Below are 113,634 nucleotides of genomic sequence, written 5' to 3'. Positions count from 1 at the left end.
AGCGCCGGCGGCACGGCTCGTCCACCGGTTGTCGACAGGTTATCCACAGCTTTGGGCACAGGCGCGTCGTTCCAGCCGATCTCCTCGACGTCGACCCAGCCGCGCGCCGCCCAGTCGTCGAGCGTCGCGGCCGCCTTCGGATGCAGCACGCGCGCGTCGGGCAGCCCCAGCGAGCCGGTGTCGACGAGCGCCTGCGCGAGCCGTCGCAGCGCGGCCCCGCGTGCGGGCAACGCATCGGGCAGTGCCGCACGACCGGCTTCCGTCGGCCGGTAGCGCACCTCGGGCGCCAGCAGCCGCCCCCAGCGTCCGGCGTCGCGCAGCGCCTGCGGCAGCGCCGGCAGCGCGACCTCGCCGCGCCCGCGCTGATAGTAGTCGGCCGCGAACGACACGAGCGCGAGCCAGTCCGCCGACAGCGGCGGCAAGTCGGTGCAGATCGCATCGATCGCGCGCAGCCGGGACGGCGGCACGTCGGTGTGAGTCGTCACTTCGCAGACGAGCCCGACGGCCTGCCGCTTGCCGAACGGCACCTGCACGAGCGTGCCGGGCACGGGTGCCGGTTGCGCATCGCAGCGGTAGTCGAACAGGGTCGCGAGCGGATGGTCGAGCGCGACGCGCAGGTAGGTGCCGTTCATCACGGCGCCCCGGCGGCGGTACGTGCCGCATGGACGGCTTGCACTCGCACCCGCATCGCGGCAGCGAACTTAAAGTAAAACTTCAGATTCGGCGCTAAGTTTTGGATTCGCATTAGGAATCGCCGTATACCCTGCCCAGCCTGTGGATAACTTTGTTGAGAACTCGCCGCTCAATGGCCGCAACGCGCGCCGGGCCGTGTTTTCCGCGGTTTTCCGCCGTTTGCGGCGGTGCCCCGCGGAGCCTTATTCCATAAGGCTGCTATTCAAATTACCAAACCATAGCGAGACAATTTGACCGACACAGGGCTCTACCGCGCTGCAACGTGGAAAATGTGTATAAGTCAAGTCTTGACAAGCAACGAATCGGCAACCGGTACGGGGTTGCGCCCTGTTTAGCGCCGGCAGCGAAACGCTGTCACCCCGCAGTGCAGCATGACAGCGCTTGCGTTCAGCCGGCGGCTCCGCTACGGATCGCGCGGCTGTGGTTATGTACCTCGTCGACGAGTTCGGCGACGTGATCGGGCGACGTGAATTGCGAGATGCCGTGCCCGAGGTTGAATACGTGGCCCGGGTGGTTGCCGTAGCTGTCGAGCACCGCGCGCGCCTGTTCGCGCACCGCGGCCGGCGGCGCAAACAGGATCGTCGGGTCGAGGTTGCCCTGCAGCGCGACGCGCCCCGCGACGCGCTCGCGCGCGGCACCGAGGTTGACCGTCCAGTCGAGCCCGACCGCGTCGACACCGGTCGACGCGATTTCCTCCAGCCACAGCCCGCCGCCCTTCGTGAACGTGATCACCGGCACGCGCTCGCCGTCATGCTCGCGCTTGAGCTGCGAGACCACGCGACGGATGTAGTCGAGCGAAAAGCGCTGGTATGCGCCGTCCGCCAGTGCGCCGCCCCACGTGTCGAAAATCATCACGGCCTGCGCGCCCGCTTCGATCTGCGCGTTCAGGTACGCGGCCACCGCCTGCGCGTTCACGTCGAGGATCCGGTGCATCAGGTCGGGGCGCGAATACGCCATCGACTTCACCGTGCGGAAATCGTCCGAGCCGCCGCCTTCGACCATGTAGCACGCGAGCGTCCAGGGGCTGCCCGAGAAGCCGATCAGCGGCACGCGCTGGCGACCCTGGCCGTCGGTCAGCGCGCGGCGGATCTCGCGCACGGCGCCGGTCACGTAGCCGAGCGTGGCTTCGATGTCCGGCACCGCGAGCTTCGCGACGTCGGCCTCGGTGCGCACCGGATGCGCAAACTTCGGCCCTTCGCCGACCTGGAAGTCGAGGCCGAGCCCCATTGCGTCCGGAATCGTCAGGATGTCCGAGAACAGGATCGCGGCGTCGAGCGGGAAACGCTCGAGCGGCTGCAGCGTCACCTCGGTCGCGTAGTCGGGATTCTTCGCGAGGCCGAGGAAGCTGCCGGCGCGCGCGCGCGTCGCGTTGTATTCGGGCAGGTAGCGGCCGGCCTGGCGCATCAGCCAGATCGGCGTGTAGTCGGTCGGCTCGCGCAGAAGCGCACGCAGGAAGGTGTCGTTGAGCAGGTTATGGGCCACGGTAGGAGCGACGATGCGAAGGCAAAGCGGCATTTTACCGGACAGCCGGCGTCAGGCTGCGCATGCCGATGCGATGGCGGCCATATGACGCGCGCGATGGCTCCGTTATGATCGGACGCTCATATCGAACCGAACGAAGGAGGAGACCGATGAAGACATTCGCCACGCTCGCCGCGGCCGCATTGCTTTGCTGCGCCGCCGCGCACGCGCAGACCGGCGCGGGCAGCGCCCCTGCCGCACCGGGCGCCGGCTCGCGGCTCGACGACGTGCTCGCGCGCGGCGCGCTGCGCGTCTGCACGACGGGCGACTACAAGCCGTATTCGTACTACCGCGCGGACGGCCGCTTCGAGGGCATCGACATCGACATGGCCGAATCGCTCGCGAAGTCGCTCGGCGTGAAGGCCGACTACGTGAAGACGAGCTGGTCGAACCTGACCGGCGATTTCGTCGCGAAATGCGACGTCGCGGTGGGCGGCATATCGACGACGCTCGAGCGCCAGAAGCGCGTGTTCTTCACGCAGCCGTACGTCGTCGACGGCAAGACGCCGATCGTGCGCTGCGCGGACGCCGACAAATACCAGACCGTCGCGCAGATCGACCGGCCCGAAACACGCGTGATCGTGAACCCGGGCGGCACCAACGAACGTTTCGCGAAGCAGTACTTCACGCACGCGAACCTGACCGTCTATCCGGACAACGTGACGATCTTCAAGCAGATCCTCGCGGGCAAGGCGGACGTGATGGTGACGGATGCGTCCGAGACGCAGCTGCAGCAAAAACTGAATCCGGGGCTGTGCTCGGTTCATCCGGACAAGCCGTTCCAGTTCGGCGAGAAGGCGTACATGGTGCCGCGCGGCGATGTCGCGTTCCAGCAGTACGTCGACCAGTGGTTGCATCTCGCACTGTCGACCGGCGAATACCAGGCGATTTCGGACAAGTGGCTGAAGTAAGCGCGCATGTTTTGCGGCGGCCGATGACGGGCACCGACCCCGTGGCCGCTGCCCGCTGAAATCGCTGCGCGGCGGCGGCCGGCCTGCCGCGGTTACACATCGCCACCTTGCCCCGGCGCTCCGCGGCCGCGCGAAATCACCCGAATCGGCCAAACGGCCGACTTCCACACATCCCGATCACGTTTCAAAATCTTTCTGACGAATGAATCGTCATGCGCGGTATCTGCCGCGCGGTGCGTTTTCTCACGTGTAAATCGGCAATTCATCGCGCCCGATACGCGTGAAAAACGCGCCGTATGCATATGATGAAAACGCTGCGGAAAATATGGGTAAAAATGACCTTTTTCAGGACCCCGAAAACAGCAAAAAATCCCGGAAAGCCTTATCTGGCGGGCGTTACAACCTGAAACACTTTGTTACCGCGATGGGTCGGTAATTCGCCCACAATGGCCTCAACGGTTTCAACACGGATGCGGTCTCGTGTGCCAAGTGTGAGCGGACGCGAAGCGCTGCGAGCCAGTCGGTCACGTACCGAAGCCCTTCCCAGGGGCATCCCTGTTGGAGTCGTTTCCGGCCCCCCGCCGGACTCGGTTTCATCTTTGGTCTCCTCGCGCTAACCCCGTAGCGTGTGGTTTTTAGCGGGCTAATAAGCCCGCTTTTTTTCGTCCATCGAAAACGCAACGGCCCGCAGGCCGCCGCGTTTTTCCGCCGCCGGGCCGCAGGCCAACTTACGCGGTCTTCTGCACGTCGAGCTTCAGTTCCTCGATCATCCGGTCGCGCATCACGAATTTCTGCACCTTGCCCGTCACTGTCATCGGCAGCTCGTCGACGAAGCGGATATAGCGCGGAATCTTGTAGTGCGCGATCTGCCCGTTGCAGAACGCGCGCACGTCGTCCTCGGTCATCTGCTCGTCCGCGCGCAGCACGATCCACGCGCACAGCTCCTCGCCGTATTTTGCATCGGGCACGCCGAACACCTGCGCGCTCTGGATCTTCGGATGCCGAAACAGGAATTCCTCGATCTCGCGCGGATAGACGTTCTCGCCGCCGCGAATCACCATGTCCTTCAGCCGGCCGACGATGTTGCAGTAGCCGTCCGCGTCGAGCGTCGCGAGATCGCCCGTATGCATCCAGCCGTCGACCAGCACCTCGCGCGTCTTCGCGTCGTCGTCCCAGTAGCCGAGCATCACCGAGTAGCCCTTCGTGCACAGCTCGCCCGTCGCGCCGACCGGCACGATGTCGCCGCTCGGATCGACGATCTTCACTTCGAGATGCGGCTGGATGCGGCCGACCGTCGTCGTGCGTTTCTCGAGCGGATCGTCGGTCGAGCTCTGGAACGACACCGGGCTCGTCTCCGTCATCCCGTATGCGATCGTGATCTCCGACAGGTGCATCTGCGATACGACGCGCTTCATCGTCTCGATCGGGCACGGCGAGCCGGCCATGATCCCCGTGCGCAGCGTCGACAGGTCGAATGTCGGGAACTCGGGATGATCGAGCTCGGCGATGAACATCGTCGGCACGCCGTGCAGCGCGGTGCAGCGTTCGTCGGCCACGGCCGCGAGCGTCGCGACCGGGTCGAATGCTTCGCCCGGGAACACCATCGCCGCGCCCGTCGATACGCACGCGAGTACCGCGAGCACCATCCCGAAGCAGTGATACAGCGGCACGGGGATGCAAAGCGAATCCTGCTCGGTGAAGCGCATTGCCATCGCGATCGAGCGCGCGTTGTTGACGACGTTGCGATGCGTGAGCGTCGCGCCCTTCGGGCTGCCCGTCGTGCCGCTCGTGAACTGGATGTTGATCGCGTCGGTGGACTCGAGCGTCGCGCCGATCGCATCGAGCAGCGCGGGGTCGACGGCCTGGCGGCCGCGTGTCATCACGTCCGCGAAACGGAACATGCCGGCCGGCGCGACGTCGCCCATCGACACGACCGTGCGCAGGCTAGGCACGCGTGCCGCCTGCAGGTCGCCCGGCATCGCGGTCGCGAGCTCCGGCGCGATGGTCTGCAGCATCTCGACATACGCCGACGACTTGAAGCGCTCGGCCGCGATCACGGCCTTGCAGCCGACCTTGTTCAGCGCGTATTCGAGTTCCGACAGCCGGTAGGCCGGGTTGATGTTGACGAGCACCGCGCCGATACGCGCGGTCGCAAACTGCGTGAGCAGCCATTCGCTGCGGTTCGGCGACCAGATGCCGACGCGGTCGCCCTTCACGATCCCGAGCGCGGCGAGGCCGGCCGCGAGCACGTCGACCTCGTCCGCGAATTCGCGCCAGGTCCAGCGCACCTGCTGCTCGCGGAACACGACCGCCGGACGGTCGGGAAAGCGGCCGGCGGTATCGCGCAGGAACCTGCCGATCGTCGCTTCGGATAGCGGCACGTCGGTCGCGCCGCGCACGTACGACAGTCCGTTTTCGGGCGCGATCAGCGCCCCCACGCCAAGGTCTGCTGCCATGAATGTCTCCGTCTTTTTTGTCTGATCGGACCGCGGGCGCTTGCTGCGCCCGCCTCCGTCGCCATACTCGCGACGGGCGGCCTGACTGCGGATGATGACGCGCTCCGCTGACGACACTCTGACATCAATTCGCGGCGGACGGATGAAATAGCACGACCGGACGAAACACCGCGGCACGCGAAGGACAGGCGAAAAAAAAGCAGCCCGAAGGCTGCTTTCCTTTCGCGGGATACGCGGCGCGGCTCAGTGCCGGCTGCGGATCTTCGCCAGACGCTGGATCGCCTCGAGCTGCGCCATCGCGGTCGCGAGCTCGGATTGCGCCTTCGCGAGGTCGAGATCCGACTTCGCGTTCTGCAGCGTTTCCTCGGCACGCTTGCGCGCTTCCTCGGCTTTCGCCGCGTCGAGGTCCTTGCCGCGGATCGCGGTATCGGCGAGCACCGTCACGGCGCCCGGCTGCACTTCGAGAATGCCGCCCGCGACGAACACGAATTCGTCGTTGCCGCCCTCGACTTCGATGCGCACCGCACCCGGACGAATCCGCGTGATCAGCGGCGTGTGGCCCGGCAGAATACCCAGCTCACCCGTTTCGCCCGGCAGCGCGACGAATTTCGCCTCGCCCGAGAAGATCTGCTCTTCCGCGCTGACGACGTCTACTTTGATGGTTGCCATATCGACTCCTGTCGACGGGAGTTAGCGCTTTAGCGCTTACTCCCGTCCCATGCCGCGGTTGGCAAGAGTTGGCGCTTCAGCGTCTACTCTTGCCCCGCGGCGGTCGACCGGAGTTAGTGCTTCAGCACTTACTCCCGCCCCATGCCGCGGTTGGCAAGAGTTAGCGCTTCAGCGCTTGCTCTTGCCCTGCGGCGGTCGACGGGAGTTAGCGCTTCAGCGCTTACTCCGATCACATGACCCTTACTGGATCTTCTTGGCCTTTTCGAAGGCTTCGTCGATCGTGCCGACCATGTAGAACGCCTGTTCCGGCAGGTGGTCGCACTCGCCGTCGACGATCATCTTGAAGCCGCGGATCGTTTCCTTCAGCGGCACGTACTTGCCCGGCGAGCCCGTGAACACTTCAGCAACGTGGAACGGCTGCGACAGGAAACGCTGGATCTTACGTGCGCGCGCGACCGACAGCTTGTCTTCCGGCGACAGTTCGTCCATGCCCAGAATCGCGATGATGTCGCGCAGTTCCTTGTAGCGCTGCAGCGTCTGCTGAACGCGACGGGTGATCGAGTAGTGCTCTTCACCGATCACGTTCGGGTCGATCTGGCGCGACGTCGAGTCGAGCGGGTCGACCGCCGGGTAGATACCCAGCGAAGCGATGTCACGCGACAGAACGACGGTTGCGTCCAAGTGGCCGAAGGTCGTAGCCGGCGACGGGTCGGTCAAGTCGTCCGCAGGGACGTACACGGCCTGGACCGACGTAATCGAGCCCTTCTTGGTCGACGTGATGCGCTCTTGCAGCTTGCCCATTTCTTCAGCCAGCGTCGGCTGATAGCCCACTGCCGACGGCATACGGCCGAGCAGTGCCGACACTTCGGTACCGGCCAGCGTGAAACGGTAGATGTTGTCGACGAAGAACAGCACGTCGAGGCCTTCGTCACGGAAGTGCTCGGCCATCGTCAGGCCGGTCAGCGCGACGCGCAGACGGTTGCCCGGCGGCTCGTTCATCTGGCCGTACACCAGCGCGACCTTGTCGAGAACGTTCGAGTCCTTCATTTCGTGGTAGAAGTCGTTCCCTTCACGGGTACGCTCGCCCACGCCCGCGAACACGGAGTAACCGCCGTGTTCCTTCGCGATGTTGTTGATGAGCTCCATCATGTTGACGGTCTTGCCCACGCCAGCACCGCCGAACAGGCCAACCTTGCCGCCCTTTGCGAACGGGCAGATCAGGTCGATGACCTTGATACCCGTTTCGAGCAGTTCGGTCGACGGCGACAGTTCGTCGAACGCCGGAGCCTTCTGGTGGATCGAGCGCGTGTGTTCGCTCACGATCGGGCCGGCTTCGTCGATCGGACGGCCGAGCACGTCCATGATCCGGCCGAGGGTCGGCTTGCCGACCGGCACCGAGATCGGATTTGCCGTGTTCTTCACGGTCAGACCGCGGCGCAGGCCGTCGGATGCACCCAGACAAATGGTGCGGACCACGCCGTCGCCCAGCTGCTGCTGGACTTCGAGCGTCAGTTCCGAGCCATCGAGAATAAGCGCGTCGTAGATCTTCGGCATGCTGTCGCGCGGGAATTCCACGTCGATAACGGCGCCGATGCACTGTACGATCTTGCCTTCTACCAAAGCAGCAGTACTCATCGCTTTTCCTTTAAATACCTGATTCTTTACTCGCGCAAAGGCGCAGTTGTCGTCCGGGCGCGCGCTTAAACAGCGGCTGCGCCGCCGACGATCTCCGACAGTTCTTTCGTAATCGCGGCCTGACGGCTCTTGTTGTACACGAGCTGCAGTTCGCTGATCACCGTCTTCGCGTTGTCGGACGCGGCCTTCATCGCGACCATCCGCGCCGATTGCTCGGACGCCATGTTCTCCGCGACGGCCTGGTACACCAGCGCCTCGACGTAACGCACGAGCAGTTCGTCGACGACTGCCTGCGCGTCCGGCTCGTAGATGTAGTCCCACGACGTGGCCGGCGTACCGTCGTCGGCCTCGAAGTGCTCCGACGACAGCGGCAGCAGCTGCTCGATCACGGCTTCCTGCTTCATCGTGTTGACGAAGCGCGTGTAAGCGATATAAACCGCCGACAGCTTGCCTTCCGAGTACAGGTCGAGCTGCGTCTTCACCGCGCCGATCAGCTTGTCCAGATGCGGGGTGTCGCCGAGGTGCACGACCTGCGACATCACCTTCGCGCCGAAGCGGTTCAGGAACCCGAGGCCCTTGCTACCGATCGCGGTGGCTTCGACCTTCTGGCCCTTCTCTTCCAGCTCCTTGAACTTCTGCACCGTCGCACGCAGCACGTTGGTGTTCAGACCACCGCACAGACCCTTGTCCGTCGTGACGAGGATGATGCCGGCCGTGTTCGTGCCGTCGTTCGCCACCATGAACGGGTGACGGTACTCCGGGTTCGCACGGCTCATGTGCGCGGCGATGGCACGGACCTTGTCCGCGTACGGACGAGCAGCGCGCATGCGTTCCTGCGCGCGGCGCATCTTCGATGCGGCCACCATCTCCATCGCCTTCGTGATCTTGCGCGTGTTCTGCACGCTCTTGATCTTGCCGCGAATTTCCTTCATTCCAGCCATAGCTTGCTCCTTGACCGAAGCGGCGCGGGCGCATCAGCACCCGCGCGGCCTCAGTGTGTCACTCGCGGATCAATAGGCACCGGACTTCTTGAAGGATTCGATCGCCGAGCGCAGTGCGCCTTCGTCGTCCTTCGAGAGATCCTTGGTGTCTTCGATGCGCTTGATGAGGTCAGCGTTGCTGGTCTTCAGGCTTTCGCGCAGGCCCTTCTCGAACGGCAGCACTTGCTTCACGTCGAGGTCGTCGAGGTAGCCGTTGTTCGCGGCGTACAGCGACACGGCCAGTTCCCACACCTGCAGCGGCTGGTACTGCGGCTGCTTCAGCAGTTCCGTCACGCGGCGGCCGCGCTCGAGCTGCTTGCGGGTCGCTTCGTCGAGGTCCGATGCGAACTGCGCGAATGCGGCCAGTTCACGGTACTGCGCGAGGTCGGTACGGATACCGCCCGACAGCTTCTTCACGACCTTCGTCTGAGCGGCGCCACCGACTCGCGACACCGACACGCCGGCGTTGATTGCCGGGCGGATGCCTGCGTTGAACAGGTCGGTTTCCAGGAAGATCTGGCCGTCGGTAATCGAGATCACGTTCGTCGGAACGAACGCGGTCACGTCGCCTGCCTGCGTTTCGATGACCGGCAGTGCCGTCAGCGAACCGCTCTTGCCCTTCACTTCGCCGTTCGTGAACTTCTCGACGTACTCTTCCGACACGCGAGCCGCACGCTCCAGCAGACGCGAGTGCAGATAGAACACGTCGCCCGGGTACGCTTCACGGCCCGGCGGGCGGCGCAGCAGCAGCGAGATCTGACGGTATGCCCAAGCCTGCTTGGTCAAGTCGTCATAAATGATCAGCGCGTCCTGGCCGCGGTCGCGGAAGTATTCGCCCATCGTGCAGCCGGCGTACGGTGCCAGATACTGCATTGCTGCGGAATCCGATGCCGTGGCGGCGACGACGATCGTGTATTCCATCGCGCCCGTTTCTTCGAGCTTGCGAACCACGTTCATGATCGACGAAGCCTTCTGGCCGATCGCGACGTAGATACAGATCAGGTCCTTGCCCTTCTGGTTGATGATCGCGTCGAGCGCCACCGCGGTCTTGCCGCACTGACGGTCGCCGATGATCAGCTCACGCTGGCCACGGCCGATCGGCACCATCGCGTCGATCGACTTGATGCCCGTCTGCACCGGCTGCGACACCGACTTGCGCCAGATCACGCCCGGGGCGATCTTTTCGATCGCGTCGGTCAGCTTCGCGTTGACCGGGCCCTTGCCGTCGATCGGGTTGCCGAGCGCATCGACCACGCGGCCGACGAGTTCCGGGCCGACCGGGACTTCCAGAATGCGACCCGTCGTCTTGACGACGTCACCTTCCGAGATGTGTTCGTATTCGCCGAGAATCACCGCGCCGACCGAGTCGCGCTCGAGGTTCAGCGCGAGGCCGAACGTGTTGCCCGGAAACTCGAGCATTTCGCCCTGCATCACGTCCGACAGGCCGTGGATACGCACGATACCGTCGGTCACGGAGATCACGGTGCCCTGGTTGCGAACGTCTGCGCTCGCTTCAAGGCCCTGGATCCGGCTCTTGATCAGCTCGCTGATCTCAGAGGGATTGAGTTGCATTATTCGCTCCTGATAGTCAATTCTGTTGCGTGCCGGCGTGGCGCTCAGGCGGTCAAGGCAGCCTGCATCGATGCGAGGCGCGCGCGAACCGAGGTGTCGAGCACTTCGTCGCCGACCGTCACGCGCACGCCGCCGATCAGCGACGAATCGACTTCGACCGTCGGTTTCAGCTTGCGCTTGAACTTGCGTTCGAGGCCCGAGACGAGACTTTCGAGATCCGCGCCGTTCAGCGGGAACGCGCTCACGATCTCGGCGTCGGCAGCACCTTCACGTTCGTTCTTGAGCGCCTCGAACTGCTCGGCAATTTCCGGCAGCAGCGCGATGCGATGATTGTCGACCAGCATCTGCACGAAGTTCTTCGCTTCGGCGCCGGCCACGAGCGGCGACTTCACCGCAGCAAGCAGCAGCTCGGCTACTTGCGTGCGCGTCACCTTCGGGCTCGACGCGACCGACAGTACTTCCGGCAGACGCGCAACCTGGGCCAGCTCTTGCACGAGCGTGGACCAGGCGGCGATGTCACCGCCCTCGGCCACGCGGAACAGCGCTTCTGCGTAAGGGCGGGCGATGGTTGCAAGTTCGGCCATGATCAGAGCTCGGCTTTCAGTTGATTCAGCAGTTGGGCGTGGGCCGTTTGATCGACTTCGCGCTTCAGGATCTGCTCGGCGCCCTTCACGGCCAGCGAGGCGACTTCGCCACGCAGCGCTTCGCGCGCCTTCACGATTTGCTGTTCTGCTTCCGCCTTCGCCTGGGCGACGATGCGGGCGGCTTCAGCCTGGGCGTTGGCCTTGATTTCCTCGGCGACCGCCTGGGCACGCTTTTCAGCGTCGGCGATGCGCTGCTGGCCGTCGTTGCGGGCCTGCGCGAGTTCCTGGTCCACGCGCTTGTGCGCTGCGTCGAGTTCCGCCTTGCCCTTCTCCGCGGCGGCGAGGCCGTCGGCGATCTTCTTCGAACGTTCGTCGAGGGCGTTGATCAACGGCGGCCACACGAACTTCATCGTGAACCACGCGAGGACCAGGAACACGACCATTTGCGCAAACAGAGTTGCGTTGAGATTCACGGTGTTTCCTTATCTGCTATTCCGGAAAAATGAAACGGTAAGGCGCTCATCGAGTTGCATTCGATCAGCGCCCCAAGTCTCCGTTCCGCCCTGCGCCGGCTCACGCCGGACGCAAATTTCCGAGGAACCTTAGCCTGCGAGCTTCGACAGGAGCGGGTTCGCGAACGCGAACAGCATTGCGACACCAACGCCGATCAGGAATGCAGCGTCGATCAGACCAGCCAGCAGGAACATCTTCGTTTGCAGCGGGTTGATGAGTTCCGGCTGACGTGCGCAGGCTTCAATGTACTTGCCACCCATCAGCGCGATACCGATACAGGCGCCGATTGCACCCAGGCCGATGATGATGCCGATACCGATGGCGGTCAGACCCTGGATGTTGGCGATGTAAGCTTGCATGATCACTCCTTTGTGAAAAGACTTGGAACTGAGATTTAAAAAACTAAAACGAAGACTCTTTCTTGCACGCCGCGCTTAGTGCGTGTCGTGCGCCTGGCCGAGATACACCAGCGTCAGCATCATGAAAATGAATGCCTGCAACAGAACAATCAGGATGTGGAAGATTGCCCAGACGCTACCCGCGATCACGTGACCAACGAAGCCGAGGAACGTTGCGTCGCCACCGAAGCTCCACATGCTGCCGAGCAGGGCGATCAACAGGAACAACAGCTCACCCGCGTACATGTTGCCGAACAGCCGCATACCGAGGGAGACGGTCTTCGCGAGATATTCGACGATGTTGAGCGCGAGGTTCGGGATCCACAGCAGCGGGTGGGCACCGAACGGGGCCGACAGCAGCTCATGCACAAAGCCGCCCGCGCCCTTGATCTTGATGCTGTAGTAGATCATCAGGACGAACACGCCGAGCGCGATGCCGAGCGTGCCGTTCAGGTCGGCCGTCGGGACGATGCGATGGTGGGAAATCACGTCCGACAGACCGAGCAGGCCGATGACGCGGCCCGGCAGGTCGACCGGGAGAAAGTCGAGGGAGTTCATCAGCGCGACCCACACGAACACCGTAAGGGCGAGCGGAGCGATGAAGGTGCGATTGCCGTGGACGATGGCCTTCGACTGGTCTTCGACCATTTCGACGAGCATCTCGATCGCGCACTGGAAACGGCCCGGCACGCCCGACGTCGCCTTGCGGGCGGCCAGACGCAGCAGGAGGATCGTCACGATGCCGCATACGATCGACCAGAACAGCGTGTCGAGATTCCAGACGTGGATGTCGAAAATCGACGTCTGATGCGAGGTGGAGAAATTCTGCAAGTGGTGCGCAATGTACTCGGACGGATCCGGACCGCGCGTGCCTTCGCTAGCTGCCATATCGTTAATGCCACCCAAATTGTCGAAAATCGTTTTGCCTGTTCCGCAACACGCTATTGCGGGAACGGGCCGGTGCGGTTCGTTGTCGAAACCGCACGCTGCTTGTTGCTTACCGCCAGGCCAGTGCGATCCAGTACGTCTTCAGCACGACGAGGTACGTGACGAGGAACGGCACCCAGTGCACGCCGGCCCAGCCGAACGCCACTGCTGCGAACATCCCGATCGTCAGGCCGAGCTTCAGGGCTTCGCCCATCACCCAGCTCATCACGGTGGCCGAACCACCTGCCTTCAGTCGTGCCACGAACAGCGCACTTGGTACCCAGCCGATCGCTCCACCCAGAAACGCGGATTGCGCAGCGGCGCCCGGCGACTTCGAAAACAGCCACCACGCCAGCGTTGCAACCAGGGACAAGACCACTTGCGCGATCACCACCTTGTATGGGGTCACGCGCGAGGGCTTGCTCACGTCCGGGCCGAACAGCCTCTCGGCTTCTGCCCGCGTGAGCGGAACGATGTTGTTATCTTGTTGCTCGGCATCCCAGTCATCGTCGGATTCGCGCCGCTCGCCGGCCGCCGAAGCGGTGCGTTGCGTGCGCTGATCATCGTGCCTGTCGTCCGGCGCCTGACCCGCCATCGCAATCTTCCGCAAAATCCTTGAACCCGGCCCCAAGCTTTCCGAAAGCTTTCAGGGGTGCCTAGCTAACAAATCCGGGCGATTGTAAGCGATAGTTGCAAGTGATTCAAGGCTTTAGACGCGACAAAAACCTGCGTAAAACGACGCCTCATCATGTGAAAAACACGCGATTCGACGACGTACGATGACAGTTGTAAGGTCGAATTTTTGCACCGGTATTTCTTGCTCGAAAAATGTCCGGTGATGGTAGATGGCGTGGAAGCGATGCCCGACGCGGGCTCGAACGAAGCGGCACGATCGCCGTCGAAAAACCGCTGTGAAGCAGCTGCCCGGAACGACTCGGCCCGACACCCGGGACAAGCAAAACACTGTGGCCGGTCAACCGTGCCCGATGCACGAAATTCGATCGGATGCCGACGCGTCGAATCATCCAATCAGTTGTCGCACCACCACAGGCGATCGACTGTGAATCGCAGCCCTTATCAACAGCCTCGCAATCATCGCGAACGTCGCGCCCCCTCCCCGCCACTCGAACGGCACGCCGGTGCCGCACGCATCCGCAACGCTCAACCGTGCACGAGCAGCCACGCGCCGAGTGCCGCGCTCACGAGCGCGAACGGAATCGAGACCAGGTGGAACGGCAGCCACATGCGCGGCTCCTTCGCGAGACGCACCGCGATCAGGTTCGCGAGCGAACCGATCGCGAAACCGAAACCGCCGACCGATACGCCGAACGCGAGCGCACGCCAGTCGTGCGTGAATTCCGATAGCAGGATCGCGGCCGGCACGTTGCTGATCCCTTGCGACAGGACGGCACCGGCCGCAAATACGCGCAGCGGCGAATCGAGACGCGCATGCGCAATCGCGTCGTGAACGACGGGCAGCGCAGCCGCGCTGCGCAGCACCACGAACATCAGTACGAAGATCAGCAGCAGCAGCCAGTCGATCTTCAGGACTGCGTCACGTTTTACGACGAACAGCACGATCGCGACCGCCACCAGACCCGGCAGCGGATGGTGCGCATCGGCGAGCAGCACGAATGCCGCGAACAGCACCGCGGCGATCAGCGCGTGCATGCGCTGCACGGGCAATGCGACGACGTCGCCGGACAGGTCGAGCGGTTTTGCGCGAAACGCGCACGCGGTCAGCGCGAGCAGCAGCGCCATCAGCGCGATCGCGAGCGGCCCGAGCGTGACCACGAATCGGCCGAACGACATGCCGCTCAATTGCCACAGGAATAGATTCTGAGGATTGCCGAGCGGCGTCGCGACGGACCCCGCGTTGACGGCCAGCGCGACGACAATCACGAGCCGCCGGAACGGCAGCGGCGTCAGCGCACGCAACGACACCATCAACGGCACGACGACGAACAGCGCGACGTCGTTGGTCAGCCACATCGACAGCACCGCCGCGAACACGACGAGCAGCATCGCGAGCCCGCGCTCGGAATGCACGTGATGCACGATGCGGTGCGCGAGCCACATCAGGCAGCCGGACAACTCGAGCGCCTTGGTCAGCATCAGCAGGCCCGCGAGCGTCGCGACCGTCTGCCAGTCGACGCGGCCGGCGAGTACGGAAAATGGTTGCGGACGCACCCATTGCAGCACGATCAGGCCAAGCACGAGCACCGATAGCACGGGCTCCTGCGCAAGCCATCCGAGCCACCGGCGCGGCGCCGGTGCGCCCGTCTCAGTCATCGCCAACTCGTTACTCTTCGGTCGCTACGTTGCCGCGCAGCCGCGCGAGAATGCCCTCGAGCGCATCGAGGTTGCCGAAGTCGATCATCACCTGCCCTCGCCCGCGGCGGCCGAGCTTGATCTTCACCGTCGACGCGAGCAGGTCAGACAACTCCTCCTCGAGACGGCGCGTGTCGCGGCCGCCGTCGTCCTTCGCGCGAGCCTTCACGGCCGGCGCTTCCTTCGTCGTATGTGCGACGAGCTTCTCGGTTTCGCGCACCGACATGCGCTTGTTGACGACCTGATGGGCGAGCGTGATCTGCGTTGCCGCATCGACCGCGAGCAGCGCGCGCGCGTGCCCCATGTCGAGATCGCCGGCCAGCAGCATCGTCTGCACCGGCGAAGCGAGGTTCAGCAGGCGCAGCAGGTTCGATACCGCGCTGCGCGAACGGCCAACCGATTCGGCCGCCTGTTCGTGCGTGAAACCGAACTCGTCGAGCAGACGCTGGATGCCGTGCGCCTCTTCGAGCGGGTTCAGATCCTCGCGCTGGATGTTCTCGATCAGCGCCATCGCCGCGGCGGCCTGATCGGACACATCCTTCACGAGCACCGGCACTTCGTCGAGGCCTGCCAGGCGCGCCGCGCGGAAACGCCGCTCGCCCGCGATGATCTCGTATTTGTCTGATGAAATAGGCCGTACCAGGATCGGCTGCATCACGCCCTGCGCGCGAATGCTTGCCGCCAGCTCCTGCAGGCTGCCTTCGTCCATCCGCGTCCGCGGCTGGTACTTGCCGGCCTGCAGCTTGCCGAGCGCGAGCGTGTTCGGTGCGCCTTCGATCTTCACCGCTTCGGTGATATCGGCGCTGCCGCCGAGCAGCGCTTCGAGGCCACGTCCCAAGCCCTTCTTCTTTGGTACCGCGTTCATGTCTTTCTTCCTCGCTTCGCTCATGTCCGGATCACGACACCTCGAACGCGCGAACGCGTTCGATCATCTCGGCACCGAACTGCAGATACGCTTGCGCACCGCGCGAGCTGCGGTCGAACACGACGCCCGGCAGCCCGTAACTCGGCGCTTCCGCCAGGCGCACGTTGCGCGGAATCACCGCGTCGAACACCTTGTCACCGAAGTGCGCTTTCAGTTGATCGGAGACTTGCTGCTGCAGCGTGATGCGCGGATCGAACATCACGCGCAGCAAGCCGATGATCTTCAGGTCGCGGTTCATGTTCGCGTGAACCTGCTTGATCGTATTGACGAGGTCCGACAACCCTTCCAGTGCGAAGTATTCGCACTGCATCGGGATCACGACGCCATGCGCCGCGCACAGCCCGTTCAGCGTCAGCAGCGACAGCGTCGGCGGGCAATCGATCAGCACGAAGTCGTAGTCGTCGGCCACGTGCTCGAGCGCCGCCTTCAGCCGGCGCTCGCGGTTGTCGATGCTGATCAGTTCGATCTCGGCACCGGACAGCTCGCGGTTCGCGGGCAGCACGTCGTAGGTGACGCCTTCCGGACGCACGCGTGCATCGGTCACGGACACGCCGTCGACCAGCACCTCGTACACGGTCGATTCGCACGCGGCCTTGTCGATCCCGCTGCCCATCGTCGCGTTGCCCTGCGGGTCGAGATCGATCAGCAGGACTCGTTGCTCCTGCGCTGCAAGGCTTGCGGCGAGATTGACCGATGTCGTCGTCTTGCCGACGCCCCCCTTCTGGTTCGCAACGCAGAAGATCTTTGCCATCGTTGGTGTGTTCCCTTTACCTTCAAACAAACGGCGCGTACCGCGCGCCTTCATTTCGCTTCGTCGACGGCCACTTCGATCAGATGCCGCTCGGCATCGAGCATCGGCACCGTCAGCCGCATCGTCTGCTTCACACGGCTGCCTTCCGGCAACCGTGCAATCTCGTCGTCCGGGTGTACGCCCTTCATTGCCCAAATCGATCCGCCCGGCGCGACCAGATGTCGAGCAAGTTTAACGAAGTCGGACAGATCAGCGAAGGCGCGGGATACGATCATGTCGAATTTTTCCGGCACTTCGACGCCCGGCTGCAGCGATTCGACCCGCCCGGTGACCACCGACAGGTTCGCGAGCTTCAGCTCCGCGCGCATCTGCGTCTGGAATGCCGACTTCTTCTGCACGATATCGTTCAGCGTGACCTGCCAGTCCGGCTCGACGATCGCCAGCACGATCCCGGGCAACCCGCCGCCCGAGCCGACGTCGAGCACGCGGGCCGACGCGCGGCCACGCAGATGCGGGACGATCGAAAGCGAATCGAGGATGTGCTGGATCAGCATCTGCTTCGGGTCGCGGATCGCGGTCAGGTTGTAGACCGCGTTCCACTTGCCGAGCAGCGCGACATAGTCGAGCAACTGGTTGCGTTGTGCATCCGTCAGGGTGAGGCCGAGCGCCGTCGTGCCGTCGACGAGCATCTGTTCCAGTACGTCCCGATTAACCGCCGGCGCGCGACGCGCCGTCATTGTTGCGTCGGGACGGCGCCGTCCCCCTGCTCCGTTGCCTCTGCGGCAGTGCCATTACGGCGGCCGAGGCCGCGGCGCTTCAGGTGCACCATCAGCAGCGAGATCGCCGCCGGCGTGACGCCCGAAATGCGCGACGCCTGCCCGATCGTTTCCGGCCGGAACTCGTTGAGCTTCTGACTCACCTCGAACGACAGGCCGCGCACTTCGCGGTAATCGATACCGTCCGGCAGACGCGTGCTCTCGTTCGCGTCGTTGCGTTCGATCTCGGATGCCTGACGCTCGATATAACCCTGATACTTGATGCCGATCTCGACCTGCTCCTTGATCTGTTCGAGCAGCACCGGATCGTCGGCGAGCGGCTCGGCCGGGCCGCATTCGCCGCCTCTCAGGCCGCACACGCCGTCGTAGCTGACGCCTGGACGGCGCAGCAGTTCGGCGAGGCTGTATTCATGATCGATCGCCTTGCCGAGCAGCGCGGTCGCCTCTTCCGGCGGCAGCGTCTTCGGCGTGACCCACGTCGATTTCAGGCGTTCGGTTTCACGTGAAACAGCGTCGCGTTTCCGGCTGAATGCGTCCCAACGCACGTCGTCGACGAGGCCCAGTTCGCGGCCGATCTCGGTCAGGCGCATGTCGGCGTTGTCTTCACGCAGGCTCAAGCGATATTCGGCGCGGCTCGTGAACATCCGGTACGGCTCGGCCACACCGCGCGTCACGAGATCGTCGACCAGCACGCCAAGGTATGCCTGGTCGCGGCGCGGGCACCATGCGTCCTTCTCCTGCACGTAGCGGCCCGCGTTGAGGCCGGCCAGCAGGCCTTGCGCGGCCGCTTCTTCATAGCCGGTCGTGCCGTTGATCTGGCCCGCAAAGAACAGCCCGTTGATCGCCTTCGTCTCGAGCGATGCCTTCAGTGCGCGCGGGTCGAAGTAGTCGTACTCGATCGCGTAGCCGGGGCGCAGGATATGCGCATTCTCGAGGCCGCGCATCGAATGCACGAGTTCGAGCTGGACGTCGAACGGCAGGCTCGTCGAGATCCCGTTCGGGTAGAACTCGTTGGTCGTCAGCCCTTCCGGCTCGAGGAAGATCTGGTGCGATTCCTTCGATGCGAACCGGTGGATCTTGTCTTCGATCGACGGGCAATAACGCGGCCCGACGCCTTCGATCACGCCTGTATACATAGGCGAACGGTCGAGGCCGCCGCGAATGATGTCGTGCGTGCGCTCGTTCGTGTGCGTGACCCAGCACGGCAACTGCTGCGGATGCTGCTCTGCACGGCCCAGGAACGAGAACACGGGGATCGGATCGAGGTCGCCCGGCTGCTCGTCCAGCTTCGAGAAGTCGATCGTGCGGCCGTCGATACGCGGCGGCGTACCGGTCTTCAGGCGGCCCTGCGGCAGCTTCAGCTCCTTCAGGCGCGACGACAGCGACACGGCCGCCGGATCGCCCGCGCGACCGCCCGTGTAGTTGTTCAGGCCGACGTGGATCTTGCCGTCGAGGAACGTACCGGCCGTCAGCACGACCGCGCGAGCGCGGAAGCGGATGCCGATCTGCGTGACGGCGCCCACCACGCGGTCGCCCTCGACCATCAGGTCGTCGACGGCCTGCTGGAACAGCCACAGATTCGGCTGGTTCTCGAGCCGGTAGCGGATCGCGGCCTTGTACAGGATGCGGTCGGCCTGTGCACGCGTCGCACGCACGGCCGGGCCCTTCGACGAATTGAGGATCCGGAACTGAATACCGCTCTCGTCCGTCGCCGCGGCCATCGCGCCGCCCAGGGCGTCGACTTCCTTGACCAGATGGCCCTTGCCAATGCCGCCGATCGACGGATTGCAGCTCATCTGCCCGAGCGTTTCGATGTTGTGGGTCAGCAGCAGCGTCTTCGCGCCCATTCGGGCGGACGCCAGCGCCGCTTCCGTGCCGGCATGACCGCCACCGACGACGATGACGTCAAATTCTGTGGGAAAAAGCATGGTGGATTCCGTACGCAGGGCTGCGCACGAACCTATCAGAGAAATGTATGGGCCGAATTATAGCGGGTTCGCTTTTCACTCGAAGACCGTCCGAATGGTAGGGTCCGTTCATTTAGTCGTTTTTTCGACTGTGGATGGATGAATTCGTGGGGTCGCGCCTTCTGCAGCAAGGCTCTCGGCCGGAATGGCGCACATCGTCGTGGCTGTGCAAAAAACAGATCAGCGTGGAAATGGCCCGCAGAGGACAGACCGACATCGATTCCTGTGGCCGGCGCGACAACCCCTTGGCGCCAGATCCTGTGCCCTCGCCTCCTCACAGACTTCCCTGTTATTGGTCCGGCACTTATCCCCCGAGATTCGACACGTCGTCAGCCTGTGCAGAGACCCATGCGCCAGGAATCTGTGGACACATTACCCACCGCCACCACACAGAACTTCCGACTATTCCCCCCGACACTTATCCCCTGGCCGCGAACCACCGGCCATCGAGACATTGCTCCAACCCCACAAACAAAAACGGCGTGTTTCACGTGAAACACGCCGTCCGTTTCCCGCCAACCGCCGCGACTATCAAGCCGTCTTCTTCGCCAACCCGAGGTACGTTTCGATCACGCGCGGATTCTGCGCAAGTTCGGCCGCCGGCCCTTCCAGCGCAAACTCGCCCGTCTCCAGCACATAACCGTAGTCGGAGATCTGCAACGCGGCCCTGGCGTTCTGCTCGATCAGCAGCGTTGCAACGCCCGTACCGCGCAACGCACTGATGATATGAAAGATCTCCTTCACGATCAGCGGCGCGAGCCCGAGGCTCGGCTCGTCGAGCATCAGCAGGTCGGGCTTGCCCATCAGTGCGCGGCCGACCGCGAGCATCTGCCGCTCGCCGCCTGACAGCGTGCCGGCCGCCTGTTTGCGCCGCTCCCTCAGCCGCGGAAACAGCGCGAACACGTGATCGAGCTGGTCGAGGAAGTTCGATTCACCAGCTTGCTTGCGCCGATACGCGCCCAGCACGAGGTTGTCCTCGACCGTCATCGTGCTGAACAGCTCGCGCTTTTCCGGTACGAGGCACATCCCGCGCGCGACCCGCTGCTCGACCGGCAATGCGCCGACGTCGTTGCCGCGATACACGACCGCGCCCGACGCATGCCCGGTCACCGGCAGCGCGCCCATGATCGCGTTCAGCAGCGTCGATTTGCCTGCGCCGTTCGGGCCGATCACGCTGACGATCTGCCCCGCACCGACCTTGATCGCCGCGCCGTGCAGCGCCTCCACTTTCCCGTACCGGACTGCCAGCCCGCGCACGTCGAGAATCGGCATCGTTGTGTCCGTCATCACTCCACCCCGCCCAGATACGCTTCGAGCACCGCCGGATCCTGCTGCACGTCCTGCGGCAGACCTTCCGCGATCCGCGTGCCGAACTCCATCACCACCAGCCGGTCGGTGAGGTTCATCACGAAGTCCATGTCATGCTCCACGAGCAACACGCTCATGCCTTCCGCCTTCAACCGTCGCAGCAGGTCGGCGAGTTGCTGCTTCTCCTGGTAGCGCAGCCCGGCGGCCGGCTCGTCGAGCAGCAGCAGTGTCGGGTCGCAGCACAGTGCCCGCGCGATTTCGAGAATCCGCTGCTGGCCGAGCGCGAGGCTGCCTGCTTCGTCGTACATGTGCTTTTCGAGCCCGACGCGACGGATCTGGCGTGCCGCTTCGGCCAGCAACTGCGCTTCCTCGTGTGCATTGAGCCGCGCGACGCTGCGCCAGACACCGGTATGGCCGCGCAAATGCGCGCCGATCGCGACGTTCTCGAGCACCGTCATCGCCGGCAGCAGCCTCACGTGCTGGAACGTGCGACCGATGCCGCGCCGGACGATCTGGCGCGACGTGAGCCCGTCGATGCGTTCGCCGCGGAACGTGATCGCGCCGCCTGTCGGTTTCAGCACGCCCGTCACGAGGTTGAACGTGGTCGACTTGCCGGCGCCGTTCGGGCCGATCAACCCGATGATCTGCCCTGCTTTCACGTCGAAGCTGACGTCGTTGACGGCCACGAGCCCGCCGAACTGCTTGCGTGCGTTGTCGACGACGAGCAGCGGCTCGCCGGCCGCGGGCTTCGCGCGCTGCGGCAACGGTTCGGCGTGCTCGGGTACATGCGCGCGCGGCCCACGCGGGAACAGCCTCGCGACGAACGGCCACACGCCCTGGCGCGCGTACTGCAGCAGCAGCACCATCAGCACGCCGAACACGATGATCTCGAAATTGCCTTCCGAGCCGAGCAGCTTCGGCAGCAGCGTCTGCAGGTAGTCCTGCAGCACGGTGAGGATCGCTGCACCGAGCACCGCGCCCCACACGTGCGACACGCCGCCGACCACGGCCATGAACAGGAATTCGATCCCGTGGTTCAGGCCGAACGGGGTCGGGTTCACCGCGCGCTGCAGGTGCGCGTACAGGAAGCCCGACACAGCTGCCAGCACGGCCGCATAGACGAAGATCACGACGCGCATCCACGCGGTGTTCACGCCCATCGCCTCGGCCATCACGCCACCGCCGCGCAGCGCGCGGATCGCACGGCCCGGCCGGCTGTTCAGCAGGTTCTGCACCGACACGATCGCGGCCAGCACGACGGCCCAGATCAGGAAATACAGGCTGCGGCCGCTTTCGAGCGTGATGCCGAACAGGTTCAGCGCCGGAATCCCGTTGATCCCGTCGTACTTGCCGAGCAGTTCGAGGTTGCCGAACAGGTAGAACAGCGCGAGGCCCCACGCGATCGTGCCGAGCGGCAGGAAGTGCCCGGACAGCCGCATCGTGACCACGCCGAGCACGAGCGCGACGAGCGCCGTCAGCACGACGCCGACGATCAGCGCGAGCCACGGCGACACACCGTAGCGCGTCGTCAGGAACGCGGTCGCATACGCGCCGATGCCGACGAACGCGGCCTGCCCGAAGCTCGTCATCCCGCCGACGCCCGTCAGCAGCACGAGCCCGATCGCGACGATCGCATAGAGGCCGATGTAGTTGAGCAGCGTGATCCAGTACTCGGGCACCTGCAGCGCGCCGGGCAGCACCGGCAGCGCGAACAGCACCACGAGAAACACCCAGAAGGTCTTGTTGCGTACCATCGTCTTCATCGCGTCACTCCTCTTCCTCTTCCGCGTGCGGCGTCACGAAGCTCCGCCACAGCAGCACCGGAATGATCAGCGTGAACACGATCACCTCCTTGTATGCGCTCGCCCAGAACGACGAATACGATTCGAGCACGCCGACGAGCAGCGAGCCGGCGGCCGCGAGCGGATAGCTGACGAGGCCGCCGATGATCGCGCCGACGAAGCCCTTCAGGCCGATCAGGAAGCCGGAGTCGTAGTAGATCGTCGTCAGCGGGCCGACGAGGATCCCGGACAGCACGCCGAGCCCCGCCGCGAACGTGAACGCGAGCCGCCCTGCTTCGGTCGTGCCGATGCCGACGAGCTGCGCGCCGAGCCGGTTCACCGACGTCGCGCGCAGCGCCTTGCCGGCGATCGTGCGGCCGAAGTACACGTAGAGCGCACCGATCAGCACGAGCGCCGTGACGACCACCAGGATGCTCTGCACCGACACCGTCATGCTGCCGATCGACAGCGACGCATCCGAGAATCCGTTGGTGCGCGAGCCTTCCGCACCGAACATCACGAGCCCGAGGCCGACCATCGCGAAATGGACGGCGACCGACACGATCAGCAGCAGCAGCGTCGTGCCCTCGGCGATCGGCTCGTACACGAGCCGGTAGACGAACGGCCCCATCGGCACGACGATCGCGAGCGTCAGCGCGATCTGCGCGAGCATCGGCATCGGCTGCACGGCAAAACTGCGCGTGATCGCGAACACCGCTAGCGGCAGCAGGATGTAGCGGCTGCCGAGCGTCGCGAGCGTGCGGCCGAGCTGATGGCGCCGTTCGCGATGCCGGATCAGGCCGCCGACTTCGAGCAGGAAGCACGCGACGCCCATCACGAACAGCAGCCAGCAGGTGGCGGGAAATTTCTGCGCCTGCAACGCCGCAAGCGTCAGCGCACCGTAGGCGACGAATTCGCCCTGTGGAATGAAGATCACCCGCGTGACGGAAAACACCAGCACGAGCGCCAGCGACAGCAATGCATAAATGGCGCCGGTCGTGATGCCGTCTTGCGCGAGGATCGCCGCAATCGAGAGATCCATACGTGTCTTGTATCGAGAATGCTGCGGAAAAACGGCGACGGGAACAACCGGCGCGCACGGACGGCAAGATCGGCGCGTCGGCGCGCCACGCGGCGAGCCCCGGTGGTTCCATGCGGCACGGGCGCGGCCCGTCAGGCCCGGCGCCCTGCCGACGGCGTGCACGGCGCCGTTCGCGCCGCGCACGCCGGTTTCACGTGATGCTTACTCGGCCTGCAGCTTCCACTTGCCGTCGACGATCTGCACCATCACGCGCGCACGCGTGTCGAAGCCGTTGTGATCGGTCGACGTCATGTTGATCACGCCGTGCGACACGGGCAGATCCTTGACGCTTTCGAGCGATGCGCGCAGCGCCTCGCGGAATGCCTCGCTGCCCGGCTGGCCCTTCTTCAGCGCTTCCGGAATCGCGCGCTGCAGCAGCAGCCCCGCATCCCACGCATGGCCGCCGAACGTCGCCAGCGAGCCCGCGCCGTAGGCCTTCTCGTATGCGGCCTTGTAGCCGAGCGCCGCCTTCTTCACCGGGTTCGAATCCGGCAGCTGGTCGGTCACGAGCACCGGACCGGCCGGCAGGATCTCGCCTTCGCAGTCCTTGCCGCACACGCGCAGGAAGTCGTTGTTCGCGACGCCGTGCGTCTGGTACACCTTGCCCTTGTAGCCGCGCTCCTTCAACGTCTTGGCCGGCAGCGCGGCCGGCGTGCCGGAGCCGGCGATCAGCATCGCATCCGGATTCGAGCCCATCAGCTTCAGCACCTGCCCCATCACCGATGCATCGGTGCGGTTGAAGCGCTCGTTCGACACGATCTTGAGGCCGTTCTTCTCGGCCGCCGCGCTGAACGTCTTGTACCAGCTGTCGCCGTACGCATCGGCGAAGCCGATGAAGCCGACCGTCTTCACGCCGTGCTTCGCCATGTAGCCGGCGATCGCGTCGGCCATCAGCTGGTCGTTCTGCGGCACCTTGAACATCCACGCGCGCTTCGCGTCCATCGGCGCGATGATCTGCGCGCTCGCCGCGAGCGAGATCGTCGGCGTCTTGCCCTGCGACACGGGGTCGAGCATCGCGAGCGAATTCGGCGTGACGGACGAACCGATGATCGCGTCGACGTGGTCTTCGTCGATCAGCTTGCGCACGTTCTGCACCGCGCGGCTCGTGTCGGACGCGTCGTCGAGCACGATGTACTGCACGCTCTTGCCCGCGATTTCCTTCGGCAGCAGCGCGATCGTGTTCTTTTCCGGAATCCCGAGCGACGCGGCCGGCCCGGTGGCCGACAGCGTCACGCCGATCTTCACCTGCGCCGACGCCGTAGCCGCCGCGCACACGAGGCCAGCGGCAAGCACGGCCTCCATCCATCGATTCATCTTCATTTACGTTGTCTCCAAACGCTGCTCGAAAAATCCGCGGGTCGCTCGGGCGGCTCCCGTTTCCCAAACAAGTTAATAATTTAACTATCTCTGATTGCCGCGCCTACGCTCGTTTTCCCGTGAAACGCCGCCACCGTGGCAGGATCCTGACGGCGCGGCGCGTGCGCGTGCGTATACATCGCGGCCGACACGTTCGTTCGACTGCCACGATGCGCAGCAGCAGTGTCGCCGGGATGAAGAAGGCAAAGAAATGCGGGATCGCGCGGGCGATCGATGCGTGCGCAACGATCGCCGGAAGGTGCGCCGGCCAGGCTCGGCCCGGCCACGCGCGCCGGCGGCGAAAGATCGGAAAAGCGGCGGTTCATGCCGAGACGGGTGCGAGCGCAACGACCGGCGAAGGCGCCATGCCGGCGAATCGCGCCGGAACGCGCGTACCGGCCGCAGGACGGCTCGGGAAGGCCGGGAAATACCGATGCGCACCCAATGACGAACGAGCGGCGCCAGCCGCCCTTCCTGCCCCGATCCATCGTCCTGCGCTGCTCATCCAACCGTACTCCCTCTTCTGCATTGTGCTTGTAGGAGAACTGCCGACCGATTTTCCCGACCGTGCGGTCGGCGAAAGCCAAGTGTAACGGACGCGTTTCGCGCACGCCAACCGGGTAAGCCCGGACAGCCTGCGCATCGCAACACGCCGTCTGCGACCGGATTGCGGGAAAGGGAAAAGCGGGGGACGCGGCGAAGCGCGGAAAAGACGCGATGCGAACGCAAGCGCGGAATACGGCAATTGCGCAGGCCGATGCACCATCGGTGGAAATCCGTGCACGCAAATGAAAAAGCGCTGTTGGATTCCGTCCAACAGCGCTTTGGGGTCCGGGCACTTTGTGCCTCGATTGTCTCCTCGTTCTCCACCTGCAAATTCGTTTCGCGGTGCATCAGAATTGAAGTGAATCTTAAAGAGGCTTAAGCACCACGGCAACTTAGCATTTACCCCTATGGTGCATCGCCGCACGAAAATGGGGCACCAGCCTGCCGCGCGGCACCGTCTCGAGCCCGCTGCAGCGCCGTTCCGGAGCGCGCCGGATGGTGCTTCGCATCAACGTGCGGCGACGCATGCGGCACACGCTCAGGACGCCCTGAGCGGCTTGATCCGCGCGACCATCTCGCCGACGATGCCGCGCCGGAACGCGAGCACGCACGCGATGAAGATCAGCCCGGTGACGATCGTCGTCGATTCGCCGAGCGAATGGAACCACGCGACGCCCGTCGTCGACGCGAGCCATTCGCCGATGTCGCCGAGCCGGTCTTCCAAAGCGACGATCAGCGCCGCGCCCAGCAATGGCCCGAACAGCGTGCCCATCCCGCCGACGAGCGTCATCAGCACGACGAGGCCCGACATCGTCCAGTGCGCATCGGAGAGCGTCTCGAAGCCGAGCACGAGCACCTTCAGCGAGCCGGCCAGCCCCGCGAGCGCGGCCGACAGGATGAACGCGAGCAGCTTGAAGCGGTCGGTGTCGTAGCCGAGCGAGATCGCGCGCGCCTCGTTCTCCTTGATCGCGACGAGCACCTGCCCGAACGGCGAATGGACGACCCGCACGATGAACGCGCACGCGGCGACGACCACCGCCAGCACGACGTAGTACAGCGTGACGTCGTTCGTCAGGTCGAGCAGCCCGAACAGGTGGCCGCGCGGCACGCCCTGCAGGCCGTCCTCGCCGCGCGTGAACGGCGCCTGCAGGTAGATGAAGTAGACCATCTGCGCGAACGCGAGCGTGATCATCGCGAAGTAGATGCCCTGCCGGCGGATCGCGAACAACCCGACGACGAGCCCGAGCAGCGTCGCGGTGACGGTGCCGACGAGCACGCCGAGCTCCGGCGTGAAACCGAGCGTCTGCATCGAATAGCCGGTCGTATAGCCGGCGGTCGCGAGGAACATCGCATGGCCGAACGACAGCAGCCCCGTATAGCCGATCAGCAGGTTGAACGCGGCCGCGAACAGCGCGAACGTGAGCACCTTCATCACGAAGACCGGATACGCGCCGATGAACGGCGCGGCGAGCAGTGCGGCGAGCAGCACGCCGTAGAGCACTTTTCTCTGCATCATTTTTCCTTGCCGAAGAGGCCCGCCGGGCGGAACAGCAGCACGATCGCCATGATCACGAACACGACGGTGGCCGACGCTTCGGGATAGAACACGCGCGTGAAACCCTCGATCACGCCGAGCATCAGGCCCGTGACGATCGAGCCGAGGATCGAGCCCATCCCGCCGATCACGACCACCGCGAACACGGTGATGATCATCGGCTGGCCCATCAGCGGCGACACCTGGATCACCGGCGCGGCCAGCACGCCCGCGAACGCAGCGAGCGCGACGCCGAAGCCGTAGGTGAGCGTGATCATCATCGGCACGTTCACGCCGAACGCCTCGACGAGCTTCGGGTTCTCGGTGCCCGCGCGCAGGTACGCGCCCAGGCGCGTCTTCTCGATCACGAACCACGTCGCGAGACACACCGCGAGCGACGCGACGACGACCCACGCGCGATAGTTCGGCAGGAACATGAAGCCGAGGTTGGTTGCGCCGGAAAGCTGCGACGGCACGTCGTACGGCTGGCCCGACGCGCCGTAGATCGAGCGGAACACGCCCTCGACGACGAGCGTCAGGCCGAACGTCAGCAGCAGCCCGTACAGGTGATCGAGCTTGTACAGCCAGCGCAGCATCGAGCGCTCGATCGCGATCCCGAACGCACCGACGACCAGCGGCGCCAGCACGAGCATCGCCCAGTACGGCAGCCCGAGATACGACAGCCCCATCCACGCGAGCATCGCGCCCAGCATGAACAGCGCGCCGTGCGCGAAGTTGATCACGTTGAGCAGCCCGAAGATCACCGCGAGCCCGAGGCTCAGGATCGCGTAGAACGAGCCGTTGACGAGCCCGAGCAGCAACTGGCTCAGCATCGCCGGCAACGGAATGCCAAAGATTTCCATCGACTTAGCCGTCAGAATGAGTTTCGTTGCGTGCGCAACCTTTCTGCATTGCACACGCGGGCGGCGCAGCGGGCACATCGCTGCAGCCGCCACCGCGCGGCGCGCCCCTGCGCGCCGCTACGTCGCACTTACTTCCACATCGCGCAGCGCGTTTCCTGCTTGGTCGTGAACGCCTGTTCGCCCGGAATCGTCGCGATCACCTTGTAGTAATCCCACGGCTCCTTCGATTCGGACGGCTTCTTCACCTCCATCAGGTACATGTCGTGGATCATGCTGCCGTCCGCGCGGATATAGCCCTTCGCGTAGAAGTCGCTGATCTTGATCTTCTTCAGCTCGGCCATCACCTTGTCGGAGTCGGTCGTGCCGGCGGCCTGCACGGCCTTCAGGTAGGTCGTCACCGACGAATAGTCGGCCGCCTGCAGGCTCGACGGCATCTTCTTCATCTTGCCGAAGTAGCGCTGCGCCCACTGGCGCGATGCCGCATCGCGGTTCCAGTACCAGCTGTCGGTCAGCACGAGGCCCTGCGTCGTCTCGAGGCCGAGGCTGTGCACGTCGTTGATGAACATCAGCAGCCCGGCGAGCTTCATCGTCTTCGTGATGCCGAATTCCTTCGCGGCCTTGATCGCGTTGATCGTGTCGCCGCCCGCGTTCGCGAGGCCGAGGATCTGCGCCTTCGACGATTGCGCCTGCAGCAGGAACGACGAGAAATCCGACGCGGACAGCGGATGCCGCACCGCACCCAGCACCTGTCCGCCGCTCGCCTTCACGACGTCCGACGTGTTCTTCTCGAGCGCCTTGCCGAACGCGTAGTCGGCGGTCAGGAAGAACCACGTCTTGCCGCCCTGCTTCACCACCGCCGAGCCGGTGCCTTTCGCGAGCGCCATCGTGTCGTACGCATAGTGCACTGTGTACGGCGTGCACTCCTCGTTCGTCAGCGTGTCCGCGCCCGCACCGATGTTGATGTAGACCTTCTTCTTCTCCGCGGCGAGCTTGGCCATCGCCAGCGCCGTCCCCGAATTCGTGCCGCCGACGAGCAGGTCGAGCCCGCCGCGGTCGATCCATTCGCGCGCCTTCGACGCGGCAATGTCCGCCTTGTTCTGGTGATCCGCGTACACGACCTCGATCGGCTTGCCGAGCACCTTGCCGCCGAAGTCGGCGACCGCCATGCGGATCGCCTCGAGGCCGCCCTGCCCGTCGATGTCCGCGTAAAGCCCCGACATGTCGGTGACGAAGCCGATCTTCACGGTATCCGCGGCATGCGCGGCGCCGGCAGTGAACGCGGCGGTCGCGAGCGCGAGACAGGCGTGTGCGAGGGTCTTCATTTTCATTGACGTCTCCTGTTGTTCTGATGCGTTGTGGTTATTCGAGGGCCGCCACGGCTAGCGGCAAGGGAAACGGGGCGGCGTCACACCCCGAGCAGGTCGTGCAGCGTCGGCATCTTGCTTTCCAGTTCGGCCGCGAGGAAATGCTCGACGATGCGGCCGTGCTCCATCACGTAGAAGCGGTCGGCAAGCGGCGCGGCGAAGCGGAAATTCTGTTCGACCATCACGATCGTGTAGCCGCGCGCCTTCAACGCGACGATCATCCGCGCGAGCGCCTGCACGATCACCGGTGCGAGGCCTTCGGAAATCTCGTCGAGCAGCAGCAGGTTCGCGCCGGTGCGCAGGATCCGCGCGACCGCGAGCATCTGCTGCTCGCCGCCGGACAGCCGCGTGCCCTGGCTCTGCCGGCGCGACGCGAGGTTCGGGAACATCGCGTAGATCTCGTCGAGCGACATCGCATGCTCGCGCGACCCGATCGGCGGCGGCAGCATCAGGTTCTCCTCGCACGACAGGCTCGAGAAGATTCCGCGCTCCTCCGGGCAGTAGCCGATACCGAAATGCGCGATGCGGTGCGTCGCGAGGCCGATCGTCTCGTTGCCCGCGACCTTGATCGACCCGCTGCGGCGCCCCGTGAGGCCCATGATCGCGCGCAGCGTCGTCGTGCGGCCCGCGCCGTTGCGGCCGAGCAGCGTGACGACCTCGCCGCGATGCACTGTCAGGTCGACACCGTGCAATATGTGGGATTCCCCGTACCAGGCCTCCAGGCCCGTGATCTCCAGCGCGGGCGTACCGCTCTCGACGCCGCTCAATTCGCGTTCCTCCCGTTCGCTGTGCTTCATGCGTGCGCCCCCGCGAGCGCCGCATCGGCACTGCCCATGTAGGCCTCGATGACGAGCGGATTCTTCGACACTTCCGCATACGAGCCTTCGGCCAGCACCTCGCCGCGTTGCAGGACGGTGATCGTGTCGGAGATGCCCGCGATCACGTTCATGTTGTGCTCGACCATCAGGATCGTGCGGCCGCTCGCGACCTTCTTGATCAGCGCGGTCACGCGGTCGACGTCCTCGTGGCCCATCCCCTGCGTGGGCTCGTCGAGCAGCATCAGTTCGGGCTCCATCGCGAGCGTCGTCGCGATCTCGAGCGCACGCTTGCGGCCGTACGCGAGTTCGACGGTCGGCACGTGCGCGAAATCGGTGAGGCCGACCTGCGTGAGGAGATCCATCGCGCGATCGTCGAGCCGCTTCAGCGTGCGTTCGCTGCGCCAGAAGTGGAATTCGGTGCCGAGCGCGCGCTGCAGGCCGATGCGCACGTTCTGCAGCGCGGTCAGGTGCGGGAACACGGCGGAGATCTGGAACGAGCGGATGATGCCGCGCCGTGCGACCTGCGCAGGCCGCTCGTCGGTGATGTCGATCCCGTTGAAGACGATCTGGCCGGCCGTCGGTGTCAGGAACTTGGTGAGGAGGTTGAAGCAGGTCGTCTTGCCCGCGCCGTTCGGCCCGATCAGCGCATGAATCGCGCCGCGCCGCACACGCAGGTTGACGCCGTTCACGGCGGTGAAACCCCTGAATTCCTTCGTCAGTCCGCGTGTTTCCAGAATCGTGTCGCCGAGAATCATGTTCCCTTCCGTACGAAGTCAGGCGAAGCACCGGGAAGCGTGGCGCAAGCGGCCGCGAACAGGTCAGCGGATCAGCCGGCTGCCCCCGGGCGCCGTGGTACGCCTCGAGGGTGGTCTCCCGCGCCGACGCGTATGCACATTGCGCAACATTGTCGCGCCGTTGGTGCAGTGCAATCATCGGGATTTGCACTTATAGGGCTGGCCGCGATGCCGCATGCGGCCATGCACGGTTTTTCGCCACGCTTTTTTGGCACGTGCATCATCGCTTGTTGACCGCCCGCACGGCGCAGTACACGTGCAATTGAAAAAGCAGCGCGGCTTGCATGGATCTTGCCGTTCGAACCGCCGCAACAGGCATGGCCGCTGCAACGGCACGGCAGCTTGTTTCGCATATCGAATCAGCAGGCGCCCGCATGACGGCCCGCTGTCGCGCGTGTCAGCGTGCCGTCATGCGGCCGTCACCGTGGCCTCCGTTCGCACCGGCGTCGCGTCGCGCGCCGCGCGGCGATCGGCACGAATCATGTCGCTCGCGCGCTCGGCGATCATCAGCGTCGGCGAATTGGTGTTGCCCGACGTAATGAACGGCATCACCGATGCATCGACGATCCGAAGCCCCGCGATGCCGCGCACGCGCAGCCGGCTGTCGACCACCGCGCGCTCATCGTCGGCACGCCCCATCCGGCAGGTGCCGACCGGATGGAAGATCGTCGTGCCGACGGCGCCCGCCGCTTCGATCAGTTCGGCCTCGGTCCGATACTGTGCGCCCGGCAGGATTTCCTCGGGACGATAGCGCGCAAGCGCCGGCGCGGACGCGATCCTGCGCGTGAGGCGCAGCGCGTTCGCGGCGACATGGCGATCGTGGTCGGTCGACAGATAGTTCGGCGCGATCGCGGGCGCGATGCCCGGATCGGCGCTCGTCACATGCACGCTGCCGCGCGACGTCGGCCGCAGATGGCAGACCGATGCCGTGAATGCGTTGAAGCTGTGCAGCGGCTCGCCGAAGCGTTCGAGCGACAGCGGCTGCACGTGGTATTCGAGATCGGGGCGCGTGAGCGCGGGATCGTCTGGATCGGATTTCGCGAACGCGCCGAGCTGCGACGGCGCCATCGACATCGGCCCGCGCTGCAGCAATGCATATTCGGCGCCGATCATCAGCTTGCCCCACCAGTGCGCGGACAACGTGTTGAGCGTGCGCACGCCTTCGACGCGAAACGCCATCCGCAACTGCAGGTGATCCTGCAGGTTTTCGCCGACGCCCGGCAGATCCTGCACGACGTCGATGCCGAGCGCCTGCAGCCGCCGGCCGCAGCCGATACCCGACAGTTCGAGCAGTTGCGGCGAATTCACGGCACCGGACGTCAGCAGCACTTCCGCACGCGCCCGCGCGACATAATCGGCGCCGCCGCCGTGATACTCGACGCCGACTGCGCGCTGCCCTTCGAAGATCACGCGCTGCGCCTGCGCGCCGGTGATCACGGTCAGGTTCGGGCGCGCCATCGCGGGCCGCAGGAACGCCTTCGACGTATTCCAGCGCACGCCGCGCTTCTGGTTCACCTCGAAATAGCCGACCCCGGAATTATCGCCGCGGTTGAAATCGTCGGTCGCCGGGATGCCCGTCTGCTGCGCGGCCTGCGCGAACGATTCGAGGATCTCCCAGCGCAGCCGCTGCTTCTCGACGCGCCAGTAGCCGCCCGCGCCGTGCGCGTCGCTCGCGCCCGCATGGTGATCCTCGCTGCGCTTGAAGATCGGCAGCACGCTGTCCCACGACCAGCCTGCATCGCCGGTTTCCTGCGCCCAGCTGTCGTAATCCTCGCGCTGGCCGCGCATGTAGATCATCCCGTTGATCGACGAGCAGCCGCCGAGCACACGGCCGCGCGGATACGACAGCGCGCGGCCGTTGAGCGCCGCTTCGGGCTGCGTCTTGTACAGCCAGTCGGTGCGCGGGTTGCCGATGCAATACAGATAGCCGACCGGGATATGGATCCAGTGATAGTCGTCCTTGCCGCCCGCTTCGAGCAGCAGCACGTGGATGTCGGGATCCTCCGTCAGGCGGTTCGCGAGCACGCAGCCTGCGGTGCCCGCGCCGACGATCACGTAATCGAATTCGCCTTCGAGCGTGCGTTGAGTAGTCACTGTTTGTCTCCTGTCGACCAGCGTTGGCGCTTTAGCGCTTACGCTGGTCCCATGGCGTGGCTGGATGGAGTTAGCGCTTCAGCGCTTACTCCATCCCCACGGCGGTCGACCAGCGTTAGTGCTTTAGCACTTACTCGGGTCCCATGGCGTGGCTGGATGGAGTTAGCGCTTACGCTGGTCCCATGCAATCTCGTTGTTTTATCCCGCGCGCTGCGATACCGCGCATCATTTCCAGCATAGTGCGTCACGGCGGGTGTCTGCAGCAGCGCCCGCCTGCCCTGCCATACCCCCGGCCAGATGCCGGCCGGAACGCGCCGGGCGACGCGACCGATGAAGCGTACTCCGGCTGCCGGCCGCCGATCCAATGAGTTATGCTGAACTGCGTTATAAGCAGCGCTCATATCACGACGATGGATCTCACCCTGCTCCGCGCGTTCGCGACGGTCGCGCGCGAAGGCAACCTGACGCGCGCCGCCGCGCAACTGCACCTGACGCAGCCGGCCGTCAGCCTGCAGATCAAGCATCTGCAGGAAACGCTCGGCGTCACGCTGTTCACGCGCACGTCGCGCGGGCTCGCGCTCACGCGCGACGGCCAGACGCTGCTGCCGCATGCGGAACGCGCGCTCGCCGCGGCCGCCGACGTGCAGCGCGCCGCGGCTGCGCTGCGGCACGAGGTGCGCGGCCGGCTGCGGATCGGCACGATCCTCGATCCGGGTTTCCTGCGGCTCGGCGGCTTCCTGCGCGCGCTGGTCGAGACCCATCCGCAGATCGAGACGGCGCTGCGGCACGGGATGTCGGGCTGGGTGATCGAACAGGTGCGCGCACAGGCGCTCGACGTCGGCTACTACATCGGCCGGCCGGGCGAGGACGATCAGCTCGACGGCGCGCTGTTCCACACCGTCACGCTCACGCATTTCCAGTACCGCGTGCTCGCGCCGGCCGGCTGGAAGGAGCGCGTGCAGCGCGCACACGACTGGCGCGCGCTCGCCGCGCTGCCGTGGATCTGGACGCCGCCGGCATCCGCGCATCACCGGCTGCTGTCGCGGCGCTTTGCGGAAGCCGGCGCGCAGCCCGTGAAGGTCGCCGAGGTCGATCAGGAGCAGTCGATGCTCGACCTCGTCAAATCGGGCATCGGGTTGACGCTCGCGCGCGACTCGACCGCGCTGGCCGAAGCGCATGCGCACGCGCTGACGATCGTCGAACGCGTGACGGTGCCGACCGAACTGACGTTCGTGACGCTCGCCGAGCGGCGCGACGAGCCGGCGATCGCAGCCGCGCTGCGGCTGATCGAAGCCCAGTGGGCGATATGAGCGGTGCTGATGAAGGCGCAGCCGCCGCGGGTCGCGGGTCGCGGGTCGCGGGTCGCGGGCCACGCGCCGGACACCGGCGTCGCGCGCAACACGCGTCATCTCGCCGCCCCCTGCCCGTCGTCACGCCGCCGTCCCCGCCTTTTTGCTAGATTGTGCGTTCGCACACCGCGAGACCCCGATTGAAGGAGACCCGCATGGCCCGCAACATCGAGATCAAAGCCCGCGCCCGCGAATTCGACCAGCTGCGCGAACGCGCGGCGACGCTCGCGGCCGAAGCGCCGCTGTTCTACCGCCAGCAGGATTTCTTCTATGACGTGCCGCGCGGCCGGCTGAAGCTGCGCCGCTTCGAGGATGGCACGCCGGCCGAACTGATCTTCTACCAGCGCGACGACCGCGACGGCCCGAAGGCGTCGTACTACACGCGCAGCCCGGTGACGAATCCCGACGCGATGCACGCGCTGCTCGCGACCGCGCTGACCACGCGCGGGATCGTGACGAAGGAACGGCACGTGTACCTCGCAGGCCGCACGCGCATCCACCTCGACCGCGTCGACGGCCTCGGCGACTTCATCGAACTGGAAGTCGTGCTCGGCCCCGACGACGACGAAGCCGGCGGCGAGGCCGAAGCGCACGACGTGTTCACGAAGCTCGGCGTGTCGCAGGACGATCTGGTCGCGGTCGCGTACGTCGACCTGCTGAACGCCGACACGCCGCACGAAACGGCCTGATCCGGCCCCGCCGGCGACGGTGCGGCACGCGCCGCCTGGGGCCGGTTCCCGCTAAGAGCGGGCTTGCTCTGGCCGCCGCGTCACGCGGCGCCGGGCGCCAGGTGCGCGAGCGGCAGCGCGCCGTTGCGCTTGAAGGTCGTCAGCACGATATTCGAGCGCACGCTGTCGACGCCCGGTACGCGCATCAGCTTCTTCATCACGAACTGCGACAGCGCGTTCAGGTCGGGCGCGACGATCCGCAGCAGGTAGTCGGCATCGCCCACCACCGCATGGCATTCGAGCACTTCCGGCAGCACGTCGATCTGCTGCTGGAACTGCTCGATGATCGAATCGCCGTGGTGCTTGAGCTTCAGGCTCGTGAACGCGGTGACGCCGAGCCCGAGCTTTTCGGGCCGCAGCATCACGCGGTAGCCTTCGATCACGCCGGCCGCCTCGAGCCGCTGCAGCCGCCTGCCGATCTGCGACGGCGACAGCGGCACCTCCTCGCCGAGCTGCTGATGCGTCGCGCGACCGAAGCGCTGCAGCACGTCCAGCAGCGCGAGATCGAAGTGATCGAGTTCCAGCATGAGCATTCTCCGCATTGATTCGTTATTTGATGCGAGATTATCGCATCATCAGGCAAATCAACGCCAACTTTGCGCCCATTCCGCGCGAAGGCCGCTCTACACTTGCATGGTTCCCAACCACAGCGTGCAGAGCCTGATCATGTCCACCGTCGTCACCGCGAAACTGCAGGAGCAGTTCGACGCGGGCCTCGAAACCCGCGCAGATTTCACCATCGACCAGCCGCTCGAACGCTACGGCCAGGTCGACCATGCGGTGTGGAAGCAGCTCTATGCACGCCAGTCGGCGCTGCTGCGCGGGCGCGCCTGCGACGCGTTCGTCGCGGGGCTCGGCAAGATCGACCTGCCGGCCGATCGCGTGCCGTCGTTCGCGGACGTGAACCGCCAGTTGAAGCCCGCGACGGGCTGGGAGATCGTCGCGGTGCCGGGCCTCGTGCCAGACCGCGTATTCTTCGGGCATCTCGCGAACCGGCGTTTTCCGGTCACCTGGTGGATGCGCCGTCCCGACCAGCTCGACTACCTGCAGGAACCCGACTGCTTCCACGACCTGTTCGGCCATGTGCCGCTGCTGATCGACCCGGTGTTCGCCGACTACATGCAGGCGTACGGCCGCACCGCGCTCGCGGTCGCCGACGACGAGGCAGCGCTTGCGCGGCTCGCTCGCCTCTACTGGTATACAGTTGAATTCGGGCTGATCCGCGACCCGCGCGGCACGAACGGGCTGTCGATCTACGGCGCCGGGATCGTGTCGAGCAAGGGCGAGAGCCTGTACAGCCTCGAAAGCGCGGCGCCGAACCGGCTCGGCTTCGACCTCGAACGCGTAATGCGCACGCAGTACCGGATCGACACGTTCCAGAAGACCTACTTCGTGATCGACGATTTCGCGCAGCTGTTCGCGCTCGCCGACGTCGACGGCCGCGCGCTGGCCGACCGGCTCGCGGCCCTGCCCGAATTCGCGGCCGGCGCGGTGCTCGATACCGACCGCGTGCTGCATCGCGGCACGGGCGAAGGCTGGCCCGACGACGCCGACGCGTAACGCGCCAGCGCGCGCCGGACGCCGGGTGCCCGTCGCCCGTCCCCGGATGGCCGTCCCACAACTATGAAACAATGACCGGTGCCGGCTGCGCCGCGCGGCGCAGCCGCGCACGAGCGCCGTTACCGAACGAGAGGTGCAAGATGATCCACAAGCTCACATCAGAAGAACGCAAGACCCGGCTCGAAGGCCTGCCGCTCTGGACGGCCGTGCCGGGCCGCGACGCGATCCAGCGCAGCCTGCGCTTCGCCGATTTCAACGAAGCGTTCGGCTTCATGACGCGCGTCGCGATCAAGGCGCAGGAAATGAACCACCATCCTGAATGGTTCAACGTGTACAACCGCGTCGACGTCACGCTGTCGACCCACGACGCCGACGGCCTGACCGAACGCGACATCGAGCTCGCGCTGTTCATCGACCGCGCCGGCGCGCACGCGAAACCCGCCGCCTGAGCCCTCCCTCTACCGCCGCGCATCGTTCGGTGCGCGGCGCGTCAACTTTTCATTTCGCTGAACGTTTTCTAGGATGTAGTCAGCGAAAGCCTTCAGCTTTCCAAGCCATCCTTAAGCCGCACGTAAGTCTCGTACGCTTTCCGCGCCTTGGGGTCCAAACCTTCCAGTTGCAGCGCGCTTTCGCGCTGTACAATCAGCAGCGCATACGGCTTGGAGAGCGCGCTGGCCTCTTCGCAGAGTTTGAGTTCGTCGCCGCTCGACGGCGAGCGGGCGCGCCAGAAATTGATCGCGGCTTCAAGGTCGTTGATCGAAATATCGGACATGATTGGATTTAATCGTTCGCTGGCCGCCATGCTTGATGTCACGCGATGCGGCGCCCCTGTGGAAACGGCTTCGTGCTGTCCGCGTGCCTGAACCGCCAACCCATTGTACTTGAGCGAACTTCATGCGACTCCTTCTGATCGAAGACGACCGCCCCATCGCACGCGGTATCCAGAGCAGCCTCGAGCAGGCTGGCTTCACCGTCGACATGGTGCATGACGGCATTTTTGCCGAACAGGCGCTGGCACAAAACCGCCACGAACTCGTGATCCTCGACCTCGGCCTGCCGGGCATCGACGGAATGACGCTGCTCACGCGCTTCCGCCAGACCAACCGCCACACGCCCGTGATCGTGCTGACCGCACGCGACGAGCTGAACGACCGGATCCAGGGCCTGAACTCGGGTGCCGACGACTACATGCTCAAGCCGTTCGAGCCGGCCGAGCTCGAAGCGCGCATCCGCGCGGTGATGCGCCGCAGCGGCCCGCACAGCGACATGCCGCGTCCGGAAGTGTCGCTCGGCGGCGTCCGCCTGTCGGGCGTCGACCGCCGCATCTTCAACGACGACAAGCCGCTCGAACTGTCGCCGCGCGAATTCGCGGTGCTCGAGATGCTGCTGCTGCGTCACGGCCGCGTCGTCAGCAAGGCCCAGTTGCAGGATCACCTCACGCACTTCGGCGGCGATCTCGGCGATACCGCGATCGAAGTCTATGTGCACCGCGTGCGCAAGAAACTCGAGCAGTGCCGCGTCGAAATCGTCACGGTGCGCGGCTTCGGCTACCTGCTGCAGGAAATCCGCCAGACGGCGAGCGTCTGAGCAGCCGCACACCGGCCGGCCGCGTGCCGCCGGCATGTGTGCCCTGCTCCGCGTCGCCGCCCGGCGCACGACCGCGCCGCTCCCCGTGAGCGGCGCTTATCCATTTGCCCGTCGAAATGTCTCCTGATCCGGCTGTGACCACCAGCCTGCGCCGCTCGCTGCTCCGGCGCCTCGCCGCACCGCTGTCGATGCTCGCGCTGATGAGCGGCCTGATCGCCTACTGGCTCGCGTGGCAATACACGCAGCACGTGATCGACCGCTCGCTCGCCGATCTCGCGACCGCCATCTCGAAACAGATCCAGATCGCCGGCCCCGATGCGCCGTTCACGGTGCCGCCGCTCGCGCAGGCGATGTTCTCCGATCCGGCCGAAGCGCTGATCTACCGAATCAGCGACGGCGAACAGGAACTCGCCGGCGATCCGAAGCTGCCGCTGCGAGGCATCAACGTGCGCCGCATGCATCACGCGTACGTGTTCGAGGCCGAGTACGACAACCGTGCGGTGCGCGTCGCGCAGGTGCGCGTCGACGATGTCGAAGGCGGCAAGCCGATGGTCGTCGAGGTCGCGCAGCCGGTGCGGCACCGCTACCGGATCGCGGCCGAATTCCTCGTCGCGATCATGATGCCGCTGCTGCTGCTGCTGCTCGCGGGCTGGGGCATCGTGTGGCGCGTCGTGAACCAGCAGCTCGGCCCGCTCACGCATCTCGCCGATTCGCTGAACCGGCAGACTCACACGTCGCTGGAACCGGTCGACGAAACCGAGGTACCGCTGGAGATCCGGCCGCTGACGAGCGCGATGAATGCGCTGCTCGGCCGCCTGAAGACCGCGCTCGACGCGCAGCGCAAGTTCATCGCCGATGCCGCGCACCAGTTGCGCACGCCGCTCACGGCCGTGAAGCTGCATGCGGAGCAGGCGGCCGTCGCACGCGACCCGCACCAGACCTTCGCCGCGGTGCGCGAACTGCGCGCGGCCGCCGACCGCGCGGTGCGGCTGTCGAACCAGTTGCTGTCGCTCGCGCGCGCGGAGCCGGGCGAACAGGCCGCGCGGTTCGTCGACGTCGACCTCGCGGCGATGGCGTTCGAAACGGGTGCCGAGTGGGTGCCGCGTGCGCTCGCGTCGCATGTCGACCTCGGCTTCCAGCGCAGCGACGACCCCGGCGACGACGAGAAGCTGATCGTGCGCGGCAACCCGGTGCTGCTGCGCGAGGTGATCGCGAACCTGCTCGACAATGCGCTGAAATACGTGCCGCTCGCGCGGCCGGACGGCGCGCGGATCACGGTGAACGTCGCACGCAGTGCGCTCGAAGACGGCCAGCCGGCCGCCGAGATCGTCGTCGAGGACAACGGCCCGGGTGTGCCCGCGAACCAGCAGGCCGACCTGTTCAAGCGCTTCTTCCGCGGCGACGCGCAAAGCGGCAACGGCGTCGAGACGGGGGCCGGGCTCGGCCTCGCGATCGTGCACGACATCATCGCGATGCATGGCGGCACCGTGTCGTACGAGGATGCGTCGGAAGGCGGTTCGCGCTTCGTGGTGCGGGTGCCGCTCGCCCAGCGCACGGAGAAACCGGCCAGCGAAACGCCGGCCGCCGCGTCGGCGCATTGAGCGGCCATCGGGCGATTCGCGTCGGGCGAGCGTTGACCGGGCCGCCCGACGGATAAGGAAACGGGAAGGACTGCCGCGCAACGCGACGGCCGTCTGCGGAATCGGCAGCGCACGATGCGCCGCCGCCGGTTTCACTTCTTGTTTTTCTTGTCCTTCGCGCCGGACTCGGACTTGCCGTCCTTCTTGTCCTTCTTCTTTTTCTTCTTCTCGCCGTCGTCCGACGTCGCGAGCAGCGTGCCGCGGCACGAAGCCGCGCCGCAATGGCATGCGTATTCGCGCTTGAGCTTCTTCGTCAGCTTCGCGTCGATCACGAGGCCGTAGTCGTAGAACAGCTCCTCTTCCGGCCCGATGTCGCGCAGCGCGTGGATATATACGCGGCCTTTGACCTCCTCCGCTTCGCAGTTCGGCGCGCACGAATGGTTGATCCAGCGCGCGCTGTTGCCGTCGATCTTGCCGTCGATCACGCCGCCTTCGTCCAGTGCGAAGTAGAACGTATGGTTCGGCTCGCTCGGATCGTGCGGATGGCGACGCAGCGCTTCCTTCCACGAGATTCGCTCGCCCTTGTATTCCACTACGCGTTCGCCGGCCCTGATCGGCGCCACCGCGAACACGCCCTTGCCGTGTACTCCCGAGCGGCGCACCGCGATCCTGCGTGAACTCATCGAACGAATCCTTGTGAAGACGAATGAATGGAAGACAGCCGCGATCGCGACCTGGCGCGCGCCAAACGAAAACGCGGCACCGGTCGGTGCCGCGTCGGGGCATGCGGCGAATCACCCGCATCCTACACGTTCGATATTGCTTCGTTCAACATCGCGCGCAATATTGCGCGCTCGACGCGTCAACGCTGGCCGAACGCGATGTCGCCGAACAACGCCTTGTGCTCGCGCGGCTGCGAGCGCCAGTACTGCGGCGGCGCCGTCACCTGCGCACCGAGCTCGGCCGCCGCGTGCCACGGCCAGCGCGGGTCGTACAGCATCGCGCGCGCCATCGCGACGAAATCGGCATCGCCGGCCTCGATGAGCCGGTCCGCATGCGCGGGCTCGTTGATCAGGCCGACCGCCATCGTCGGCATGCCGACCGCACGCTTCACGGCCTGCGCGAACGGCACCTGGTAGCCGGGCGACAGCGGAATCTTCTGCAGCGGCGACACGCCGCCGGACGACACGTCGATCCAGTCGCAGCCACGGCGCTTCAGTTCGTGCGCGAACGCAATCGTGTCGTCGAGCTCCCAGCCGCCTTCGACCCAGTCGGTCGCGGACACGCGCACGCCGACCGGCCGGTCCTCCGGAAACGCCGCGCGCACGATCTCGAAGATCTCGAGCGGAAAACGCATCCGGTTTTCGCGCGAGCCGCCGTATTCGTCGGTGCGCCGGTTCGCGAGCGGCGACAGGAACTGGTGCAGCAGGTAGCCGTGCGCCGCATGCACTTCGATCGCGTCGATGCCAAGCCGCGCGGCACGCTTCGCGGCAGCCGCGAACGCATCGCGGATCCGGTTCAGGCCCGCGGCGTCGAGCGCGAGCGGCGGCGTCTCGCCTTCCTTGTGCGGTACGGCCGACGGCCCGTGCGGCAGCCAGCCGCCGTCGGCGACGGACACGAGCTGACCGCCCTGCCAGGGCACGTCGCTCGACGCCTTGCGCCCCGCATGCGACAACTGCATCGCGACGCGGACCGGCGAATGCTTGCGGATCGCGGCCAGCACGGGCTTCAGCGCGGCTTCGGTTACATCGTCCCAAAGGCCGAGGTCGCCGTGCGTGATGCGCCCGTCGGGTTCCACCGCAGTCGCCTCGATGCACAGCAGGCCCGCACCCGACAGCGCGAGATGGCCGAGGTGAATCATGTGCCAGTCGGTCGCTTCGCCGCGTTCGGCCGAATACTGGCACATCGGGGAGATCACGATCCGGTTCGGAAGGGTCACGCCGCGCAGCGTGAACGGGGAAAACAGCGCAGTCATGGAAGCCGCTCGCCTGGAAAGGGAAAGAGCGGACGAGCGTAGCACGCAGGCTCGAAGCGTGCAGATGGCCCAAACGATAGTAAGCGGATGGTCAGGTACGACCGGCAGCAGGTTGCCGGCGCGGCAGGAACCGCGTTGCAAGCAGCGATGCGCCGGCCTGCAACGGATGCGGGCCGGGCCAAGGATTCGCGGCGAACGGCGCCGCCCGCGGCGTCACAGCCCGATGCTGTCGAGCCACTCCGCGAACATGCGCCGCGCGGCCGTCTCGAGCGCGGGGCCGTGTTGCGCGGTATCGGCGCGCAACTGACGGGCGTCGATGCCCGGCGTCGCCGCGATTTCGCCGGCGTTCCCGATCAGCCAGGGTTCGAAGCGGTCGGTGCGGATTTCCGGATGGCATTGCAGCGCCAGCACGTGCTGCCCCCATGCGAATGCCTGGTGGCGGCAGGCCGGCGTCGATGCGAGATGGATCGCGCCGCCCGGCAGGTCGAACGTATCGCCGTGCCAGTGCAGCATCGATGTCGCCGCGCCATCGAGATGGCGCAACGGCGACGCACGGCCGGCATCGGTGAGCGTCAGCGGCGCCCAGCCGAGTTCGTGCTGCGCGGCCGGATAGACGCTCGCACCGAGCGCACGGGCGATGAACTGCGCGCCGAGGCAGATACCGAGGATCGGCAGCCCAGCGTCGATGCGCTGGCGCACGAGCGCCGCGAGCGGCGCGATCGTCGGATACTGCGCATCGTCGTACACGCTGAGCGGCCCGCCGAGCACGACGAACAGCGACGGCTGGAGCACGTCGAGCACCTCGAACCGCGACGACCCGACGTCTACATAGCGCACCCGCCGGCCCCGTTCGCCGAGCACCTGCTCGAAGCTCCCGAGATCCTCGAAATGCACATGGCGGATCGCCACGACTTCAGCGTTCATCATCGGCCTCCCGGTCGATCGACGGACGTCAGCCTGCGAAAATCTTCCAGGTCTTCTTCTGCGTCGCCGCGTCGGCTTCTTCCTGCACCGAGCAGTCGAGACGCAGGTCGCTGTCGGCCATCGAGATGTCGAGCGCCGCGCAGTAATGCACGGTCTTCTTCGACAGCTTGCCCGGCTGGAAGTGGGCGCACGTCACGCACATGCGCTGCGGCGGCGTCGCGCCGGCCACCTGCAGCTCGCGCAGCGTCTTCAGCAGCGCGCGATACAGTGCGCCCTGCTCGTCCGCGCCGAGCTTGCCGACCGCTTTCGTCAGGAATTCAGGCCATTGCAGCGCCTTCTTCGCGGCCGTGCGGCCACGGGCCGACAGGCGCACGGCCAGTGCGCGGCCGTCGTCCAGCGCACGACGCTTCTCGACGAGCCCCTTCGTCTCGAGCGTGCTGACCGCATCGCTCGTGGTCGCCGCGGTGAGCTGCGTCTCGCGCGCGATCTCGCCGAGCCGCATCGGGCCCTTGCGCTGCAGCAGCAGCACGAGGATCTCGCCCTGCGTCGGCGTCAGGCCCGCGCCTTCCGCCCAATCCCATGCCTGGCTTCGCATGGCCGTACTCAACCGCAGCAGGCTGTGGGTGACACGTCCCGAAGCCTGGTTCCCGTAAACGCCTTCGCTCATAGTCTTTTCGCTTTGCCGCCGCCCGGAATGCCGAGCGGCCGTAGTGTGGAGATCGAATGTCCATCTCAAAACAGACGCGCTCTTGCGAGTGCGTCAGCACGGCCGTCGCGAGGCACACGCGGCGGTCGCATTCGCGGCGACCGGTGAGACACGCGTCGTTCCGGTGTCCGCAAAGCCGACATTCTAAGCGAGAGCGGAAAATCGCACAGCTAAGTTATCCCCTGCATTCTGTGGAAAATCGCTGGATAACTGAATTTTTTCGTTGTGCCTGCAATGCCGCGCACCCGCGGAACGGGGCGCATCGGCATTTTCCTGTTCGGATCGGCCATCGGGGGAATGGCAATGATCCACCGGGTTATCCCGCCCGCAGAGCGTTGACTTTGCAGAGGAATGTCGGGTTATCCACAGATTTTCAGGGCGACTGGCAACGATTTCGGCCTGAAACCGGGCCGACCGTCGTTCAGCGAATCGCGACGCGGTCGAGCCTGTAATCTGCAAAACATTTTTTCATTCGCGCCAGCGTAAGCACTGCTGCCGGACCGTTTCGTTCAGCGATTTTTCCTGTTTGAAAACGGTTCTCAACCACGATGCGTCGTTCACGCGCGCCTTGGCAAGCGCGCCGATCTCGTCGAGCGCCGCGCGCGAACCGAGCGCGGCCGCATGCGGCGCGATCCGGTCGAGCGTGTCGAGGATGTCTTCTGCGATCGTGCGGCGTTCACCCGTCTGAGGATTCACGCAGGTGCCCTCGAGCCCGAAGCGGCACGCTTCGAAACGGTTGAACGTATAGACGAGGTAGTCGTCCTCCGACAGCTTCAGCGGCCGGTCGGTCAGCAGGTAGCGCGCGAGCGTCTGGATGTAGCAGGCGATCGCCGCCGCGCGGTCGACCGACAGCGGCGTATCCATCACCCGCACCTCGATCGTCCCGTAGCCGGGCTTCGGGCGGATGTCCCAGTAGAAGTCCTTCATCGAGTTGACGACGCCCGTGTTCACCATCTTCATGAAGTACTCCTCGAAGCTGTCCCAGGTCAGCACGAACGGCGCGCGGCCCGACAGCGGGAACGCGAACACCGAATTCAGGCGTGCCGAATGGAAGCCCGTGTCGACGTTCTGCACGAACGGCGACGACGCGGACAGCGCGATGAAGTGCGGAATGAAGCGCGACATCGAGTGCAGCAGGAACAGCGCGCTGTCGGGATCGGGACAGCCGATGTGCACGTGCTGGCCGAACACGGTGAACTGTTTGGCCAAATAGCCGTATAGCTCCGAGATGTACTGGAAGCGCGGCGCATCGTAGATCTGCCGGTCGCTCCATTGCTGGAACGCGTGCGTGCCGCCGCCGGCGAGCCCGACGTTGAGCTGGTCGGCCGCCTTCACGAGCACGTCGCGGATCGCATGCAGCTCGCTGACCGCCTGCTCGTGCGAATGGCAGATGCCGGTCGACAGCTCGATCATGCTCTCGGTGATTTCGGGCGTGATGTTGCCCGGAAAGGTCTCGCCCTGGATCAGGCGCATCAGGTCGGATGCAGCCTTGGTCAGGTCGTAGTTGTGCGTGTTGACGACCTGGATCTCCAGTTCGACACCGAACGTGAACGGTTCGGAATTGACGAAGGTTTCGAGTGCCATGGCAGGTTCCGGAATCAGTTGCTGTCGCTGCGTTCGCCGACCGCCGACAGGCAGCGGTAGACCACGAACGGGCTGACGAGCTGCAGGATCACGATCGTGCACATCACGATCGCACGCAGGTGCGGGTCGAAATTCGGATAGAGCTGGTAGGTATCGTCGACGAGCAGGTACGACAGCGCGGACATCGGCGTGAGCGCGATGCCGAGCGCGACGCCCTGTTTCATCCCGATGCCGCTCGGCTTCGCGAACGCGACGACGCCGGCCAGCTTCGCGACGAGCCGCGTGACGATCAGCACGATCGAGAGCAGCCCGCCGAGCGCGATGTCGCCCCACGTGAACGACGTGAGCGTCAGCACGAACAGGACCACCGTCAGCAGCCAGCCGGCCGTGCCGAAATGCTCGGGCCACAGCTGCGGACGCGCTTCGAGGTTCTTCACGATGATGCCCGCGAGCAGCAGCGTGAGCAGCGTCGACAGCTTCAGCGCCTGTGCCACCGCGATCGCCAGCATCACGAGCCCGAACAGCGCGACGAACGAATGCTCGTCGCGCATCGTCGACGTCATGTGGCGAAACAGGAAATTGCACGAACGCGCGACGAGATACGCGACGATGAACGAACCGGCGATCAGGTAGAGCGGCTGCAGGATCGTCGCGAACACGTTGCCGTACGCTTCCTGGTGCAGCCAGCTCGTGACGAGCTTGGTCAGCACGATCGCGTACACGCTGTTGAGCGCGGTCAGCGTGATGAGGCGCTGCGACACCTGCCCTTCCGCGCGCAGTTCGGTCTTGAGCTGGATCACCATCGACGGCGACGTCGCGATCGCGATCGCCGACAGCACGAGCGCAACCATTCCCGACACACCGAGCGCAAGCATCACGAACAGCACGAGCACGAACGTCAGCGTGGCTTCCGCGAGACTCGACGCGACGAGCCACGGATTGCGCCGGATCCAGCGCAGGTCGAGGCGGCTGCCGAGCTCGAACAGCAGCAGGCCGAGCGCGACGTCGATCAGCAGCCGCGACGTTTCGTCGGTGCTTGCGTCGATCACGCCGAATCCGAACGAACCGGCGACGAGACCGATTACCGCATAGCCGGTGATGCGCGGCAGGCGCCATGCGCGATAGCACAGTTCGCCACACAGGCCGGCCGCGAACAGCGCGAGCCCGGCCCAGAACACGGCATCCGGCGCGAGCGGCCAGTTGGGCAGAAATGAGAACGCCGACTTCATCGTGGTGACTTCTCCTTTGGAAGCAACCGCCAGCGACGCAGGGTCAAGCGTCAGAAATGGATGCGCGCCGGCTGGGTATCGCCCCGAATGTGATTGTTGTGGTCGACGACGGCGGGACATGGGGTCCGCCTGTTCCGCCATCCGGCGGAAAGTCGCACAGGTTGCCGATCTGGATTGTCGGCCTGGTGTGTGAACGGACTGCGCAGTCTCGAAGATTCAGATTCGAAACCGTGCCGACCGTTCCATTGAAGCTTGTCCGGCGCCTGGCCGGACGAACGCGAAGGAAACCGATTGTGCCACAGCTTTTTCGGTCTGGAACCCATTGAATCGACTCGCGGCGCTGTGCGGCACCACAGGTCTTTGGTTTCAAAGGTTTACCTGTATATATACGTAGTAGAAGTTAACAAAGGACGCACAGTTCTGTGGATAACTTCGGTTTACGCTGACGGATCAATGCGTTGGCGAAACCATAACCCGTTGCACAGGCTGTTCGTGCACAGAAGTTTGAGGTGAGCAACTTTGGGGCCGTTTCACAGCTGTGCCGAGTTGCCCAGTTTACGTCCACTGTGATTACACATGAAGTGCGTGTGGATTTCGCAAGGTTATCCACAGCGCCGGGTGGATAACCTTGCACGGGGAAGCCGGAAAACTGTGAGCGATTCGTGCGACAGGAAGCCGGTCAGCCGGCCGAGCCGACGCGGCGCGCGCGCAGCGCGCGGATCAGGAAGCGGGCGGGATCGACGGCTTCGGCGAGTTCGCGCTCGAGCGGCCACGGCTCGCCTTCGAGTTGCGATGCGATCAGTTCGGCGCCGAGCGCGGCCCATACGAGGCCGCGCGAGCCAAAGCCGAATGCGCCGTAGAGGCCGGGCGTGCGCGGCAGGTCGCGCGCCTTTGCGCCGCTCAGCGCGCGTGCGTTCGCGACGGCCTGTGCTTCGTCCGCGAGCGGGCCGATCAGCGGCAGACGATCGGCGACGACCCAGCGGAATGCAACGCGGCCGCGCAGCGTGCCCAGGTCCGGCACGTCGCCGATCAGGCCCGGCAGCAGGTGCCGCACGCGGTCGAGGTTTTCGATGTGACCGGCCGCGCGTATCGCCGGATCGACGTCGTCGGGTTCGAACGTCGCGCCGATCAGCAGCGTGCCGTCGTCGAGCGGCACCGCGTAACCGTCGCCGATCGCCGGGCACGGCAACGGCGCCGCGGTGCCGGGCGGCAGCAGCGTGAGCTGGCCGCGCACCGGTTGCAGCACGACATGCTGCAGCTCCGCGAGACGCACGGCGTCGCCCGCGTTCGCAAGCACGACGACGGGCGCTTCGGCCAGCGTGCCGCCCGTCGAATCAAGCGCGTGCCATGTGTCGCCCCGCCGCTCGAGCCGCGCGACACCGGTAGACGCGAGCAAGCGCACGCGTTCGCCGGCCGCCGCGCATTGCGCCGCGCACAGCCCGGCCGGCCAGACGGCGCCGCCATGCGGAAACAGCAGGCCGCCATGCGCGACCGGCAGGTTCAGATGCGCGCGCGCGGCATCGGTATCGAGCAGCGACGCATAGTCGGACGGTGCGCCGAACGCATCGAATGCATCGCGCATCCGCGCGAAGTCGTCGGCCGATTCGGCGAGATGGATCATCCCGTGCGTGCTGCGCGCGAACGCATGGCCCGCGCGTTCGAGTGCGCGCCAGCGTGCGATCGCATGCAGGAAGCCGCTGCGCGTGAGCCGGCTTGCGACGTTGTCGTCGCGTGTCATCAGCGGATGGAACACGCCGGCCGGATTGCCCGACGCTTCGCTCGCGATCCGTTCGTGCCGCTCGATCAGTGTGACTTCCCAGCCGCGCGCGGCCAGGCGTTCGACGACCGCGCAGCCGGCCAGGCCCGCGCCGATCACGATCGCGCGGCGCGCCGCAACGGGCAGTGCGCGCGGCGGCTCGTGCCGGCGCGCGCGCCAGCGCGGCGCATATTCGCCGACGAGCGAATCGTCGACTTCGCGATACGTGAAACCCGATTCGCCGAGTGCGTGTTTCACGGCGCCGGAATTCGCATGCGTTGCAAACGTCGCGCCTTCGCCGGCGATTTTCGCGAGCGCACGAACCACGTCGGTCGCGCGGAGATCCGCGTCGTTCGACGACGTGAAGCCGTCAAGATAAAACGCATCGGCGCGCGCGACGAGCTTGGTCAGCATGTCGACTGCATCGCCGAACGCGAGCGTGAGCACCACGCGCCCTGCGTCCAATTCGAGCCGGTGCAGGCCCGGCACGAGCATCGGCCAGGCGTCGACCAGTGCATCGACGTCGACCGATATGGTTGTGTTCGCAACGATATGCGAAACCGCGCGGCGCAGGTCGTCGCGCGAGAACGGATGCGGCTCGACTGCGACGAAATGCAGCCGCTCGCAGCGCGCCGGATCGTCGCGCCACGCGCCCCATGTCGCGAGGAAGTGGCTGCCCGCGCCGAATCCCGTCGCGACGATCGTGAACGCGCGGCGGCCTTGCCAGCGCGCCGGCAGCCCGTTGCCGGAGACGCACAGGTGATGCGCAAGCGCACCTGATGCGCCGCGATGGAGGTCGCCGTACTCGGGCGAAACGAGCGTGCCGTCGTCGCGAAGCGCGAGCGTGGCGGGAACAAGTCGGTCGGGCATGCGAAACAAAAAACGTGGCAGCCAAGCCTGGCAAGGGATTGCGCGGGGTCGTCCGAGCGCCCGTTGGAAAAAGCCAACGGGGCGGCGCACGGGCGGACCGCGCTGCGTATCCTGTCCGGTTGGCGCAGGTCAAAAAACTGGCAATCGACGATTCATTCGGCGAAATACTGATGAAAATCTTTGAAACCCTTGTCGTTATTGGGTTTGCGCTGCGCTATCATAGCAACGCCGTACCGCGGGGTGGCCGCCGGCAAGCCGGAGGGCGCGTCGCGCGGGCCAGGATTCGGCGCTGTGTCGTCGGAGTCTGACTCTCGACGGCACGGTTCGCGCACGTATAATCGGCGCGTTCGCGCTGTTCGTGTCAACCTAACCTGATAAAGGAACCTTAATGAACAAACAGGAACTGATCGACGCCGTCGCCGCCCAAACGGGCGCCAGCAAGGCTCAAACCGGCGAAACGCTGGACACGCTGCTCGAAGTCATCAAGAAGGCCGTGTCGAAGGGTGATGCGGTTCAGCTGATCGGCTTCGGCAGCTTCGGTTCGGGCAAGCGCGCAGCACGTACGGGCCGCAACCCGAAGACCGGCGAAACCATCAAGATCCCGGCAGCCAAGACGGTCAAGTTCACGGCTGGCAAGGCGTTCAAGGACGCCGTCAACAAGCGTTAAACCAGCGCCTGTTCCAGAAAAAAACCCGCCTTTCGGCGGGTTTTTTGTTGGGCGCGCGCGGCATTTTCGCCACAGTCCGCGCCGCTCTTGCAAGATTTAACGGTTGTTTTTACAAGCCGTTACCACGCCGTTACGCGTGCACGATTTGCGTGTCGCCGTGATCGTCGTCGTCGTGCGAATCGACATCCCACGCCGGGAACGGATCGTCGAACGCGCTCCATCCCGCCGCGCCGACGGCGAATTCCGCATCGGTCAGCAGGCACGCGTCGAGCTTCTCGCGCCATGCATCGGCATCGAGCGCGATGCCGATCAGCACGAGTTCCTGCCGGCGATCGCCGACCGTGCGATCGTCGAGATCGCCGTGCCATTCGGCGCGGATTTCGGCGAGCAGCTCGTCGTCGTCCGGCCATTCCGCGCGATCCTGCGCGGCCCACCAGAGACCCGCCGGGCCATGCCGGCATACGCCGCCCGCCTGCGACAGCGAGCCCGCGATGTCGTTGCGCGTCGCGAGCCAGAAGAAGCCCTTGCTGCGCAGCACGCCCGGCCACTCCTGGTGCAGCAGCGCCCAGAGTCGTGCCGGATGGAACGGCCGGCGCGCGCGGTAAACAAAATTGCCGATCCCGAATTCGTCGGCTTCGCCGTGCACGTGCGCATGATGTTCGTCATGGCAGTCGGGGTCGTCGCAATGCGTGTGATCGTGATCGAGCGACGCGAGCCAGCCCGGCGCATTCGCGGCCTCGTCGAAATCGAAGCGGCCCGTGTTCAGCACTTCGTCGAGCGGCACGTTGCCGAACGTCGACACGACCTGGTGCGCACGCGGATTGAGCCGCGCGAGGATGTGCTGCAGGCGCGCGAGTTCGTCCGCGCCGACGAGGTCGGCCTTGTTGATCACCAGCACGTCGCAGAATTCGATCTGCTCGATCAGCAGTTCGACGAGCGTGCGGTCGTCTTCGTCCGATGCGGCGATGCCGCGCGTTCCGAGTGCGTCGTCGGAGCCGTAGTCGCGCAGGAAGTTGTACGCGTCGACCACGGTGACGAGCGTGTCGAGCCGCGCGATTTTCGACAGCGACTCGCCGTCGTCGTCGACGAACGTGAAGGTTTCGGCGATCGGCATCGGCTCCGCGATACCGGTCGATTCGATCATGATCGCGTCGAAGCGGCCTTCGGACGCGAGGTTGCGAATCTCGACGAGCAGGTCGTCGCGCAGCGTGCAGCAGATGCAGCCGTTCGACATTTCGACGAGGCGTTCCTCGACGTGCGACAGCGCCTGCGCGTCGCGCACGAGCGACGCGTCGATGTTGACCGCCGCGAGATCGTTGACGATCACGGCGACTTTCAGGCCCGCTCGGTTCGCGAGGACGTGATTGAGCAGCGTGGTCTTGCCGGCGCCGAGGAAGCCGGACAGCACGGTGACGGGCAACGGCTGGTTCATTGCGGTACACACCAACGGAAAAGATGAAAAAGCGGCCGCGGCGCCCTTCCGGGGCGCGATCGGCCCGCGGACGGGCGAACCTGCGGCGTGAGCCCGCATTGTGCATCAAACGCGCGCCGGCCGGCGCCGCGTCAGGCCGCGATGCGGCGCGGCGTCACGGCGAGGGCGGCAGCAGCTTCCATTGCGTCAGGATGCCGGCGATCTGACGCGCGTACTTGTCGCGCAGCGACGGCGTTTCGGAATGGTAGGCGCCGATGGCCTGCCACGTGTTGCCGTAGCGGTTCATCTTCTGTTTCAGATGCCACGCGGCGATGTATACGTTCTTGCACGGTTCCATCAGCGTGCCGCGGTCGATCCCGTAGCGCGACAGCGCCGACAGGTGGACCGAATTGATCTGCATCAGGCCGTAGTCGATCGAGCCGTTCGTGTTCTTGTTCAGCGCACCGGGCCGGTTGCGCGATTCCTGCCAGGCGATCGCGCGCAGGATCAGCGGATTGACCTGCTGGTATCTGGCCGCTTCGTCGAAACAATCCGCGCGAGCGTTTGCGCTGGCGAACCACACGCCGGCGGCGATCCACGCAATCGAAGCGAACCGTCTGTTCATGGTGCGAAAACGAAAGGAAAATGCGTGAGAGTCGGGAAAACCCGTGCCTGTTATTCGTGCGGCGAGAAACCCGTCGCACGTATCATACCGACAGTCCGTCAGGTTGCGACATGCGGAAATACGACAGCCGGGTTATACCGCATTTCCGTGTCGGTTCATCTCGAAACGGGGGCGATGGCCGGCATGCCGATATAGCACCGAATCTTACATATCACATACGACTCGCCCGATACATGTCGTATGTGAGACAGTCTTCGGATCAATGTGATATTTCGGACATGAAAAACTGCTAATGTCGCCTTTTTCGGACTTGGATCCCAGCACTACCGCCGGAAGCGGCCTGAGCCGGCATCGACCCATTCATCCATGACAAGAAATCGCTTCGTTATGCGGCGCATTGCCACGACCCTCGTCGTCGCCGGCATCATCGTCTCGCAGGCCGCCTACGCTCAGGTCACGCTCAACTTCGTGAATGCGGATATCGACCAGGTCGCGAAGGCGATCGGCGCCGCAACCGGCAAGACCATCATCGTCGACCCCCGTGTGAAGGGGCAGCTCAACCTCGTTGCCGAACGTCCGGTGCCGGAAGACCAGGCGCTGAAGACGCTGCAGTCGGCACTGCGCATGCAGGGCTTCGCGCTCGTGCAGGATCACGGCGTGCTGAAGGTCGTGCCCGAGGCCGACGCGAAGCTGCAGGGCGTGCCGACCTATGTCGGCAATGCGCCGCAGGCGCGCGGCGACCAGGTGATCACGCAGGTGTTCGAGCTGCACAACGAATCGGCGAACAACCTGCTGCCCGTGCTGCGGCCGCTGATCTCGCCGAACAACACGGTGACGGCCTACCCGGCGAACAACACGATCGTCGTGACCGACTATGCGGACAACGTGCGCCGCATCGCGCAGATCATCGCGGGCGTCGACAGCGCCGCAGGCGCGCAGGTGCAGGTCGTTCCGCTGCGCAACGCGAACGCGATCGACCTCGCCGCACAGTTGCAGAAAATGCTCGATCCGGGCGCGATCGGCAACAGCGATGCAACGCTGAAGGTGTCGGTCACGGCCGACCCGCGCACCAACTCGCTGATGCTGCGTGCGTCGAGCGCATCGCGCCTCGCGGCCGCGAAGCGCCTCGTGCAGCAGCTCGACGCGCCGAGCGCGGTGCCCGGCAACATGCACGTCGTGCCGCTACGCAACGCCGACGCGGTGAAGCTCGCGAAAACGCTGCGCGGGATGCTCGGCAAGAGCGGCAGCGACAGCGGCTCGTCGGCGTCGTCCAACGATGCGAACAGCTTCAACCAGAGCGGCGGCTCGTCGTCGAGCGGCAACTTCTCGACCGGCACGTCCGGCACCCCGCCGCTGCCGTCGGGCGGTCTCGGCGGTTCGTCGTCCTCGTCGGGGGGGTACGGCGGCTCGTCGGGCAGCGGTGGCGGTCTCGGCAGCGCCGGCCTGCTCGGCGGCGACAAGGACAAGGGCGACGACAACCAGCCGGGCGGGATGATCCAGGCCGATGCGGCGACCAACTCGCTGATCATCACCGCGTCCGATCCGGTTTACCGGAACCTGCGCTCGGTGATCGACCAGCTCGACGCGCGGCGTGCGCAGGTCTATATCGAAGCGCTGATCGTCGAGCTGAACTCGACGACGCAGGGCAACCTCGGCATCCAGTGGCAGGTGGCGAGCGGCCAGTTTCTCGGCGGCACGAACCTGAACCCCACGCAAGGTCTGGGCAACAGCATCGTCAACCTGACGACCGGCGGCACGGCAGCCACCACCGGGCTGGCGGCCAACCTCTCGACGCTGACCCAGGGCCTCAACATCGGCTGGCTGCACAACATGTTCGGCGTGCAGGGGCTCGGCGCGCTGCTGCAGTATTTCGCGGGCGTGAGCGACGCGAACGTGCTGTCGACGCCGAACCTGATCACGCTCGACAACGAGGAAGCGAAGATCGTCGTCGGCCAGAACGTGCCGATCGCGACCGGTTCGTATTCGAACCTGACGAGCGGCACGACGAGCAATGCGTTCAATACCTACGACCGTCGCGACGTCGGCCTGACGCTGCACGTGAAGCCGCAGATCACCGACGGCGGGATCCTGAAGCTGCAGCTCTATACCGAGGATTCGGCGGTCGTCGCCGGCACCACGAGCGCGCAGACCGGCCCGACCTTCACGAAGCGCTCGATCCAGTCGACGATCCTGGCCGACAACGGCGAGATCATCGTGCTCGGCGGCTTGATGCAGGACAACTATCAGGTGTCGAACAGCAAGGTGCCGCTGCTCGGCGACATCCCGTGGATCGGCCAGTTGTTCCGTTCGGAATCGAAGCAGCGCGCGAAAACCAACCTGATGGTGTTCCTGCGTCCGGTGATCATCTCCGATCGCAGTACCGCGCAGGAAGTCACGGCCAACCGCTACGACTACATCCAGGGCGTGACGGGCGCGTACAAGTCGGACAACAACGTGATCCGCGACAAGGACGACCCGATCGTCCCGCCGATGCCGCTCGGCCCGAGCCAGGGTGGCACACCGGCAGGGAACCTGTTCGATCTCGACAAGATGCGCCGCCAGCAGGTGCAGCGTCAGGTCGTGCCGGTCCCGGCCCAGCCGTTGCCGGAGCAGACGCCCGCGCAGCCGCAGAGCGTGCCGCAGCAGGCGGTGCCGCAACAGCCGCTGACCGCCCCGGGAGCCTCGCAGTGAGCGACGTGCGCGCGTCTTCCGCCCACGACGGCGCGCCGGGCGAACGGCAGCCGCCGTCGCCGCTCGCTGCGCGCCTGTTGCCGTACGGCTTCGCGAAGAGCGGCCAGGTGCTGATCGCGCACCAGCTCGACGACACGCTCGAGGTGTGGATCAGCGAACGCACGAGCGACGCCGCGCTCGCGGAGATCGCGCGCAACTTCGGCTCGATTTCCGTGCACCGCGTGCCGGCCGACGAGCTCGCGCAGGCGATCAACCAGGCATACGCGCGCCAGGACGGCAGCGCCGCGCAGGTGGTCGGCGAGGTCGAAGGCGAAGTCGATCTGTCGCGGCTGATGCAGGACATCCCCGAGGTCGAGGATCTGCTCGAATCGGAAGACGACGCGCCGATCATCCGGATGATCAACGCGCTGCTCACGCAAGCGGCGCGCGAACAGGCATCGGACATTCACATCGAGCCGTTCGAGAACTCGTCCGTCGTGCGTTTTCGCGTCGACGGCACGCTGCGCGACGTCGTGCGCCCGAAGAAGGCGCTGCACGGCGCACTGATCTCGCGGATCAAGATCATGGCGCAGCTCGACATCGCGGAGAAACGGCTGCCGCAGGACGGCCGCATCACGCTGCGCGTCGGCGGCCGGCCGGTCGACGTGCGCGTGTCGACGCTGCCGACCGGGCACGGCGAGCGCGCGGTGCTGCGTTTGCTGGAAAAGGACGCGAAGCGCCTGAACCTCGAAGCGCTCGGGATGGGCCGCGACACGCTCGTCCAGTTCGACAAGCTGATCGCGCGACCGCACGGCATCGTGCTCGTCACGGGCCCGACGGGCTCGGGCAAGACGACGACGCTGTATGCGTCGATGTCGCGGCTCGAAACCGCGACGACCAACATCATGACCGTCGAGGACCCGATCGAATACGATCTCGGCGGCATCGGCCAGACGCAGGTGAACGAGCGGATCGGGATGACCTTTGCCCGTGCGCTGCGCTCGATCCTGCGCCAGGATCCGGACGTGATCATGATCGGCGAAATCCGCGACCTCGAAACCGCGCAGATCGCGGTGCAGGCGTCGCTGACGGGCCACCTCGTGCTCGCGACGCTGCACACGAACGATGCGGCATCGGCCGTCACGCGTCTGACCGACATGGGCGTCGAGCCGTACCTGCTCGCATCGTCGCTGCTCGGCGTGCTCGCGCAGCGCCTGGTGCGGCAGCTCTGCCCCGTCTGCAAGGAAGAGCGGCACGAGGATGGCCGCACGCTGTGGCATCCGGTCGGCTGCGACAAGTGCGGGCATTCGGGCTACGCGGGCCGGCGCGGCGTATACGAGCTGCTGCTGGTCGACGACTCGATCCGCTCGCTGATCCATCGCAACGCGGCCGACGCGGAGATCCTGGCCACCGGCCGCGCGGAAGGGATGCGCACGCTGCGCGACGACGCCGAACGCTGGCTCGCGGCCGGCGCGACGTCGCTCGAGGAAGTGCTGCGCGTGACGGGAGGCGCATAGCGCGATGCCGGCATTCCGTTTCGAAGCGATCGATGCGGCGGGACACGCGCAGAAAGGCGTCATCGATGCCGACAGCGCGCGTGCCGCGCGCAGCCAGTTGCGCACGCAGGGGCTCACGCCGCTCGTCGTCGAGCCGGCCGCCAGCGCGACGCGCGGCGCACGTACGCAGCGGCTCGCGTTCGGTCGCAAGCTGTCGCAGCGCGAACAGGCGATCCTCACGCGCCAGCTCGCGAGCCTGCTGATCGCGGGGCTGCCGCTCGACGAGGCGCTCGGCGTGCTGACCGAGCAGGCCGAGCGCGACTACATCCGCGAGCTGATGGCCGCGATCCGCGCCGAGGTGCTCGGCGGCCATTCGCTCGCGAATGCGCTGGGCCAGCATCCGCGCGATTTTCCGGAGATCTACCGCGCGCTCGTCGCGGCGGGCGAGCATACGGGCAAGCTCGGCATCGTGCTGTCGCGCCTGGCCGACTACATCGAGCAGAGCAATGCGCTGAAGCAGAAGATCCTGCTGGCCTTCACGTATCCGGGCATCGTCACGCTGATCGCGTTCGGCATCGTCACGTTCCTGCTGAGCTACGTGGTGCCGCAGGTCGTCAACGTGTTTGCGAGCACGAAGCAGCAGTTGCCGATCCTCACGGTCGTGATGATGGCGCTGTCGGAATTCGTGCGGCACTGGTGGTGGGCGATCATGATCGCGGTCGCGCTGATCGTGTGGTTCGTGAAGGCGACGCTGTCGCGCGACGGGCCGCGGCTCGCGTTCGACCGCTGGGTGCTGACCGCGCCGCTCGCGGGCAAGCTCGTGCGCGGCTACAACACGGTGCGCTTCGCGAGCACGCTCGGCATCCTCACCGCGGCCGGCGTGCCGATCCTGCGCGCGCTGCAGGCGGCCGGCGAGACGCTGTCGAACCGCGCGATGCGCGCGAACATCGACGACGCGATCGTGCGCGTGCGCGAAGGCTCCGCGCTGTCGCGCGCGCTGAACAACGTGAAGACGTTTCCGCCGGTGCTCGTGCACCTGATCCGTTCCGGCGAAGCGACGGGCGACGTGACGACGATGCTGGATCGCGCGGCCGAAGGCGAAGCGCGCGAGCTCGAACGCCGCACGATGTTCCTGACGAGCCTGCTCGAGCCGCTGCTGATCCTGGCGATGGGCGGCATCGTGCTCGTGATCGTGCTGGCCGTGATGCTGCCGATCATCGAGCTGAACAACATGGTGCAGTGACGGCCTGACTGGTTGGCGAGGCCGTCGCCGTTCCGTTCAGCGCATGTAGATCGCGGGGGACGGCGTGTTCGCCGGAAGCTGGATTTCGGCGCGGGCGCCGTTGCGGTCGACGATGATCGAGCGGGGGCGGACTTCGGCGAGCTTCGCGCCGGGCGTGACCTCGGCACCGAGCGACACGGCACGCGGCGGTTCGCCGCCGACGCCGATGATCGCCGCGGCGCCGCGCTGGAGCGCGAGGATGCCGAACAGGTGGATGTCCTGCACGGGATTCTTGTCGAGCTGACCGCCGAAGAGCGCCGCGGCGTCCTCGGTGCGGATCGGCGGCCGCGCGGCGGCGGCGGGCAGCGGCGCTTCGCGGGCCGACAGCGTGACGACCCAGTAGGTGGCCGTCGCGCACAAACCCGCGAAGAGGGCTAGGGAAAGGATCCGGATCGAGAGCGCGTTCATGCGCGCTATTGTACGGATGTATATGAAATTTGCGTTGGGTGAAAGCCCTCGGCGATGCGCGCCTTACAATGCGTGCTCCGCGCCCGCGGGTCCGGAAGGTTGCTGTCAGGTAATCGTCCCGGTGCGCCGGGTGCGTCACTCAATCGACGACATTTTTTGGAAAGAGGTAGTCAGTCATGCAAACGTGGATCACTCGCCGCAACGCGGCCGTGCGTCGTCAGCGCGGTTTCACGCTGATCGAGATCATGGTGGTGGTCGCGATCCTCGGGATCCTGGCGGCGCTGATCGTGCCGAAGATCATGAGCCGCCCGGACGAGGCACGCCGCATCGCCGCGAAGCAGGACATCGGCACGATCATGCAGGCGCTCAAGCTGTACCGTCTCGACAACGGCCGTTATCCGACCCAGGAACAGGGCCTGAACGCGCTGATCCAGAAGCCGTCCACCGATCCGATCCCGAACAACTGGAAGGACGGCGGCTATCTGGAGCGCCTGCCGAACGATCCGTGGGGTAACGGGTACAAGTACCTGAATCCGGGCGTGCACGGCGAGATCGACGTGTTCAGCTACGGTGCCGACGGCAAGGAAGGCGGCGAGAGCAACGACTCCGACATCGGTTCGTGGCAATAAGCCGGCGCTGATCGTCCCGACGCTTCGTTCCCGCTCTTCATGCTCGCCATTCGCACGACTTCCCGCTGCGGCCGCGATTGCCGTGCGCATCGCGGCGCGGCGCCGTCCGTATCGGCGCGCGCCGATGGCGGGCCGATGAAGCATGGCGTGCGGCGCGCACGCGCGCGCGGCTTCACGCTGCTCGAAATGCTGGTCGTGCTCGTGATCGCGGGGCTGCTCGTGTCGCTCGCGTCGCTGTCGCTGACGCGCAATCCGCGCACCGACCTGCGCGAGGAAGCGCAGCGCATCGCGCTGCTGTTCGAGACGGCCGGCGATGAAGCGCAGGTGCGCGCGCGCCCGATCGCATGGCAACCGACCGCGCACGGCTTCCGTTTCGACGTGAGCTCGCCCGACGGCTGGCGCACGCTGCGCGACGACCTGCTGCGCCCGCGCGACTGGGACGGCGGTGTGACGGGCGCCGACATCGACTACCCGGGTTCCGACACGCGCGCGAATCGCGTCGTGTTCGGCACCGAGAGCGTCGACACGCCGGTGCGCGTGACGCTGCATTCGGCCGTCGGCAGCGCGACGATCGTCGGCACCGGCAACGGCCGCTACGAGGTGCAATGACGATGCGTCGTCGCCTGCCCTTCCCTGTTTCTTCGTCGCGCGGCTTCACGATGATCGAAGTGCTGGTCGCGCTCGCGATCATCGCGGTCGCGCTCGCCGCGTCGATCCGCGCGGTCGGCACGATGGCGACCAACGCATCCGACCTCCATCGCCGGCTGCTGGCCGGTTGGAGCGCCGACAACGCGCTCGCGCAGTTGCGGCTCACGCACGCGTGGCCGCAGATCGGCGACCAGAGCTTCGACTGTTCGCAAGGCAACGTGCAGCTCGTCTGCACGCAGAGCGTGAGTGCCACGCCGAACCCCGTGTTCCGGCGCGTCCGGGTGTCGGTGAGCATGCCCGGGCGCGCCGGCGTGCTCGCGCAGATGGTGACGGTGGTCGCGAATGAAACCAGCCGTCCGCTCTGACGCGCCGATGCGACGCCCGCACGCGCGCCCCGCCCGGGGCTTCACGCTGATCGAGCTGATGATCGCGATCGCGATCCTCGCGGTGGTCGCCATCCTCGCGTGGCGCGGGCTCGACCAGGTCATGCGCGGCCGCGACAAGGTTGCGTCCGCGATGGAAGACGAGCGCGTGTTCGCGCAGATGTTCGACCAGATGCGCATCGACGCGCGGCTTGCCGCGACCGACGACGAGGCCGGCCAGCCGGCGATCGGCGTCGCCGGCAACACGCTGCAGATCGTTCGCGAATTCGACGTGCCGGGCGCTGCGCCGCGGCTGCAGGTGGTCCGCTACCGGATCGCCGGCGGGCGCGTCGTGCGCTACGCGTCGCCACCGCTCGACGATGCGAACCGGCTGCAAGGCGTGCTGAAGGACAGCAGCGTCGAAGGCTGGAGCTGGGTTGCGTTGATGGGCGGCGTCGGCGCGATCGACGCGAAGCTGTACGTGCCGCGCGTGGGCTGGACCACCAACCTGCAGACGGCCGACGACGCGCTCGCGCAGAACAACGATGCGCTCAAGGTGCCGCAGATCGGCAACGCGCCGCCGCCGCGCGCGGTGACGGGGCTGCAGGTCAGCATCGGCGCGACGTCGCTGCGCGTGCCGGTCACGCGCGTGTTCCTCGTCGGGGAATGACGATGCGCGCGCGCCCTCACCGTTCATCGCTCGCCAACCGCGCCGCCGCGCGCGCGCATGCATGCGGCCGCCAGCGCGGCGCGGCGATCATCACCGCGCTGCTCGTCGTCGCGCTGTCGGCGATCCTCGTCTCGGGGATGCTGTGGCGCCAGCAGGTGCAGATCCGCCGCATCGAGAACCAGCGCGTGATCGCGCAGGCGCAGTGGGTCGCGCGCGGTGCGCTCGACTGGACGCGGATGATCCTGCGCTCCGAAGGCGATACGGCGCCCGGCATCACGTATCTCGGCGGGATCTGGGGCGTGCCGATCGCGAAGACGAAGCTGTCGGACTTCCTCGGCCGGATCGGCGCGCCCAACGACAACGGCGGCGAAGATACCTATATCTCCGGCTCGATCGAGGACGCGCAGGCGAAGTTCAACTTGCGCAACCTCGTGGCGTCGCCGGCGCCCGGCGTGCTGCAGTTGAACGTCACGCAGCTGCAGGCGTTCCAGCGCCTGCTGACGACGCTCGGCTACGACGGCGCGTTCGCGAAACGCATCGCGCTGCAGGTGCGCGCGGGCCTCATGCATTCGGCCACGCGCTTCCAGATGCCGACGCTGCCGGGCGGCGGCGGCACGGCGCCGGCCACCGCGCCGGTGACCACCGACCAGCAGGGCGGCGGCGGCTTCACCGACGATCCCGGCATGTCCGGCGGCGACCGCGGGCCCGCGCCGCTGATGATGACGGGCGTCGACAGCCTGCTCGACGTCGACGGCGTGACGCCCGAGATGGTCGCGCGGCTGCGCCCGTTCGTCACCGTACTGCCGACCACGACGCCCGTGAACATGAACACCGCGCCGGCCGAGGTGATCGCGGCGCTCATGCCGGGGATGAGCGTGTCGTCCGCGCAGGCGCTGGTGTCGCGCCGCGAGACCGTGTTTTTCCGCAACGTCGGCGACGTGCAGCTCGCGCTGCGCGGCGCCGGCGCGCCGAACGTGACGCTCGACTCGAGCCTCGTCGACGTCAATTCGAGCTATTTCATCGTGCATGGCCGGATCCAGCACGAACGTGCGGAGGTCGATCGCACCTCGCTCGTGTATCGTGATCCGACCACGCACTCGACGCGGGTCGTGCGTATCCGCGACCAGCTATAACGACGCCATTCGGGAGAGGAGCTCTTGTGAGCACGTTGATTGTTTCTTTGCCGCCGCGCGAGCCTGCCGTGCCGTTGCAGGAATGGCAGTGGCCCGAGCTGCCGTTCACGCTCGTCGACAAGGCCGGCCAGGTGCAGCGCGCGGGCCGCGCCGCGCTCGCGCTGCTGCCGCGCGCGAATGCGACGGTGCTGATCGTCGCCGCGCGCGACGTGCTGCTGCTGGCCGCGAAGGTGCCGCCGCTCAAGGGGCCGAAGCTGCGCCAGGCGCTGCCCAACATCGTCGAGGATCAGCTGATCCAGGATCCGCTCGGCTGCCACATCGCGCTCGATCCGGTCGCGCTGCCCGACGGGCGCCGCGTGCTGGCCGTGGTCGATCGCGCGTGGTTCCGCGCGATCTGCGACGCGTTCGCGGCGGCCGGCCACCGGCACCTGAGCGCGGTGCCCGCGACCCGCTGCCTGCCGGCGCCGCGCACGTCGGCCGAAACGGCTTTGGCCGCGCCGGTCGACGGTGAAGCGGCCGTCGCGGCCGATGCCGCGCTTGTCGCGGACGCCGTCGAGCCGCCCGCCCGCCCGGCGACGGTCGCCGCCGTGCTCGGGATCGCGACGGCGGTCGAACCGGCGCTCGTCGAAGCCGGCGCGCTGCCGGCCGTGGCCGGTGCGCCGCGCCTCGAACTCGCGGTTGCGCGCGGTGCGCTCGGCGAAGGCTTCGCGGCGCCTGCGTCGCGCGCGGCCGGCACGCTGGCCGCGCTCGCGGGCGGCGGCGACGTTGAACTGTACGAACTCGGCGAGCCGGGCGCGGAGCCGCGGCTCGCGTCGGTCGGCCGCACCGACGGCCCGCTGCTGCCGGGTGCCGCGCCGCTGTCGTTCGACACGTTCGCGCGGCGCGCGCTGACCGAGCGTTTCGATCTGTGCCAGTTCGAATTCGAATCGCAGCCGTGGCGCTTCGACCGCGCGACGGTGAAGCGCCTGCGCGTGCCGATCGCACTCGTCGCGGCGACGCTCGGCGTCGCGGTGGTCGGGATGAACCTGCACTGGTGGAAGCTGTCGCGCGAGCGCGATGCGCTGTCCGCGCAGATCACCGAAACGCTGCTGTCCGCATTCCCGAAGACGACGACGGTGCTCGATCCGCCCGCGCAGATGCAGCGCCAGCTCGACCAGTTGCGCCTGGCGGCCGGCGAGCTGTCGCCGAACGATTTCCTCGCGCTGGCGAGCGGGTTGACGCGCTCGATGGGCGCGCTGCCGCTGAACGGCATCGCGTCGCTCGACTATCACGACCGGCGGCTCGACGTCGGCTTCAAGCCGGAGGTCAAGGTCGATCCCGATTTCACGCAGCGCCTCGCGCGCAACGGCCTGTCCGGCGAAGTCGACAGCAACACGGGCAAATGGACGATCCGGAGCCGCTCATGAAGACGGAACAACTGAACCAGACGCTGACCCAGTTCTGGGGCGAGCGCTCGCAGCGCGAGAAGATGCTGCTCGGCTGGGGCGGCGCCGTGCTGGCGGTCGCGATCGCGTATTCGGTGCTGTGGTCGCCGGCGCAGGAAGGCCGCGCGCGGATCCAGCGCGAGCTGCCGAATATGCGCCGCGAACTCGCGCAGATGACCGCGCAGGCGAACGAGGCGAAGTCGCTGACGGCCGCCGCGCAGGGCGTCGCGCCGACCGGCCTGGCGCTGAAGGACGCGCTGACCGCGTCGCTGTCCGATCACGGGCTGCAGGGTGCGCAGGTGCAGATCGTCGGCAACGGCGTGCAGATCCAGATGAAGAACGTGTCGTTTCCGGCGTGGACGCAGTGGCTCGACGATGCGCGCCGGCAGTTCAAGGTGCAGGTCGGCGAGGCGCACGCGACCGCGCTGAAGGACGACGGCCAGGTCGACCTGACGGCCGTGATGCAACCGTCGACGCAGAAATGACGCAGTGGATGACGCAAGTGGCGGTCGGCCGATGAGGCCATGGACGAAGCGGCTCGCCACCGCATTGCCGTGGGTACTGGCGGGCGGACTGGCGACGGCGGTGACGCTCGTCGCGCTCGCGCCGGCCGCGTGGATCGCGCCGCAGTTCGCGCGCGCGACCGGCGGACACGTGAATCTCGTCGATCCGGACGGGTCGCTGTGGCACGGCTCGGGCACGCTGATGCTCGCGCCGGGCGCCGACCAGAGCGCGGCGACGCTGCTGCCGGGCCGGGTCGAATGGACCACGGGCTTCTGGCCGCTGCTGACCGGGCGTGTGCAGATGCGCATGCGCCAGACCGAGGCGATGCCCGATGCCGTCACGCTCGATGCGACGTGGCGTGGCGCGGTGCTGTCGGCGGGCACGATGGCCGTGCCGGCGTCGCTGCTCGCGGGGCTCGGCGCGCCGTTCAACACGCTCGACCTGCAGGGCGACGTGCGGCTCGGCTGGAGCGACTGGCGCCTGTTCGGCAACAACGCGTTCGGCCAGTTGACGGTGACGATCGACTCGATGAGTTCGCGCGTGTCGCGCGTGAAGCCGCTCGGTTCGTACCGCGCGGTGCTGCAGGCGAAGGGGGCGGGCGCCGATCTCGACCTGTCGACGAAGCAGGGCCCGCTGTTTCTCGACGGACACGGCAGCTTCGGCCCAGGCCAGGGATCGTTCCGCGGCACCGCGCATGCGGCGCCCGAGCAGCAGGCGAACCTCGCGGGGCTGCTGAACCTGCTCGGCCACCCGATCGGGAACAACGAGGTGTCGCTGATCTTCGGCGACGCGATGCGCTGACGCGCGCGTCGGCCTCTTCTCTTCCTACTTCTGCGCGAGCGGCGCGGCGGCCGACGATGCGGTTGCCGCAGGCACGGCCGCACCGGACGCCGGCACGGGCGCCGGCGCAGCCATGTCGCCGGTTTCGCGCGTCATGTCCGACGCATCCCAGCCGCCGCCGAGCGCCTTCACGAGCCCGACCGACGACACCATCCGCTGCCCGGCGATCGTCGCGAGCTTCTGCTGCGCGGTGAACGCGGTGGTCTGCGCGGTCAGCACGTTCAGGTACGCGACCGTGCCGGCCTTGTACTGGTTCGTGACGATCGCGAGCGAGTGCTCGGCGCTGTCGACGGCCTGCCGCTGCACGTCGATTTCCTGCGCGAGGATGCGCTGCGACGCGAGATTGTCCTCGACGTCCTGGAATGCGGTGAGCACCGCGAGGCGATACGCGGCGACGTCCTGGTCGTAGGTCGCGCGCGCCGCGTCGGTCTGCGCGGCGCGCAGCCCCGCGTCGAACAGCGTGGCCGCGAGTTGCGGGCCGACCGTCCAGAAACGCGCCGGCAGCGTGAACAGCTGCGACCACACCGAACTCTGGAAGCCGCCGGTGGCCGACAGCGTGAGCGTCGGGAAGAATGCGGAAATCGCGACGCCGATCTGTTCGTTCGCGGAAGCCGCGCGGCGCTCGGCGGCCGCGATGTCGGGCCGGCGCTCGAGCAGCGCGGACGGCACGTCGACCGGCGTGATCGGCGGCTCGGCCGCGAGAGGGTTCGGCGGCAGCGAGAAGGTCGACGCCGGTTCGCCGATCAGCGTCGCGATCGCATGCTCGTACTGCGCGCGTGCGACGCCGTTGTCGATCGACGCCGCCTGCGCACTCTGCAGTTGCGTCTGCGCCTGGATCACGTCCGCGCGCGCGGCGACGCCCTGCGTATACTGGTTCTGCGTGAGTTTCAACGACTGTTCGTACGACTTCACGGTGTCGTCGAGCAGCTTCTGCAGCGCATCGGACGTGCGCAGCTGGAAATAGGTTTGCGCGAGCAGCGCCTGCTGCGACAGCCGCGCGTTCGCGAGATCGGCCGCGGCGGCCGCTTCGCCGGCGCGCTGCGCGCTGACGGTGCGGCTCACCTTGCCCCACAGGTCGGGTTCCCAGCTCGCGTCGAGGCCGACGCTGTAGCTGTTGCTGATCGATCCGGACGAGCCGCTGCCGAAACTCGATGACGAGCCCGACGACAGCGACGTGCGCGGCGTGCGGGCGCGCGAGCCCGACGCGGTCAGCCCGACGGTCGGGAAATACGCGGCGCGCGCCTCGGTGACGAGCGCGCGCGCCTGCCGGTATGCGGCCGCCGATTGCGCGATGGTCTGGTTCGACGCATTGAGCTTGCCGATCAGCGCATCGAGCTGCGGATCGTTGTAGACCGTCCACCACGGGCCGCGGTCGGCACGATCGGCGGGCTGCGCGACCTTCCAGCCGGCCGGCGCTTCCTTGAATGCGGCGGGAATCGACGTGTCGGGCCGGTGATAGTCGGGCCCGACGGCGCAGCCGGCGAGCAGCACGGCCGTCGCAACGGCGACGGCGGCGCTCAGCGGGCGAAGGGCGCGCGGGAGGGGAGCGTACGGCATCGTGGTTTTCCTGTCTGGGCGCGACGGCCGGCGAGCGGCGTCGCGCGATGCGGTCGTCATGCCGCTGGCGGACAAATGGTAACTGACGGCGGGGAAGCCGCGCAGCCCTAAGGGTACGGTGCGCGGCGGCCGGAATGTGTTACCGGCGCGAGCAGCCGGGTTACCGGCCATTACGGATCGCTTGCGGCGAGACAGCCGCGCGACAGCGGCCGCAGCGGGCGCGGCCGGCGATCAGTCGGAACAGGCAGGACAGTCGGGAAAGCGGGAGTGACGCGACGTCAGTGGCAGCGCACGGGCACCGGGACGGGCTCGGTGGCGGGCCGCCATGACGACGGTTCCGTCGCGGCCGGCTGGCTCGTGCGGCGTGCGCCGCCCTTCGCGTTGCGCTGCCGGCGATGATCGAACCATGCGAACCCGAGCGCCGCGAGCGAGCCGCCCGGCACGACCAGCATCGTCACGTACAGCGCGATTTTCCAGCCGCGGTGCGGCCCGGAAAACACATGATGAGCGGTATCGGTCAGGTTGCGGCGCAGCGCGCCGGCGGCATTTTTCAGGAACAGCATCGCGAACATCCTCGGGTGCCCGGCAGCGCGGGCGAATCGGTCAGAACATAGTCTCCGGCAGTGCAACATGCACGTCGTAACTGGTTGCCTCAAATAATATTGACTAAGCAATCATTTTTCAAGATACTGGGCGCGTTTTAACCTGAAACGCACTATTGCTGCGTGCGCAATCGTATGACCGGCGGCCTCTACGATCCCGAGAACATCGCGCTGGAAACGAGCCTCGGCTATTACCTGTCGAAGGCGAAGCAGGCGCTCGTCGAGCGGATGGATCGCGCGCTCGAGCCGCTCGACCTCACCGCGCAGCAGATCGGCGTGATCCTGCTGCTGTCGCGAGGTTATGCGCGCACGCCGTTCGAGCTGTCCCGCAAGATGTCGTACGACAGCGGTTCGATGACGCGCATGCTCGACCGGCTCGAACGCAAGGGGCTGGTCGCGCGTTCGCGCAGCGAGCAGGACCGCCGGATGATCGAGCTGACGCTGACCGAGCGCGGCGCCGATGCGGCCCGCGCGCTGCCGTCGCTGATCGCGACCGCGCTCAACGCGCAGCTCGACGGTTTCTCGGCCGACGAACTCGCGACGCTCACCGGCCTGTTGCAGCGCTTCATCGCCAACGGGCCCGGCACGACCGGTTGCCCGAAGCCCGACGAACCGGACTGCTGATGCGCGCGGAGGCCTCATGTGTAGGTTAAGCATTCGTTTATTTCTCTGTCTGGGCAGAAGATGACAAGGCACGTGCTGCGTTTCTTTCCTGATCCGTTCCACCCGGCCGGGCTGCGCCGCGTCGCGCACCCGTGCGTTGTGCCGGCGCGTCGCGCGCGCCGCGTCTAGGAGATTCCGATGTCCGCCACCACGGCATCCGCCGCCTCCCCCGCCGCCGAACCCGCGCCGCTGACCGGCGGCGCGCTCGCGCTGCTCACCGTCGGGCTCGCGCTCGGCACCTTCATGGAAGTGCTCGACACGTCGATCGCGAACGTCGCGGTGCCGACCATCTCGGGCAGCCTCGGCGTCGCGACGAGCGAAGGCACGTGGGTGATCTCGTCGTACTCGGTCGCGTCCGCGATCGCGGTGCCGCTGACCGGCTGGCTCGCGCGGCGGGTCGGCGAGGTGCGGCTGTTTACGCTGTCGGTGCTCGCGTTCACGGTCGCGTCGGCGCTGTGCGGCCTTGCGACCAACTTCGAGACGCTGATCGCGTTCCGGCTGCTGCAGGGCCTCGTGTCGGGGCCGATGGTGCCGCTGTCGCAGACGATCCTGATGCGCAGCTACCCGCCCGCGAAGCGCGGGCTCGCGCTCGGGCTATGGGCGATGACGGTGATCGTCGCGCCGATCTTCGGCCCGCTGCTGGGCGGCTGGATCAGCGACAACTACACGTGGCCGTGGATCTTCTACATCAACCTGCCGATCGGCGTGTTCTCGGCGACCTGCGCGTACTTCCTGCTGCGCGGCCGCGAGACGAAGACGTCGAAGCAGCGGATCGACGCGGTCGGCCTCGCGCTGCTCGTGATCGGCGTGTCGTGCCTGCAGATGATGCTCGACCTCGGCAAGGATCGCGACTGGTTCAACTCGTCGTTCATCGTCGCGCTCGCGCTGATCGCGGTCGTGTCGCTCGCGTTCATGCTCGTGTGGGAGGCGACCGAGAAGGAGCCGGTGGTCGACCTGTCGCTGTTCAAGGACCGCAACTTCGCGCTCGGCGCACTGATCATCTCGTTCGGCTTCATGGCGTTCTTCGGCTCGGTCGTGATCTTCCCGCTGTGGCTGCAGACGGTGATGGGCTACACGGCCGGCAAGGCCGGCCTCGCGACCGCGCCGGTCGGGCTGCTCGCGCTGGTGCTGTCGCCGCTGATCGGCCGCAACATGCACCGGCTCGACCTGCGGTTGGTCGCGAGCTTCGCGTTCATCGTGTTCGCGGGCGTGTCGCTGTGGAACGCGACGTTTACGCTCGACGTGCCGTTCAACCACGTGATCCTGCCGCGGCTCGTGCAGGGGATCGGCGTCGCGTGCTTCTTCGTGCCGATGACGACGATCACGCTGTCGAGCATCTCCGACGAGCGGCTCGCGAGCGCGTCGGGGCTGTCGAACTTCCTGCGCACGCTGTCGGGCGCGATCGGCACCGCGGCCAGCTCGACGTTCTGGGAAAACGACGCGATCTACCACCATGCACGGCTGTCGGAATCGGTGAGCGTCTACACGCAGAACACGACCGACTACCAGGGCGCGCTCGCGCAGCTCGGCATCGTCGGGCAGACGGCCAATGCGCAGCTCAACCAGCTCGTCACTCAGCAGGGCTTCATGATGGCGACCAACGACTTCTTCCACCTGTCGGCGGTGATGTTCATTGCGCTCGCGGCGCTCGTGTGGATCACGAAGCCGAGGAAGGGCGCGGGGCCGGCGATGGGGCATTGATGGCGGCATGGCGCAGCGGCGTGTGTCCTAGATCTTCCGGCTGATTGCGCAGATCTCACTGCTCAATTAAACTAAGCCCGAGTTGTTATTAAACTTAGTTTAATTGGGGATACCATGCAGACCTACAACATGCACGACGCGAAGACGAATCTATCGCGCCTGATCGACGAAGCCGTCCATGCCGGTGAACCGTTCGTGATCGCAAAAGCCGGCAAGCCGCTTGTCAAGGTGGTGCCGATCGATACGCGGGAACCGGCTCCGCCGAGCCGGATCGGTTTCATGAAGGGACAGATTCGCGTCCCGGACGATTTCGACTCGATGGGCGGGGACGACATCCGGAAACTGTTCGAGGGCGACGCGTGAAGCTGTTGCTCGATACCCATTTGATCCTGTGGGCCGCCGCCGACGCGGCGGAACTGCCGGGCCGCGCCCGTGCGCTCATCGAGGATTCCGCCCATACCCTGCTCTTCAGCGTGGCGAGTCTTTGGGAGATCGTCATCAAGCGTGGGCTGGACCGTGACGATTTCCAGGTCGAGCCGCATGTACTTCGCCGCAATCTGCTCGACGTCGGCTATGTGGAGCTGCCGATCACGAGCGCACACGTCCTCGCCGTCGAGCAGCTGCCGCCGGTGCATCGCGACCCGTTCGATCGCCTGCTGATCGCGCAGGCGATCTCCGAGGGCGTTACCCTGCTCACGCACGATCACACCGTCGCCCGGTATCCGGGCCCTGTCCAGCACGTCTGATCGTCCCCGCGCCCGGCCGTCACTCCCTCGCCCGCAACCCGCCGAACGCGAGATCGTCGACGGGCGCGACGGGCAGCGTCGCCCGTGCCACTTCCAGCCACGCGCGCGCCGCGTGCGACAGATACCCCTTCTTCAGCCAGCCGAGCGCGATCGCCCACGTGATTTCCGGCTCGACGATCGGCCGACACGTGAACTGCCCCGCGTCGAGCCGCCGGCAATAAGGCTCGGGCAGCAGCGCAATGCCGACGCCCGCATGCACGAGCGCGGCCATGAAATCCCAATGGCCGCTGCGGCTCACGATCGACGGCGTGAAGCCGGCCTTCCGGCACGCATCGAGCACCGCGTCGTGCAGCGCGAGGCTTTCCGCATAGAACACGAACGACTCGCGCGCGAGATCCGCGAGCGGTACGGTCGCTTGATCCTCCCAGCGCGACTCGCGCGGCGCGACGAGCCACAGCGGCGCGCGCACCATCGGCAGCCGCTCGAACACGGCCGGATCGACCGGCTCCAGCAGCCCGCCCAGCTCAAGTTCGCCCGACATCAGCGCCGCCTCGATCATCCGCGCGCCCTGTTCGAACAGCTTCAGCTCGATGTTCGGATAGCGCTGCTTGTACGCGGCGATGATCGGCGTGAACAGCGAACCGCCGAGCGGCGGGATGCCGATCGTCAGCTCGCCGCGCCCGAGCGTGCCGAGATCGTTCAGCTCCGACTGCAGCTGCGCCTGCGCGGCGAGCACGTCCTGGCCGCGCTGGAACACGATCCGCCCCGCGTCGGTCAGCACCATCTGCCGGCCGTCGCGCAGCAACAGCGGCGAACCGATCTCGTCCTCGAGCGCCTTCACCATCTTGCTGATGGTCGGCTGGGTCACGAACAGCTTGTCGGCCGCCGCGGTGAAGCTCTGCTGGCGGACCACCTCGACGAAGTACCGCAGCGCGCGCAATTCCATCGAAAACTCCCCACATTGGTGCAACGATTGCAAACCGAATTCCGAATTGGAATGTAAAGGATAGAGACAAGTCATTTTATTTATGGTTAGGGGAAACCCTATACTCACACCATCAACGGAATATCTGTATGGAGCCTGCCATGACCAAGCCGACCGCTACTGTCGCCGCCCGCCCTGCCGCTTCGGGCAGCATGACGCGCACCGGCCGGATCGCGCTGCAGGCCGCCGCGCTCGGCGCGCTGTGGCTGGCGGTCGACTGGGCCGTGCGCACGGTCGGGCTGCCGATCCCGTCCGGCGTGATCGGCCTCGCGGTGCTCCTCGTGCTGCTGTTCTCGGGCCGCGTCGCGCCCGCGTGGGTGAAGGACGGCGCGAACTGGCTGCTGTCCGACATGCTGCTGTTCTTCGTGCCGGCCGCCGTCGCGGCCGTCCAGTACGGCGGGCTGTTCCGCGAGGACGGCTGGCGCATCGCGCTGGTCATGCTCGCGGGCACCGCGTTCGTGATGGTCGCGGTGGCCGTCGCGGTCGACCTCGCCGCGAAGCTCGAACGCCGGCTCGCCGCGCAGCGCGTGTTCGCCGAACGCCGCCGTGCGCGCCTGAGCGCCGTGTCCGCCCACTGAGCCGGAGCCGCGCATGCCTGCCTTGCTGTCGAACCTGTCCGCCGACCAGGTGAATACCGCGATCTCGTTCGGCTGCTTCGTGCTGACGGTCGTGCTGTATTTCGTGTCGAAGCGGCTCTACGCGTACAGGAAGACGCTGCTGTTCTCGCCGCTCGTGTTCGTGCCGGGCGTGCTGGTGCTGCTCGTCTTGCTGACCGGCATCCCGTATTCGGTCTATTTCCGCGACACGCGCTGGCTGATGTGGCTGCTCGGCCCGGCGACGATCGCGTTCGCGGTGCCGATCTATGAATATCGCGACCTGATCCGCCGGCACTGGCTGTCGCTGTCGGTCGGCGTCGCGGTCGGGATCGGCGCGGGCGTGTGCGGGTCGCTGCTGCTCGCGAAGCTGCTGCACCTGTCGCCCGAACTGCAGCGCTCGCTGATGACGCGCTCGGTGTCGACGCCGTTCGCGCTCGCCGTGTCGGACAAGATCCACGCGCCGAAGGACCTCACGGCCCTGTTCGTGATCGCGACCGGCATCTGCGGGATGCTGCTCGGCGAGATCGTGCTCGCGCTCGTGCCGATGCGCACGCGGCTCGCGCGCGGCGCGCTGTTCGGCGCGGCCGCCCACGGCGTGGGCACCGCGAAGGCGCGCGAGATCGGCAGCGAGGAAGGCGTCGTGTCGAGCCTCACGATGATGATCGCCGGCGTCGCGATGGTACTGATCGCGCCGCTGCTGACGCTGCTGCCGATCTGAGCACCCGCGCCGGGCGGCCGGCGCCTGCCGGTCGTGCCGGGCCACCCCCGGCCGCGCCCTGAATGACGGCCTTCCGCCGCTGCTCCCACCCTGCATCGGGCCGCGCCGGCCGACAATCGGCTGAGATAGCCGCAAATCCCCCCTCTTTTCCGCCCATCGGGCTCGGCCCGGATGCCGAACAATGCATGCTACGAGACATCACGCACGCATTCACATGGCCTCCACGACCGCAAACCCGACCGCCGACAAGCCGGCTTCCTCCGGCAAGTTCAAGCGCATCGCGCTCATCGCCGTCATCGCGCTGGGCGCGGCCGCCGCCGCAGCCGGCGGCATGTACGTGTTCCTGAGCAAGGAAGGCGTCGGCCATGCGAGCGCGCCTGCCGAGCCGCCGCCGCTAGCCGCACCGGTATTCTTCCCGCTCGACCCGCTGACCGTGAACCTGCAGTCGGACGACGGCGCGCAGCACTACCTGCGCGTCGGCCTGTCGCTGAAGCTCACCGACCCGAAGGCGCAGGAGCAACTGACCGCGCGGATGCCGGAGATCCGCAGCCGGATCCTGCTCGCGCTGTCGAACAAGCATCCCGAGGATCTCGCGACGCCGGACGGCAAACGTTCGCTCTCGAAGGAACTGCGGGAACTGATCGAGCAGCCGACGCAGCCGGGCAACCAGCGCGCGAAGGTCGACGACGTGTTGTTTACCGAATTCGTCGTCCAGTAACGCGGCCGCGAAAGGAGCGCGCATGGGCCACCAGGAGTTCATGTCCCAGGAGGAGGTCGATGCCCTCCTCAAGGGCGTCACGGGCGAAACCGATTCAGTCGACGAGCTGCGCGACACATCGGGCGTCCGCCCCTACAACATCGCGACGCAGGAGCGGATCGTCCGCGGCCGGATGCCCGGCCTCGAGATCATCAACGACCGCTTCGCGCGCTTGCTGCGGATCGGCATCTTCAACTTCATGCGGCGCACGGCGGAAATTTCCGTGAGCCAGGTGAAGGTGCAGAAGTACAGCGAGTTCACCCGCAACCTGCCGATCCCGACGAACCTGAACCTGGTGCACGTGAAGCCGCTGCGCGGCACGTCGCTGTTCGTGTTCGACCCGAACCTCGTGTTCTTCGTCGTCGACAACCTGTTCGGCGGCGACGGGCGTTTTCACACGCGCGTCGAAGGCCGCGATTTCACGGCCACCGAGCAGCGGATCATCGGCAAGCTGCTGAACCTCGTGTTCGAGCACTACGCGACCGCATGGAAGAGCGTGCGGCCGCTGCAGTTCGAATTCGTGCGCTCGGAGATGCACACGCAGTTCGCGAACGTCGCGACGCCGAACGAGATCGTGATCGTCACGCAGTTCTCGATCGAGTTCGGGCCGACGGGCGGCACGCTGCACATCTGCATGCCGTACTCGATGATCGAGCCGATCCGCGACGTGCTCAGTTCGCCGATCCAGGGCGAGGCGCTCGAAGTCGACCGCCGCTGGGTGCGCGTGCTGTCGCAGCAGGTGCAGGCCGCCGAAGTCGAGCTGTGCGCGAATCTTGCCGAGATCCCGTCGACGTTCGAGAAGATCCTGAACCTGCGCGCGGGTGACGTGCTGCCGCTGGAAATCGCCGACACGATCACCGCGAAGGTCGACGGCGTGCCGGTGATGGAGTGCGGCTACGGAATTTTCAATGGTCAATATGCGTTGCGCGTGCAGAAGATGATCAGCGCGGGCGATTCGATGAAGGAAGGTGGATATGAGTGAGCTGAACCAGACGCCCGAGGACGACGTGCAAGCCATCGCCGATGCGGCCCTTGCGGCATCGGCCGCCGACGCGCAGGCGGCACCGGCCGCTGCGGAAGAGGAACAGGGCCTGGACGACTGGGCCGCCGCGCTTGCCGAGCAGAACCATCAGCCGGTGCAGGCGGGCGCGACGGGCGCCGGCGTGTTCCAGCCGCTGTCGAAGGCCGCGGCGAACTCGACGCACAACGACATCGAGATGATCCTCGACATCCCGGTCAAGATGACCGTGGAGCTCGGCCGCACGAAGATCGCGATCCGCAACCTGCTGCAGCTCGCGCAGGGCTCGGTGGTCGAGCTGGACGGCATGGCGGGCGAGCCGATGGACGTGCTCGTGAACGGCTGCCTGATCGCGCAGGGCGAGGTGGTGGTCGTCAACGACAAGTTCGGCATCCGCCTGACCGACATCATCACGCCGGCCGAACGCATCCGGAAGCTGAACCGGTGAACGTCGTGAAGCCCGGCCGCCGCGCGCGCATCGCGATCGCGGCGGCGCCTGCCGTCGCCGCTTCGCTTTTCGTGTCGCTCGCCAGCGCGCCTGCCGTCGCCGCCGACATGAACGCGGTGAACCACGCCGGGTCGATCGCGTCGAGCGTGACGGTCGGCTCGGCCGCGCCGTCGCTCGGCGTCGGCGCGGTATTGCAGACGCTCGTCGGGCTCGCGGTCGTGATCGGTCTCGTATTCGCGTGCGCGTGGCTCGCGCGCCGCTTCGGTTTCCAGCCCGCGCGGCGCGGCGGCCCGCTGAAGGTCGTGTCGAGCGTCGGGCTCGGCGCGAAGGAAAGCGCGACGATCGTCGAGATCGGCGACACCTGGCTCGTGCTCGGCGTCGCGCCGGGCAACGTGCGGCTGCTGCACACGCTGCCGGCCAGCCCGGCGGCGGCAACCGCCGCCGTGGCATCGGGTTCGGCCGACGCACCCGCCGGCGTCGCCCCGTCCGAAGGCGGCCTGCCCGGCACGTTCGGTTCGCGGTTGCGCGACGCGCTCGCGGGCGAAGCCGCGAAGCGGCTCGGTCGCGGCAAGGACCGCTGACATGGCGCCGCGCCCTCTTTCCGTTCCCGCCTTCCGATGAAACACGAATTCCTGCGTCGCGCGGCGCGCTTCGCGCCCGTGCTGATCCTCTGCGTCGCCCCTGCGCTCGCGTACGCGCAGGCGAACGGCCTGCCCGCGTTCAACGCGAGCCCGGGCCCGCACGGCGGCACCACCTATTCGCTGAGCGTGCAGACGATGCTGCTGCTCACGATGCTGTCGTTCCTGCCGGCGATGGTGTTGATGATGACGAGCTTCACGCGCATCATCATCGTGCTGTCGCTGCTGCGCCAGGCGCTCGGCACCGCGACGACGCCGCCGAACCAGGTGCTCGTCGGCCTCGCGATGTTCCTCACCTTCTTCGTGATGTCGCCGGTGCTCGACCGTGCGTACAACGACGGCTACAAGCCGTTCTCCGACGGCACGATGCCGATGGAGCAGGCCGTGCAGCGCGGCGTCGCGCCGTTCAAGACCTTCATGCTGAAGCAGACCCGCGAGACCGATCTCGCGCTGTTCGCGAAGATCTCGAAGGCAGCGCCGATGCAGGGGCCCGAGGACGTGCCGCTGTCGCTGCTGGTGCCGGCGTTCGTCACGAGCGAGCTGAAGACGGGTTTCCAGATCGGCTTCACGGTCTTCATCCCGTTCCTGATCATCGACATGGTCGTCGCGAGCGTGCTGATGTCGATGGGGATGATGATGGTGTCGCCGTCCACCGTGTCGCTGCCGTTCAAGCTGATGCTGTTCGTGCTGGTCGACGGCTGGCAATTGCTGATCGGCTCGCTCGCACAGAGCTTCACGTAAGCAGCGGAGGAATCGCGCGATGACGCCCGAACAAGTGATGACCCTCGCGCACCAGGCGATGATGGTCGGCCTGCTGCTCGCCGCTCCGCTGCTGCTGGTCGCGCTCGCGGTCGGCCTCGTCGTGAGCCTGTTCCAGGCCGCGACGCAGATCAACGAGGCGACGCTGTCGTTCATCCCGAAGCTGCTCGCGGTCGCCGCGACGCTCGTGATCGCCGGCCCGTGGATGCTGACGACGATGCTCGACTACCTGCGGCAGACGCTGCTGCACGTCGCGACGCTCGGCGCCGGCTGAGCCGCGCGCAACAACGCCCGGCGGCGATGTTCTCGGTTACCTACGCGCAGCTCAACGGCTGGCTCACCGCCTTCCTGTGGCCGTTCGTGCGGATGCTCGCGCTCGTCGCGACGGCGCCCGTCGTCGGTCACGCGGCGGTGCCCGTGCGCGTGAAGATCGGCGTCGCCGCGTTCATGGCGCTGGTCGTCGCGCCGACGCTCGGCGCGATGCCGGACGTCACCGTGTTCTCCGCGCAGGGCATCTGGATCGTCGTCACGCAGTTCCTGATCGGCGTCGCGATGGGCTTCACGATGCAGCTCGTGTTCGCGGCCGTCGAGGCGGCCGGCGACTTCATCGGGCTGTCGATGGGCCTCGGCTTCGCGACCTTCTTCGATCCGCACACGAGCGGCGCGACGCCCGTGATGGGGCGCTTCCTGAACGCGGTCGCGATGCTCGCGTTCCTCGCGGTGGACGGCCATCTGCAGGTGTTCGCCGCGCTCGCCGCATCGTTCCAGTCGCTGCCGGTGTCGGCCGACCTGCTGCACGCGCCCGGCTGGCGCACGCTTGCGGCATTCGGCGCGACCGTGTTCGAGATGGGGCTGCTGCTCGCGCTGCCGGTGGTCTCGGCGCTCTTGATCGCGAACCTTGCGCTCGGCATCCTGAACCGCGCGGCGCCGCAGATCGGCGTGTTCCAGGTCGGCTTTCCCGTGACGATGCTCGTCGGGCTGCTGCTCGTGCAGCTGATGGTGCCGAACCTCGTGCCGTTCGTGTCGCACCTGTTCGACATGGGGCTGGATGCGATGGGGCGTGTGCTGCTCGGCTGGCGCTGACGCGCGGGTCATTCGTCGCGAGGTACAGGCGCTGCCTCGGCCGAGTCATTACGATTTCGTGTGGATTCAGCGCCTATTCATCCGGCCAATTGGCGACGATTCTACCGATTGACCCGGGAGTGATGCGTTCGCGTCAGATGAGGATACTTGCCAGCGTGTTGCGGGCGGCATGGGCGGTGGCGACGACCAAAAAGGGACGGCCGCCGGGGTAATCACGCAGCACGAAGACCGTTGCGAAAATCAGCCCGCCCCATAAAGCGACTGCCACGTACAGGATGCTGTAGCCGTGCGTCGCACCGAACACAAGAGTTGAAGCACCGATGGCTGACCAAACACTCGCTCCGAATGCGCGGCGAATCAACCGAATGGGAAGCCACTGGAAAAGAAATGTTTCCACTATCGGTACAGCGAGTGAGCCAACAAACAGGCGGGTCAACAGGTCGTGCTTCACTATTTCAGGCAGCGCGCCGGCAGACGGGCCAAATGGAAGTTCGAATACAAATTGGCCAACCCAGACAAAAATGCCGGCGACGTATGTGAGAACCCAAGTCAGAAGTGCCGAGACGAGCACCGGGCCGCGCGAGATAGTGCGAATCACACGGCTATCAAGACAGTCTCCCATTACAATTCGCCGTTCATTCAAAGGGAAATCTCCAGGCAAAATTTCACCGATGAAAATGTTCGAAAAATAGTCCTAAATAAACGTCGAACCTATCGCGGAACATCCAATTTTTGCTGATGTCGCCGCTTGCCGAAAACAGGCGGGGCGTTGACGGCCACCAACATGGGAACACCAGTGCTGCCGTCGCAACTGGCGAGGCTTGTCAAACTGTCGATTCGTTAGCTGGTGGCCGCATTTCGCTCCGGCCTGACTTCCTCGGCGTTCTCCTTTGCAGCGGCGCGCTTGCCTGGGCTTCGCGCGGCGAGCCGCTATCCCCTTTTAATGCACTGTCGCATTCCGCCCTTCGCGGCCCCGCCGGTACCAGCCGAAAATTGGACAAACGGCGATATCGTGCCGTCACGCATGACTGAATAATCCCCTGCTTTGCGGCGTAACCTCGCCGCGGTTCTTGCGACCGACATGCAGCGGCGCATACAGGCAGATGATTTCGACACGATCCTTCCGGCTGGTGGCCATTCTCGGCTGGCTCGGCGCCGCATGGCCGGTGCATGCGGCCGACCTGCTCGACGCGGTGAACGCGGCGCGGCGCTTCGATGCGGGCATCGGCGCGGCTCGCAACGCGCAGCTCGCCGGTCGCGAGAAACGCTGGCAGGGTCTTGCCGGGCTGCTGCCACGCGCGGAACTCACCGGCAACTACACGAAGCAGGACCAGCCCACTGCGGCGTATGCGGCAGCGGTCCGCCGTCACAGCGCTTCCGCAACCGTCACCCAGCCGCTGTTCGATGTGTCGCGCGTCGCCGATTTCAAGCGTGGCGGCACGCTTGCCGACCAAGCGGACATCGAGTACGAGAAGGCCGCACAAACGCTGATCAACGACGTCGCCAACGCCTATTTCGACGTCCTGTACGGACGCGAAGTGCTGCAGGCTGCCGAAGCCGCACAGCAGGCGTTCAGCAAGCAACTCGACCAGGCGCAGGCTGCGCTGCGGATCGGCGACGGCACGCGCACCGACGTCGACGAGGCGCGCGCGAATCTCGACGAAGCACTGGCGCGCACGGTCGGCGCGCAAACGGATCTGGCGGTCGCGAGCGGCACGCTGCAGCGGATCACCGGGCTGACGGCGGCCGAGCTGGCGCCGATCTCGTGGCAATGTGCGACACCGGCCGCACCGGCCGATCTAGCGACCGCGATGGACGGTGCGACGCGCGACAACGTCGACGTGCGGATCGCCGGCAAGCAGCTCGACCAGTCGCAGGCCGACATCGTCGCCGCGACGGGCGCGCACCTGCCGGTCGTGAACCTGCAGGCGAGCTATGGCACGAACTGGAGCCGCGGCGCCAACGAGAACGGGCTCGACACGGTGTTCGGCACGACGTCGAAAACCCGTTCGTCGATGATCGGCGTGACGGTCACGATCCCGCTGTTCGCCGGCGGCGGCCCGCTGTCGGCGAGCCGCGAAGCCTACCGGCGGCGCGACCAGGCACGCGACGCGCTCGAGGATGCACGCCGCAAGGCCCGCGAGCGCGCCCGTGCCGCCTATCTCGGCATCACCAACGGCCTCGCGCTGATCCGCGCGCAGGAGCGCGCGCTCGCGTCGGCCGACAGCAAGGTGAAGTCGACCCACCTGGGCCGCGAGGTCGGGCTGCGCACGCAGATCGACGAACTCAACGCGCAGCAGCGCTATTTCGAGGCGATCCGCGATCTCGCGGACGCGCGCTATCGCTATCTGCGCGCACGGCTGCAACTGTCGGCCGCGCTCGGCACGCTCGGCGAAGCGGACGTCGCCGCGATTGTATGCCGCCCGGCAGGCTGACCATGCGCGATTCCGTCTCCCTCCATTCGATCCCACCGGTAGCGACACATGACTGATTCGCTGTTCCGTCAGGAAGCGCTCGACGCGACCAAGCACAAGCTGATGGGCACGGTCAGCCTGTATTCGCCGCCGTGGCGCTGGCTGACGATCGGTGTCGCGACGGCTGCGGCGCTTGCGGTCGTCGCGTTCTTCGTGCTCGGTACCTACACCAAGCGCGAGCGCGTCGCCGGCCAGCTGCTGCCCGCGAAAGGGCTGCTGGCCATCATCCCGCCGCTGACGGGCACGGTGATCGACACGCGCGTGCGCGAGGGGCAGACCGTCGCGGCCGGCGCCGAGCTGATGGCCGTGTCGGCCGAAGTCGCGACCGAGCTCGGCGGCACGCGCGAGCGGGTCCGCGAACAGCTGGATCTTCAGCGTGCGCGCCTCGAGACCGATCTCGCGAGCCAGTCGCAACTGAGCGGCGAGGCGAAACGCGGGCTGCATGCACGCACCGCGGCGCTGAACGACCAGCTCGCTCAGATCGCGCTGCAGAAGACGCAGCGCACGCGCCAGGCCGAACTCGCGCAGCGGCAGCTCGGCAAGCTGCAGTCGATGCGCGAGCAGGGCTACGCGTCGAACAGCCAGGTCGAGCAGCAGGAAGCCGCGCTGCTCGATGCGCAGGCGCGGCTGCAGGATCTCGCGCGCCAGCGGCTCGACGTCGAGCAGCAGCTCGACCAGATCCGCCAGCAGCTGCGCGAATTGCCGCTCAATACCCGCAATCAGCAGAACGACATCGAGCGCAAGCTCGCCGACGTCGACCAGTCGATCGCCGAAAACGAGGCGCGCCGCGCGGTGATTCTGCGCGCACCTCAGGCGAGCGTCGTTGCGACGCTGCTCGCGAAACCGGGGCAGGTCGTCAACGCGGGCCAGTCGGTCGTGTCGCTGCTGCCGCAGGGCGCATTGCTCGAGGCGCAATTGATGGTGCCGAGCCGCGCGATCGGCTTCGTGCGCACCGGCGCGCGCGTCGTGCTCCGCTACGAGGCCTACCCGTTCCAGAAATTCGGCCAGCAGTTCGGCCGCGTGACCGACGTGTCGCGCACCGCGCTGTCGCCTCAGGAGGTCGCGAACCTCACCGGGCGCACCAACGTGCCCGAGCAGTTGTACCGCGTGGTCGTCGCGCTCGATCGCCAGGACATCGTCGCGTACGGCAAGCGCGAAACGCTGCGACCCGGGATGGCGCTCGAGGCCGACGTGCTGATCGACCAGCGCCGGCTGATCGAGTGGGTGCTCGAGCCGCTGTACGCGCTCGGCCGCCGCGCGTCGGCATGAACGCCCCGCGCATTCGATTCGCTATGGAGCCTGTTGAACGATGAAATGGATGGATGCCCTGCAATTCGGCTGGCGCCGCCGCCTGCCCGTGATGCTGCAGACGCAGGCGGCCGAGTGCGGGCTCGCGTGCGTCGGGATGATCGCGAGCTATCACGGCCGCGATCTCGACCTCGTCAGCCTGCGCAGACGCTTCAGCCCGTCGCTGAAAGGGGCGACGCTCAACGACGTGATGCTGATGGCCTACCGGCTCGGCCTCGCGTCGCGCGCGCTGCGACTCGAACTCGACGAGCTCGGCAAGCTGCGGCGCCCGTGCATCCTGCACTGGGACATGAATCACTTCGTCGTGCTGAAGTCGGTGTCGCGCAGCGGGATCACGATCCACGATCCCGCGCGCGGCGTGCGCGACGTGCCGCTTGCCGAGGTGTCCGACCACTTCACGGGCGTCGCGCTGGAGCTGATGCCGTCGCCGTCGTTCGCGCGGGCGCGCGAGCGCGAATCGATCTCGATGGCGACGCTCATCGGCGGCGTCACCGGCATCCGCGCGGCATTCGCGCAGGTGCTGCTGCTGTCGGTCGCGCTCGAGGTGTTCGGCATCGTCACGCCGTTCTACATGCAGTGGGTGATGGACCAGGTGCTCGTGTCGGCCGATGCCGATCTGCTGACGCTGCTCGGCATCGGCTTCCTGCTCGTCGTGCTGTTCCAGAACGCAGTCGCGGCGCTGCGCTCGTGGGTCGTCACGTGGTTCTCGAGCCTGCTTGGCGTGCAGTGGACGGCAAACGTTTGCTCGCACCTGTTCAGGCTGCCGATGACGTACTTCGAGCAGCGCCACATCGGCGACGTCGTGTCGCGGTTCGGCGCGATCGGCACGATCCAGGGCACGCTCACGACGCAATTCGTCGGTGCGCTGCTCGACGGCGCGATGGCGATCGTCACGCTCGCGATGCTGTTCGTCTACAGCCCGACGCTCACGTGGCTCGTGCTCGGGCTGTTCGCCGCGTACGGCGCGATCCGCTGGCTCGCATACCGGCCGTTCCGGCAGGCGAACGAGGAACACATCGTGTACGCGGCCCGCGCGGAATCGAACCTGCTCGAGTCGATCCGCGGCGTGCAGGCGATCAAGCTCGCGAACAAGCAGGAGGCGCGCGTGGCGACCTATGCGAATGCCGTGGTCGAGACGACCAACAAGAACGTCGTGATCCAGCGGCTGTCGATCGGCTTCTCGACGCTGCAGGGCGTGATCTCCGGCGCGGGCCGCGTGGCGCTCGTGTGGCTGGCCGCGAAACAGGTGATCGACGGGCAGTTCTCGGCGGGGATGCTGGTCGCGTTCGTCAGCTTTGCCGATCAGTTCATGGCGCGCGGCGCGGGCCTGATCGGCACGGTGATTGATTTCCGGATGCTGCGGCTGCACGGCGAGCGGCTCGCCGACATCGTGCTGACCGACGCCGAAGCCGACATGGAAGCGAAAGCCGCGCGCGCGCCGGCGGCGGGCGGCCACGCGGCGGCGCCCGCGATCGACGTGCGCGACGTGCGCTTTCGCTACACGGAGACCGAACCGTGGGTGCTCGACGGCTGCTCGTTCTCGATCGCGCCGGGCGAATCGGTCGCGCTCGTCGGGCCGTCGGGCCAGGGCAAGACCACGATGGCGAAGGTGCTGCTCGGCCTGCTGACGCCCGAGCACGGCAGCGTGCGCGTCGACGGCGTCGACATCCGCAAGCTCGGGCTCCATCAGCACCGCGAGCTGATCGGCTGCGTGATGCAGGACGACATCCTGTTCGCCGGCTCGATCGCCGACAACATCGGCTTCTTCGATCCGCAGCCCGACCAGGCGCGCATCGAGGAAGCCGCGCGGCTCGCGCAGATTCACGACGACATCGCGGCGATGCCGATGGGCTATCAGAGCCTCGTCGGCGACATGGGCTCGTCGCTGTCCGGCGGCCAGTGTCAGCGCGTGCTGCTCGCCCGCGCGTTCTACCGGAAACCCGCGATTCTCGTGCTCGACGAGGCGACCAGCCATCTCGACGTCGAACGCGAGCGGCTGATCAACGACGCGGTGCGCGCGATGAACATCACGCGGATCATCATCGCGCACCGGCCGGAGACGATCCGGAGCGCGGATCGCGTCGTCGAACTCGCGCGAGGCAGCGCACGCGAAATGGGCGTCGACGCGCGGTTCGATCCGGCGGCCGCCTAGCGCCGCCGCAAGTGGAGTGCCCGTCGCGCGCGATGCGCGACGGGAAAGCCGATGCCGATCCGGCTTTCGACGATCGGCAATGCGTAACTGTAAGGAGAACTTCAAATGCGCGAGTTGACCACGATGGAATTGAATGAAGTAAGCGGCGGCTTTTTCCGCAACATGGGGGCGGGGGTGCTGGGCGGCATTGCAGGCCTGGTTGCCGGCGGCTTCAAGGGTGCCGCAACGGGCGGCAGCACGGGCGGCATCCTGGGCGCAGGCATCCTCAGTGCCGGTGTGGGCCTGCTCGTCGGCGCCGGACTGGGCCTGCTCGGCGGCAAGGTCTACGGCTGGGTCAATGGGGCGCAGCAGACGCTCAAGGTCTTCAACCGCGTGATGGAAGGCCTGTTCGACCCGAACCTGCCGGCACCGAAGTAATGCGAGGCCGGGCGCCGTTCCGGCGGTGCCTGCTGCCGTCATAGCACCGGCCGGCATGCCGGCCATGCCAATCCGATTTCGTCAGAAGGTGAATCATGCGTGAAATCAGCAAGATGGAACTCGCAACCGTTTCGGGCGGCGCCATCGCCGACTGGATCAACAGCCTGTTCAAGCCGGGCGCGCCGAGCGAACCCTGGGTCAATCCGTTTCCTTCGGACAACACCCAGACGGGCGCCGTCGAGACGCTCGGCAAGGTCGTCTTCGCAGCAGGCGTCGCGCTCGCGGCCGCGGCGACCGTGTCGGTCCTCGCCGCTCTCGCCGCCGCGGCTCGCCCGACCGGCCGATAGGCAAGCGTTCGGTGCGACGACTCGCAATCCTTACGACTTGCGTACCGATTGCTTCGGTCGCTTCGGCACGCTACTCAACCCCGCGGCCCGCATCGGCCAACGGGATCGTGAACGGGCGCCGTTTTTGGATGGATTGCGATAGTCGGAACGGATGCGGGCAAGTTAATTTTATCTCTCCCGACACGCTTGCGTGCCCGGTGGGAATTTTTGAGCGATTAAAAGGGATACCTGATCATGATGAAGAAAATTCTGATGGCCTCCGCAACGGCGTCGGCGATGTCGTTCATGCCGCTCGCGGCGCATGCATACGACGGCACCATCAACATCACGGGTGCGCTGAGCGGCGCCAGCTGCACCATCAAGGTCAACGGTGCCGACAACAACGGTACGGTCCAGCTTCCGAGCGTGGGCGCGGCTTCGCTTGCGTCGAAGGGCGCGGTAACGGGCGCGACGAACTTCACCATCGCGCTCAGCAACTGCACGAACGCGGGCCAATCGGTGCGCGCGTTCTTCGAGGCCGGCCCGAACGTCAACGGCGCGGACGGCACGCTCTACAACCGCGCACAGACCAACGCCGCGACCAACGTCGCCGTGCAGCTTCTCGACATGGACGGCAAAGCGCTGAAGGCCGGTGACGTTAGCCAGCGCAATGGCCGTCCGGTCGACCTCGTCAACAACGCGGCCTCGATGGTCTATAGCGCGCAGTACTACTCGCTCGGCTCGGCGACGGCCGGCAGCGTAAGCACGTCGGTCACGTATTCGATCGACTATCTGTAAGCCGTCATGCCGGCCGTCTCGTACGGCCGGCATCGACGACTCGCACGACGCGGGCCATTCCGGCCCGCGGTATCGCCGTTCCGGGGAAGCGTCCCGTCGCGCGGCCTTCCCCCTCCCTCTTCATCGAACGATGCACTCGCTCCTCTCGTTTCTCTTCCGCCGGTTGCCGATCTGCGCATGCGTCGTGCTGGCCTGCACCGTACAGCACGGCATCGCGGGCGTGATCATTTCCGGCACGCGCCTCGTCTATCCGGCCGGCGATCGGGAGATCACCGCCAAGATCGACAACGTCGGCACCGATCCGGCGCTCGTGCAGGCATGGCTCGACGACGGCGACCCGCGCTCGCGCCCGGGCACGGCCAAGGTGCCTTTCGTGTTGATGCCGCCGATCTTTCGCGTCGATCCGGGCAAGGGACAGACGTTGCGCATCGTCTATACCGGCGATCCGCTGCCGCAAGACCGGGAATCCGTGTTCTGGCTGAACGTACTCGACATTCCGCCGAAAACCGCCGATCAACCGTCGACGACCATGCTGCAGCTCGCGTTCCGTTCGCGAATCAAGGTGTTCTTCCGGCCGGCCGGCCTCGATGCCGATGGGGCGGTCGATGCGGCCAAAGGTGTGAAATGGTCGCTCGCGCCCGCGCCGGACGGCAGCAAAGGCTACCTGTTGCGCGCGACCAATCCGTCGCCGTTCAACGTCACCGTGCTGTCGGCGCAGGTCGTGCACGACGGCCGCACGTACACGATCGACGACGGCGCGATGATCGCGCCCGCTGCCGACCGTCTGTTTGCACCGAACATGCCGCTGCCGAGCCTCCCGGCCGGCACGAAGCTCGACTATTCGACGATCAACGACTTCGGCACCGACGTGAAGTGGCCGGCGGTGCTCGAGGCCACGCCTTGATTCGACCTCGGCATTCGAGCCGCCTGCGCGCGTCGCCGGGCGACGCGAGTCGGATTCGAACCGAGCCCGCGGCCCGTCGGCGATCCGTCCCATTCGAGCATCCGAAACGAAGCCCATGAAATGCATCCATCCCGCATCCGGTCCGCGCACCGGTCGGCCGACGCTCGCGCTTCGGCGGTCGTACGCGACGGCGTTGCTCGCGTGGTCGGCACTGCCGCTCGGCGCAGCGGCAAGCGAGCTTGCGCCCGCCGATTCGCAACCCCGGATCGGCGGGCCGGGCCACGGTGATGCACTGCCGTCCCGGGCGCTGCAGTTCGACCCGGACTTCGTGCTGACGTCGCCGGACGGCGGAATCGACCTGTCCCGTTTCGAGAAGGGCAACCCGGTCTGGCCCGGCGAATACCGGGCCGACGTGTACCTGAACGGGGCGCTGCTCGGCCGCGACGACGTCACCGTGCGCGAATCGGGCGCAAACGGCCCGCAAGTGTGCTTCAGCCGCCGCATGCTCGACAGGATCAATGCGGATACGAGCCGGATCGCGCCCGAAGCGCTCGCGTCGCTCGCCGATCCCGCCGCGTGCGAATCGTTCGATGCGCTGCTGCCGGGTGCGTCGGCGTCGTTCGACGCCGGCTCGGCGCGCCTCGACATCCATGTCCCGCAAGCGCTGTTGCGCCGCACGGCCCGCGGCTACGTCGATCCGTCGATGTGGGACAGCGGCGTGACCGCGGGATTCGTCGGCTACAGCGCGAATCTCTACGGAAACGTCGCGAACGGCCGGAGCGACAGCGCGGCATACGTCGGACTGAACGCCGGCATCAATGCGGGCGGATGGTACTTCCGTCACGACGGCGCGCTGAACTGGCAGAATCGCGGCGGCCAGCACTACAGCATCACCAACACCTACGTTCAACGCGACCTGACGGCGCTCAAGGCGCGCGTCAGGCTCGGCGACGCGAACACGTCCGGCGAGCTGTTCGATACGTTTCCGTTTCGCGGCGTGCAGATCGCCAACGACGATCGCATGTGGCCCGATTCCCGTCGCGGTTATGCGCCGGTCGTTCGCGGCATCGCGAATTCGAATGCGCGCGTGACCGTGCGCCAGAGCGGCGCGGTCATCTACGAAACGACCGTGCCGCCCGGCCAGTTCGTGATCGACGACCTCTATCCGACCGGTTACGGCGGCGATCTCGACGTGACCGTCACCGAATCGGACGGCAGCGAGCGCGTATTCAAGGTGCCGTACGCATCGGTCGTGCAGTCGCTGCGGCCCGGCATGAACCGGTTCGGTTTCGTCGCGGGCGTGGTGCGCAAGAGGAACCTGTCGTATACGCCGCGCATCGTGCAGGCAACCTACGCGCGTGGCGTGTCCAACCTGCTGACGCTGTATGGCGGCCTGCTCGCGAACGAGGACTACCAGAACCTGCTCGTCGGCGGTGCGTTCAACACGCCGATCGGCGCGATGGCGCTCGACGTGTCCGGCGCATTCACGTCGTCGAACGGCCGGCGGGCACGCGGCGCGAGCGTGCGCATCACGTACAGCAAGACGCTGGAAGCGACGAACAGCAACCTGTCGGTGGCCGCGTATCGCTTCTCGTCGTCCGGCTATCTCGATCTCGACAACGCGCTCGCCTACGTCGACAACGCCAGGCGCAACGCGACAGGCCTCGCTGCACAGCCGCTCTGGCGCGCGCGCAACCGGGTATCGGTCACCGCGTCGCAGCGGTTCGGCGACAACGGCGGCCAGTTGTTCGTGAGCGCGTACACGCAGAACTACTGGGAGCGCCGCGGCACCGATACGCAATTCCAGATCGGCTACAGCAACCGTTTCCGCGTCGTCGACTACAGCATCTCGGTCAACCGCGCACGCGCGATCGGCGGCGACGTCGATACGCAGTACATGCTGACCGTGTCGCTGCCGCTCGGTCGCTCGGCGCAAGCGCCGCGCGCGAGTGCGAACGTCGCGCACGACAGCGTGCGCGGCGTCACGTCGATGATGACCGCGAGCGGTTTCGTCGGCACGCGGAACCAGGGCAGCTATTCGGTTTCCGCGTCGCGCGACGCGGGTGCGACGTATTCGGGCAGCGTGTCCGGCCAGTACCGCACGCCGTACACGACGGTTCAGGGCGCGTTCGCCAAGGGCGATCGCTACGGGTCGGGCTCGGTCGGATTGAGCGGCTCGATCGTCGCGCATCCGGGTGGCGTAACGGCGTCACCCTATGCAGCCGACACGGTTGCCGTCGTCGCGGCGCCGGCGGCGGGTGGCGCCAGGGTGGTCGGATACGGCGGCGTCGCACTCGACGGGCGCGGCTATGCGGTCGTGCCGTACCTGAATCCGTACCGGCTCAACCAGATCGAGATCGACCCGCGCGGCCTGCCCGCCGACGTCGAGCTGCAGACGACGAGCCTGCAGGTGGCGCCGCGTCAGGGCGCCGTCGTGATGCTGCGCTACCCGACCGTGAAGGGGCGTGCGCTGCTGATTCATGCATCGACGCCGACCGGCCGGGAATTGCCGTTCGGCGCGCCGGTATTCGACGCGCGCGGCAACAACGTCGGCGTGGTGTCGCAGGGCGGCCAGATCTATGCGCGCATCGCGGAACCGGACGAAAAGCTGACGGTGAAATGGGGGCACGCCGACGCGTGGCAATGTTCGATCCGCGTGGCGTTGCCGCCGCTCGACGCCGGCGCGCGGCAGGTCGCCATCCAGCGCATCGACGCCCCATGCGAATTCGACGCGCGGCCGCCCGGTCCCGGCGATGCGCCGCGGCACGCGGCCCCGCCTGCATGACGGCGCCCGGCACGCGCGCACGACAACCTCGGATGAAATCGCACATGAACGACAGGAACACGCCCATCCATCGCATCAGGCTGGCTTGCACGGCGGCCCTGCTGGCCTGCGCGGCGGGCGCGGGCACCGCGCAGGCGGCCGCGAATTGCCAGAACGTGAGCACGGCGGAACTCGGTACGCTGCCCGATCCGTTCAGGATCGCGGCCGATGCACCGATCGGCACGGTGCTCTGGAGCAAGACCGGGATCGAGATCAGCGCGTCCTGCATGAAGACCGTTGCATCGGCGAACTTCGAGGCGACGCTCTATCGATGGATGGCCGACTCCGACCTGACGGCGAACGGCCTCGGCTTGTACGTGACCTATAACGGCAATCGCGGCACCGGGGACGCATCGTTTCCGATGGGGAAGATCATCAGTTCGTCGCTTCGGCCGACGACCGTTTCCGCGACGATCGACGTCGAGCTGGTGAAGATCGGCGCGACGCCGTCCACACCGACGCCGTTTCCGATCCTGTCGGTGCTGACGGCGCTGATCGGCGGCCCGGACAAGGACTATTCGAAAGCGGCCCGCTACGTCACCTACGGCTTCAAGAACATCTCGTTCCAGGCAACGACCTGCGCGCCGTCGACCACGCAGGTGGCCGTGGATCTCGGCACCCACAAGCTCAGCAAATCGTCGGGACTGGGTTCCGGCATCGGCACGACGTCGACGTCGAAAGTCTTCACGATCGGCCTGAAGTGCGATGCCCAGGTCGCCGGCAGTTTCGCGGTCCACCTGACGCTCGACGGCAACGCGTACGACGCATCCGAAGGCATCCTGTCGCTGTCGTCGTCGAGTACGGCGCAAGGCGTCGGCATCCAGCTGCTCGGGAGCGACGGCAATCCGGTGACGCTCGGCAAGCCGTGGAAGGTGACGGATGCGCCGCCCTCGAGCACCCTGTCGGTGCCGCTGGCGGCGCGCTATTACCAGACGGGATCCGGTGCCCGCCCAGGCACCGCCAATGGCACGGCGACCTTTACGATCAGCTACAAATAGCGCGCGAGCGGTCAGATCAATCCGTTTTCGTACGCGTAACGGATCAGGTGGACGTTGGAATCGGCCTGCAGCTTCTGCATCGCCATATGTTTCTGCGTCGACACGGTGCTGACCGATCGGCCGAGCTGCTTCGCGATACTCGCGAGCGAGTGCCCCGAGACAAACAGGCGAACGACGTCCAGCTCCTTGGTCGACAGCTTCGGCTGCGCGTCGCGCACGCATGCGCCGGCCTGCGCGACGATCGCCCGTATCATCGGCGAGAAATAGGACGCGCGCCCCGCACCGAGGAGCCGGCACGCACGGACGACCTCGCCGATGTCGTCTTCCTTGCTGACGATCGCCGCCACGCCCAGCCGGATCGCGCCCGTGAGCACGCTCGGATTCTTCTGCGCGGTAAACATCACGCATTTCGCGTCGGGCGCGACCTCGCGCAGCCTGCGCAGCAGCACGAAGCCGTCAATCGGGTTGTCCCCCCGGCTCATCGAATAATCGACGATGACGAGATCGGTCGGCGACCTTCTCAGTGCATCGATCAACTCCGCGCCGCTTCGGCAGCAATGCGTGATGCGAAAAGCCGGCGCCCATTGCGGCAGTTGCTTCAGCAACGCCACGACGACCGGGTGGTCGTCCGCAACGGCAATCGAGAGCGTACTCATGTATTCATTCACTGGAAATGTTAATTGGATACAAGTAAATTCGCCCGATAACGCGAGTGGCGGTTTTCAAAACAAACCGATCGGGAATGGATTATGGGCTTGGGTTATCTGTCGCATAACGATATATCGATGAAATAAGCCGCCTCCATTATTGAGCTTGCCATTGATAAATTGAAAAAATCGGGCAATCGCGAAATCCTTTTCCGGTTCCGCGTCGCCACGGCCGCTTGTCGCGGCACCCCGGGGCCCGTCGCCCCGAGCGGGTTTCCATGGAAAACCCCTAAAGGTTCGGACCACCCGCGAAAGGTTGCAGAAGGTTTCACGTCCCTATACTCGTTTCAACGATGCAACAAGCATCGCGCCACACGGAAAACAAACGGAGACAACCCGATGCGACCCATCCTGCGCACCCTCGCCGTTGCAGCCGGCCTCACCTGCGCGCTCGCCGCGCACCCCGCCTTCGCCGCCGACGACGCCGGCAAGGTCACGATCATGGTCGGCGGGATCGCGAAGCTGATCTACCTGCCCGCGCGGCTCACGCAGGAGCTCGGCTACTTCAAGGCCGAAGGGCTCGACGTCGAGCTGCTGTCGCAGCCGGCCGGCGTCGACGCCGAGAACGAGCTGCTGGCGGGCGCCGTGCAGGGCGTCGTCGGCTTCTACGACCACACGATCGACCTGCAGAGCAAGGGCAAGGACGTGAAGGCGATCGCCGTGTTCGGCCAGGTGCCGGGCGAAGTCGAGATGGTGTCGACCAAGGCCGCGCCGACCTTCAAGACGATGGCCGACGCGAAGGGCAAGACGCTCGGCGTGACGGGCCTCGGCTCGTCGACGAGCTTCCTCACGCAATACCTCGCGCTCGCGCACGGTGTGCCGTCGACGCAGTACACGATGCTGCCGGTCGGCGCCGATGCGAGCTTCATCGCCGCGATCAAGCAGGGCCGCATCGACGCCGGGATGACGACCGAGCCGACGGTGTCCGCGCTCGAGAAGATGGGCGACGCGAAGGTGCTGGTCGACATGCGCACGCTGGAAGGCACGCGCGCCGCGCTCGGCGGCACCTACCCGGCCGCGAGCCTGTACGTGCAGTCGGCATGGGCCGATTCGCACAAGGCGGAAGCCACCAAGCTCGCGCACGCGTTCGCGAAGACGATGCAGTTCATCCATACGCACAGCGCCGAGGAAATCGCCGCGAAGATGCCGGCCGACTACCAGAAGGACAAGGCGCTGTACGTGAGCGCGCTGAAGGCGTCGCTGCCGATGTTCACCGCCGACGCGAAGATGCCGGCCGACGGCCCGGCGACGGTGCTGAAGGTGCTGTCGGCGTTCAACCCGTCGGTGAAGGGCAAGCACATCGACCTGGCGCGCACCTACACGAACGATTTCGTGAACGCGAAGTAGTCGATCTCGGTCAGGCGCCGGCGGCGGCGATCCCGCCGCCGTGCGCTCCCCGTTCCGGCCCGGTTGACCGGCCCGGCGTTGCGGCACGATGCGACGCCCTCTTCACCCGCAGGACGAATGCGATGACCCAGGCAGTCTCCCCGAGCACACCGGCGATCGAGTTTCGCAACGTGTCGTGCCGCTTCATTTCGCCGGAAGGCAAGGCCACCGTCGCGCTGCGCGACTTCAGCATGAGCGTCGCGCGCGGCGAGTTCATCGCGATCGTCGGGCCGACCGGCTGCGGCAAGTCGACGACGCTCAACCTGATCACCGGGCTGCTCAAGCCCGTGTCGGGCGAAGTGCGCGTGATGGGCCGCCCGGTCGACGGGATCGACCCGCGCATCGGCTTCGTGTTCCAGGCCGACGCCGTGTTCCCGTGGCGCAACGTGATCGACAACGTCGCGGCGGGCCCGCTGTTCCGCGGCCGCTCGAAGGACGTCGCGTATGCGCAGGCCGAGGAATGGATCCGCAAGGTCGGCCTCGACAAGTTCACGAAGCACTACCCGCACCAGCTCTCCGGCGGGATGAGGAAGCGCGTCGCGCTCGCGCAGACCTTCATCAACCAGCCGGAAATCCTGCTGATGGACGAGCCGTTCTCCGCGCTCGACATGCAGACGCGCACGCTGATGCAGGACGAGCTGCTGCAGCTCTGGTCGGCGAACAAGGGCTCGGTCGTGTTCGTCACGCACGACCTCGAGGAGGCGATCGCGCTCGCCGACCGCGTGTTCGTGCTGACCGCGCGCCCCGCGACGCTCAAGCACGTGTACGAGATCGACCTGCCGCGCCCGCGCGTCACGTCGGAGATTCGCTACGACACGCGCTTCATCGAAATTTCCAAGGACATCTGGCACGACCTGCGCGAAGAAGTGCAGATCGGCTGACGCATACGCCGCACGGCAAGAACAGCAAGGACAGGAGCATGACCGACATGACGCTTCCCCCCACCGCCCTACCGGCGACGACGCTCGAGGACGACGAGCGCGCCGCGCAACGCCGGCTGCGCCGCCGGCGCAACCTGATCGTCACGCTGCGAATCGCCGTGCTCGTGATCGTGCTGGGCGGGTGGGAACTCGCCGCACGGCTCAAATGGATCGATCCGTTCTTCTTCTCGATGCCGTCGCTGATCTTCGCGCAGCTCCAGGACTGGTTCGCGAACGGCACGTCGCAGGGCCCGCTGCTCACGCAGGTATGGGTCACGCTCGAGGAAACCGGCATCGGCTTCGTGATCGGCTCGGTTGCCGGCGTGATCTGCGGGATCGTGCTCGGCCGCAACAAGCTGATGGCCGACGTGTTCGGCCTGTATATCCAGATCGCGAACTCGATTCCGCGCGTGGTGCTCGGCTCGATCTTCGTGATCGCGCTCGGCCTCGGGATGGCGTCGAAGATCGCGCTGGCCGTCGTGATGGTGTTCTTCGTCGTGTTCGGCAACGCGTTCCAGGGCGTGCGCGAAGCCGACCGCTACCTGATCGCGAACGCGCAGATCCTCGGCGCGTCGCGCCGGCAGATCACCACGGCGGTCGTGATCCCGTCCGCGCTGAGCTGGATTCTCGCGAGCCTGCACGTGAGCTTCGGCTTCGCGCTGGTCGGCGCGGTCGTCGGCGAATTCCTGGGTTCCAAGCAAGGCATCGGCCTGCTAATCTCCACCGCCCAGGGCGCGTTCAACGCGAGCGGCGTGTTCGCGGCGATGATCGTGCTGGCCGTGGTCGCGCTGGCCGCCGACTACCTGCTGACCTGGCTCGAGAAGCGGCTCTTGAAGTGGCGCCCCGCCGCGTTCTGAACGCAGCGTCCGGACGCCTGACATGACACTCCCGACCGCGCCGGCGACCCCGGCGCGGTTCGGCATTTCGGAGAAGGAGCGCAACAGGATGGCGCACAGCCTGCGCGGACGGCTGCTGTGGTGGCTGCTGCTGCCGCTCGCGGTGTTCGTGCTGATCGCGGGCGCGATGTCGTACGACACCGCGCGGACCACGGCCGGGCTCGTGCAGGACAGCGCGCTCGTCGCGTCCGCGCGCACGATCGGCGAGGACGTCGAATGGCGCAACGGGCGGCCGGTTGCCGACGTGCCGCCGGCCGCGCTGGAGATCTTCGAATCGCCGTCGCAGGATTCGGTGTTCTACAAGGTGATCGACGGCCACGACCGCCTGCTGGCGGGCACGCCGGCGCTCGCCGTACCCGCACGGCACGGCATCGAGCCGACGCTGTACGACACGTCGCTCGACGGCGTGCCGCTGCGCGCGGCGGCCTACGATCGCCAGCTTTACGACGAGGGGCAGATCGAGACGGTCACGGTCGTCGTCGCGAAGACGACGCGCTCGCGCAACGCGATGGTCGCCACGATCTGGCGGCCGCAGCTCGTGCGCCTGTCGCTGATGCTGATGCTCGCGGTGGTGCTCGTCTACCTCGGCCTCACCTTCGAGCTGCGCCCGCTGATGAAGCTGAAGGACGATGTCGCCGACCGCGGGCCGATGGAGCTGGAGCCGATCCGCCCCGAGCGGCTGCAGCACGAGCTGCGGCCGATCGTCGACGCGATCAACCAGTGCATCGCGCGGCTCAATACGCATACGGCCACGCAGCGCCGCTTCATCGCGGATGCCGCGCACCAGTTGCGCACGCCGATCGCGGTGCTCGACACGCAGATCCAGTACGCGCAGCGGCGCGGCCACGACGATGCGGAACTCGCGTCGGTGCTCGACAGCATGCAGCGCAGCAGCCGCAAGATGGCCGACGTGACCGACAAGCTGCTGCTGCTCGCGCATGCGGAAGCGACGCCGTCGACGCTCTTGACCCATCGCGTCGATCTCGCGGCCGTGGTGTCGAGCGTGCTCGAGGAAACGATCGTGCTCGCGCAGCGGCGCGACATCGACCTCGGCGCCGATCTCGGCGAGCGGCTCGACGTCGCGGGCAGCGACAGCCTGCTGACCGCGCTGGTGATGAACCTCGTCGACAACGCGGTGCGCTACACGCAGCCGGGCGGCTGCGTGACGGTCGCCGCGCGGCGCGACGGCGACGCGATCGTGCTCGACGTGATCGACAACGGCCCCGGCATTCCAGCCGAGGCGCGGCCGCACGTGTTCAAGCGCTTCTACCGCGTGTCGGCCGACACCGAGGGCTCGGGCCTCGGGCTCGCGATCGTCCGCGAGATCGCGCAGGCGCACGGCGGCAGCGTGTCGCTTGCGCCGGGGCCCGGCAATCGCGGTATTGTCGTAACCGTACGGCTGCCCGCCTACGATTGAAGAGATGTCGTCATGAAACTCCTGCTGGTCGAAGACAACGCCGAACTCGCGCACTGGATCGTGAACCTGCTGCGCGGCGAGGATTTCGCGGTCGACAGCGTCGGCGACGGCGAACGCGCGGACACGGTGCTGAAGACCGAACGCTACGACGCGGTGCTGCTCGACATGCGGCTGCCCGGCATCAGCGGCAAGGAAGTGCTCGCGCGGCTGCGGCGGCGCAACGACAACGTGCCGGTGCTGATGCTGACCGCGCATGGCTCGGTCGACGACAAGGTCGACTGCTTCGGCGCGGGCGCCGACGATTACGTCGTGAAGCCGTTCGAGTCGCGCGAGCTGGTTGCGCGGATTCGCGCGCTGATCCGCCGGCAGGCCGGCGTCGGCACGACGCAGCTCGTGTGCGGCGATCTCGTCTATGCGTTCGGCACGCGCGAATTCCGCTGCGGCGAAACCGTGCTCGCGCTGCGCCGCCGCGAGCATGCGATCCTCGAAACGCTGATGCTGCAGCAGAACAAGACGGTGTCGAAGGCGCGGCTGATGGACAGCGTGTTCGCGCTCGACGACGAGCCGAGCGCCGACGCGATCGACATCTACATCCACCGGCTGCGCAAGCATCTCGCGGGCAGCACGGCCGAGATCATCACGCTGCGCGGGCTCGGTTACATCCTGCGTGCGAAAAGCGCGCACGACTGACGGGCGTTCCTCCTCGCCCCCGAACATCGATTCGTAGCACGAAACGTTACCGGAAACCCGGCGGGCGCGCGTCTGCACGCCTGTACCATCCGCGATGGTTGCGCGTTCGGTGTTTTCACCGATCCGATTCTTGCGTCGGGGAAAGCGTCGTGAAGGATTGCACCCTCTACGATGCTACGCGTCGGCCCTCTCGCTGTGGCCGGCAAGAGTCGGCATACATTGCGTACTGCCAACGACCAGATTCCAATGCGGCAGCTCGGAGGAGACGATCTTGAAACGAAAAACCCTTGCCCTTTCCATCGCGGCGGCAGGCCTGTGCGCCGGCACCCAAGCGCATGCGCAGTCGAGCGTGCAGCTCTACGGCCTGATGGACCTGAGCTTTCCGACCTACCGGACCCACGCCGATGCGAACGGCAAGCACGTGATCGGCATGGGCAACGAAGGCGAGCCGTGGTTCAGCGGCAGCCGCTGGGGCCTGCGAGGCGCCGAAGACATCGGCGGCGGCACGAAGATCATCTTCCGCCTCGAAAGCGAATTCGTGGTCGCGAACGGCCAGATGGAAGACGAAGGCCAGATCTTCGACCGCGACGCGTGGGTCGGTGTCGAGGACGAACGTTTCGGCAAGCTGACGGCCGGCTTCCAGAACACCATCGCGCGCGACTCGGCGGCGATCTACGGCGACCCGTACGGCTCCGCGAAGCTGTCGACCGAGGAAGGCGGCTGGACCAACTCGAACAACTTCAAGCAGATGATCTTCTACGCGGCCGGCCCGACCGGCACGCGCTACAACAACGGCATCGCGTGGAAGAAGCTGTTCGGCAACGGCATCTTCGCGAGCGCCGGCTACCAGTTCAGCAACTCGACGCAGTTCGCGACCGGCTCCGCGTACCAGGTCGCGCTCGGCTACAACGGCGGCCCGTTCAACGTGTCGGGCTTCTACAACCACGTGAACCACGGCGGCTTCAGGAACCAGACGTTCTCGGTCGGCGGCAACTACACGTTCGACATCGTGCGCCTGAATGCCGGCTACTTCCGCTACAACGGCGACCAGGGCTCGCTCGGCCAGCGCCACGACGATTCGTGGACGGTGTCGATGAAGATCGCGCCGAAGGGCGCGCTCGACTACGAGCTCGGCTACCAGCAGATGCGCGTCAAGAACGCCGCGAACAACGCGGACGGCTTCACGCCGAACGCGAACCTCGGCGCGTTCAGCCTGACCAACGGCGTCGCCAACGGCTTCAAGGAGACGATCTACGGGTCGGTGTTCTACCACCTGAGCAAGCGCACCGAGGTGTACCTGGCCGGCGACTACATGAAGCTGCATGGCGGCTACACGGCGGCGTCGACGTTCGGCGCGAAGAACCAGCTCGAACTGACTTCGGGCATCCGTACGCGTTTCTGATCCCGGGGCCGGCCATCCGGTGCGGGGCCCATCGGGCCCCGCCGTACCTTCCGTCCGGGATTCTCCATGCGGGCACGCCGGCGCTTTGCGCCGACCGTGCCCTTTTTTCGTCCTTTCCGGACTGCCGCCGGACGCCCGCGCAGCGGCCGACGGCCGGTCCGGGCGACAACGGGCCCGAAACCGCTTGCGGCCCGTCCGGCGGGCGATCGCGGCCGATGCACGTACGTTCGGCCCACATCGGCGCTTGACCTGCGCCGACCGACTCGCTAGCGTTTCGGGTTTGCCCGGGCGGCCATTGCCGCCAGTGCCGTGAGCGCGCCCGACGTCCTGGCGCGCACGGCCGGGCTCCGATGGAAAAGACGATGCAGAAACTCGATGCGGCCAGCCCGCAGGCGATGTCGACGGATTTCACCGCCGACAACGTCGCGCGCCTGAAGGCGCTGTTCCCCGAACTCGTGACCGAAGGCCCCGACGGCGCGTCGGTCGACGTCGACGTGCTGAAGGCGCTGATCGGCGAACGCACGGTCGGCGACGCCGACGAGCGCTACGGCTTCCACTGGCACGGCAAGCGCAGCGCGCGCCAGGCCGCGCTGACGCCGTCGACGGGCACGCTGCGCCCCTGCCCCGACGACAGCGTCGCGTGGGACGACACGCGCCATCTCGTGATCGAGGGCGACAACCTCGACGTGATGAAGCTGCTGCACAAGAGCTACGCGGGCAAGGTGAAGCTCGTCTACATCGACCCGCCGTACAACACGGGCAGCGATTTCGTCTATCCGGACGACTTCAGCGACAGCATCCGCCACTACCTGGCGATGACCGGGCAGACCCAGGGCGGCGCGAAGCGCAGCACCAACACCGAGGCGAACGGCCGGTTCCACACCGACTGGCTGAACATGATGTATCCGCGCCTGAAGCTCGCGCACGCGCTGCTGTCCGACGAAGGGCTGATCGCCGTGCACATCGACGAGCACGAAGTGCATGCGCTGGTGCTGATGCTGCGCGAGATCTTCGGCGAGGAGAACGAGCTCGGCGTCGCCGTGTGGGACAAGCGCAACCCGAAGGGCGACGCGCGCGGTGTCGCGTACCAGCACGAATCGCTGGTGCTGTTCGCGCGCAATGCCGAGACGCTGCTCGAACAGGCGCCGCTCAAGCGCCCGAAGCGCAATGCGCAGCGCATGCTCGACGCCGCGCATGACGCGGTGTACCGCAGCGGCAACCCGAAGGACGCGCAGAAGGCATACCGCGCGTGGATGAAGGCGCAGACCAACCTGTCCGGCGGCGAAGTGATGTACGACCGGCTGTCGGAAGACGGCCGCGTGTACCGCCTCGTGTCGATGGCGTGGCCGAACAAGAAGAAGGCGCCGGAAGAATATTTCACGCCGCTGATCCACCCGGTCACCGGCAAGCCGTGCGCGATGCCGGCGCGCGGCTGGCGCAACCCGCCCGCGACGATGCAGGCGCTGATCGAGCGCGGCCAGATCGAATTCGGCGCGGACGAAAGCACGCAGCCGCAGCGGATCTACTATCTCGACGAGAACATGTACGAGAACGTGCCGTCGGTGCTGCCGTTCGCCGGCTCCGACGACGCGCTGCTGAAGACGCTCGGGATCCCGTTCGACCAGCCGAAGCCGGTCGATTTCGCGGCGGCCGTGATCGGCTGGTGCACGCGCGGCGACGACATCGTGCTCGACTGCTTCGCGGGCTCCGGCTCGACCGGCCACGCGGTGATGCAGGTGAACGCGACCGACGGCGGCGCGCGCCGCTACGTGATGGTGCAACTGCCCGAGGCGCTCGATCGCCGCGACAAGACGCAGCAGGGCGCCGCCGATTTCTGCGCGAAGCTGAAGAAGCCCGCGACGCTCGCCGAAATCACCAAGGAGCGCCTGCGCCGCGCCGCGCAGCAGGTCGCGCGCGACTATCCGGAAAGCTATGGCGACCTCGGCTTCCGCGTGTACCGGCTCGACACGACCAACGTGATCGAGTGGGACCCGCGCCGTGACGACTTCGACCACGCGCTGTTCGCGTCCGTCGAGCACGTGAAGACCGGCCGCACCGAGGATGACCTGCTCGCCGAGCTGACGCTGAAGCTCGGCCTCGACCTGTGCACGCCGGTCGAGCATCACCAGATCGCCGGCAAGACCGTGCACCTGATCGGCCGCTCGATCGTCGCGTGCTTCGACGCGCGCATCTCGCGCGACGACGCTGGCCCGCTTGCCGACGGCATCGTCGAATTGCTCGACGCGACCGGCGCGTCGCATGACGTCACGTGCCTGTTCCGCGACAGCGGCTTCGTCGACGACGTCGCGAAGCTCAATCTCGCCGCGCTGCTCGAACAGCACGGCGTGAAGCGCGTGCGGAGCCTGTGATGCGGCTGCATTTCGAAGCGGATCTCGACTACCAGCGCGACGCGATCGACGCCGTCTGCGACCTGTTTCGCGGCCAGGAATCGTATCGCGGCGACTTCAGCGTGCTCGCGAACGCCGCGCCCGGCACCACGGCCGCAGCTCAAGGCTCGCTCGGCTTCGCGGTATCGGAACAGGGCGTCGGCAACCGGCTGTCGCTGACCGACGACGCGCTCGCGCGCAATCTCGCCGACGTGCAGTTGCGCGGCGGGCTGCCGCCGTCCGGCCTGCCCGGCTCGCGCGACTTCACCGTCGAGATGGAGACCGGCACCGGCAAGACCTACGTGTACCTGCGCACGATCTTCGAGCTGAACCGCCGCTACGGCTTCACGAAGTTCGTGATCGTCGTGCCGTCGATCGCGATCAAGGAAGGCGTGCACAAGACGCTCTCGATCACCGAGGATCACTTTCGCGCGCTGTACGCGGGCGTGCCGTACGACTACTTCCTGTACGACTCCGCGAAGCTCGGCCAGGTGCGCCACTTCGCGGCGAGCGCGGCGATCCAGATCATGGTGATGACGGTGGCCGCGATCAACAAGAAGGAAATCAACAACCTCTACAAGGACAGCGAGAAGACCGGCGGCGAGAAGCCGATCGACCTGATCCGCGCGACGCGGCCGATCGTGATCGTCGACGAGCCGCAGAGCGTCGACGGCGGGCTAGAAGGGCGCGGCCGCGAAGCGCTGGCCGCGATGGCGCCGCTCTGCACGCTGCGCTATTCGGCGACGCACGTCGACCGTCACCACATGGTGTACCGGCTCGACGCGGTCGACGCGTACGAGCGCAAGCTCGTCAAGCAGATCGAGATCGCGTCGGCGATCGTCGAGGATGCGCACAACAAGCCATACGTGCGGCTCGTCGGCGTGTCGAACCGGCGCGGCGCGATCAGCGCGCGCGTCGAGCTCGACGTCGCGACGGCGGCCGGCGTGAAGCGCCAGATCGTGTCGGCCACCGACGGCGACGATCTCGAACGCCTGACCAAGCGCGCGCTATACGCGGGGCTGCGGATCGGCGAAGTGCATGCGCTGAAGGGTGCCGAATACGTCGAGCTGCGCCATCCGGAAGGCGAGGCGTTCCTGTCGCTCGGCGAGGCATTCGGCGACATCGACACGCTCGCGGTGCAACGCGAGATGATCCGCCGCACGATCCGAGAACATCTCGACAAGGAGCTGCGCCTCGCGGAGCGCGGCGTGAAGGTGCTGTCGCTGTTCTTCGTCGATTCGGTCGAGCGCTATCGCCGCTACGACGAAAACGGGATGCCCGTGAAGGGCGATTACGCGCTGATCTTCGAAGAGGAATATGCGCGCGCGGCGCGCGTGCCGGCCTACCGGGCGCTGTTCGACGGCGTCGACGTCGCGCTCGAAGTCGGGCGCGCGCACAACGGCTACTTCTCGATCGACCGCAAGGGCGGCTGGACCGATACGAGCGAGAGCAGCGCCGCGGCCCGCGAGAACGCGGAGCGCGCGTACGGCCTCATCATGCGCGAGAAGGAAGCACTGCTGTCGTTCGACACGCCGCTGAAGTTCATCTTCTCGCACTCGGCGCTGAAGGAAGGCTGGGACAACCCGAACGTGTTCCAGATCTGCACGCTGCGCGACATCCAGACCGAACGCGAGCGCCGCCAGACGCTCGGCCGCGGGCTGCGCCTCGCCGTCGACCAGGACGGCGAACGCGTGCGCGACGCGGGCGTGAACACGCTCACCGTGATCGCGACCGAACGCTACGAGTCGTTCGCGGAAAACCTGCAGAAGGAAATCGAGGCCGATACGGGCATCCGTTTCGGGATCGTCGAGGAGCACCAGTTCGCGGCGCTGCCCGTGCAGGAAGGCGACGGGCCCGCGCATGCGCTCGGCATCGAGCTGTCGCGCGTGCTGTGGACCCATCTGCACGAGCAGGGCTACGTCGACGCGCAGGGCAAGGTGCTCGACCGGCTGAAGGATGCGCTGCGCCAGAGCGCGCTCGTGCTGCCGGGTGCGTTCGAGATGCTGCGCGCGCCGATCGTCGCGACGCTGCGCAAACTGTCGGGCCGCTTCGCTGTGCGCAACGCGGACGAGCGCCGCGCGATTGCACTGCGGCGCGATGCATCGGGCAAGGCCGTCGTGTTCGGCGAGGATTTCCGCGCGCTGTGGGACCGCATCCGTCATCGCACCGTGTACCGCGTCGAGTTCGACAACGCGAAGCTCGTGCGCGACTGCGCGGCCGCGTTGCACGACGCGCCGGACATCGCGCGTGCGCGGCTGCAGTGGCGCAAGGCCGAGATCGACATCGGCAAGGCCGGCATCGAGGCGATCGAGGTGGCCGGCGCCGGCACGGTGCTGATCGACGAAGGCGAGCTGCCGCTGCCCGACCTGCTCACCGAACTGCAGGACCGCACGCAGCTCACGCGCCGTTCGCTCGCGACGATCCTGGCCGACAGCGGCCGGCTCGACGATTTCCGCGTGAATCCGCAGCAGTTCATCGCGGTCGCGGCCGATGCGATCAACCGCTGCAAGCGGCTCGCGCTCGTCGCGGGCATCGCGTACCGCAAGCTCGGCGAGCGCCACGTGCATGCCCTCGAATCGTTCGAGAGCGAGGCGCTGACCGGCTATCTGCGTAACCTGCGGCCCGATGCGCGAAAGTCGATCCACGAAGCGGTCGTGTGCGAGACGGACGCGGAGCGCGCGTTCGCCGATGCGCTCGAGGCGCACGACGGCGTGAAGCTGTACGCGAAGCTGCCCGCGTGGTTCCGCGTGGCGACGCCGCTCGGCAGCTATCACCCGGACTGGGCCGTGCTCGCGGAACAGGACGGCGGCGAGCGGCTGTACTTCGTCGTCGATACGCCGAATGCGGACGGCAACGTGCCGAGCGAGCACGAGCGCGCGAAGCTCGCGTGCGGTGAAGCGCATTTCCGTGCGCTGGTGGACGGCGACGGCGCGGCGCGGTTCGTGCGCGTCAGGCAGGCGGACGCGTTGTTCGAACCCGCGGCGCCGCTGGCGGGCGCCGGGCGCTGAAACGAAGGGCGGCGAAGGGGGGCGATGAGCCGCCCCAGACGGCTGACGAACCCCACGTTTTTCGGAGCGTGGGGTTTTTGTTTTTCCGGGAACGGGCTCGGAGGTTGCGCAGAGCGAGCAGATCGATCTGCCGCGCAAACGGCTCACGAGGCGCAGCTTTTTTTCATGGATCAGGCCGTGCGCGGCACCCGTGCGATGTCCGCTACCGGCGTCGATTTCCCGTTTGTTATCCGCGTGAAAGCGATTCGTATTCTCGCGCGTTTGCGGCGCGGTTACGGCTGGTTGCAAATCGGGTCGGCACGATGTTTTTGCGCGACAGCGGCATTGCGTTGCCGCAATGAAAAAGGGCGCCGAAGCGCCCTTCCATCGCATTTGCGTGCCGTGCTTACAGCGTGCGGCCGAATGCGTTGCGATGCGAATGATGCGTGGACGTCGACGCATGCGCGGTATGGCCATGCGTATGCCCGTGCGTGTGACCGTGGCCCGGCTGCGTGCCGGCGCGATCGGCGATCGTATCGGAGCGGTCCGCCGCGCGCGCCAGGCCCTTGTCGCGGTCGCCCGCGTGCACGCTGTTCGAGTTGCTCAGCGCCGAGCCGCTCATGTGGCCAGCGGACATGCCGCCCGCGTTGCCGCCGGAGCCGCCTGCGCCATGACCGCCGCCGTTGCCACCGCCATTGCCGCCGGCGGCCGCATACGCGGAAACCGTGCCGAGCGCGAGCAGCGCGGCGGTCAGCACGGACAGGTATCGTTGATGTTTCATCTTGTGCTCCCTGGAGCGCGTTTGTGTGATTGCATTCTAGGAACGCGCACGATTCGCGCCACACCACGTTGTAAATGATCGTAACGATGCGCGCGGCATGCATTCATCAGATCAATCCGGATGGCGCCGCCATCCTGTCATGCGTAAACGGGGAAACGAAGCAGGCGGGCGCGGCGCCGCAGCGCCGCCCCGGTAACGATTGCGCTTACTGTGCCGGCTGCATGCCCTGCACGGCGGCCTTGTGCTGCGCGGCCTGCTCTTGCGCGTGCTTCTTCGCCATGTGGTGGCCGACGATACAGCCGCCGACCGCACCGGCGACGGCGTGGTGCCCGGCGTAGTGGCCGGCAACACCGCCGACCACCGCGCCCTTCATGCAGCCCGCCGCGTGCGCGCTGCCGATCGTTGCGAGCGCAACGATGGCGGCGGTCGCGCACAGCCTGATGTGTCGAATGGGCATCATGTGTTCACACTCCTCTTGTATTGATTATTCGAACCGCTTAATCCCAGCGGCCGCCGCGCCAGCCGCCGCGATCGCGCCACTCGTGCTCGCGCCATTCACGGCGACGCCACTCGTGTTCGCGCCATTCGCGCTCACGCCAGCCATCGCCGCGCCAGCCATCGCGCCAACCGTCGCCGCGATAGCCGACCGGTGCATACATGACCGGCGGGGGCGGAGCCACGTAGACGGGCGCCGGCGCCGCGTAGACGCCCGGCACGCCGATGCCGACCGACAGGTCGACGTGGGCCGATGCGACGCCCGAAGCTGCCAGCGCCGCTACACCAAGAACTGCACCGAGAATAAGTTTCTTGCTCATCTCGCGACTCCCTGCACGTGTCGTGCTTCATGTGAATACGGTTCGGAGTCTAGGCACGGGGCGCCGACACAGGTGAAACGGGTATGCGAGACCGGTAACGGGCGTTTACGGCGATCCGCAAAGCCTTGCGGGACAAGGAAGAGGCGGCATTCCAGGCACCGTTGCAACGGCGCATCGAGCCGGTAAAAAGGGGATTTTCGGTACGAAACCGGACGATCGGAGCGCGCCGGAGTGCTCGGCGTGCCCGGAATACGAACCGCCCGCACCGTGCGCGGGCGGTTCGCCGGAGCGCGCGTTACGCGCGGATATCGTCGACGCTGCGCAGCCAGTGCACGCTGAACAGGTTGTCCGCGTCGGTCCACACGGTATCGGGCTCGAATCCTGCGCGGCGCGCGATCGCATGGAAGCCGTCGATCGTGAACTTGTGCGAGTTCTCCGTGTGGATGCGCTCGCCGGCCTCGAAGCGGAACGCATGGCCGCGCACGTGCACCGTCTGCGCGAGGTCGCTGACCAGATGCATCTCGATGCGCTGCCGTTCGCGATCGTAGAACGCGCAATGCGAGAACGCGTCGAGATCGAAGTCCGCGCCGAGCTCTGCGTTCGCGCGCGCGAGCAGGTTCAGGTTGAACTGCGCGGTCACGCCCTGCGCGTCGTTGTACGCGTGATGCAGCGTGCGCTCGTCCTTCACGAGATCGGCGCCGACCAGCAAGCCGCCGCCGCGCAGCAGTCGCGCGGCATCGCGCAGGAACGCGTCGGCCTCTTCCGGCGAGAAGTTGCCGATCGTCGAGCCGGGAAAGAAACCGATGCGCCGCCGCGGCGTCTCGGTCAGCTCGGCGAGTTGCTCGGCCTTCGTGTAGTCGGCCGCGATCGGCGCGACGTCGAGCCACGGATAGGCCGAACGCAGCCGCGCGGCCGCGCCGTGCAGGTAGTCGGCCGAGATGTCGACCGGCACGTAGCGCGCCGGCGCGTTCGCGTAGTTGCCCGCGAACGCGTCGAGCAGCACGCGGATCTTCTCGAGCGAGCCCGCGCCGAATTCGACGATGTCCGCATGCGGGCCCACGCGCCGCACGATCTCCGCCGCGCGATCGCGCAGGATGCCGAGCTCGGTGCGTGTCGGGTAGTACTCGGGCAGCTCGCAGATGCGGTCGAACAGCGCGGAACCGGCCGCATCGTAGAAGTATTTCGGCGGAATGTTGCGCGGCGTGCGCGACAGTCCGTCGATCAGGTCGCGCTCGAACGCGCTCGGCCGCGAATCGCGGGCGGGTTGCTGGCCACCGCTCTTGGCCGTGAGGTCAGACGTCTCGCGCAAGTCGCACCCCCATGAATTGCCAGCGCGCGGCCGGCGGAAAGAAATTGCGGTACGTCGGCCGTTCGTGCCCGGGCGGCGTCGCGATGCTGCTGCCGCGCAGGACCTGCTGGCCGACCATGAACTTGCCGTTGTATTCGGCCGCGACACCCGCGAGCGGTCGAAAGCCCGGATACGGCTCGTAGGACGAGCGCGTCCACTGCCACACGTGCCCGAGCATCTGCCTGATGCCGTCCGCGGCGAACGCGGCTTCCCATTCGAACTCGGTCGGCAGCCGCGCGCCGGCCCATTCCGCATACGCGGCCGCTTCGTAGAAGCTCACGTGACACACCGGTGCATCGGGCGCGAGCGGTTCGACGCCGTGCAGGCCGAACGTGCGGCGCACGCGCGTGGCGGCCGCATCGTCGTCGTCGGGCATCCAGTACGCAGGGCCTTGCCACCCTTCCCGCTGCACCGTGGCCCAGCCGTCGGACAGCCAGAATTCTGGGCGTGTGTAGCCGCCGTCGGCGACGAACGCCGCGAATTCCGCATTCGTCACGAGGCGGTTCGCGATCTCGTATGGCCGTATGAGCGCCGTATGGCGCGGCCGTTCGTTGTCGAACGAGAACGCATCGCCGTCGTGGCCGATCTCGACGAGCCCGCCCGGCTGGTGCAGCCAGTGCTGCGCGCCGGCATCGCCCGCGGCCATCGCGTCGCCGTCGACCCCGTTGCGTGGCCGGAACGCCGGCTTCAGCGGGTTGCACGAGAACGCATGCAGCATGTCCGTGACGATCAGCTCCTGGTGCTGCTGCTCGTGATGCAGGCCGAGCTCGACCTCGGGCGCGATCACCTCGAGCAGCGCCGGATCGGCACCGGCCAGCGCGCGCAGCATCGCTTCGTCGATGTGCTGCCGGTACGCGTGCACCTCGTCGAGCGACGGCCGCGTGAGCAGCCCGCGCTGCGGCCGCGGATGGCGCGGGCCGAGCGCTTCGTAATAGGAATTGAAGAGGAACTGGAATGCGTCGTTGAACGGCGCGTAGCCGGGCACGCGGCGCATCAGCACGACGGTCTCGAAGAACCAGGTCGTATGCGCGAGGTGCCATTTCGTCGGGCTCGCGTCGGGCATCGACTGCACGGCCTGGTCTTCGGCGGACAGCGTCGCGGTCAACGCGACACTATGGGTGCGCACATCCTGGAAACGGCGCTGAAGCTGTGATGCAAGGAGGCTCATCGGTTTACCGTTCACGTCGCGATTCGCTGCGTTGCGTTGCCGGAAAAGGGAAAGCCTTGCGCATGATGCGCGCGGCTGACGTGCGACCTGCTGCTGCGTCGTCGGGCAGCCGGCGCGCGCGCCGGGCCGCAGATGCGGCTTCACTTCATCTGCCCGTGCAGAACAGTATGGTCTAGAAATGTGAATGCTGCGAATCGGGATGCGGATGAAACGTGATCGAAAGAAAAATGAAAGCATTGGCCGTGAGCGTGTCGCATGCGTGACAGACCGTCGATGCGTGCTGGAGCCCTGCGTTGCGAGGCAGCGCAACGCGCATGCCGGCGGTTGCGGCTACTGACGACCCATGACATCCGCGCGGCGATCGTGACGGCTCGGTGACGCGTGGGGTTCTCGTCTGACAAACGCCGTCACGTCGTTCTGTCGTTCGTGGTCGTCGGCACCCTGCTGACCCGCGTTCCCGCGCGCTTCAGAAAAATTTTTTGCGTCGATGTCACACACGCGGGGGGCTCGCTCGTCATATCACCGGAACCCACACGAAAGGAGAAGGAACCATGACTGCGAAACTCAATCCGTTTGCCGCCGCGCCCGCGCTGATGAAGAACTGGATGACCGTGTCGGTCGCCGCCGCCGGGAGCCTCGAGCCGACGCTGATCGAGCTGGTCAAGATCCGCGCATCGCAGATCAACGCGTGCGCGAACTGCATTAACATGCACACCGCCGAGGCGTGCGAGCAAGGCGAGACCGAGCAGCGCATCTACCTGCTGTCCGCGTGGCGCGAAGCGCCCTGCTACACCGACCGCGAACGCGCGGCGCTCGGCTGGACCGAAGCGCTCACGCGGCTGTCCGAGGGCCACGCCGCGCACGAAGCCGCCTATGCGGCGCTGAACGACCACTTCAGCCAGGAGGAACAGGTGAAACTCACGCTGATGATCAACGTGATCAACGGCTGGAACCGGCTCGCTGTCGGCTTCGGGCTGTGGATCGAGCCGGCCGACGCGAAGGCCGCTGCCGCGAAGATGGTGGCCTGATGACGAACCTCGATCCGGCCAGGGGCAGCGCCGAAGAACGGGCCGACGCGGCCGCGAGCTTCGACCCGCTGCGCCGCACGCTGATTCGCGTCGCGTACCGGATGCTCGGTTCCGTCGCGGATGCCGAGGACATGGTGCAGGAGGCGTTCATCCGCTGGATGGACGTCGACCGTACCGAGGTGCGCGTGCCCGAGGCGTTCCTGCGCCGCATGGTGATGCGCATGTGCCTCGACCAGCTGAAGTCCGCGCGGCACCAGCGCGAGACCTATATCGGCCCGTGGCTGCCCGAGCCGGTCGTCGAGGAAGACGAACAGGAAGACGTCACGCTGCCGCTGCTGCTCGCGCTCGAACGGCTCTCGCCGCTCGAACGTGCGGCGTTCCTGCTGCACGACGTGTTCGGCCTCGAGTTCGATGAAGTTGCGACGACGATCCAGCGCGACCCGGCCGCATGCCGGCAGCTCGCCGCGCGGGCCCGCACGCACGTGCGCGAGGCGCGGCCGCGGTTTCATGTAGAGAAGCAGCGCGGGATCGAGCTGGCCGAGGCGTTCTTCGCGGCATCGCGCAGCGGCGACATGCGCGCGCTCGGCGCGATGCTCGCCGAGGACGTGAGCCTGCATTCGGACGGCGGCGGCAAGCGCTCGGCTGCGGGCAAACCGGTGTTCGGCTTCGAGCACGTGATGAAGGTGCACGAATACCTGGCCGAGCTGTTCGCCACGCATGCGTCGAAGCTCGTGCGGGCCGGGTTCATCAACGGGTTGCCGGGTTTCGTTACGCTGGAATCGGATGGTGAGCTGCAGACGACGGCGCTCGAGATCGAGGACGGGAAGATCGTCGCGATCTATGTCGTGCGGAATCCTGACAAGTTGAAGCATTTGCATTGAGTGCGGCGCGGGGGGGCGTCGCGTGTCGTGCACGTGTGCGATGTTGCCCTCCGCCCGCTTTTCGCCCGCCTCTTCCTGCTTCTCCGCCCTGCTTTGCCGATCGTCGGTTGTCGCTGTTACTGCGTCGCGACCACGACGTTGTGGATCATGACCATCAGTAAACCGAGCAGCGGCGTCGCGATGGCGAACCCGGTCGCCGCAAGCCAGTTCGTGCCGCCTTGCGCCTCCAGCAGCGCGAGAAACGATTGGTTCGACGTCGCGTTCGGGCGCAGCTTTTCGATGTTGCGTTCGACGTGCGTCTTGTAGATACCGTTCCCGCACCAGCCGAGCGCAACTGCGATCCCGATGGTGATCGGGTCGAGCGTGCTCGATTCGAAGTATTTCGGGAAGTACAGCAACTCGACCAGCGTGATGCCGAGCGTGACGCCCAGCACGGCGGCCGCCTGCCAATACATGCATCGATACGCCATCCAGACCGGGCCCAGGAAGCACGCTGCCCAGTTCCAGGACTGCCGGTTCTTGCGCGATGCGGCGATCTCCCACTTTCGCTCGAACCACGCGGCTTTCTTGCCGACGTAAGCGGCGATTTCGTCGTTGCTCGCGGACGATGCGGTGGTCGTGACCTCGGACATGGTCGTTTGCTCTCAGTCGCGCGGATCGCGCGTTGTAGTTTTGATGCGGTTTTGATGCGGTTTGGATGCGCCGGAAATCGGGCGGCTTGCGGTGCAGCGCGCTTCGATGCGCACACGATTCTACTCGGTGTGTATCGCGGGTCGGGATGCCGATGAGGATGCGATGCCGTGGATCGCGTGCAACGCATCGGGGGCAACATGCGTTGTTTCGGCCGGAAAAAGAAAAACGCCACGCGAAGTTGCCGCGTGGCGTTTGTCTGTTTGGCGAGCCGGATTGCCTGTAGGCAATTCGCGCTGCCGACCCCTTCATTTTGTTCGTTGGTAGGCTCGATTGGATTCGAACCAACGACCCCCACCATGTCAAGGTGGTGCTCTAACCAACTGAGCTACGAGCCTAAGAAGCCGCGAATTATAGAGACGGTTTTCGCAGAGCACAAGCCCCTTCGTGAAAATTTTTTGAATCGAGAGGCGTGTGGTCTTGCTGGTTGCTGCGCGTGCCCGATGTCTGGTGTCACAGCGAAACGCGTCGGCACCGCGAGGTTATCCACACGCCCCTCTGGATAACCGTCCTGCAAGCCTCTGGATTCACAGTGGAGCGATTGAGGATATGTCGTCGCGGCTGTGAATCGACGAAAAGTTGTTCTGTGCTCCGCGGAGCTGTTCACGTGACACGCCCATGGTTATGCATCCTGCTTCGTGTTGAAAATTCAGTGCGTTACGGAGGTTATCCACTGTGAGGCACAGGGCTTGTTAACTATCACTACGTATATATACGAACCCTGTTAACACCTTTGGATAAGCACAGTCCGCCGACTGTGATCCGCGCAGGATATGCACTGCGTGCGGTGAACGGATAGACGAAGCGGCAAGCTGTGACGCGCATCGGATGATGCGCGAACCACTGTATCTGTAGAATCGCCGGCATTCAGGATACGAAGGCCTGGCGCACAGGCTCACGGCAATGACCGATTCTTCGTTAACCCGGCTCGACGCGCTCGATATCGATGCCGTCGTACACCGGATGCAGCAACACCCGAGCGACATCGTGTTCGAGCAACGCGTGTCGATCTCCGAAGCCGAAGTGCTGTGTAGCCGCTACAAGGGCGAACGATTAAACGTGAAGTTCGATCTCGACTATGGGGTGTTTGTCGATCGCGTCGGCCAACTGTCCGGCGAAGACATCGCGGAGATCGTCGGATGGCTCACTCTGGGCGAGGCGATCGATGAAGACACCCGTCAATGAGGCGCTTGTGATGGATATTGCCGGCGATGTCGCTGTTGTCGTGACGGATGTGGCAGCCGTCGTCGAGGTGCTGGTGCGGCTGGGCTTCGCTCGACATTCCGATCGCTGGGAACGCGCGATCGTGGACGATGACGATCGCCGCTCGCTCGTTGCCGCGCTTGTCGATCTCGACGCATTGTTTTCCGCAGGCCGTGACTGGAGCCCGCAAGCGCTCGTCGAGTATTACCGCGACATCGGTGTCGTGCGACGTGGGTACCGTTCGATTGCGTGGCGCAGTCCGGAGCAATACGTCGTCGAACAGCATTGATGCGATGCTCATATCGCGGCAATACCGATGATGTGCTCGTGACGCGAACGTGCTCAGCCTTCGTTTGTGGATAACCGGTGCGCGAAACGATTCCGAACGCTGTTCACCCAGTTGGTGAGCGTGCGTTCGGATCGCAAGCTGGGCTCGGATTCCGGCGAACTCGAATGACTGTCGATCGAGTTGTTTTCCAAGACGTAATCGAGCGCTGAAAGTCCATCGCCGTTCTTGCCGCTGTCGGTAGGCGGCATGTGGACAACCCGCACGCCAATCCAGTCGAATCTCTGTGCATTGGATGGGTGAGCGTCTTGTTTTCGACAAGGAGGATCACACCGAATGCCTTGTTTGGCGGGCTTTTTGCCCGAATCGATCGGATGACGTGGAGAATTCGCGGGCGACGCCCCAAGGTTGAATGCGTTGTGGATATCCAGGAGCCAACGAACTCGAAACCCTGTGCGCTCAACCGGTGAGAGCAATCGAACCCGGCGCAGGCATTCGTTTTACCGCAAGGGTTGTGGATATCGAAGCCCCAAAACAACCCGAAACGCTGTGCCCACCAAAGGTGAGCAAGTCGACCGATGATAGCCCGTGGCTTCGCCATGATCGATGTGGATATCCTGTTCCGCAGCGACTCGAAACCCTGTGATTTCAAAGGCGAGGGTGCCGAACGCGTTTCGATGTGGACAACAGACCAGCAAAGTCACTCGAAACGCTGTGCATTCGAGCGGTGAACGTGAGCACGCTCAAGCCAGCCAAGCCGCACCGCGCAGCGCGCTAGCGCCCGCCAACGGCTCCAGCGCGGCGCGCATCGTACCACTCAAGTCTGCTGATCGAGCGCCTGCACGACCGCCTTCTCCCCAAGACTCCCGGCCGGCCCGACCACCGCATAGTTGAGCCCGTTCGCCGACCCATACCGTGCCAGCAACGCACCATCCACACGTTGCCCGGCCGGCAGCAGCCGATGTGCCGATTCCGCCGGCCGGAGATAGAAGCTCAGCGTTCGCCCGGCACCGTCCTCATAGAGCACCATCGCAGCCGTGCCTCCACTGTCCGTCGTGAACAACCGTCCGCCGACCGGCCTGAACCCCGCCGCGCTCAAATCCGGCAGCCGTGCCGAAGCCCCGACGCGCCGGGTGAGCCACCCCTGCAAATCGCCCGCACCCGTCGGCCGGTAATCCACCTTCGCCGTCTGATCGACCACCATCATCTTGTAAGCCTCGACCGCATCGCTCATCGGCGCGACAGCCGGCGCCGCGTTCCACCCGCGCGCCTGCCACCCGCCGAACGTTCCCAGCCCGACGCAGAACACGAACGAAGCCGCCATCGCAAACCGCATCCGCGTGCGTTCCGCCCGCCGTGCGCGAATCGACGCCGGATCGAGCGCGGGGTTATCCGCCGGCATCCGCACGCTCTCCAGCGCCGCCCTCAACCGCTGCGCATCCTGCTGCCATCGCTTCACCTGTTCCGCACGCTCCGGATGCAGCGCGAGATAACGCTCGACCGCGGCGCGCGCATCGTCGTCGAGCTGGCCGTCGACATAGGCCTGAAGGTCGTGTTCGTTCGGAGGCGTGTTCATTTCTTCATCAATCGCAGAGAAGGAGCGGGAAGCTCGCCGTCGCTGAGCTGGCGCAGCGCCTGGCGCGCGCGGGAGAGCCGCGACATCACGGTGCCGATCGGCACGTCGAGTAGGTCGGCGACTTCCTGATAGGTGAAGCCCTCGATCGCGACGAGCAGCAGCAGGCTGCGCTGCTCGTCGGAGAGCCGGCCGAACGCTTCGAGCGTCGCGCGCGCCGCGAATTCGCGTTCGGCGGACGGCCAGTGTGCTTCGTCGTCATCGCGGATGCGGCCGAGCAGCCACGCGTAGCGCTTCGCGCTGCGTTTGCCGTCGAGAAACTGCCGGTAAAGGATCGTGAAGAGCCAGCTGCGCAGCGACGCGTCGTCGCGGCGGCTCGTCCAGCGCGACAGCGCGCGCTCGAGCGTCGACTGGACGAGATCGTCGGCCGCGTGGACGTCGCGCGCCAGCCAGAGCGCGAAGCGTCGCAGCCTGGGGAGGAGTTCGCGCAACGCGTCGTCGTCGAGGGCGGTGGAGGGCATGGCCGGGCCGGTTGCCGAAAGGGTCGAGATGCCGCGTAGGACGTCGGTCCGCGTCGATTATTCCATCAAGCATAGGAAAAAAATTTTCGTGGAATAAAGCGGTGCGGGTGGCGTCCTACGCGGGTTCGACAATGATCTGACGATCGGGAGTGCATCCATGAAGCAATCTTCCTCTTCTTCGCCGCAGCGCGAGCCCGGGCGCGGATGGTGGCGCTGGGCCGTGATCGGCGGCGCGGTGGCCGGCGTGGCCGTCGCGTTCGGGTATGTCGGCGGGTGGTTCGCGCCGGCGCGTCTGACCCCGCAGCGGCTCGTCGACGCGCTGCAGACCAACAGCGGCATCCATCCGGGCTACCGGCGCAATCACGCGAAGGGCGTGTGCGTGACCGGTTACTTCGAAGGCAACGGGGCCGCGAGTGCGTATTCGGTCGCGCCGTTCTTCAAGGCGGTGCGCACGCCGGTGGTCGGGCGCTTCGCGCTGCCGGGCGGGAATCCGTATGCGCCCGACAGCAGCGTGCCGATCCGCAGCCTCGCGCTGAAGCTCACCGCGCCTGACGGCGAGCAATGGCGGACCGGGATGAACGCGATGCCCGTGTTTCCGGTGGCGACGCCGCAGGTGTTTTATCAGCTGACGGTGGCGACCCGGCCCGATCCGAAGACGGGCAAGCCCGATCCGGCGAAGGCGAAGGCGTTCTTCGGCGCGCATCCGGAGACGGCCGCGTTCCTGCAGTGGGTGAAGGGTGCGAAACCGAGCGCGAGTTACGTCACCGAGAGTTATTACGGGCTGAACGCGTTTTACTTCGTCGACGCGGCGGGCAAGCGGCAGGCGGTGAGGTGGCGCGTCGTGCCGGAGCAGACGGCCGGCGCCGGGGACGTCGCGACGGCCGCGGATCCGAACGTGTTGCAGCAGGACGTGACGCAGCGCATCGCGGCGGGTGCGCAGAAGTGGAAGCTGCTGGTCACCCTGGCGGAGGCCGGCGATCCGGTGGACGACGCGACGAAGGTCTGGCCCGCGCAGCGGACGACGATCGATGCGGGCACGCTCGTGCTCGATCGCGTGGAGGCGCAGGACAGCGGGCCGTGCCGCGACGTGAATTACGACCCGACGGTGCTGCCGCAGGGGATTCAGGTGTCGGGGGATCCGTTGCTGGCGGCGCGCTCGGCGGCTTATGCGGATTCGTATCTGCGGCGGACCAGTGAAGAGGCTGGCGTGGCGGGGGTGGCCAAGTTGAGTTCGGAGGGGCGGTGATGAAGATTTCTACGACGTTTAGTCTGCCGGCGAGGGTGCTGCATTGGGTGATGGCCGCGATGATCGTCGCGATGCTGTTTATCGGGGTGGGGATGGTTTCGTCCGTCTCCGAGCGGCATGCGGTTCTGGTGGCGATTCATAAGCCGCTGGGTGTCGCGGTGCTGGTGCTGGTTTGCGTGCGGATCGTGGTGCGTTTTTTGTCGAAGCCGCCGGCGTTGCCCGAGGATCTGCCGTGGTGGCAGAAGGTTGCCGCGCATGGGTCGCATCTCGTGCTCTATGCGCTGATGATCGCGATGCCGCTGATCGGGTGGGCGATGCTTTCGGCCGGCGGGTATCCGGTGACGCTGGGCGATGGGGTGCAGTTGCCGGCGCTTGTTTCGGCCGACCCGGTGACGTTCGCCTGGCTCAGGGTCGCGCACCGGGTGCTGGCTTACTTGTTCTTCGCTACGTTCCTCGCGCACTTCGCGGCCGCGCTGTATCACGGGTTGATTCGTAGGGATGGCGTGGTGAGGGCGATGGTGGGGCGGTGAGCGACGGAGGGTTGGGTTCGATACGGCGGGACTGTTCACGGGCGACCGAGGCGACTCCTGCCGTGTCGCTTATATATGACCACCAGGGAGGCTCAGCGGCCCCCGGCACTGCATGTCAAAAATATTTCACAAAGGGGGTTGCGGAGATCGGGGCAGGTGCTTAGAATCTCGCCTCTTTCGCGCTAACGGAAACACGGCGCGGGGGAAGAAGGGAAGCGGTGCTGTTGAGGTCGGTTATAGCGACCCTGGCGCACACGAAATTAAACCGCAGTCGTCGTAACGAAGTAGTTAAAAAAGTTATTGACGAATTTTAAAAAACGGTTAATAATCTCGCTTCTCTGCTGCTGAAAACGCAGCGCTGCTGAGAAACACAATGTTCCTCGCAGAAATGTTCTTTAAAAATTAACAGCCGATAAGTGTGGGCGCTTGATGGAAGCGAGCTGATCTTCGGATCAGATAGCGAAAGTATCAAGAGTCTCACACTAAAGTAAGTCAGGTTTATGAAGCAATTCATATTCCTGTCAGCTTTGAGTGA

108 protein-coding genes and 1 tRNA gene (1 of these 109 only partly in view) are annotated in these 113,634 nt (G+C 66.3%); 55 read left to right on the top strand and 54 right to left on the bottom strand.

Translation table 11 applies throughout. From position 1 onward, the window contains the following. Positions 1-632 carry the beginning of a primosomal protein N' gene (locus KVT39_RS21000; RefSeq protein WP_217590109.1) on the bottom strand. The gene continues 1,630 nt to the left of window position 1, outside the view, so 632 of the gene's 2,262 nt are visible here — the first part of the coding sequence; the start codon lies at positions 630-632; its stop codon lies off the left edge, out of view. Positions 633-1,080: 448 nt separating this feature from the next. After that, the gene (gene hemE / locus KVT39_RS20995; RefSeq protein WP_368858932.1) at positions 1,081-2,175 is read right to left on the bottom strand and encodes a uroporphyrinogen decarboxylase; all 1,095 of its coding nucleotides are present in this window, start codon (positions 2,173-2,175) and stop codon (positions 1,081-1,083) included. 149 nt (positions 2,176-2,324) lie between these two features. Between hemE and KVT39_RS20990 the strand changes: the two genes are divergently transcribed. Further along, positions 2,325-3,125: a transporter substrate-binding domain-containing protein gene (locus tag KVT39_RS20990; RefSeq protein WP_217590107.1), complete on the top strand. Its 801-nt coding sequence runs from the start codon at positions 2,325-2,327 to the stop codon at positions 3,123-3,125. Between the two features lie 728 nt (positions 3,126-3,853). On the opposite strand, the gene KVT39_RS20985 is transcribed toward KVT39_RS20990, so the two are convergent. The 26 genes from KVT39_RS20985 to KVT39_RS20860 form a co-directional block, all read right to left on the bottom strand. After that, positions 3,854-5,581: an AMP-binding protein gene (locus KVT39_RS20985; RefSeq protein WP_217590106.1), complete on the bottom strand. Its 1,728-nt coding sequence runs from the start codon at positions 5,579-5,581 to the stop codon at positions 3,854-3,856. Between the two features lie 243 nt (positions 5,582-5,824). Further along, positions 5,825-6,250: a F0F1 ATP synthase subunit epsilon gene (locus KVT39_RS20980; protein ID WP_006477288.1), complete on the bottom strand. Its 426-nt coding sequence runs from the start codon at positions 6,248-6,250 to the stop codon at positions 5,825-5,827. A gap of 240 nt (positions 6,251-6,490) precedes the next feature. Continuing rightward, entirely contained in the window at positions 6,491-7,885 is a 1,395-nt protein-coding gene (atpD, locus tag KVT39_RS20975) for a F0F1 ATP synthase subunit beta (RefSeq protein ID WP_034183838.1), read from the bottom strand. A gap of 65 nt (positions 7,886-7,950) precedes the next feature. Then, complete coding sequence (gene atpG / locus KVT39_RS20970) at positions 7,951-8,826, bottom strand: F0F1 ATP synthase subunit gamma (protein ID WP_034183837.1); 876 nt, start codon at positions 8,824-8,826, stop codon at positions 7,951-7,953. Positions 8,827-8,895: 69 nt separating this feature from the next. Further along, entirely contained in the window at positions 8,896-10,437 is a 1,542-nt protein-coding gene (atpA, locus tag KVT39_RS20965; RefSeq protein WP_034183836.1) for a F0F1 ATP synthase subunit alpha, read from the bottom strand. A gap of 44 nt (positions 10,438-10,481) precedes the next feature. Further along, the gene (locus KVT39_RS20960) at positions 10,482-11,021 is read right to left on the bottom strand and encodes a F0F1 ATP synthase subunit delta (RefSeq protein WP_034183835.1); all 540 of its coding nucleotides are present in this window, start codon (positions 11,019-11,021) and stop codon (positions 10,482-10,484) included. A 2-nt stretch (positions 11,022-11,023) separates the two neighbouring features. Then, positions 11,024-11,494, bottom strand: a complete 471-nt coding sequence (locus KVT39_RS20955; protein ID WP_006751767.1) for a F0F1 ATP synthase subunit B — start codon at positions 11,492-11,494, stop codon at positions 11,024-11,026. A 129-nt stretch (positions 11,495-11,623) separates the two neighbouring features. Next, positions 11,624-11,893, bottom strand: a complete 270-nt coding sequence (gene atpE / locus KVT39_RS20950) for a F0F1 ATP synthase subunit C (protein WP_006482730.1) — start codon at positions 11,891-11,893, stop codon at positions 11,624-11,626. Between the two features lie 75 nt (positions 11,894-11,968). Then, positions 11,969-12,820 (bottom strand): F0F1 ATP synthase subunit A, encoded by an 852-nt coding sequence (atpB, locus tag KVT39_RS20945; RefSeq protein ID WP_034183834.1) that lies wholly within the window; start codon positions 12,818-12,820, stop codon positions 11,969-11,971. Positions 12,821-12,929: 109 nt separating this feature from the next. Beyond that, on the bottom strand, positions 12,930-13,454 hold the full coding sequence (locus KVT39_RS20940) for an ATP synthase subunit I (RefSeq protein ID WP_034183833.1): 525 nt from the start codon (positions 13,452-13,454) through the stop codon (positions 12,930-12,932). A gap of 566 nt (positions 13,455-14,020) precedes the next feature. Next, positions 14,021-15,151: an SLC13 family permease gene (locus KVT39_RS20935; RefSeq protein WP_034183832.1), complete on the bottom strand. Its 1,131-nt coding sequence runs from the start codon at positions 15,149-15,151 to the stop codon at positions 14,021-14,023. Between the two features lie 10 nt (positions 15,152-15,161). Then, positions 15,162-16,055, bottom strand: coding sequence for a ParB/RepB/Spo0J family partition protein (locus tag KVT39_RS20930; protein WP_034183983.1), 894 nt, complete (start codon positions 16,053-16,055; stop codon positions 15,162-15,164). Positions 16,056-16,086: 31 nt separating this feature from the next. Further along, positions 16,087-16,866, bottom strand: coding sequence for a ParA family protein (locus tag KVT39_RS20925; protein ID WP_034183831.1), 780 nt, complete (start codon positions 16,864-16,866; stop codon positions 16,087-16,089). Between the two features lie 50 nt (positions 16,867-16,916). After that, positions 16,917-17,603 (bottom strand): 16S rRNA (guanine(527)-N(7))-methyltransferase RsmG, encoded by a 687-nt coding sequence (gene rsmG, locus KVT39_RS20920; protein WP_105390374.1) that lies wholly within the window; start codon positions 17,601-17,603, stop codon positions 16,917-16,919. Beyond that, positions 17,600-19,570 carry a tRNA uridine-5-carboxymethylaminomethyl(34) synthesis enzyme MnmG gene (mnmG, locus tag KVT39_RS20915; protein WP_217590105.1) on the bottom strand — a complete coding sequence of 657 codons (1,971 nt, stop codon included), beginning with the start codon at positions 19,568-19,570 and terminating at the stop codon, positions 17,600-17,602. The genes rsmG and mnmG overlap by 4 nt, the downstream gene beginning before the upstream one ends. Positions 19,571-20,140: 570 nt before the next feature. After that, positions 20,141-20,896, bottom strand: coding sequence for an ABC transporter ATP-binding protein (locus KVT39_RS20910; protein ID WP_131946230.1), 756 nt, complete (start codon positions 20,894-20,896; stop codon positions 20,141-20,143). Then, the gene (locus tag KVT39_RS20905; protein WP_217590104.1) at positions 20,896-22,680 is read right to left on the bottom strand and encodes an ATP-binding cassette domain-containing protein; all 1,785 of its coding nucleotides are present in this window, start codon (positions 22,678-22,680) and stop codon (positions 20,896-20,898) included. Before KVT39_RS20905 ends, KVT39_RS20910 begins: the two co-directional genes overlap by 1 nt. 4 nt (positions 22,681-22,684) lie before the next feature. Next, a complete protein-coding gene (locus tag KVT39_RS20900; RefSeq protein ID WP_217590103.1) occupies positions 22,685-23,740 on the bottom strand; it encodes a branched-chain amino acid ABC transporter permease in 1,056 nt (351 codons plus the stop codon). A gap of 201 nt (positions 23,741-23,941) precedes the next feature. Then, on the bottom strand, positions 23,942-25,099 hold the full coding sequence (locus KVT39_RS20895; protein ID WP_105390369.1) for an ABC transporter substrate-binding protein: 1,158 nt from the start codon (positions 25,097-25,099) through the stop codon (positions 23,942-23,944). 77 nt (positions 25,100-25,176) lie between these two features. Continuing rightward, positions 25,177-25,722: a hypothetical protein gene (locus tag KVT39_RS20890; RefSeq protein WP_217590102.1), complete on the bottom strand. Its 546-nt coding sequence runs from the start codon at positions 25,720-25,722 to the stop codon at positions 25,177-25,179. 497 nt (positions 25,723-26,219) lie between these two features. After that, the gene (locus KVT39_RS20885; protein ID WP_034183981.1) at positions 26,220-27,194 is read right to left on the bottom strand and encodes a branched-chain amino acid ABC transporter permease; all 975 of its coding nucleotides are present in this window, start codon (positions 27,192-27,194) and stop codon (positions 26,220-26,222) included. After that, a complete protein-coding gene (locus tag KVT39_RS20880; RefSeq protein WP_034183825.1) occupies positions 27,194-28,078 on the bottom strand; it encodes a branched-chain amino acid ABC transporter permease in 885 nt (294 codons plus the stop codon). Before KVT39_RS20880 ends, KVT39_RS20885 begins: the two co-directional genes overlap by 1 nt. 128 nt (positions 28,079-28,206) lie before the next feature. Beyond that, the gene (locus KVT39_RS20875) at positions 28,207-29,406 is read right to left on the bottom strand and encodes an ABC transporter substrate-binding protein (protein ID WP_034183824.1); all 1,200 of its coding nucleotides are present in this window, start codon (positions 29,404-29,406) and stop codon (positions 28,207-28,209) included. A 77-nt stretch (positions 29,407-29,483) separates the two neighbouring features. After that, the gene (locus tag KVT39_RS20870; RefSeq protein ID WP_034183823.1) at positions 29,484-30,239 is read right to left on the bottom strand and encodes an ABC transporter ATP-binding protein; all 756 of its coding nucleotides are present in this window, start codon (positions 30,237-30,239) and stop codon (positions 29,484-29,486) included. Then, positions 30,236-31,015 (bottom strand): ABC transporter ATP-binding protein, encoded by a 780-nt coding sequence (locus tag KVT39_RS20865; protein ID WP_006477266.1) that lies wholly within the window; start codon positions 31,013-31,015, stop codon positions 30,236-30,238. The genes KVT39_RS20870 and KVT39_RS20865 overlap by 4 nt, the downstream gene beginning before the upstream one ends. A gap of 447 nt (positions 31,016-31,462) precedes the next feature. Further along, on the bottom strand, positions 31,463-33,148 hold the full coding sequence (locus tag KVT39_RS20860; protein ID WP_175748285.1) for a GMC family oxidoreductase: 1,686 nt from the start codon (positions 33,146-33,148) through the stop codon (positions 31,463-31,465). A gap of 410 nt (positions 33,149-33,558) precedes the next feature. Here KVT39_RS20860 and KVT39_RS20855 point away from each other — a divergent pair, with 410 nt between their 5' ends. Both KVT39_RS20855 and KVT39_RS20850 read left to right on the top strand, forming a co-directional pair. Further along, a complete protein-coding gene (locus KVT39_RS20855) occupies positions 33,559-34,458 on the top strand; it encodes a LysR family transcriptional regulator (RefSeq protein ID WP_072442645.1) in 900 nt (299 codons plus the stop codon). A gap of 194 nt (positions 34,459-34,652) precedes the next feature. Continuing rightward, positions 34,653-35,186 (top strand): class IV adenylate cyclase, encoded by a 534-nt coding sequence (locus KVT39_RS20850; RefSeq protein ID WP_105390365.1) that lies wholly within the window; start codon positions 34,653-34,655, stop codon positions 35,184-35,186. A gap of 80 nt (positions 35,187-35,266) precedes the next feature. On the opposite strand, the gene KVT39_RS20845 is transcribed toward KVT39_RS20850, so the two are convergent. Then, positions 35,267-35,752 (bottom strand): Lrp/AsnC family transcriptional regulator, encoded by a 486-nt coding sequence (locus tag KVT39_RS20845; protein WP_006408082.1) that lies wholly within the window; start codon positions 35,750-35,752, stop codon positions 35,267-35,269. A 106-nt stretch (positions 35,753-35,858) separates the two neighbouring features. Here KVT39_RS20845 and phhA point away from each other — a divergent pair, with 106 nt between their 5' ends. Both phhA and KVT39_RS20835 read left to right on the top strand, forming a co-directional pair. After that, on the top strand, positions 35,859-36,785 hold the full coding sequence (gene phhA / locus KVT39_RS20840; protein WP_217590101.1) for a phenylalanine 4-monooxygenase: 927 nt from the start codon (positions 35,859-35,861) through the stop codon (positions 36,783-36,785). Between the two features lie 71 nt (positions 36,786-36,856). Continuing rightward, complete coding sequence (locus KVT39_RS20835; RefSeq protein ID WP_258170498.1) at positions 36,857-37,234, top strand: 4a-hydroxytetrahydrobiopterin dehydratase; 378 nt, start codon at positions 36,857-36,859, stop codon at positions 37,232-37,234. A gap of 92 nt (positions 37,235-37,326) precedes the next feature. Here the strand turns inward: KVT39_RS20835 and KVT39_RS20830 are convergent, their stop codons facing one another. Next, positions 37,327-37,557, bottom strand: coding sequence for a DUF3717 domain-containing protein (locus KVT39_RS20830; protein WP_034183818.1), 231 nt, complete (start codon positions 37,555-37,557; stop codon positions 37,327-37,329). A 122-nt stretch (positions 37,558-37,679) separates the two neighbouring features. Here KVT39_RS20830 and KVT39_RS20825 point away from each other — a divergent pair, with 122 nt between their 5' ends. Both KVT39_RS20825 and KVT39_RS20820 read left to right on the top strand, forming a co-directional pair. Continuing rightward, a complete protein-coding gene (locus KVT39_RS20825) occupies positions 37,680-38,372 on the top strand; it encodes a response regulator transcription factor (RefSeq protein ID WP_006401494.1) in 693 nt (230 codons plus the stop codon). A gap of 116 nt (positions 38,373-38,488) precedes the next feature. Continuing rightward, positions 38,489-39,973: a sensor histidine kinase gene (locus tag KVT39_RS20820; RefSeq protein WP_034183979.1), complete on the top strand. Its 1,485-nt coding sequence runs from the start codon at positions 38,489-38,491 to the stop codon at positions 39,971-39,973. A gap of 131 nt (positions 39,974-40,104) precedes the next feature. Here the strand turns inward: KVT39_RS20820 and KVT39_RS20815 are convergent, their stop codons facing one another. The 7 genes from KVT39_RS20815 to mnmC form a co-directional block, all read right to left on the bottom strand. Further along, complete coding sequence (locus KVT39_RS20815; protein ID WP_034183817.1) at positions 40,105-40,635, bottom strand: SET domain-containing protein; 531 nt, start codon at positions 40,633-40,635, stop codon at positions 40,105-40,107. 179 nt (positions 40,636-40,814) lie between these two features. Then, entirely contained in the window at positions 40,815-41,927 is a 1,113-nt protein-coding gene (locus tag KVT39_RS20810) for an NADH:flavin oxidoreductase/NADH oxidase (RefSeq protein WP_034183816.1), read from the bottom strand. Between the two features lie 213 nt (positions 41,928-42,140). Next, the gene (locus tag KVT39_RS20805; protein WP_034183978.1) at positions 42,141-42,851 is read right to left on the bottom strand and encodes a glutamine amidotransferase; all 711 of its coding nucleotides are present in this window, start codon (positions 42,849-42,851) and stop codon (positions 42,141-42,143) included. A 28-nt stretch (positions 42,852-42,879) separates the two neighbouring features. After that, on the bottom strand, positions 42,880-43,518 hold the full coding sequence (locus KVT39_RS20800; protein ID WP_034183815.1) for a MarR family winged helix-turn-helix transcriptional regulator: 639 nt from the start codon (positions 43,516-43,518) through the stop codon (positions 42,880-42,882). A gap of 507 nt (positions 43,519-44,025) precedes the next feature. Continuing rightward, positions 44,026-45,141, bottom strand: a complete 1,116-nt coding sequence (locus tag KVT39_RS20795) for a YbdK family carboxylate-amine ligase (protein WP_034183814.1) — start codon at positions 45,139-45,141, stop codon at positions 44,026-44,028. A gap of 14 nt (positions 45,142-45,155) precedes the next feature. After that, positions 45,156-46,370, bottom strand: a complete 1,215-nt coding sequence (locus KVT39_RS20790) for a cation:proton antiporter (protein WP_034183813.1) — start codon at positions 46,368-46,370, stop codon at positions 45,156-45,158. 679 nt (positions 46,371-47,049) lie between these two features. After that, positions 47,050-48,996 (bottom strand): bifunctional tRNA (5-methylaminomethyl-2-thiouridine)(34)-methyltransferase MnmD/FAD-dependent 5-carboxymethylaminomethyl-2-thiouridine(34) oxidoreductase MnmC, encoded by a 1,947-nt coding sequence (gene mnmC / locus KVT39_RS20785; RefSeq protein ID WP_217590100.1) that lies wholly within the window; start codon positions 48,994-48,996, stop codon positions 47,050-47,052. Between the two features lie 388 nt (positions 48,997-49,384). On the opposite strand from mnmC, the gene KVT39_RS20780 reads away from it, so the two are divergent. After that, the gene (locus tag KVT39_RS20780) at positions 49,385-49,663 is read left to right on the top strand and encodes an HU family DNA-binding protein (RefSeq protein WP_006401505.1); all 279 of its coding nucleotides are present in this window, start codon (positions 49,385-49,387) and stop codon (positions 49,661-49,663) included. Between the two features lie 130 nt (positions 49,664-49,793). Here the strand turns inward: KVT39_RS20780 and KVT39_RS20775 are convergent, their stop codons facing one another. Both KVT39_RS20775 and KVT39_RS20770 read right to left on the bottom strand, forming a co-directional pair. Then, positions 49,794-51,107 (bottom strand): GTP-binding protein, encoded by a 1,314-nt coding sequence (locus tag KVT39_RS20775; RefSeq protein ID WP_368858933.1) that lies wholly within the window; start codon positions 51,105-51,107, stop codon positions 49,794-49,796. Between the two features lie 142 nt (positions 51,108-51,249). Next, positions 51,250-51,699, bottom strand: coding sequence for a lytic transglycosylase domain-containing protein (locus KVT39_RS20770; protein WP_175748297.1), 450 nt, complete (start codon positions 51,697-51,699; stop codon positions 51,250-51,252). 366 nt (positions 51,700-52,065) lie between these two features. Here KVT39_RS20770 and gspD point away from each other — a divergent pair, with 366 nt between their 5' ends. Genes gspD through gspF form a run of 3 tightly spaced genes read left to right on the top strand, consistent with a single transcriptional unit; the run spans position 52,066 to position 57,108 of the window. Continuing rightward, positions 52,066-54,390, top strand: coding sequence for a type II secretion system secretin GspD (gene gspD, locus KVT39_RS20765; RefSeq protein WP_034183809.1), 2,325 nt, complete (start codon positions 52,066-52,068; stop codon positions 54,388-54,390). Next, entirely contained in the window at positions 54,387-55,886 is a 1,500-nt protein-coding gene (gene gspE / locus KVT39_RS20760; protein ID WP_034183808.1) for a type II secretion system ATPase GspE, read from the top strand. Before gspD ends, gspE begins: the two co-directional genes overlap by 4 nt. 4 nt (positions 55,887-55,890) lie before the next feature. Next, positions 55,891-57,108 carry a type II secretion system inner membrane protein GspF gene (gene gspF, locus KVT39_RS20755; RefSeq protein ID WP_217590098.1) on the top strand — a complete coding sequence of 406 codons (1,218 nt, stop codon included), beginning with the start codon at positions 55,891-55,893 and terminating at the stop codon, positions 57,106-57,108. 36 nt (positions 57,109-57,144) lie between these two features. On the opposite strand, the gene KVT39_RS20750 is transcribed toward gspF, so the two are convergent. Beyond that, positions 57,145-57,555 carry a type II secretion system protein N gene (locus KVT39_RS20750; RefSeq protein ID WP_034183806.1) on the bottom strand — a complete coding sequence of 137 codons (411 nt, stop codon included), beginning with the start codon at positions 57,553-57,555 and terminating at the stop codon, positions 57,145-57,147. Positions 57,556-57,731: 176 nt separating this feature from the next. Here KVT39_RS20750 and gspG point away from each other — a divergent pair, with 176 nt between their 5' ends. Genes gspG through KVT39_RS20710 form a run of 8 tightly spaced genes read left to right on the top strand, consistent with a single transcriptional unit; the run spans position 57,732 to position 63,726 of the window. Next, positions 57,732-58,184, top strand: coding sequence for a type II secretion system major pseudopilin GspG (gene gspG, locus KVT39_RS20745; RefSeq protein WP_006751354.1), 453 nt, complete (start codon positions 57,732-57,734; stop codon positions 58,182-58,184). A 39-nt stretch (positions 58,185-58,223) separates the two neighbouring features. After that, entirely contained in the window at positions 58,224-58,793 is a 570-nt protein-coding gene (locus KVT39_RS20740) for a GspH/FimT family pseudopilin (RefSeq protein ID WP_217590097.1), read from the top strand. 2 nt (positions 58,794-58,795) lie between these two features. Beyond that, a complete protein-coding gene (gspI, locus tag KVT39_RS20735; RefSeq protein ID WP_034183977.1) occupies positions 58,796-59,197 on the top strand; it encodes a type II secretion system minor pseudopilin GspI in 402 nt (133 codons plus the stop codon). After that, positions 59,175-59,864 (top strand): type II secretion system protein J, encoded by a 690-nt coding sequence (locus KVT39_RS20730; RefSeq protein ID WP_081938577.1) that lies wholly within the window; start codon positions 59,175-59,177, stop codon positions 59,862-59,864. Before gspI ends, KVT39_RS20730 begins: the two co-directional genes overlap by 23 nt. Before the next feature lie 2 nt (positions 59,865-59,866). Continuing rightward, entirely contained in the window at positions 59,867-60,997 is a 1,131-nt protein-coding gene (gene gspK, locus KVT39_RS20725; protein WP_217590096.1) for a type II secretion system minor pseudopilin GspK, read from the top strand. 26 nt (positions 60,998-61,023) lie between these two features. Continuing rightward, positions 61,024-62,403: a type II secretion system protein GspL gene (gene gspL, locus KVT39_RS20720; RefSeq protein WP_175748303.1), complete on the top strand. Its 1,380-nt coding sequence runs from the start codon at positions 61,024-61,026 to the stop codon at positions 62,401-62,403. Further along, a complete protein-coding gene (gene gspM, locus KVT39_RS20715) occupies positions 62,400-62,906 on the top strand; it encodes a type II secretion system protein GspM (RefSeq protein ID WP_034183975.1) in 507 nt (168 codons plus the stop codon). Before gspL ends, gspM begins: the two co-directional genes overlap by 4 nt. A gap of 31 nt (positions 62,907-62,937) precedes the next feature. Beyond that, positions 62,938-63,726 carry a type II secretion system protein N gene (locus KVT39_RS20710; RefSeq protein WP_217590095.1) on the top strand — a complete coding sequence of 263 codons (789 nt, stop codon included), beginning with the start codon at positions 62,938-62,940 and terminating at the stop codon, positions 63,724-63,726. Positions 63,727-63,750: 24 nt separating this feature from the next. On the opposite strand, the gene KVT39_RS20705 is transcribed toward KVT39_RS20710, so the two are convergent. Continuing rightward, complete coding sequence (locus tag KVT39_RS20705) at positions 63,751-65,322, bottom strand: efflux transporter outer membrane subunit (RefSeq protein WP_217590094.1); 1,572 nt, start codon at positions 65,320-65,322, stop codon at positions 63,751-63,753. A gap of 278 nt (positions 65,323-65,600) precedes the next feature. Beyond that, positions 65,601-65,885: a multidrug ABC transporter ATPase gene (locus tag KVT39_RS20700; RefSeq protein WP_081938587.1), complete on the bottom strand. Its 285-nt coding sequence runs from the start codon at positions 65,883-65,885 to the stop codon at positions 65,601-65,603. Between the two features lie 174 nt (positions 65,886-66,059). Between KVT39_RS20700 and KVT39_RS20695 the strand changes: the two genes are divergently transcribed. From KVT39_RS20695 to KVT39_RS20680, 4 genes are all read left to right on the top strand, one after another. Then, a complete protein-coding gene (locus KVT39_RS20695) occupies positions 66,060-66,548 on the top strand; it encodes a MarR family winged helix-turn-helix transcriptional regulator (protein ID WP_034183800.1) in 489 nt (162 codons plus the stop codon). Between the two features lie 177 nt (positions 66,549-66,725). Then, positions 66,726-68,288, top strand: a complete 1,563-nt coding sequence (locus tag KVT39_RS20690; RefSeq protein WP_175748309.1) for a DHA2 family efflux MFS transporter permease subunit — start codon at positions 66,726-66,728, stop codon at positions 68,286-68,288. A 114-nt stretch (positions 68,289-68,402) separates the two neighbouring features. Beyond that, positions 68,403-68,651 (top strand): type II toxin-antitoxin system Phd/YefM family antitoxin, encoded by a 249-nt coding sequence (locus tag KVT39_RS20685; RefSeq protein ID WP_060364783.1) that lies wholly within the window; start codon positions 68,403-68,405, stop codon positions 68,649-68,651. Further along, the gene (locus tag KVT39_RS20680) at positions 68,648-69,034 is read left to right on the top strand and encodes a type II toxin-antitoxin system VapC family toxin (RefSeq protein WP_131945705.1); all 387 of its coding nucleotides are present in this window, start codon (positions 68,648-68,650) and stop codon (positions 69,032-69,034) included. Before KVT39_RS20685 ends, KVT39_RS20680 begins: the two co-directional genes overlap by 4 nt. A 19-nt stretch (positions 69,035-69,053) precedes the next feature. On the opposite strand, the gene KVT39_RS20675 is transcribed toward KVT39_RS20680, so the two are convergent. After that, a complete protein-coding gene (locus KVT39_RS20675; protein WP_034183796.1) occupies positions 69,054-69,980 on the bottom strand; it encodes a LysR family transcriptional regulator in 927 nt (308 codons plus the stop codon). A 140-nt stretch (positions 69,981-70,120) separates the two neighbouring features. Between KVT39_RS20675 and KVT39_RS20670 the strand changes: the two genes are divergently transcribed. From KVT39_RS20670 to fliR, 9 genes are all read left to right on the top strand, one after another. Then, positions 70,121-70,597 carry a CidA/LrgA family protein gene (locus tag KVT39_RS20670; RefSeq protein WP_105390353.1) on the top strand — a complete coding sequence of 159 codons (477 nt, stop codon included), beginning with the start codon at positions 70,121-70,123 and terminating at the stop codon, positions 70,595-70,597. Between the two features lie 13 nt (positions 70,598-70,610). Further along, entirely contained in the window at positions 70,611-71,333 is a 723-nt protein-coding gene (locus tag KVT39_RS20665) for an LrgB family protein (RefSeq protein WP_131945704.1), read from the top strand. Between the two features lie 181 nt (positions 71,334-71,514). After that, a complete protein-coding gene (gene fliL / locus KVT39_RS20660; protein WP_051983809.1) occupies positions 71,515-72,051 on the top strand; it encodes a flagellar basal body-associated protein FliL in 537 nt (178 codons plus the stop codon). A gap of 22 nt (positions 72,052-72,073) precedes the next feature. Further along, positions 72,074-73,072: a flagellar motor switch protein FliM gene (fliM, locus tag KVT39_RS20655; protein WP_034183792.1), complete on the top strand. Its 999-nt coding sequence runs from the start codon at positions 72,074-72,076 to the stop codon at positions 73,070-73,072. Then, the gene (gene fliN, locus KVT39_RS20650; RefSeq protein WP_034183791.1) at positions 73,065-73,556 is read left to right on the top strand and encodes a flagellar motor switch protein FliN; all 492 of its coding nucleotides are present in this window, start codon (positions 73,065-73,067) and stop codon (positions 73,554-73,556) included. Before fliM ends, fliN begins: the two co-directional genes overlap by 8 nt. Next, positions 73,553-74,137, top strand: coding sequence for a flagellar biosynthetic protein FliO (gene fliO / locus KVT39_RS20645; protein WP_217590093.1), 585 nt, complete (start codon positions 73,553-73,555; stop codon positions 74,135-74,137). Before fliN ends, fliO begins: the two co-directional genes overlap by 4 nt. A gap of 36 nt (positions 74,138-74,173) precedes the next feature. Then, positions 74,174-74,935, top strand: a complete 762-nt coding sequence (gene fliP, locus KVT39_RS20640; protein WP_072442583.1) for a flagellar type III secretion system pore protein FliP — start codon at positions 74,174-74,176, stop codon at positions 74,933-74,935. Positions 74,936-74,954: 19 nt separating this feature from the next. Beyond that, positions 74,955-75,227: a flagellar biosynthesis protein FliQ gene (gene fliQ / locus KVT39_RS20635; protein ID WP_006401718.1), complete on the top strand. Its 273-nt coding sequence runs from the start codon at positions 74,955-74,957 to the stop codon at positions 75,225-75,227. 26 nt (positions 75,228-75,253) lie between these two features. Then, a complete protein-coding gene (gene fliR, locus KVT39_RS20630) occupies positions 75,254-76,036 on the top strand; it encodes a flagellar biosynthetic protein FliR (RefSeq protein ID WP_034183788.1) in 783 nt (260 codons plus the stop codon). Between the two features lie 133 nt (positions 76,037-76,169). Here the strand turns inward: fliR and KVT39_RS20625 are convergent, their stop codons facing one another. Beyond that, positions 76,170-76,634 carry a CPBP family glutamic-type intramembrane protease gene (locus tag KVT39_RS20625; protein WP_235212550.1) on the bottom strand — a complete coding sequence of 155 codons (465 nt, stop codon included), beginning with the start codon at positions 76,632-76,634 and terminating at the stop codon, positions 76,170-76,172. A 505-nt stretch (positions 76,635-77,139) separates the two neighbouring features. Here KVT39_RS20625 and KVT39_RS20620 point away from each other — a divergent pair. The 9 genes from KVT39_RS20620 (at position 77,140) to KVT39_RS20580 (ending at position 88,237) form a co-directional block, all read left to right on the top strand. Beyond that, on the top strand, positions 77,140-78,471 hold the full coding sequence (locus tag KVT39_RS20620) for a TolC family outer membrane protein (RefSeq protein ID WP_254640580.1): 1,332 nt from the start codon (positions 77,140-77,142) through the stop codon (positions 78,469-78,471). A gap of 48 nt (positions 78,472-78,519) precedes the next feature. Continuing rightward, positions 78,520-79,779 carry an HlyD family secretion protein gene (locus KVT39_RS20615; RefSeq protein ID WP_034183786.1) on the top strand — a complete coding sequence of 420 codons (1,260 nt, stop codon included), beginning with the start codon at positions 78,520-78,522 and terminating at the stop codon, positions 79,777-79,779. Positions 79,780-79,828: 49 nt separating this feature from the next. Further along, complete coding sequence (locus tag KVT39_RS20610) at positions 79,829-81,970, top strand: peptidase domain-containing ABC transporter (protein ID WP_235212548.1); 2,142 nt, start codon at positions 79,829-79,831, stop codon at positions 81,968-81,970. Positions 81,971-82,075: 105 nt separating this feature from the next. Then, complete coding sequence (locus tag KVT39_RS20605; protein WP_034183784.1) at positions 82,076-82,387, top strand: hypothetical protein; 312 nt, start codon at positions 82,076-82,078, stop codon at positions 82,385-82,387. Between the two features lie 95 nt (positions 82,388-82,482). Next, entirely contained in the window at positions 82,483-82,734 is a 252-nt protein-coding gene (locus KVT39_RS20600; protein ID WP_034183783.1) for a hypothetical protein, read from the top strand. 234 nt (positions 82,735-82,968) lie between these two features. Continuing rightward, complete coding sequence (locus tag KVT39_RS20595; protein ID WP_243712248.1) at positions 82,969-83,511, top strand: fimbrial protein; 543 nt, start codon at positions 82,969-82,971, stop codon at positions 83,509-83,511. A gap of 130 nt (positions 83,512-83,641) precedes the next feature. Next, positions 83,642-84,415, top strand: a complete 774-nt coding sequence (locus KVT39_RS20590) for a molecular chaperone (protein WP_131946628.1) — start codon at positions 83,642-83,644, stop codon at positions 84,413-84,415. 115 nt (positions 84,416-84,530) lie between these two features. Next, complete coding sequence (locus KVT39_RS20585) at positions 84,531-87,200, top strand: fimbria/pilus outer membrane usher protein (RefSeq protein WP_217590092.1); 2,670 nt, start codon at positions 84,531-84,533, stop codon at positions 87,198-87,200. 44 nt (positions 87,201-87,244) lie between these two features. Then, entirely contained in the window at positions 87,245-88,237 is a 993-nt protein-coding gene (locus KVT39_RS20580; protein WP_051983804.1) for a fimbrial protein, read from the top strand. Between the two features lie 11 nt (positions 88,238-88,248). Here KVT39_RS20580 and KVT39_RS20575 read toward each other — a convergent pair whose 3' ends face one another. After that, positions 88,249-88,893, bottom strand: coding sequence for a response regulator transcription factor (locus KVT39_RS20575; protein WP_034183782.1), 645 nt, complete (start codon positions 88,891-88,893; stop codon positions 88,249-88,251). A 390-nt stretch (positions 88,894-89,283) separates the two neighbouring features. Between KVT39_RS20575 and KVT39_RS20570 the strand changes: the two genes are divergently transcribed. From KVT39_RS20570 to KVT39_RS20535, 8 genes are all read left to right on the top strand, one after another. Further along, entirely contained in the window at positions 89,284-90,291 is a 1,008-nt protein-coding gene (locus KVT39_RS20570; RefSeq protein ID WP_217590091.1) for an ABC transporter substrate-binding protein, read from the top strand. Between the two features lie 122 nt (positions 90,292-90,413). Continuing rightward, entirely contained in the window at positions 90,414-91,211 is a 798-nt protein-coding gene (locus tag KVT39_RS20565; protein ID WP_034183780.1) for an ABC transporter ATP-binding protein, read from the top strand. Between the two features lie 38 nt (positions 91,212-91,249). Beyond that, the gene (locus KVT39_RS20560; RefSeq protein WP_105390340.1) at positions 91,250-92,107 is read left to right on the top strand and encodes an ABC transporter permease; all 858 of its coding nucleotides are present in this window, start codon (positions 91,250-91,252) and stop codon (positions 92,105-92,107) included. Positions 92,108-92,195: 88 nt separating this feature from the next. Continuing rightward, entirely contained in the window at positions 92,196-93,563 is a 1,368-nt protein-coding gene (locus KVT39_RS20555) for a sensor histidine kinase (protein ID WP_217590169.1), read from the top strand. A 12-nt stretch (positions 93,564-93,575) separates the two neighbouring features. Continuing rightward, complete coding sequence (locus KVT39_RS20550) at positions 93,576-94,253, top strand: response regulator (RefSeq protein ID WP_072442557.1); 678 nt, start codon at positions 93,576-93,578, stop codon at positions 94,251-94,253. 271 nt (positions 94,254-94,524) lie between these two features. Next, on the top strand, positions 94,525-95,655 hold the full coding sequence (locus KVT39_RS20545) for a porin (RefSeq protein WP_105390337.1): 1,131 nt from the start codon (positions 94,525-94,527) through the stop codon (positions 95,653-95,655). Between the two features lie 350 nt (positions 95,656-96,005). After that, on the top strand, positions 96,006-98,024 hold the full coding sequence (locus tag KVT39_RS20540) for a site-specific DNA-methyltransferase (protein ID WP_217590090.1): 2,019 nt from the start codon (positions 96,006-96,008) through the stop codon (positions 98,022-98,024). Beyond that, positions 98,024-101,050, top strand: coding sequence for a type III restriction-modification system endonuclease (locus KVT39_RS20535; RefSeq protein WP_034183776.1), 3,027 nt, complete (start codon positions 98,024-98,026; stop codon positions 101,048-101,050). Before KVT39_RS20540 ends, KVT39_RS20535 begins: the two co-directional genes overlap by 1 nt. Before the next feature lie 385 nt (positions 101,051-101,435). Here the strand turns inward: KVT39_RS20535 and KVT39_RS20530 are convergent, their stop codons facing one another. The 5 genes from KVT39_RS20530 to egtB form a co-directional block, all read right to left on the bottom strand. Continuing rightward, positions 101,436-101,810 carry a hypothetical protein gene (locus tag KVT39_RS20530; protein ID WP_217590089.1) on the bottom strand — a complete coding sequence of 125 codons (375 nt, stop codon included), beginning with the start codon at positions 101,808-101,810 and terminating at the stop codon, positions 101,436-101,438. Positions 101,811-102,015: 205 nt separating this feature from the next. Beyond that, a complete protein-coding gene (locus KVT39_RS20525; protein ID WP_034183774.1) occupies positions 102,016-102,270 on the bottom strand; it encodes a glycine zipper 2TM domain protein in 255 nt (84 codons plus the stop codon). 37 nt (positions 102,271-102,307) lie between these two features. Beyond that, positions 102,308-102,625, bottom strand: coding sequence for a hypothetical protein (locus tag KVT39_RS20520; protein ID WP_034183773.1), 318 nt, complete (start codon positions 102,623-102,625; stop codon positions 102,308-102,310). A 295-nt stretch (positions 102,626-102,920) separates the two neighbouring features. Further along, positions 102,921-103,934 carry an L-histidine N(alpha)-methyltransferase gene (gene egtD / locus KVT39_RS20515; protein WP_217590088.1) on the bottom strand — a complete coding sequence of 338 codons (1,014 nt, stop codon included), beginning with the start codon at positions 103,932-103,934 and terminating at the stop codon, positions 102,921-102,923. Further along, on the bottom strand, positions 103,918-105,141 hold the full coding sequence (gene egtB, locus KVT39_RS20510) for an ergothioneine biosynthesis protein EgtB (RefSeq protein WP_217590087.1): 1,224 nt from the start codon (positions 105,139-105,141) through the stop codon (positions 103,918-103,920). The genes egtD and egtB overlap by 17 nt, the downstream gene beginning before the upstream one ends. A 551-nt stretch (positions 105,142-105,692) precedes the next feature. Here egtB and KVT39_RS20505 point away from each other — a divergent pair. Together KVT39_RS20505 and KVT39_RS20500 are read left to right on the top strand one after the other, a co-directional pair. Further along, entirely contained in the window at positions 105,693-106,169 is a 477-nt protein-coding gene (locus KVT39_RS20505; protein ID WP_217590086.1) for a carboxymuconolactone decarboxylase family protein, read from the top strand. Beyond that, complete coding sequence (locus KVT39_RS20500) at positions 106,169-107,050, top strand: sigma-70 family RNA polymerase sigma factor (protein WP_217590085.1); 882 nt, start codon at positions 106,169-106,171, stop codon at positions 107,048-107,050. The genes KVT39_RS20505 and KVT39_RS20500 overlap by 1 nt, the downstream gene beginning before the upstream one ends. Before the next feature lie 116 nt (positions 107,051-107,166). On the opposite strand, the gene KVT39_RS20495 is transcribed toward KVT39_RS20500, so the two are convergent. Then, entirely contained in the window at positions 107,167-107,682 is a 516-nt protein-coding gene (locus KVT39_RS20495) for a DUF2628 domain-containing protein (protein WP_217590084.1), read from the bottom strand. 319 nt (positions 107,683-108,001) lie between these two features. After that, positions 108,002-108,078, bottom strand: a tRNA-Val gene (locus KVT39_RS20490). 565 nt (positions 108,079-108,643) lie between these two features. Between KVT39_RS20490 and KVT39_RS20485 the strand changes: the two genes are divergently transcribed. Both KVT39_RS20485 and KVT39_RS20480 read left to right on the top strand, forming a co-directional pair. Next, complete coding sequence (locus tag KVT39_RS20485) at positions 108,644-108,925, top strand: hypothetical protein (RefSeq protein ID WP_254640579.1); 282 nt, start codon at positions 108,644-108,646, stop codon at positions 108,923-108,925. Then, positions 108,906-109,232: a hypothetical protein gene (locus KVT39_RS20480; protein ID WP_217590083.1), complete on the top strand. Its 327-nt coding sequence runs from the start codon at positions 108,906-108,908 to the stop codon at positions 109,230-109,232. Before KVT39_RS20485 ends, KVT39_RS20480 begins: the two co-directional genes overlap by 20 nt. 814 nt (positions 109,233-110,046) lie before the next feature. On the opposite strand, the gene KVT39_RS20475 is transcribed toward KVT39_RS20480, so the two are convergent. After that, positions 110,047-110,805, bottom strand: coding sequence for an anti-sigma factor (locus tag KVT39_RS20475; RefSeq protein ID WP_217590082.1), 759 nt, complete (start codon positions 110,803-110,805; stop codon positions 110,047-110,049). After that, positions 110,802-111,323 (bottom strand): sigma-70 family RNA polymerase sigma factor, encoded by a 522-nt coding sequence (locus KVT39_RS20470; RefSeq protein WP_217590081.1) that lies wholly within the window; start codon positions 111,321-111,323, stop codon positions 110,802-110,804. Before KVT39_RS20470 ends, KVT39_RS20475 begins: the two co-directional genes overlap by 4 nt. 157 nt (positions 111,324-111,480) lie before the next feature. On the opposite strand from KVT39_RS20470, the gene KVT39_RS20465 reads away from it, so the two are divergent. Together KVT39_RS20465 and KVT39_RS20460 are read left to right on the top strand one after the other, a co-directional pair. Further along, positions 111,481-112,569 (top strand): catalase family peroxidase, encoded by a 1,089-nt coding sequence (locus KVT39_RS20465; RefSeq protein WP_217590080.1) that lies wholly within the window; start codon positions 111,481-111,483, stop codon positions 112,567-112,569. Then, positions 112,569-113,099, top strand: a complete 531-nt coding sequence (locus tag KVT39_RS20460; protein WP_217590079.1) for a cytochrome b — start codon at positions 112,569-112,571, stop codon at positions 113,097-113,099. The genes KVT39_RS20465 and KVT39_RS20460 overlap by 1 nt, the downstream gene beginning before the upstream one ends. The last annotated feature ends 535 nt before the right edge of the window (positions 113,100-113,634 follow it).

Source organism: Burkholderia sp. GbtcB21, from assembly GCF_019091065.1.
Taxonomy (GTDB): domain Bacteria; phylum Pseudomonadota; class Gammaproteobacteria; order Burkholderiales; family Burkholderiaceae; genus Burkholderia; species Burkholderia pyrrocinia_C.
Note: the sequence above shows the minus strand (reverse complement) of the source record. Positions and strands in the feature narration are given on the sequence as shown.

Excerpts from the sequence above, each read along its gene's own strand:
- KVT39_RS20770 (WP_175748297.1), bottom strand. The coding sequence starts at position 51,699 with ATGAACAGACGGTTCGCTTCGATTGCGTGGATCGCCGCCGGCGTGTGG.
- mnmC (WP_217590100.1), bottom strand. The coding sequence starts at position 48,996 with ATGCCCGACCGACTTGTTCCCGCCACGCTCGCGCTTCGCGACGACGGC.
- fliL (WP_051983809.1), top strand. The coding sequence starts at position 71,515 with ATGCATGCTACGAGACATCACGCACGCATTCACATGGCCTCCACGACC.
- KVT39_RS20475 (WP_217590082.1), bottom strand. The coding sequence starts at position 110,805 with ATGAACACGCCTCCGAACGAACACGACCTTCAGGCCTATGTCGACGGC.
- KVT39_RS20730 (WP_081938577.1), top strand. The coding sequence starts at position 59,175 with ATGAAACCAGCCGTCCGCTCTGACGCGCCGATGCGACGCCCGCACGCG.
- KVT39_RS20990 (WP_217590107.1), top strand. The coding sequence starts at position 2,325 with ATGAAGACATTCGCCACGCTCGCCGCGGCCGCATTGCTTTGCTGCGCC.
- KVT39_RS20855 (WP_072442645.1), top strand. The coding sequence starts at position 33,559 with ATGGATCTCACCCTGCTCCGCGCGTTCGCGACGGTCGCGCGCGAAGGC.
- KVT39_RS20900 (WP_217590103.1), bottom strand. The coding sequence starts at position 23,740 with ATGGATCTCTCGATTGCGGCGATCCTCGCGCAAGACGGCATCACGACC.
- KVT39_RS20935 (WP_034183832.1), bottom strand. The coding sequence starts at position 15,151 with ATGACTGAGACGGGCGCACCGGCGCCGCGCCGGTGGCTCGGATGGCTT.
- KVT39_RS20800 (WP_034183815.1), bottom strand. The coding sequence starts at position 43,518 with ATGAGCGAAGGCGTTTACGGGAACCAGGCTTCGGGACGTGTCACCCAC.
- KVT39_RS20470 (WP_217590081.1), bottom strand. The coding sequence starts at position 111,323 with ATGCCCTCCACCGCCCTCGACGACGACGCGTTGCGCGAACTCCTCCCC.
- KVT39_RS20675 (WP_034183796.1), bottom strand. The coding sequence starts at position 69,980 with ATGGAATTGCGCGCGCTGCGGTACTTCGTCGAGGTGGTCCGCCAGCAG.
- KVT39_RS20530 (WP_217590089.1), bottom strand. The coding sequence starts at position 101,810 with ATGAAACATCAACGATACCTGTCCGTGCTGACCGCCGCGCTGCTCGCG.
- KVT39_RS20600 (WP_034183783.1), top strand. The coding sequence starts at position 82,483 with ATGCGTGAAATCAGCAAGATGGAACTCGCAACCGTTTCGGGCGGCGCC.
- KVT39_RS20835 (WP_258170498.1), top strand. The coding sequence starts at position 36,857 with ATGACCGGTGCCGGCTGCGCCGCGCGGCGCAGCCGCGCACGAGCGCCG.
- KVT39_RS20845 (WP_006408082.1), bottom strand. The coding sequence starts at position 35,752 with ATGCTGGAACTCGATCACTTCGATCTCGCGCTGCTGGACGTGCTGCAG.
- KVT39_RS20550 (WP_072442557.1), top strand. The coding sequence starts at position 93,576 with ATGAAACTCCTGCTGGTCGAAGACAACGCCGAACTCGCGCACTGGATC.
- KVT39_RS20830 (WP_034183818.1), bottom strand. The coding sequence starts at position 37,557 with ATGTCCGATATTTCGATCAACGACCTTGAAGCCGCGATCAATTTCTGG.
- KVT39_RS20620 (WP_254640580.1), top strand. The coding sequence starts at position 77,140 with ATGATTTCGACACGATCCTTCCGGCTGGTGGCCATTCTCGGCTGGCTC.
- KVT39_RS20685 (WP_060364783.1), top strand. The coding sequence starts at position 68,403 with ATGCAGACCTACAACATGCACGACGCGAAGACGAATCTATCGCGCCTG.
- atpA (WP_034183836.1), bottom strand. The coding sequence starts at position 10,437 with ATGCAACTCAATCCCTCTGAGATCAGCGAGCTGATCAAGAGCCGGATC.
- KVT39_RS20585 (WP_217590092.1), top strand. The coding sequence starts at position 84,531 with ATGAAATGCATCCATCCCGCATCCGGTCCGCGCACCGGTCGGCCGACG.
- KVT39_RS20880 (WP_034183825.1), bottom strand. The coding sequence starts at position 28,078 with ATGGAAATCTTTGGCATTCCGTTGCCGGCGATGCTGAGCCAGTTGCTG.
- KVT39_RS20780 (WP_006401505.1), top strand. The coding sequence starts at position 49,385 with ATGAACAAACAGGAACTGATCGACGCCGTCGCCGCCCAAACGGGCGCC.
- KVT39_RS20710 (WP_217590095.1), top strand. The coding sequence starts at position 62,938 with ATGAGGCCATGGACGAAGCGGCTCGCCACCGCATTGCCGTGGGTACTG.
- fliM (WP_034183792.1), top strand. The coding sequence starts at position 72,074 with ATGGGCCACCAGGAGTTCATGTCCCAGGAGGAGGTCGATGCCCTCCTC.
- KVT39_RS20670 (WP_105390353.1), top strand. The coding sequence starts at position 70,121 with ATGACCAAGCCGACCGCTACTGTCGCCGCCCGCCCTGCCGCTTCGGGC.
- KVT39_RS20505 (WP_217590086.1), top strand. The coding sequence starts at position 105,693 with ATGACTGCGAAACTCAATCCGTTTGCCGCCGCGCCCGCGCTGATGAAG.
- KVT39_RS20805 (WP_034183978.1), bottom strand. The coding sequence starts at position 42,851 with ATGAACGCTGAAGTCGTGGCGATCCGCCATGTGCATTTCGAGGATCTC.
- KVT39_RS20690 (WP_175748309.1), top strand. The coding sequence starts at position 66,726 with ATGTCCGCCACCACGGCATCCGCCGCCTCCCCCGCCGCCGAACCCGCG.
- gspF (WP_217590098.1), top strand. The coding sequence starts at position 55,891 with ATGCCGGCATTCCGTTTCGAAGCGATCGATGCGGCGGGACACGCGCAG.
- gspK (WP_217590096.1), top strand. The coding sequence starts at position 59,867 with ATGCGCGCGCGCCCTCACCGTTCATCGCTCGCCAACCGCGCCGCCGCG.
- KVT39_RS20605 (WP_034183784.1), top strand. The coding sequence starts at position 82,076 with ATGCGCGAGTTGACCACGATGGAATTGAATGAAGTAAGCGGCGGCTTT.
- atpD (WP_034183838.1), bottom strand. The coding sequence starts at position 7,885 with ATGAGTACTGCTGCTTTGGTAGAAGGCAAGATCGTACAGTGCATCGGC.
- atpG (WP_034183837.1), bottom strand. The coding sequence starts at position 8,826 with ATGGCTGGAATGAAGGAAATTCGCGGCAAGATCAAGAGCGTGCAGAAC.
- KVT39_RS20485 (WP_254640579.1), top strand. The coding sequence starts at position 108,644 with ATGACCGATTCTTCGTTAACCCGGCTCGACGCGCTCGATATCGATGCC.
- KVT39_RS20910 (WP_131946230.1), bottom strand. The coding sequence starts at position 20,896 with ATGACGGACACAACGATGCCGATTCTCGACGTGCGCGGGCTGGCAGTC.
- KVT39_RS20590 (WP_131946628.1), top strand. The coding sequence starts at position 83,642 with ATGCACTCGCTCCTCTCGTTTCTCTTCCGCCGGTTGCCGATCTGCGCA.
- KVT39_RS20480 (WP_217590083.1), top strand. The coding sequence starts at position 108,906 with ATGAAGACACCCGTCAATGAGGCGCTTGTGATGGATATTGCCGGCGAT.
- fliN (WP_034183791.1), top strand. The coding sequence starts at position 73,065 with ATGAGTGAGCTGAACCAGACGCCCGAGGACGACGTGCAAGCCATCGCC.
- KVT39_RS20565 (WP_034183780.1), top strand. The coding sequence starts at position 90,414 with ATGACCCAGGCAGTCTCCCCGAGCACACCGGCGATCGAGTTTCGCAAC.
- KVT39_RS20575 (WP_034183782.1), bottom strand. The coding sequence starts at position 88,893 with ATGAGTACGCTCTCGATTGCCGTTGCGGACGACCACCCGGTCGTCGTG.
- KVT39_RS20885 (WP_034183981.1), bottom strand. The coding sequence starts at position 27,194 with ATGCAGAGAAAAGTGCTCTACGGCGTGCTGCTCGCCGCACTGCTCGCC.
- gspM (WP_034183975.1), top strand. The coding sequence starts at position 62,400 with ATGAAGACGGAACAACTGAACCAGACGCTGACCCAGTTCTGGGGCGAG.
- KVT39_RS20930 (WP_034183983.1), bottom strand. The coding sequence starts at position 16,055 with ATGAACGCGGTACCAAAGAAGAAGGGCTTGGGACGTGGCCTCGAAGCG.
- KVT39_RS20815 (WP_034183817.1), bottom strand. The coding sequence starts at position 40,635 with ATGAGTTCACGCAGGATCGCGGTGCGCCGCTCGGGAGTACACGGCAAG.
- KVT39_RS20820 (WP_034183979.1), top strand. The coding sequence starts at position 38,489 with ATGTCTCCTGATCCGGCTGTGACCACCAGCCTGCGCCGCTCGCTGCTC.
- KVT39_RS20980 (WP_006477288.1), bottom strand. The coding sequence starts at position 6,250 with ATGGCAACCATCAAAGTAGACGTCGTCAGCGCGGAAGAGCAGATCTTC.
- KVT39_RS20790 (WP_034183813.1), bottom strand. The coding sequence starts at position 46,370 with ATGAAGTCGGCGTTCTCATTTCTGCCCAACTGGCCGCTCGCGCCGGAT.
- KVT39_RS20925 (WP_034183831.1), bottom strand. The coding sequence starts at position 16,866 with ATGGCAAAGATCTTCTGCGTTGCGAACCAGAAGGGGGGCGTCGGCAAG.
- KVT39_RS20695 (WP_034183800.1), top strand. The coding sequence starts at position 66,060 with ATGACCGGCGGCCTCTACGATCCCGAGAACATCGCGCTGGAAACGAGC.
- KVT39_RS20665 (WP_131945704.1), top strand. The coding sequence starts at position 70,611 with ATGCCTGCCTTGCTGTCGAACCTGTCCGCCGACCAGGTGAATACCGCG.
- KVT39_RS20810 (WP_034183816.1), bottom strand. The coding sequence starts at position 41,927 with ATGACTGCGCTGTTTTCCCCGTTCACGCTGCGCGGCGTGACCCTTCCG.
- phhA (WP_217590101.1), top strand. The coding sequence starts at position 35,859 with ATGGTTCCCAACCACAGCGTGCAGAGCCTGATCATGTCCACCGTCGTC.
- KVT39_RS20540 (WP_217590090.1), top strand. The coding sequence starts at position 96,006 with ATGGAAAAGACGATGCAGAAACTCGATGCGGCCAGCCCGCAGGCGATG.
- rsmG (WP_105390374.1), bottom strand. The coding sequence starts at position 17,603 with ATGACGGCGCGTCGCGCGCCGGCGGTTAATCGGGACGTACTGGAACAG.
- KVT39_RS20560 (WP_105390340.1), top strand. The coding sequence starts at position 91,250 with ATGACCGACATGACGCTTCCCCCCACCGCCCTACCGGCGACGACGCTC.
- egtB (WP_217590087.1), bottom strand. The coding sequence starts at position 105,141 with ATGAGCCTCCTTGCATCACAGCTTCAGCGCCGTTTCCAGGATGTGCGC.
- KVT39_RS20535 (WP_034183776.1), top strand. The coding sequence starts at position 98,024 with ATGCGGCTGCATTTCGAAGCGGATCTCGACTACCAGCGCGACGCGATC.
- KVT39_RS20460 (WP_217590079.1), top strand. The coding sequence starts at position 112,569 with ATGAAGATTTCTACGACGTTTAGTCTGCCGGCGAGGGTGCTGCATTGG.
- KVT39_RS20750 (WP_034183806.1), bottom strand. The coding sequence starts at position 57,555 with ATGAACGCGCTCTCGATCCGGATCCTTTCCCTAGCCCTCTTCGCGGGT.
- fliQ (WP_006401718.1), top strand. The coding sequence starts at position 74,955 with ATGACGCCCGAACAAGTGATGACCCTCGCGCACCAGGCGATGATGGTC.
- KVT39_RS20615 (WP_034183786.1), top strand. The coding sequence starts at position 78,520 with ATGACTGATTCGCTGTTCCGTCAGGAAGCGCTCGACGCGACCAAGCAC.
- KVT39_RS20940 (WP_034183833.1), bottom strand. The coding sequence starts at position 13,454 with ATGGCGGGTCAGGCGCCGGACGACAGGCACGATGATCAGCGCACGCAA.
- gspG (WP_006751354.1), top strand. The coding sequence starts at position 57,732 with ATGCAAACGTGGATCACTCGCCGCAACGCGGCCGTGCGTCGTCAGCGC.
- KVT39_RS20500 (WP_217590085.1), top strand. The coding sequence starts at position 106,169 with ATGACGAACCTCGATCCGGCCAGGGGCAGCGCCGAAGAACGGGCCGAC.
- KVT39_RS20850 (WP_105390365.1), top strand. The coding sequence starts at position 34,653 with ATGGCCCGCAACATCGAGATCAAAGCCCGCGCCCGCGAATTCGACCAG.
- KVT39_RS20580 (WP_051983804.1), top strand. The coding sequence starts at position 87,245 with ATGAACGACAGGAACACGCCCATCCATCGCATCAGGCTGGCTTGCACG.
- KVT39_RS20555 (WP_217590169.1), top strand. The coding sequence starts at position 92,196 with ATGGCGCACAGCCTGCGCGGACGGCTGCTGTGGTGGCTGCTGCTGCCG.
- KVT39_RS20495 (WP_217590084.1), bottom strand. The coding sequence starts at position 107,682 with ATGTCCGAGGTCACGACCACCGCATCGTCCGCGAGCAACGACGAAATC.
- gspI (WP_034183977.1), top strand. The coding sequence starts at position 58,796 with ATGCGTCGTCGCCTGCCCTTCCCTGTTTCTTCGTCGCGCGGCTTCACG.
- KVT39_RS20610 (WP_235212548.1), top strand. The coding sequence starts at position 79,829 with ATGGATGCCCTGCAATTCGGCTGGCGCCGCCGCCTGCCCGTGATGCTG.
- KVT39_RS20825 (WP_006401494.1), top strand. The coding sequence starts at position 37,680 with ATGCGACTCCTTCTGATCGAAGACGACCGCCCCATCGCACGCGGTATC.
- KVT39_RS20865 (WP_006477266.1), bottom strand. The coding sequence starts at position 31,015 with ATGATTCTCGGCGACACGATTCTGGAAACACGCGGACTGACGAAGGAA.
- KVT39_RS20570 (WP_217590091.1), top strand. The coding sequence starts at position 89,284 with ATGCGACCCATCCTGCGCACCCTCGCCGTTGCAGCCGGCCTCACCTGC.
- atpB (WP_034183834.1), bottom strand. The coding sequence starts at position 12,820 with ATGGCAGCTAGCGAAGGCACGCGCGGTCCGGATCCGTCCGAGTACATT.
- KVT39_RS20875 (WP_034183824.1), bottom strand. The coding sequence starts at position 29,406 with ATGAAAATGAAGACCCTCGCACACGCCTGTCTCGCGCTCGCGACCGCC.
- fliP (WP_072442583.1), top strand. The coding sequence starts at position 74,174 with ATGAAACACGAATTCCTGCGTCGCGCGGCGCGCTTCGCGCCCGTGCTG.
- KVT39_RS20520 (WP_034183773.1), bottom strand. The coding sequence starts at position 102,625 with ATGAGCAAGAAACTTATTCTCGGTGCAGTTCTTGGTGTAGCGGCGCTG.
- fliR (WP_034183788.1), top strand. The coding sequence starts at position 75,254 with ATGTTCTCGGTTACCTACGCGCAGCTCAACGGCTGGCTCACCGCCTTC.
- KVT39_RS20700 (WP_081938587.1), bottom strand. The coding sequence starts at position 65,885 with ATGCTGTTCCTGAAAAATGCCGCCGGCGCGCTGCGCCGCAACCTGACC.
- KVT39_RS20595 (WP_243712248.1), top strand. The coding sequence starts at position 82,969 with ATGATGAAGAAAATTCTGATGGCCTCCGCAACGGCGTCGGCGATGTCG.
- KVT39_RS20870 (WP_034183823.1), bottom strand. The coding sequence starts at position 30,239 with ATGAAGCACAGCGAACGGGAGGAACGCGAATTGAGCGGCGTCGAGAGC.
- KVT39_RS20960 (WP_034183835.1), bottom strand. The coding sequence starts at position 11,021 with ATGGCCGAACTTGCAACCATCGCCCGCCCTTACGCAGAAGCGCTGTTC.
- KVT39_RS20525 (WP_034183774.1), bottom strand. The coding sequence starts at position 102,270 with ATGATGCCCATTCGACACATCAGGCTGTGCGCGACCGCCGCCATCGTT.
- KVT39_RS20895 (WP_105390369.1), bottom strand. The coding sequence starts at position 25,099 with ATGAAGATGAATCGATGGATGGAGGCCGTGCTTGCCGCTGGCCTCGTG.
- KVT39_RS20705 (WP_217590094.1), bottom strand. The coding sequence starts at position 65,322 with ATGCCGTACGCTCCCCTCCCGCGCGCCCTTCGCCCGCTGAGCGCCGCC.
- KVT39_RS20740 (WP_217590097.1), top strand. The coding sequence starts at position 58,224 with ATGCTCGCCATTCGCACGACTTCCCGCTGCGGCCGCGATTGCCGTGCG.
- atpE (WP_006482730.1), bottom strand. The coding sequence starts at position 11,893 with ATGCAAGCTTACATCGCCAACATCCAGGGTCTGACCGCCATCGGTATC.
- KVT39_RS20905 (WP_217590104.1), bottom strand. The coding sequence starts at position 22,680 with ATGAAGACGATGGTACGCAACAAGACCTTCTGGGTGTTTCTCGTGGTG.
- KVT39_RS20795 (WP_034183814.1), bottom strand. The coding sequence starts at position 45,141 with ATGGCACTCGAAACCTTCGTCAATTCCGAACCGTTCACGTTCGGTGTC.
- KVT39_RS20465 (WP_217590080.1), top strand. The coding sequence starts at position 111,481 with ATGAAGCAATCTTCCTCTTCTTCGCCGCAGCGCGAGCCCGGGCGCGGA.
- KVT39_RS20985 (WP_217590106.1), bottom strand. The coding sequence starts at position 5,581 with ATGGCAGCAGACCTTGGCGTGGGGGCGCTGATCGCGCCCGAAAACGGA.
- mnmG (WP_217590105.1), bottom strand. The coding sequence starts at position 19,570 with ATGCTTTTTCCCACAGAATTTGACGTCATCGTCGTCGGTGGCGGTCAT.
- gspD (WP_034183809.1), top strand. The coding sequence starts at position 52,066 with ATGACAAGAAATCGCTTCGTTATGCGGCGCATTGCCACGACCCTCGTC.